Source organism: Phytoamicus setariae, from assembly GCF_016722925.1.
Classification (GTDB): domain Bacteria; phylum Pseudomonadota; class Alphaproteobacteria; order Rhizobiales; family Rhizobiaceae; genus Rhizobium_E; species Rhizobium_E setariae.
Map to the genome: position 1 here is coordinate 1 of NZ_JAEQNC010000018.1, position 97731 is coordinate 97731.

Below are 97731 nucleotides of genomic sequence, written 5' to 3' on the forward strand. Positions count from 1 at the left end.
TCGTCCATAGAACCTCCGTTCTGTGTCGCGCATAAAATAGCGGTCCAAGCACGGAGGTCTCTCAACTACGATGTAGAACACGTCCAGTCCTCCACCGTAGGTGGAGGTTTACTTACTTCATAATGAAAAACCGCCGGGTTCGCCGGCGGTTTGAAAGCTCTTTGGAGGCGGTGCTGCTTACGCTACTCGCAATTCCCTGTTTTTGAGCAGTGAATGGATTGAGCGCTTTACATCTGTGACGGAGCCGAAGCGTCGGTCGTCCAGATCCATAACGTGATACTTCACCGCAATAAACTTCAGGCCGCCATCTTCAGGTACGGCAATTCCTACCGGCTCACCGGCATACTCGATAACTTGTTTGTTCATGACAAAACCCTCTGGTCCTTGAATCAAGGACACAGCCAAATCTTCAATTTGCTGGTTTAACGTTTGAGCGTCGAACTACATTCGCTCGAAAACACATCGGCAGGGGATCTGGCCGCAATACGCAATACGTCGGCCAAACAGTTTATGGGAAATCATGCGTTCATGACGCCGCATTCCACATTCTCCTTTCACTGGTTGATCGTCCATGGATGCATCGGATCAATTCCGATGTGCAGCATATGGTCCGAAAAGTTGGGCAATTCAATGACAACGGGTAAAACAAATTCAACTCCCGCTGCCAAGGCATTGTAATACTTCATTATTTTAAAATGCACCCGCCACGCACCGCCAAAAAACTCGGCACCAAAAATTTTTGCCTCAATGTTGCGCAAATTCAAGTTATCACGTAATTGTGAGCCAGAACCTCAGGCCGTTTTCCTACCCGTGCATCCCTGCCGCCTGCAGCGGGTTCACAGGGGACGTTTTGGTTTGGAGATTTCGTGCGTCACGGGACGGAAGGCACAGTCGTTTTCCGGTCCGAACCCCGAAAAAAATCGGAAGGATTCATACACGGCCTAATTTTGGGCCAGTTTTCGATGAATACGAAACCCTGACAGGGGTGTCGAAGAAGTGTGTGAAATGTCGCATGAAATCTTGCTTGAAACAGACGGCCTCATGTCTTTCTTGCCGGCTATGTCTCCCATAGATCCGGTGCAACTGGAACCATACCGCGTACTGGTGCATTAATGCTCGCAAAGTCAAAACGCCTTACCGAAATATGGGCGTCCGTTCCTCGCCGTCGTCCCTCAATGCTGATTTCGTGCGCCGCATAATACAGGTTCTAGAGAAATGACCATGACCGCCTCCCCCTCTCAGGCTGAAACCAACGTGTCTTCCGCAGACTTGCGTGACATTGCTGGCAAACACGTGATCCTTTACGGAATGAACTTCTCGCCGGAAATCGCGGGCGTCGGAAAGTACACCGGCGAGATCGCAGAATATCTGACGGGTCAGAAAGCCAAGGTCACAGTCGTGACGACGCCGCCGCACTATCCCGGCTGGGCAGTCCGCGACGGCTACAAGAATGCCTATTCGAGCGAAACCAAAGACGGCATGCGGATACACCGTGTTCCTCTGTTCCTGCGCGAAAAAATGGGCGGCATCTGGAGGCTGATCGCGCCGATGAGCTTTGCGGCTACCTCGGCGCCTGTCGTGCTCTGGCAGATCCTGCGCAAGCGCCCTGAAATCGTCATCTGCGTCGAGCCGACCTTGTTCGCCGCGCCGCTGGCAATTCTCGCCGCCAAAGCGGTCGGCGCCCGTACAGTCCTGCATGTGCAGGACCTGGAAGTCGACGCCGCCTTCGCTGTCGGCCATATAAAGTCGGTGAATTTCCTCAAGAAGGCAGCCTTCCTGTTCGAGAAGGTGACGCTCAAGGGCTTTGACCGCATCATCACCATTTCCGAGCGCATGTCGGCGAAGCTGACCGAAAAGACCGGCAATCCGGGCCAGGTCGCTATCGTTCGCAACTGGGTCGATCTCGAACACATTTACCCGCTCGGCCGCACATCCGCCTACCGGCAGGAACTCGGTTATGCCGATGACGATTTCATCGTGCTCTATTCGGGCAACATGGGTGCCAAGCAAGGCCTCGATACCCTGCTTGAAGCCGCAGCCCGTCTTGAAGACAGCCAGAAGAAGATCAAGTTCGTGATCGCCGGCGAAGGCCCGGCGAAAAAGGCGCTGATAGCAAAATATGCCCGCCTGTCGAACGTTTCCTTCCTGCCGTTCCAGCCCTATGAGAAGTTCAACGAGTTCATGAATCTGGCCAGCCTGCATGCGCTGCCGCAGGAACGGGGCGCGGCCGACCTGGTGCTGCCGTCCAAGCTTGGCGGCATGCTTGCGTCCGGCGTTCCCGTCGTCGTGACGGCCGATCTCGGCACCGAACTTGCCAACTTCCTCGGCGACAGCGCGCTGATCACGCCGCCAGGCGATATCGAAGCGCTGGCCAAGGCGATCCAGAACGCCTCCAAGGGCGACCGCGAGGATTTCAAAGATCGGCGCGCCGACCTTTCCCGGAAGCTTTCCAAGCAGGACGGCTGCATCATGTTCATCAATGCCGTCACAGGCTGAAGACATGGCCCAGCCGGGACCTCGTGAACAAGGCGCCTTACGGCGCCTTGTCAATTTGGGGCTGCTGATCGGGGGCTTCGGCATCGGCCAGGGATCCATCTTCCTCGCCCAGACCTGGCTCGTCGCCACTGGCCGGACCGATCTTCTGGCGCAGTTCGGCACGCACTTCTCCTTTGGCATGCTCGGCATCATCGCTGTGGAATCCGGCTCGCTGACGATATTGTCGGCGCAGATCGCGCGCCTGCTGGCAAGCGACGGCGAGAAGGCGAAACTCTGGCAGAGCTACTGGGAAACCACGACCTATCGCTTAACGATTGCAGCGGTGCTGGTCGCCGGGCTTCTGATCTTCCGTGATACTGTCGACATCGCGGCTTATTCCGATGGCTATTTGCTCGCCGCCCTGCCCGCGCTTTTCATCTGGGCGTTCAACGGCGCGGGCTTTCTCGATGGACTACAGAAGAGCGGTATTAGCGGAATTACCGGGTCCATCGCCTATGTTGCTTCGGCAATTGCCCTGATCGCGTCTGTTGACAGGGACCCAATGAGCGCCGGCCTGCTGACGGGCGGCGCGTTGAGCATCGGTTATGCGCTGACGGTTGCCGCCCAGTTCGGGGCGCTGTCGGCATTTGGCTGGACGCCTCGATTTGCCCGGCCAACAAAGACAGGCGTCAGAACCGCGTTCATCGAGGAAACCTCGATGCTGGTCGGCCTGATGCCGGGCCAGCTCTATTTCCGCATACAGTTGACCATCGCTTCGGTGTTTCTGGGGCCGACGGCTACGGCGATGCTCGTCTATGCCAAGCAGATCATCAGCGCGGCCAGCCAGATCTCGGGATTTGCACGGCGGATCGAATTTCCCCGCATGGTGCAGGCGGTGACGGCCAACCCTGCCATCGGCACGAAACCGCTCGTCTCCATCCAGAAGATCAGTTTTGCGATTGCCGGGGCCATGGCGGTGGCAATCATCGCCGCAAGCCTGGTGGTCGTATCCATATTCGATGGATTTGTCCGTGACACATGGGCTTTTCTCGCCGTCTTCGCCGTAACGATCCTGACGGAAGCCGTAGGGCAGTCGTTGGTGCAGACGCTGTTTGCCCGCCATCGCTATCACCCTGCGGCCGTTGCGCGTATTCTTGCCGTCATAGCGGCGATTGCTTTCGCATGGATCTTTGTTCATATGGCCGGGACGTATGTCTTCATCCTGTCCGACATCGTCTCGCATGCGATTGTGATTTCGCTTTCGCTCTTGTGGCTGAAAAGGAACTTGCCTGCCGATGGCCGTTCTCCCTGATGAGACACCCGTTCCGGGGCTTATGACACGCCTTTCGCGCATGGACCGGTTCGGGCTTTTCCTGGCCGGCTTCATCCTCGCCTATGCCGCTGCGTCGTTTGCGCTCGAGCATGTGCTCGGCGTCATCGGGTTTGCAAAGGCGCCTTACCTTAACGCCATCACCTATCTCTATGCGCTGGGCTTCATCGTGCTGGGGATCGCCTTCAACAAGGTCGATCTCGGCTTTGCCATGCCGCATCCGCTCGGGGCCCTGATGCTCGCCGTTCTCTTCATCTCGGCGGTCATCGGCATTTCCAACGGCAATGCCAGCCAGTACATCGTCGGCTGGAGCCTTTACATCGTCACCGGCGTGTTGGCCTTCCAGTTCTTCCGCCATCCCAAAGGCATAGAGGTCACCGCGTCAGGGACAGTCGCGACGCTGTTTTCGCCCGCCTTTCTGCTGCTCGTGCTGCTGTTTGCGTTCCTGTCGATCTTCAACAAGGACAACCACTATCAATATGTGCTGTTCGAGGTGATCGCGATTTATGCCGTCCTGCTCCGGCCACGCATCATTGAGAAGGCTCTCGGCGCAGCTATCTATCTCTGCATCCATCTCGGCTCAAACGACGGTTTCGTACAGGTCGAGATCAATCGTGCCTCCATCCTCGCCGTTGGGGCAATCGGCTTCCTGTGGCTGCTCTATCGCCGCCATCTGGTCGTGCTGTTCTTCGTGATCTTCGCCGCTATCGGCGGCCTGCTCTACGCGCTTTCGCTCGACGACCAGGTGGTGGAAGACCTGCCACGCAACATCAAGGAAGCGATTCTGCTGATGAAGGGCGACGATATCTACAATCACATTTCCTCCTATCAGCGGGTCTATGAGGGACAGAAGGTGATGGAGGACTTTCAGGCGGCCTCAGATACCGAATGGCTGTTCGGCAAGGGACTTGGCCGGACCGTCGACATGACAGGGGCTGCCGACAAGACACCTGGCCAACATGCCCTTCTCGGCGCCACCGAGGTTCACAACGTCCACTTCCTGCATTTTGCCGTGTTCCACAAGTTTGGCCTCGCCGGTCTTGGCCTCCTAGTCGTGTTCGGCGCCGGCCTGATCTGGATGTTTGCCGTCGACCTCGCCGGCGGACGAATGAGCGATGCGACGCTGTTCTTCTATTTCTACCTCTTCTACAATTTCGTCTTTGCCTTTCCCGCGTCGAACTTCCTGATCGCAAACCCGCTCTGGCCTGCTTTCCTCGGCCTGCTCTGCAAGATCAGGTCCGCGCCCGCAACTTCGCCAGCATTAACCGAGTTCGCTCGCCCGCTTTGACTTGGGACAAGGTGTCTGGCAGGAGAGGAAGGCGCATCTGCACCTTATTTCCCGCACAATTTCCGGGTTTCAACGTCCGGTATTACGCAATCAGCCTGGAGACACGACCCGATGAAATTCATGATCGTCAACGCGTTCGGACGTTCGAACCGCGGGGACTCCGTGTTGCTTGACGAGTGCATCCATGAAATCCGCGCAAAGTTTCCCAATGCCCAGATTGCCGGCGCGGTGTTCGAGGGAATCGGCGACGCCGAAGCTGTACATCCGGGCGTCCAGTGGTCGGAGCGCATCGGGAATACCGGTGGCGGCGGTGCAGCCAACCGGATCAGGTCGCTGGTCTATCTCATTGCCGCCTGGCTGAGCGCCTATCTGCCGTGGTGCGGCCTGGGCCGTTTGTTGCCTGCAAAACAACGCGCAACCCTGGAGGCGATCCGAACAAGCGACGTGGTGATTTCCGCGCCCGGCGGCTATATTCACGACACCAACTTCGCCTATTTCATTGCGCTGCTGCACGTTCATCTCGGAACGATCATGGGCAAGACCGTGATCTTGGCGCCGCAGAGCGTCGGCCCCATCGAGCGGCCGATCTCGCGCGCCGTCGCCCGCCATGTGCTCGGCAAGGTGCCGTTCCTGTGCGCACGGGAAAGCTACAGCTGGGATTTTCTCGCCCATGAACTGAAGCTGCCGGAGAAGAACGTCTATCGCACCGGCGACAGCGCGTTCTGGAACGACCGGGTCGAAGACAACAGGCAGATGGTGGACGCCATCTATCAGAGCCTTGGCGTCCCTGCAGAAAAGCCGGTGCTTGGCATGACGGTTGTTGGATGGTCTTTTCCGAAGTCGAAGGACCCTGCATCCGCATACCAGCGCTACACCGATGCGGTGGCTCGCGCCGCCGACCATATGAGCCAGACCTACGGCCTGACCCCGGTCATCTTCAACCAGGTGTCCGAAGACCTGCCCACCGCCTACGAAGTGCAGAAAAAGGCGCGGCACCCCGTCATCATCGACGCCACCAGCCGCGAGCCCGACGTACTGCGGGCCCTGATCACGCGGGCCAAGATTTTTCTCGGCACCCGCTTTCATTCCTGCATCTTCGCGATGATGGCCGGCCGCCCGACCTTTGCCATCGCCTATCTGCCTAAGACCGAATACATCATGAACGATCTCAAGCTCGCCCATCGTCACACTCCGATCGACACCATCGACTTCGATTACATGATCCGCCAGCTCTCTTCCGACTACGAGAACCTTGCGGGCGCAGAAGCGGAGATCCAGAACGCCGTCAAGGTCTACCAGCATGAGTTCACCCGCCTGCAGGACATTCTCGGCCTGATCGGGAGCAAAAAATGAACAAGCGCCTTGCTTTGGTCATGCCGACCCTGTCGCCGCTCGGTGGCGGCGTCTCGGAAGCGGCGCGGCTGCATTTGAGCGCACTCGCGCCCGCCGGTTTCGAGCAGATCTCGGTTCACACGCTCGACGACTCGATGGAGAAGGTCGATCCAGCGCAGTGGGAAGCGGCAAAGCTTCACCTTCATCGCTTCTACGGTCCCAAGAGCTACAGCTTTGCACCGGGCATGTTCTTCTCGCTGATGGCGGCCAAGCCCGATCTCGTGCATGTCCATGGCGTCTGGCAATTCCAGTGCGCCGCCGTCCATCTCTGGTCGATGCTCACCGGCAAACCCTACATTGTCAGCCCCCATGGAATGCTCGAACCCTGGATCCGGGCCCGTTCGGCAAAGCTCAAAGGGGCGGTATCGGCGCTCTACCAGAACCGATTCCTCCGGAACACCGCCGGCTTTCATTTGCTCACCGACAAGGAAAGCACCGATGTCTCGGAATTCCTGACCAGTCAGCCGTCGCGCATCGTTCGAAATTTCGCTCAGCCCTTTGCCAGCGACGGGATGAAGCCCGGCTGGTGGAAATCGGAATACGAAGGCCGCAAGGTCTATCTGTTCCTCGGCCGCATCCACGAGAAGAAGGGCTGCATGGAACTCATGGAGGCCTGGGAGAGGCTGTCCAGAGAAGACCAGAGCTTCCACGATGGCTCCGTTCTCGTGTTTTGCGGCTGGAACGACGGCATCTCCGGTTTCGAGGACCGCGCCGAAGCACTCGGCCGGCAATTCGGCAACGTGCTGTTTGCTGGCCCGCAATATGGCGCAGAAAAGCACCGCTCCATGGCCACGGCACGCTACTTCATGCTGCCCTCCAAGAGCGAAGGATTGCCGATGGCGGTGCTGGAGGCCTGGGCCGCCGGCGTGCCTGCGATCCTGACACCCGAATGCAATCTCGCAATCGGCTTCGAGCGCGGTGCGGCCTTCCACTCCGGGTTTACCCCCGATACCATCTACCCTGCCCTCAAGGCCGCTCATATGCTGGCGCCCGAAGCGTGGCAGGCAGCGTCCGATCGGGCCAGGGTGCTGGTGGCCGAGGAGTTCTCGGAAGAGAGCGTGCGCAACGGACTGCTGGCCCTCTACCAGGCAGCGACCGAATGGAAGGCAATAAAATGAGCGTTCTCGACGCTGGAAAATCCAACCCCCGCGAGGGCGGTCCGAGCTTTTCGCTGAAGCACCGGATATTTCGCGCCGCATGGGGTCTGACATGGAGCCTGCTGGGCAACTGGACGCCGGTGCCGCTGTATGGCTGGAGACGGTTTCTGTTAAACTGCTTCGGGGCAAAACTCTCGCCCAAGGCGCGCATCTATCCGAAGACGACGATCTGGTATCCGCCCAATCTCGAAATGGGCGATCATGCCGTTATCGGGCCCGGCGTCATCGTCTACAACATGGGCCGGATTACCATCGGCGACTATGCGATCATCTCTCAGCGCGCCCATCTCTGCGGTGGCACCCACGATCCGGACGATCCGCATTTCCAGTTGCTGCCCAAGCCGATTGCCATCGGGGTCAAGGCATGGATTGCGGCGGAGGCGTTCGTCGGACCGGGCGTGACTGTCGGAGAAGGCGCGGTGCTGGGCGCCCGCGCTGTCGCGGCCAAAAATCTGGAGCCCTGGTCGATCTATGTCGGCAATCCGGCCAAGCGCCTGCGCGACCGCAAGCGATTCTGACACGCGGGCAACGCCGCTCCTTCGTCATGGTCGGGCTTGACCCCACCATCTACACCCTACCGAAATTATGGATCCTCGGCTCAAGGCCGAGGATGACGCCGAATATGTTGCCAGGTTCTGTCCTGCTCAGCCTATCCGGTACTGAAACGCACCGCGAGAGCGCGAATCCACATATTTTCCGAGCCTGCGGAGATTCGTCTTTGTGATGATGACACCGGCAAGCTTGGACAGAATTGTCGGCTCGCCCTTCAAGACCGTCTCGATCAACTCCTGCGGCGCACCGCCCCACTCCGACACCAGGATGTAGCGGTCGATCAACGGCTCGATGGCGGACGCATCGGATGCGGATGCCAGCGACGGCAGGTCGATCAGGATAACGTCCTGCACCCCTCTCTCCGTCTCGACCAACTTTGCCATCTGCGATCCCGTAAAGACCGACGCCGGTTCGACGGTCCGTCCGTTAGTGGCAGCTGGCAGAAAGGAAACGTTGTTGCGTTGGTCAAACAGCGTCGTATCGTTTGCCGGCTTGTCATGCAAAACCCTGTCGACAAGACCCGATGCAGGCTTGCCGGCCAGCCAGCCGGTCAGATCCGGATCACGGAAATGACCATCGATCAGCAGCACCTTGCGGCCCTGATTTGCCAATTGGCTGGCGAGGTTGCCCGCGATCAGCGTCTTGCCCTCGCCCGGCAGCACGGAAATGATCGCCACGACCTGCCCCCGGCCCTCTTCGATTCCCTTGCTGACCGCTACTGCGGCACTACGGATCGTCTCCGAGAAACGGGAAAACGGATTGCTGATCGGCCAGCGGGCCTCCTCCGGCATAGCGAAGGATGTCCCATCGGAGCTGCCCACACCTTTGCGGTATCCTGAGATTTCCGGTCCATAGCCGAAGAACCTCGTACCGAGCCGAGCTGCAAGGCGATCACCATCGCGCACACCACGATCGCGCAGTTCCAGCCAGCCGGTCAGCAGGCAGCCGAATGCTGCCCCGAGGATGGCGCCGACCGCCAGCAAGAAACCCTTGCGCGGCGCAATCGGCGCAACGGGCTTCTTCGCATCGGAAATGATCACTGCATCCATGCCCGGGAGCGCGCGGGCGATGACTGTTTCATGATACTTCTGCTCGAGGGCTGACTTTGCCTCGCCTGTCGCGCGAGAAATTTCACCTTCGATCGTCGCCCGAACACGGGAATTGGCCAGATCGCTTGCCTCGGACAGCTTCTGGCGGAATGCTTCAGCATAGGCCTGCGCTACCACCTGGGCAATTTCAGGGTTAGAATGAGTAAACGAAATTGCCGCAACATAGGTGCGACCGGCACGAAGCGCTTTCACACCGGCTTGCAGGCGGGCAACCACCGCGTCCCGTTCAACTGCCGTCTGGTTCGCCTGCGATTTGTTGCCATCCGTGAAACCAAGCCTCTGCTCGAGGCGCGATACGAGCCGAGCGACGCCGGAAACGGCCGGCTTGTTGAATGCGGCGTCTTCTTCGAGATTCAGTTTGGCGGCGACAAGTGCGGCGACAGAGGCCGACTTGACGAGTTCGAGCTGGCTGAGGAACTGGCCCTCCTCTTCTGGCGTCGTCGTCTGGATGCCCTGCCGCATGGGATCGGCAGCGAAGCCGGAACGCACAAGCACTGTTGCCGAAGCGGCATATTGCGGCACTTGCGATTGCGCGTAGAGGTAGCCGAGCACCAGTCCCGCAAGAATACACGCCAGAATGGCTTTCCATCGCCGACGGAACACCCCCATCAACTGTTCGAGAACATGGATGTCGGGATTGGTCGCGGCCAAATTGCTCAAGGAAATACCCTGTCTTCTCGTGAAAATGACGAAGTTGAACAGGGTATAGAGTGAGCTTTGGGCGCAATCAAGGAGATTGCAGCGATGCTCCCGGCATGCCTCGCGCACCCGCCCGGACCCGCCGTTGCTCGATTGAGATATTGTACATCGAGGCTGCGAGTATCATGGCGGCTCCCAACCACAGATAGCCGGCGGGCGCATAGCCGAAGACTACCCAGCCAGCCAGTACATTGAGCGGCAGCTTGAGATCGTCGAACGGCTGGACATAGGTGGCATCCGCGACCTCATAGGCGCGCGCCAGGAAATACTGTGACAATGCCATGATCAGGCCTGAAGCCAGCAGCCACAGGAACGCTAGTTGGTCCGGAATCTGGAAACCTGCCGTAATTGCAAAGCCAGCATTCACTGGCGAGAGCAGCAAGAGCAGCCACACTGTCACCGTCGAGGACGGTTCGTCCTTCAACAGGCTTTTCATCATCAGCGACGAAGCACCCCAGAGGGCGGCGGCAGCGACCGGCAACAACGCATAGGCCGAAAATCCATCCGACCATGGCGACAGGATAACCATTGCGCCCGCAAACCCGAGCGAGATCGCCAGCCAGCGCTCCGGGCCGACACGTTCGCCCAAGAACAATGCCGCACCAACGGTCACGAAGAAGGGCGAGGTCATCACCAGCGCAATTGCCTGCCAGATCGGCACGCCATTGGCGAGCCCGAACACCCAGGCCTGGACGCCCAGAACGGCGAGCCCGACACGGATCAGATGCGCCACCGGTCGCTGCGTCTTCATCGCCCGCCAGCCGCCTTTCAGCAGCATCGGCAACGAGAAAAGCAGCGCAAGGAAATATTGCCAGAACGCGTCAGAAGTCGAAGACAGGCCAAGCCCCATCGTCACATGCTGCGTGATGACATTGATTGCAGTGAAGCCTATTCCGGCCAGCACCATATAGAACGCGCCTTGATACGCGCGCGAGTGAATGAGCGTCTTCCGGCTCTGATCCATGTCTTGCTCCTTCTGGGGCCAACACAAATCAGGGCGCACGAGCCATGCGCAATGCGGGACGCAAGCGCGCCGTCCGCGATTGTTCACACCCGCCCTCTTCCATCCGGACTATACCGTCGGCTCCGGAATCTCACCGGATCTGCTGACATCCATGCCTGGACACGGACCGCTCGCGGGCTTGGAGTTTCCCCATCACCGCCGGTGGGGACTTGCACCCCGCCCTGAGAACGACGCCGGACTATTCCGGCAAAGAAAATCTATTTGATTGGTGGGGAAATGCAAGCATTGTATCGCAGAGATCAACAACAACACTGTGTCAACAGATGCAGGTCACGTCCTAAAAAGCGAAAAGCCCGGCCGCTTTCGCGCCGGGCCTTGCTGCCAGGAAATGGCGGCAGGATCAGCTGTTGACAGCGTCCTTCAGGCCCTTACCGGCTGTGAACTTCGGCACATTGCGAGCCGGGATGTTGACCTTTTCGCCGGTCGAAACATTGCGGCCGACAGAAGCCTCGCGACGGCTGACGGAGAAGTTGCCGAAACCGACGAGACGGACATCGCCGCCCTTCTTGAGCTCGTCCTGAACGGAATCAAACAACGCATCCACTGCAGAAGCCGCATCAGTCTTGGTGAGACCGGACTTTTCGGCGACTGCCGCCACGAGTTCGCTTTTGTTCATGTTTCCACCCCTTTCTTAGTTGGTTTGAAACGAATCATATAATTCTTGGGCAGAATAGAGATCGGCTGCCCGACCGCAATCCTGATATAGCAAAACCCCGGCAAATCCAGCCTGTTTCGGCGCTTTTCCATAAAGAAATAGCCGGTCTTTCGACCGGCTATTCGCTTTTTTCGGCTTGTTTGGCACGAAAATCACATCAATGGGCGACGGACACTGTCGAATCTTCCGGAGCAGCAGCTTTGGCGCTCGCCGTGTCGTAGGATTCGTCCCAGGCAATCGCCACCGGTTGACGAACGAGGGCATGTTCGAGAACTTCGCCCATTCGCGAAACCGGGATGATTTCCATGTTGTTCTTCACGTTATCAGGAATGTCCGCCAGATCCTTGGCGTTGTCTTCCGGAATCAGCACCTTCTTGATGCCGCCCCGAAGCGCCGCGAGCAGTTTCTCCTTCAGGCCGCCGATCGGCGATACCCTGCCACGCAGCGTGATTTCACCGGTCATGGCAACGTCGTGCCGGACTGGAATGCCGGTCATGACAGAGACGATAGCGGTGACCATGCCGACACCGGCGGACGGACCGTCCTTGGGTGTTGCACCATCGGGCACGTGCACGTGAATGTCACGCTTCTCGAACAGCGGAGGCTCGATGCCGAAGTCGATCGCCCGCGAACGGACGTAGGACGCCGCGGCGGAAATCGATTCCTTCATCACGTCCTTCAGGTTGCCGGTTACGGTCATCCGACCCTTGCCCGGCATCATCAGGCCTTCGATCATCAACAGTTCACCGCCGACTTCGGTCCAGGCAAGGCCATTGACGACGCCAACCTGGTCTTCCTTGTCAGCCTCGTCATGCCGGAAGCGCGGCACACCGAGGTAATCGGACAGATTCTCCTTGGTGACATCGACCGCCAGCACCTTGTTGCGCAGGATCTCGGTCACCGCCTTGCGGGCGAGCTTGGACAGCTCACGCTCAAGACTACGGACACCGGCTTCGCGGGTGTATGTACGGACGATTTCCATCATCGCTTCATCGGTGACAGAGAATTCCTTCGGCTGAAGCGCATGGTCGCGCATGGCCTTGGACAGCAGGTGGCGCTTGGCGATTTCCAGCTTCTCGTCTTCAGTGTAGCCGGCAATCCGGATGATTTCCATGCGGTCCATCAGGGGCGCAGGGATATTCAGCGTATTGGCCGTGGTGATGAACATGACGTTCGACAGGTCGTATTCCACTTCGAGATAGTGGTCCATGAACGTGTTGTTCTGTTCCGGATCGAGAACCTCGAGCAGAGCCGACGACGGGTCTCCGCGGAAATCCTGGCCCATCTTGTCGATTTCATCGAGCAAGAAGAGCGGATTGGCCTTCTTCGCCTTCTTCATCGACTGAATGACCTTGCCGGGCATCGAGCCGATGTAGGTGCGGCGGTGACCGCGGATTTCAGCTTCGTCGCGCACGCCGCCCAGCGCCATGCGTACATATTCGCGGCCGGTTGCCTTGGCGATCGAGCGCGCGAGCGACGTCTTGCCGACGCCCGGAGGGCCAACGAGGCACAGGATCGGCCCCTTGATCTTGGTCGAACGGGCCTGCACGGCGAGATACTCGACGATGCGCTCCTTGACCTTTTCGAGACCGAAATGATCGTCGTCAAGAATCTTCTCGGCATTGGCAAGGTCGGTCTTGACGCGAGACAACTTGCCCCAGGGCAAGCCCAGCAGCCAATCGAGATAGTTGCGCACGACAGTCGACTCGGCCGACATCGGGCTCATCTGCTTGAGCTTGCGGAACTCGGCATCGGCCTTTTCACGGGCTTCCTTGGAGAGCTTGGTCTTGGCGATCCGGGCTTCCATTTCGGCCATTTCGTCACGGCCTTCCTCGTCGCCGAGTTCCTTCTGGATGGCCTTCATCTGCTCGTTCAGATAGTACTCGCGCTGGGTCTTCTCCATCTGGCGCTTGACGCGCGAACGGATACGCTTTTCTACCTGAAGAACAGAAATCTCGCCTTCCATGAACCCGAGGGCGCGCTCAAGGCGTCCCTTGACGGAAACGGTTTCCAGCATTTCCTGCTTGTCGGTCAGCTTGATCGACAGATGCGAAGCAACAGTGTCGGCGAGCTTGGAATAGTCCTCGATCTGGCCGGCGGCACTGACGACTTCCGGAGAAATCTTCTTGTTGAGCTTCACATAGTTCTCGAACTCGGAAACCACCGAGCGAGACATCGCTTCAATTTCGACAGCATCTTCTTCCGGCTCAACGAGCTGGCTCGCCGAAGCTTCATAGAACTCCTCGCGGTCGGTGTACTGGTCAATACGGGCGCGGCTGCGACCTTCGACCAGAACCTTGACGGTACCATCGGGAAGCTTGAGCAATTGCAGGACATTGGCTGCAGTACCAACTTCGAAAATCGCCGAAGGCTGCGGATCATCGTCCGTCGCGTTTTTCTGTGTGACGAGCAGGATCTGGCGATCGGTGCCGATCACCTCTTCAAGGGCGCGGATAGACTTTTCGCGACCGACAAAGAGCGGCACGATCATATGCGGAAACACAACGATATCGCGAAGTGGCAGGACCGGGTAGTTCTGCTCGCTTCCTTCCGTCGGGAATGTTTTTTTGGTCATTTCTTTCCCTTTCATTCCAGGCCCTGTTGGACCCGCCGGCTATTTTTGGCGGCGAGACCGACCTGTTCGAGGATACAGGTGGATATCTCAGCCATGCAATTCAAGCCTGTCGGCGACCGGAGATATGACGACTTGTCAAACACCTGTCGCAATCCTTTGAAACCTTAGGCAATCGAGATGTCGCGAAGCTTGCGCTTCTGGCGAACGTCAGGCGCGGAACACCCGGATTCGTTGGCATTTTTGCGCCTGATGCCGGGTAGGCGCAATCTAATTCCGCAAGCAATTGGAAATATTTGCTCTCTATCAACGAAAAAGGCCCGGTTTCCCGGGCCCCATATTGCGTTTTGCCCAAGATCAGGCCGAAGCTGGCGCCTTTTCTTCGTGGCGATCGGAGTAGATGTAGAGCGGACGGGAACTACCCTTCGCCACTTCTTCCGATATCACCACTTCCTGAACGCCATCGAGCTCCGGAAGTTCGAACATGGTGTCGAGCAGGATCTTTTCCATGATCGAGCGCAGGCCGCGGGCACCGGTCTTGCGAATAATCGCCTTACGAGCGATTTCGCGTAGCGCCGCTTCATGGAAAGTCAGTTCCACGTCTTCCATCTCGAACAGCCGCTGGTACTGCTTGACGAGCGCGTTCTTCGGTTCGCTGAGGATCTGGATCAGAGCATCCTCGTCGAGATCCTCAAGCGTCGCGATCACCGGCAGACGGCCGATGAACTCCGGGATGAGGCCGAACTTCACCAGATCTTCCGGTTCCAGATCGCGCAGCACGTGGCCGACGCGGCGTTCGTCAGGAGCGGCAACCTTGGCGCCGAAACCGATCGATGTCTTTTCCGAACGTGCCGAAATGACTTTCTCGAGGCCGGCGAACGCGCCACCGCAGATGAACAGGATGTTGGTCGTATCAACCTGCAGGAATTCCTGTTGCGGATGCTTGCGGCCGCCTTGCGGCGGAACCGAGGCAACTGTGCCTTCCATAATCTTCAGCAATGCCTGCTGCACGCCTTCGCCGGACACGTCGCGGGTTATCGACGGGTTGTCGGACTTACGGCTGATCTTGTCGACTTCATCGATGTAGACGATGCCGCGCTGGGCGCGCTCGACATTGTAGTCCGCTGCCTGCAGGAGCTTCAGGATGATGTTTTCGACGTCTTCACCGACATAGCCGGCTTCGGTCAGTGTCGTCGCATCCGCCATGGTGAACGGAACGTCGATGATGCGGGCCAGCGTCTGGGCAAGATAGGTCTTGCCGCAGCCGGTCGGGCCGACCAGCAGGATGTTGGACTTGGCAAGTTCCAGATCCTGGCTCTTCGTGGCATGCGCAAGGCGCTTATAGTGATTGTGCACAGCGACGGCGAGGATGCGCTTGGCCTGCTTCTGGCCGATGACGTATTCGTCCAGCACCTTCATGATGTCCTGCGGCGTCGGCACGCCTTCGCGGGATTTCACCATCGAGGATTTGTTTTCCTCGCGGATGATGTCCATGCAGAGTTCGACGCATTCGTCGCAGATGAAAACCGTTGGCCCGGCAATCAGCTTGCGCACCTCATGCTGGCTCTTGCCGCAGAACGAACAATAAAGCGTGTTCTTCGAGTCGCCGCTATTGCTTCCGCTGACTTTGCTCATTTCCATTTCCTTCCAGCACGCCGCGACCGGGGTGGGAACGCGGGGTCAAATTCTGACAGCCCGGCATGAAGCGGTCGTTCCGCTGTTACACGAGGCCTCGGGGAGAGCTTCCACCGCGGCAACGATGCATGTGCTCGCCACAGTGTTGATCTTCCCTTGCTCAGGGGAGCCTATGTCAAAAAACTTCAACATAGGCTTAATCGTTATCTTTAGCGCTCAAGCCCTCACCCGCAAAGCCCCTATCCTTTACAATTTTGTCAAGAACAGGGGCAATACGCGGGTTTTGTGCAATTACGCCTCGTCGCCGCCTTCGGTTTCGACGCGCGAAGAAATGACGCTGTCGATCAGACCCCAGTCCCTTGCCTCATCGGCACTCATGAAGTTATCACGATCCAGCGATTGCTCCACTTCCTCATAGGTGCGGCCGCAATGCTTTACGTATATTTCGTTGAGTCGACGCTTCATCTTGAGGATATCGCGGGCGTGACGCTCGATGTCGGACGCCTGGCCCTGGAAGCCACCGGATGGCTGGTGAACCATGACGCGGGCGTTCGGCGTTGCAAATCGCATGTCCTTGTGGCCAGCGGCAAGCAACAGCGAGCCCATCGATGCGGCCTGGCCGACGCACAGCGTCGAGACAGCCGGACGAATGAATTGCATCGTATCGTAGATCGCCATGCCCGAAGTCACGAGGCCACCGGGGGAATTGATGTAGAGGGCGATTTCCTTCTTCGGATTTTCGGCTTCGAGGAACAGCAACTGAGCGCACACCAGCGTCGCCATCGTATCTTCGACTGGACCCGTTACGAAAATAATCCGTTCCTTGAGCAGCCGGGAAAAGATGTCGTAGGCGCGTTCGCCCCTGTTGGTCTGTTCGACGACCATCGGCACGAGGGCCATTGCAGTTTCAAACGGATTACTCATGTGCATCCTTCGCGTAGTGCCCGGACCCTGAGGATTTCCGGGAATCATCCCATTGTCTTTCCCCATACATAGAGTGTCATGTCCGTAGACTTCAAGTCATGCCGGGAAATTGGGGGCCATCACTCTACGATTCGGCTTTAATCGTGGATTACTTCCGGTCAGCCTTGCACCGAAATTAGGTCGCAAGGTGAAGGAAGAGTGAAGAGCCATCACAAAGACACGGCCCGCGCCCAAAACAATCGCATGGTCAGCATAAGCCACATTGTCACACACATCTACATATTTTCAATCACTTGAGCCAGACCGGTCGAGCTTCGGCGCTTGACCATCGCACCGTTTCCAATAGTCTCGACCTGCATTTTGAAAACAAGCCACCAGAGGATTTTTGATGTTTGGAATGACGAACACCGGAAAAATTGGAATTGCCTGCTTTTTTACTCTGACGTCATGCAGCCTCGCCTTGGCCGCCGAGACGAACATCAGTTTTAACGTCGATGGACAAAAAGTCGTCGGCACCCTTTCAACCATCGATGGCAACCCCAAGGCGCCTGTCGTCGTGATGTTCCACGGTTTTTCGGGAAGCCGCGACGAACTGGCGATAAACGGCACCAAGGAAGGCGTCTTCTCCCGCAGTGCGCGCCTGCTCGCCGAGAACGGCTATGCGAGCCTCCGAATCGATTTCCGCGGTTCGGGCGAGAGTGAGGGAAAATGGCCCGACACGACGTTCTCCGGTCAAATCAAGGACGGTATCGCAGCCGTAGACTGGTTGAAGGCCAGCGACCAAGTCGACGGCTCGAAAATATCGATCCTCGGCTGGAGCCAGGGCGGGCTGGTCGGCGCACATGTGGCAAGCGCCCGGTCGGAGGTCAGGTCGGTGACGCTCTGGGCACCGGTCGTGACCCCGCTCTACACCTATGGCGGCCTGCTTGGGGCTGACAACCTGGCGAAAGGGCTGTCCAGCCCAGCAGAGACCGAAATCACCGCAAAACTTCCGTGGGGCGCAGATACTGTGCTTAAGGCGGCGTTCTATCAGGAAATGCCAACGACCAGCCCGATTGCGGCGGCCGCACATTATGCCGGCCCCTTGCAGGTGATCGTCGGCTCCAAGGATACGACGGTCGCTCCCCAGCCGGCGTCCGGTCAGGTCCTTCTGAACTACCACGAAGGCGAGGAGCGTCTCGACGTGTTCGACACCGATCACGTCTTCAGCGCGTTCACCGGCCCCGAAGTGATCGATGCACACATGGTGCCGGCCACCGTGGAATGGTTGAAGAAATTCAATCCGTAACATGCCCTGATGGAGGCGGCAGGGCGACAATTTGATGATCGCCCCTGCCGCCCAACAGGTGCCTCGGTCCGTCCGGCCAAAATGGGATTGCTAAGCGCTCGGGGCAGCCGCTATGCTCTGAGCATCCTTTCCAAGCAGTACAGAGCATGACCCCTTCCTATTTCAAATTCGATCCTGCCACCCGCCGCCTCTCCCTCGACGCCCGCGATCCGGCCTTTTACAGAAATCCAAACGCCGGCTATGCCGCCATGCATGCCGGCTCCCCGACCTTCTGGTGGGAAGAGCAGAACCAATGGTATTTTGCCGGCTATGATAATGTGAACGCCCTGCTCCGCGATCGCCGCTTCGGCCGTCAGATCACCCATGTCATGAGCCGCGAAGAACTCGGATGGCAGCCGCCCCAGCCTCATCTTGCCGATTTTGACCGCGCCGAATCCAAGTCGCTGCTGTCGCTGGAGCCGCCGGAACACACAAGACTGCGGACGCTTGTGAACCGCGCCTTCGTTTCCCGCCACATCGAGCGGCTGCGGCCGGAAATCACCGCACTCTGTCACAAACTGATCGACGGATTCGAAAAGGACGGCGGGACAGACCTGCTCGACACCTTCGCCGAAGTGATCCCCGTGACCATTATCGCCAGCATGATCGGCGTGCCGCTCGACATGAGCCAGCAGCTGCTCGACTGGAGCCATGACTATGTGCGGATGTACATGTTCGGCAAGACCGAGGAAGACGAGCACAGGGCCAACAAGGCAGCCAGGGAATTCGCCGACTATGTGATCGGTCTGGCCGCTGAGCGCCGGGCCGAGCCCCGGGACGACCTTCTGTCGCTGATGTTGCAACCCGCCCGCGACGGGCAATACCTGACCGAGGAAGAACTCGTCTCGACCACGATCGTGCTGCTGAACGCCGGACACGAAGCAACGGTCCACCAGATCGGCAACGCGGTCAATCTCATCTTGAATTCGGGCCTCGATCCCAAGTCCCTGTTCGCCGATAGTGCGGCGACCGAGCGGACCATCGAAGAGTGCTTCCGCATCTCCGCGCCGGTCCACATTTTCAAGCGCTGGGCGCTCGAAGATCTTGAATTCGATGGTATTTCGCTGAAGAAAGGCGACGAGGTCGGCATGATCCTGGCCGCCGCCAATCTCGACCCCCGAAAGTTTCCGGATCCGCTGGAATTCAAGCCGAGCCGCGACGAAGGCGCCAACCTGTCGTTCGGTGCCGGCATCCACTTCTGCATCGGCGCGCCGCTGGCACGCCTTGAAATGCAGATCGCGCTGCCGATCCTTTTCGAGCGGCTTCCGACGATGCGGATCGCCAAGCCCGCCGTGGTCAAGGATGTCTATCACTTCCACGGGCTCGAGCGACTCGAGTTGGAGTGGTGAGCTATCAGCGTGGTCGTCTCACGTTGTATGAGTGTGAGACGGCCTTACGCGAACAGTTTGGAGCCGGACTCACGCCCGGATCACGTAGTCTTTCCGTGTTTTTTCAATGACTTCCCAGCTTCCCCTGAAACCCGGGCGAAGGATGTAGCTGTCGCCTGCTCTAAGGTGAACCGGCACGCCGCCATCTTCCGTCACCACAGAGTGACCTTCGAGAATGTGGAAATACTCCCACTCGTCATAGACGATCCGCCACTTGCCTGGCGTCGACTGCCAAATGCCGGCATAGAGGCCTCCTCCGGCCTCCTCGAGATTCCAGGTGGTGAAGACCGGACTGCCCTCAAGCAACCGGTCCGGCGCTGGTGCGCCGGTTTCCGGAGTGACCTTTGAAACATCGAAGGACAGGGCGTGGGTCATGCCTTGGCCAAAGCCTGTTCGAGATCGGCGGTGATGTCAGAGACATCCTCGATACCGACCGAAAGACGAACGACATCCGGGCCTGCACCGGCTGCGACCTGCTGTTCCGGGGTCAGCTGGCGATGGGTGGTGGAGGCCGGATGGATGACGAGCGAGCGGGTGTCGCCGATATTGGCAAGATGCGAGAAGAGCTTGAGGCTTTCCACGAAGTTCTTGCCCGATTCGTAGCCGCCCTTCAGGCCGAATGTGAATACCGCGCCAGCGCCCTTTGGCGAGTACTTCTGCTGCAGAGCGTGGTTCGGATCATCAGGAAGGCCGGCATAGTTGACCCACGACACCTTCGGATGCTTCTTCAGCCATTGGGCGACTGCCAGCGCGTTTTCGCAATGGCGCTGCATGCGCAGCGGCAGCGTCTCGATGCCCGTTATCAGCAAAAACGCGTTCATCGGCGCTATTGTCGGGCCGAAGTCGCGCAGACCAAGCACGCGCGCGGCAATCGCAAACGCGATGTTGCCAAATGTCTGGTGCAGCACCACGCCGCCATATTCCGGACGCGGCTCGGACAGCATCGGATACTTGCCGGATTTCGACCAATCGAAGGTGCCGCCATCGACCAGCACGCCACCCATCGAATTGCCGTGGCCGCCCATGAATTTGGTCAGCGAATGCACGACGATATCGGCGCCGTGCTCCAGCGGACGAACCAGGTAGGGCGACGCCATGGTGTTGTCGACGATCAACGGCAGGCCGTGCTTGTGGGCGATCTCTGCTATCGCGGCATTATCGACGAAGGTGCCGCCTGGATTGGCGAGGCTTTCGATGAACACTGCCTTGGTCTTGTCGTCGATCAGGGCTTCCATGGACGACGGATCTGATGTGTCCATCCAGCGAACGTTCCAGTCGAAGCTCTTGAAGGCGTGGCCGAACTGGTTGATCGAGCCGCCGTAAAGACGCTTTGCGGCGACGAAGTTGTCGCCCGGCTGCATGATGGTGTGGAAGATCAACAACTGCGCCGCATGGCCTGACGAAGTCGCCAGAGCGGCAGTGCCGCCTTCAAGCGCCGCGACACGTTCCTCGAGCACGGCCTGGGTCGGGTTCATGATCCGGGTGTAGATGTTGCCGAACTGCTGCAGGCCGAAAAGGGCTGCGGCATGGTCGGCGTTGTCGAAGACAAAGCTGGTTGTTTGATAGATGGGCGTAATGCGCGCCTTGGTGGTCGGATCCGGCTGGGCGCCTGCATGGACGGCCAGTGTGGAAAATCCCGGATTGTCGTTGCTCATGAATTCCTCCTTATTATGTGTTTGGGATCATAGCGATTTCGAAAACGATGTTAAGTCTCCCCGCGTTCAGTGCGCGCTCGTGCCACGCTCGGAACCTTGCTGTCCACAGGGACAAGACTATTGTAGGAAATTGTCGACTGATTGCGTGGGCAAATCCATGCGCAGGCAGATGGGGATTGCGAAAATAATTCCCCGTTCGGCCGGATTACCAGCACGTCCTTGTCGAAGTAAGAATATGGGAAACAACGAATGCGCGTGAAAATAAAGTCCTACAGCACACTCCGAGATGCACAACGGCAGCAACTCGATGCGCAAAAAAGCTGCATGCAGCCCTAAGCGGGTTGCATCACCTGTGCGAGCACCGGCGGCCGCTAGCCGTCGTCATTACTCGTCGCGATAGACCTTCTCGCGACGCTCGTGACGCTCTTGCGCCTCGATCGACAGTGTCGCGATTGGTCGCGCATCCAGCCGCTTCAGGCTGATCGGCTCGCCAGTTTCCTCGCAGAAACCGTACGTGCCATCGTCTATCCGCTGAACAGCAGCATCGATTTTGGAAATCAGTTTGCGCTGACGATCGCGCGCCCTGAGTTCGATTGCCCTGTCAGTTTCTGACGATGCACGGTCGGCCAGATCGGGATGGTTTGCGCTCTCTTCGGCAAGATGGCCCAGAGTTTCACGCGCCTCGCGTAGGATGTCATTCTTCCAGGCAATCAACTTAGTCCGGAAATAGGCACGCTGCTTCGAGTTCATGAACTCTTCATTTTCAGAGGGAACATAGTTCGCAAGATCGATATTCTCACTCAACGCGATTCTCCTGAGGAACAACCCGTACAAGGCGGCTCTATAGCTCCAGAGGCCCTTCAATTCAAGTTGAAATAGACAAAATATTCATTTTTAAGAGTGTCGTAATTTTATGCTAAGTGATTATTTTTTTGTCATATTTCCGAAACATGCGGCAGAACTTTCCCACAGATATCGGAATCCATGTCAGATTGACCCCAGTAACTTGCCGGCTCATCCTGATACGCAGTTGTTCCTATTTGGTTGCTGTTTTCGTTTCAGCCTGCTCTGCCCAAAGGCGCAACGCATGCTTTCGCCCTCGATTGACCGGGGGCTACCCATGGCTATAACGGCAGACGCATCGAGATAGTTCCAGCATCGGAAGGCACCGGCGAACCTGAATGGCGACTGATACAGGAGATGTTTTCCGGCTCCATCTGATGCGGCATGCACATGCCGCATGGCCTGCAGCCGGCACCCGCGATTTTGACAGGCCGCTGGATCAACGCGGGCGCGCAGAAGCCCTTGATGTGGCCCGGCAGGCGCATGCGCTCGGTTTGCAGCCGCGTCATGTCGTGGCGTCCCCCGCACAAAGATGCCTCGAAACGGCGGCGATTTTTACCGAGGTCGCCGGCGGGCCGCAGCCCCATTTCGAAGGCGCACTCTACTCCGAAGGAGTGGAGGCCTATCTCGCACAAATCCGGCAGCACCGGCACGAGGGCAGCCTGCTGCTGGTTGGTCACAATCCGATGATCGAAGGGCTTGCAAGCATGTTGATGGCCAGCGGCCCTGCGGAAACCGCGCTTGCATTCGGTTATCCGACAGCCGGCTTGCTCAGTCTCGAATTCGCCAGTCCCCTGCCCGCCGACCTCCTGCACAAAGGCAAACCAATCGGCCTGCTGACGGCGAGTTGATCGCGACGCAGACGAACCTATATCTCGATCAGCACTTGCGAATGGGATCACGTCTTGCCACCATCACCGACCAACATCGCCGATGAAGCGATCATTGCCTTCGAAAACCTGGCCGACAAGGCAAGCGGCATTCTCAATCCCTCACTGAGACTGGGCGTGACCGGACTTTCCCGAGCGGGCAAGACGGTGTTCATTTCCGCACTGATCCACAATCTCATTAATGACGGCCGCCTGCCCCTGTTCGAAGCAAAGCGCGCAGGACGGATAAAAGCAGTGCGGCTCGAGGAGCAACCCGACGATGCGGTGCCCCGCTTCCAGTACGAGGATCACATTCGTGCGTTGATCGGCAAGCGGCTATGGCCTGATTCGACAAAGGCGATTTCCGAACTACGGCTGACGATCGAATTCGAGAGCGCCAGCGCCTGGAGCCGGATGTTTTCGGCTGGCAAGCTGTCTATCGATATCGTCGACTACCCTGGCGAATGGCTGATGGACCTGCCGTTGCTGGAGCAGGATTACCGAACTTTCTCGGAAAACGCTGTAAAGCTGGCTTCTACCGGCTCCCGCCGCCCGCTCGGGGCGAACTGGACGGCACTTGCCGCCGGAATCGATCCGGATGCTCCGGCCGATGAAATGAAGGCGCGCGATCTCGCGGTCGCATTCACGGCCTATCTCAAAGCCTGCAAGGATGACAAGCACTCGTTCTCGGCGCTGGCGCCGGGGCGCTTCCTGATGCCCGGCGACCTCGACGGCTCACCTGCACTGACCTTCGCGCCACTGCTGCAGTTTGCCGATGGCAGGCCCGCAAAAGGCAGTTTCCACGCCATGATGGAACGGCGCTACGAGGCCTACAAGACCCATGTGGTCAAACCCTTCTTCCGCGAGCACTTTGCCCGCCTCGACCGCCAGATTGTGCTTGTCGACACGCTTCAGGCAATCAATCGAGGGCCAGAGGCACTTGCAGATCTGGAAAGTGCGCTCGGAGACGTGCTGTCGTCGTTCCGGCCGGGCACCAACTCGTTCCTGTCGTCGTTCTTTACGCGGAAAATCGACCGCGTGCTGGTAGCGGCCACCAAGGCTGATCATCTGCATCACGAAAGCCATGACAGGTTGGAGGCGATTACCAGACGGCTCGTCGATCGCGCGATTGCCAATATCGGGCGCTCCGGTGCCGGTATTGAAGTGCTGGCACTGGCCTCGGTGCGAGCAACGCGAGAGGCATCCGTTACTCGCGATGGCGAAAAGCTTCCCGTCATCGTCGGAACGCCGATCGAGAACGAGGAGATCGGCGGTGAAATTTTCGACGGCGAACGCAAGACAGCCATTTTCCCCGGCGATCTGCCTGAGAATCCCGACATTTTCTTCGACAAGCGTGCTTCGGAGGACTTGCCGAGCATCAATGCGGTCAGATTCCGGCCACCGGAGCTCGAAGACACCGGTGGTGGCATCAAGCTGTCGCTGCCGCATATCCGCCTCGACCGCGCCTTACAATTCCTTATCGGAGACCGGCTGGCATGACCGACGACACCGGAAAAACACGCCGCAAGCCCCAGGCCTTCGCTTTCGAGCCGGAAGCCAAAGGGCTGGAAAAGAAACCCATTGCGAGAACGCCCACCTCGTTTGATGCCAATGTCATCATGACGCCAGACGAGGAGGATCCGTTTCTCTCCGGCAGCGATGTGCCAGCGCTTGAGGTCGCGACGCCTTCGAAAAAGGGGTTCTCTTTCCTCAGCCTGTTCATGGCGGCTTTTGGCGTGCTGCTATCGGCTGCGTTGGGTCTCTGGATCGATGGGCTGATCCGCGACCTGTTCAGCCGGGCGGACTGGCTTGGCTATGCGGCGATAGCCGCCACTGCCCTGGCCGTGTTCGCGGTTCTGGCTATGGCCGCCCGCGAACTCGTGGGCCTTAGGCGCCTCACCTCCGTGCAGGCACTCAAGGCGGAAGCCGAAGTCGCCGCACTCGACCGGCAACCTGCCCACGCACGCGCCGTCGTCGACAGGCTTGTCCGGCTCTCGGTGACAAACCCGGCGACAGCCAAAGGCCGGCAGCGTCTGGCCGCAACCGCCGATGACATCATCGATTCGAAGGGGCTGCTCGACCTTGCAGAACTGGAACTGCTGGAACCGGCAGACCGGCGTGCGCGCCAGCTCGTACTGGCCGCATCCAAGCGCGTATCGATCGTGACAGCCGTCAGTCCACGCGCACTTGTCGATCTTGGCTACGTCCTGTTCGAAGCCACAAAGCTCATCCGCGCGGTCGCCGAAACCTATGGGACCCATCCCGGCAAACTCGGAATGCTGCGGCTGTTCCGCGATGTCATCGCCCATCTGGCAGTCACCGGCTCAATAGCAATTGGCGATGGAATTGTGCAGCAGTTACTCGGGCATGGACTCGCATCAAAGGTATCGGCTCGACTGGGAGAAGGTGTTGTCAATGGATTGATGACGGCGCGCATCGGTATCGCCGCGATGGATCTCTTGCGCCCACTGCCCTTCAAAGCTGTGAAGCGGCCGGGAATTTCCGATTTTATCGGTGATTTGACCGGCACTTCAAGCAACAGCCAATGAAAATGCCTGTTTTACACGGGTGGCATCAACACAACAGTCTGTAAAATTGCGCAGGCTCGCCATACCCTTTAGTAATGTTCTCAATCGACGCGCCATTGCCCAAAGCAGTTAATTGTGTTTAAGAGAAACCCTCCATTAACCATTATCGGCGAAGACTGCCGACAGGTATTGTTTAAGCTCACCGAAGGGAAGCTTCATGTTTTCGCTGTTGAAACCGTCCAATCTCTTGGCAGCCGCATTCGGTGCAGCGCTGCTGGCGACGGCAATGCCGGCTACAGCTGGAAGCCGTGACAAGATCTTCTTCCAGGGCGTGGCCGGCGAATGGAACGGCCCCGGCGAAATCGTTGCCGGCAAGTACAAAGGTACAAAGTTCAACTGCAAGCTGACCGGCGTTCCGGAAGAAAAGAACACCGGGATTACACTTGATGGTTACTGCCGCGTCGGCGTTTTCAAGCAGCCGATGAAGGCTGTCATCAAAGCCGCAGGCCGCAGCTATAAGGGCCAGTTCCTCGATGGCGCCGAAGGTAAGGGCCTCGACATCGTCTCCGGAAATGTTTCCGGCCAGAAGATGGTCGTCGGCATTTCCCGTCAGCGCCTCAACGGTGCGATGATTGCGCGGCTGCAGGGCGAAAATACGATGACCGTAACGATTTCGGTGAAGGTCGAGGATCAGATGATCCCGGTTATTGGCATGAACCTGAACCGCGAAACCGAAGAGATTGCGGTCGGCTCGATCAAGTAGTCGATACGCCAGAAATTCTGACAAAGCCGGGTGCTGAGCCCGGCTTTTTCGTTTCCGGAAGCTGCCTCGTGCAGCATACCAGCAGCACAGCGGGCGTGGACTGCTCGCAGCACCGGAAGAAGATGGCTTAAATCTACGCTGGCCCTATTTCCGAGAACTCGGCTATCGCTGAAAAATCAGAGCCCGTCGTGGGAAACTTTTGACCACCAGTCGCGCGCCTGATCGGCAACTTCGATTCCCGCCTTGTCGGCATCGTCTAGCCAGCCCGTTACGGACCTTCCGTCAATCACGAGATCCGGCGCTATATCGGCGAGAGGCATCAGCACGAAGCCGCGATCCTTCATGCGCGGATGCGGCAGGGTCAACCGTTCGTCGGCGAGAATTTCCCCTTCATAGGCAAGGACATCAATATCAAGGGTGCGGGGGCCCCAGCGTTCCTGGCGGACGCGCTTCATCGCCCGCTCGATATCGAGGCAGAGCTCCAGCAGATCAAACGGAGGGAGGTTTGTCTGCACCGCGGCCGCCGCGTTGAAAAACCAGGCCTGATCGGTCTTGCCCCATGGAGGCGTACGATAGAGCCGCGAAACGGCCACAAGGCTGCAATCGGCAGCCTGGTCCAGCCGCCGCAACGCCTCGCTCATGGATGCGATGGGATCACCGACATTGCCACCAAGACCCAGCCAGGCAGTACGACTGTTGTCACTCACCTGCACGATGCTCGACGCTGACCTGCACATAGTCGAGCACGCCCGCGACCGGTGCATTCGGCTTTCTCAGGGTGATCTTGGCACGACAAATCTGCGGAAACTGTGCTTCCAGCGACTTGGCGATATCGATCGCAAGTGCTTCGATCAGGAAGTATCTCCGACCGGTGACGATCTTCTCGATAACCTTGAAAGCGACACCATAGTCGACCGTGGAATCGAGCGCATCATTCTCAAGAGGGCCGGCCGGCCGCACTTCAAGCTCTGCATCGACGAAGAAGCGCTGGCCCAGTACCTCCTCTTCGTCCATCACGCCGTGACGGGCGAAAAATGCACAGTTGGCAAGGGTAATCGTATAGGTGCCGCTCATGGGTTCTGTTCCTTGCCATGTGTCGAATTTTGGTATTTCAAGCTGGCTTTCAGCATAGCATCCGCGACCAGAAGCGCATCCCTGTTGATTGCGACATCGTGGACACGGAAAACCGCCGCTCCGGCCATACGGGTGATCACGCTGGTCGCCGCGGTTGCAGTATCGCGATCTGGTGCATCGCGCCCGGTTACCGCGCCGAGGAAACGTTTGCGCGATGCCCCGATCAGCAATGGATGCGACAGCTCGAACAACTCGCCGATCCTTGCCATCAGGTCGAAATTGTCGTCGGCGGTTTCCTTGTTGAAGCCAAAGCCGGGATCAAGCAGGATCTGGCTGTCGCGGATCCCCGCAGCAGCGGCAATCGCCAGCGACTGGCGCAGGAACAGGAACTGGTCGGCAATCACATCAGCATGCTTTTCGCGGCCCCTGCCGGTATGCATGACCACCACGCCTGCGCCGCTTTCCGCCACGACCAAAGCGATATCCGGCTCCCGCTGCAGCCCATGGACATCATTGACGATGTGGGCGCCGGCAGCAATCGCACGCCTTGCGGTCTCGGCCCGGTAGGTGTCGATGGAGATGAGCACATCGCTCTGTCGAGCAAGCGCCTCGATGACCGGCAGGACGCGATCCTGTTCTTCCGCAGCGCAGACTGCGGCGGCACCGGGGCGCGTCGATTCTCCACCTATATCAACGATATCCGCACCATCCGCGACCGCCTTCAGCGCGTTTTCAATTGCAAGCTCGGTGGTTGCGTTTGAACCGCCATCGGAAAATGAATCGGGAGTGACGTTCAGGATCGCCATCAGCCGCGCCTTCGGACCCAGGCACAGCGACCGCCCGTGGGCAAGCTGCCAGGAGAACGGGTCGAATGGCGATGGCATGGCGAGTCTCCCCCTCTGTTTGGGTTTTTCTGCAGATTGCATATTGCGAAGCGCCAGACAATGTCCCTAGTATATTTTGACGCTGAGCGGAGGATCAGATGACACAATCAAACCTTTTCCGGCGTTCGGCGAAACTGTCGCTTCTGCTCTGCCTTGCCGCTTGCCTGTGCGTGCCGACAAACTCTTCCGCCGAGACGATCATCCGGAAAACAACGAGCTATTTTTCGATCGGAGGCCGGACAGCCGCCGATCTCGATCGGGAAATGAGCCGCCGTGGCCCGCGGTCGAAGACGACAGGCCTCCACCATCCGGGTGTAACCGAAATACGCTTTGCCGGCGCGGCCACGTTCGTGACCAAAGGCCACTCGTGCCGTGTCGGCGGAGCAAAGGTGACATTATCCACCAAGCTGATGCTGCCACGCTGGAAGAACCGTCGCAAAGCCGACCCGACCCTTGCCCTCGCCTGGGATACTCTCTCCTCGGATATCAAGCGACATGAGGAGCGGCATGCCGAAATCGCCCGCAACCATGCGCGCAAGCTTGAGCGCGAAATTCTGGCGCTGGCGCCGGCGCGAGATTGCGCAACGCTGAAGGCGAAGGTCAACAAGATCTCGCAAAAGGTAATGGATGATCACGACAAGGATCAGCAGCGATTCGACAGGATCGAAACCGCCAACTTCGAGAATCGCATGATGCGCCTGCTGAAATATCGCATCGCGAGCAATCCATCGGAATAGTTCCGCCGCCAACAGGGCAATATTCACAACCTGAGAATGCGGATCGCGATGCGGATTCGCAACTTGCGCGAAGCTTGCGGCAAATCCTGTTAATTAACCGATGAGAACTGCGGATTGCACTTGCGCACTTCCTAAACTACTGTCCATCATAGCAATTACAGATGGCATAGACGTCATGGCTTAGACAGTCAGATGTAGTTGTTCGGTGGTTTCCCTAGGCGCATAAAGTAGCTGCAGGTGTCTCCTCCCTCGCCTGTATGGCAATGCGTCTATCTAGCCTCGCTCATCCTTCAAGAGAGCGAGGCTTTTTTTGTCCGCTTTTCAGGCTTGTCAGCCCTGTTTTTCCGGCACGTGAATAACCAGACCATCCAGGTCGCTGGTCATTCTGATTTGACATGAGAGCCGCGACGTCGGCCGGACATCGTAGGCGAAGTCCAGCATATCCTCTTCCATCGGATCCGGCTTGCCGGCGGTTTCGGCAAAAGCATCATCGACATACACATGACAGGTTGCACAGGCACATGCACCGCCGCATTCCGCGACGATGCCGGCTATCGAATGACGGACAGCGTTTTCCATGACTGTAGAGCCGGCGCTCGCTTCCATCTCGTGGCGCGTGCCGTCGAATTCGACAATTGTAAGTTTGGGCATTTACTGAAAGTTCCACTGAATTAGACTGGGAAGCGTTTTCCACGAATTTGCCGGGCCCGTCAACTCGACGAAGCGACGCGGTCTCGCCTGAACACGTTATTGCTACTGTTGTGAAAATCTTGGCGCGTCGCTGGCTGCCCCTTGCCTTGGGCACGGAAGCATGACAGCCTAATGGGCGATGGTGCTGTTGCCAAGAAGACGGGCAGCGGCTGAAAAGGGAATACGGTAGGGACTACCCATCAGGGACCCGATCCGTGGCTGCCCCCGCAACTGTAAGCGGATAGCCTGTTTGCGATATACCACTGGCGTGAGCCGGGAAGGTGCAGACAGGCAAAGACCCGCGAGCCAGGAGACCTGCCATCGAAACCGAAACCGCAACGGACGGGGTGTTCCGATGGAAAATTCATGGCTTGTCGAGGCGCGCACCTGTGCGCAATCGCTATTCATGCACATTTTGCCTCCGGCTATCGCCCCTGGAGGCCAATCATGGAAGAATCCCGCCCACGCAGCCATGCGGTAGTCCTGCATGCAAGCTGCAGCTATCACGGCAAGCCCTGCCTCCCCGGCATAAGGTTGATCGACTCCATGATGGAGGCGACCGCTTCACTCGGTACCGTGCTGCCTGAGGATTTTGGCCTTCAGGCATCGGTCGACATCGAGGGATGCCCACGCCGCTGCCAGCTCGTGGTCTCAGCCGAAGGGCGTTCTGCGTCGGTCTTTTGTGGCAGCGAGATGCTCGCCGAAGCCAGCAGCAGCCGTGCGATTCGTTACGCTACCGCCCTTCCGGACCCGAGCGACGTTGCCCGCAGTCCGCTGGTGCGCCACGGCCGATGAGGTTCTGACATGTCCTGCACGACAACGGGTATCGGCATCGACGCAAGAGGCATCGGCTGGGCGGCGAAAGGCAATCGGTGGCTGATCGAGGATATCAGCTTTTCGCTGCGGCCGGGCGAAAGGCTGGCGATCGTCGGTCCGAATGGCGCTGGCAAAACCACGCTGTTGCGCTGCCTCTACAGGGGGCTCAAACCGCGCCTCGGGACCGTGGCGCTCGACGGAGCAGACATCTGGCAGATGAGCGCTACCGAAGTCGCACGCTGCGTTGCAGTCGTACTGCAGGAATCGCCGGCCGCGTTTCCTTTCAGCGTCCGCGATATCGTTTTCATGGGGCGTATTCCCTGGCGTCGCGGCAAGGCGCACTGGTCCCAGATCGACCGCGAACAGACCGAACATGCGCTCGAGCACCTCGGCCTGACCTCACTTGCACAACGCCGGTTCGCAACGCTTTCGGGTGGTGAACAGCAACGCGTTCTCGTCGCGCGGGCCTTGGCTCAGGAGCCGCGGCTGCTGATCCTCGATGAACCCTCCAACCACCTCGATATCCGCCACCAGCTGGAAATCCTCGATCTGCTGAAGGGGCTCGGCATCACCATCATCACCACGTTGCACGACCTCAACCTCGCTGCCGATTTCGCGACTTCGGTGCTGATCATGCACGATGGACGGATGCTGGCCAGCGGCCGGCCGGAAGCGGTGTTGACCTCCGAAATGGTCTCCAATGCCTTCGGCGTCACTGCCCAGTTGTCTCAGCCAGGCAGCGAGGCTGCCAGTCGCTTCACATTTTCCCTCAATTCCCATTCAGGAGATTAATTACATGAGACTTTTCATCACGAGCACCACAGCCGCCATGATTTTGGCGCTTGCCGGCACCGCCTCCGCTGCCCCCGTCACCGTGACGAGTTGCAACCGGCAAGTCGAGTTCGATTCCATCCCGCAGCGCGCAGTCTCCAACGACGTCAACCTGACCGAAATGATGCTGGCTCTGAAGCTGCAGGACCACATGGTGGGCTACACCGGCGTCTCCGGCTGGAAGACGCTGGATGAGAAGCTGCGCGCTGGCGTCAAGCAATTGCCGGAACTCTCGGCCAAATATCCCAGCAAGGAAGTGTTGCTGAACGCCGATGCCGACTTCTTCTTTGCCGGCTGGAATTACGGCATGAAGGTCGGTGGCGAAGTCACGCCGGAAACCCTCGAACCGCTCGGCGTCAAGGTGTACGAACTGACGGAATCCTGCATTCACATCATGGGCCGCGACAAGCCGTCGATGGACGACATGTATGTGGACCTGCTCAATCTCGGCAAGATCTTTCGGGTGGAGGAGCGCGCCAAAGCGCTCGTCGACGGCTACAAGAGCCAACTCGCGAGCATTCAAGCCAGCGCAAACGGAAGTGCAAGCCCCGTCCGTGTGTTCGTCTACGATTCGGGCGAGGAAAAGCCGTTCACCTCCGGCCGGTTCGGTATTCCGACAGCGATGATCGAGGCCGCCGGCGGAACCAACATTGTCGACGACGTCGCCAAGAGCTGGACGGAAGTATCATGGGAACCGGTGATCGAGCGCAACCCTGAAGTGATCGTCATCGTCAACTACGGCGAGGTGACGGCCGAACAGAAGATCGCCTTCATGAAGAACAACCCGGCATTTGCAAACATCGACGCCGTGAAGAACGACCGATTCGTCGTGCTTGAATATATCGAGGCGACACCAGGCCCTCGCAACATCGATGCGATCGGGCGGCTCGCCAAGGCCTTTCACGCCAGGGCCATGTAGGTTGCCGCCTCCAACTGGCACCATTGTGCGGGGCGCGCCTGATGCCCCGCCTGTCCGGCACCTCAGCCATTCCTACGAAAGCCTTCCATGGAACGAATCATCCGCAGCATTGCATACCTCCAAAATCCATCGCGGATCGATTCGGGCACCAGCATCCGTGGCATGCTGCTGGCCACAGCATTGCTCGTCAGCTTCCTTCTGTCCGTAACGGCCGGGGTGTCGTTTGGCGCGGTGTCGATCCCCTTTCAGACTGTGTGGCAGATCGTCATCAACAAACTGGTGCCGGCCACATTTGACCCTGTGTGGTCTGCCGGTCGCGAGAGCATCGTCTGGGACGTGCGGTTGCCACGCGTGATTCTCGCCGCATGCGTGGGCGGCGGGCTGGCCGTCACCGGGGCTGTACTTCAAGCGCTGACACGCAATCCGCTGGCCGATCCGCATCTGCTGGGTATTTCTTCGGGCGCCGCTTTCGGAGCGATTCTCGCTCTGCTGCATACGGGCCTGTTTCTCGGGTTGATAACCGTGCCGCTGTTTGCCTTCGGCGGCGCATTGGTGGCAACCGCAATCGTACCGCTGGTGGTGTATGCCACGCGCTCGACCGAGGCGGACCGGCTCGTTCTCGCCGGCGTCGCCGTCGCGTTCATCTTCACGGCGCTGAGCAATCTGCTGGTGTTCCTCGGCGACCCACGCGCGGCCAATAGCGTGGTGTTCTGGATGCTGGGCGGGCTCGGCCTTGCCCAATGGCAACACCTGGCCTATCCGGCGGCGGCACTGTTTGTCTCGCTGCTGGTCATCCTGCCCAATGCCCGCCCGCTTAATGCCCTGGCGATGGGTGACGAGACGGCAGCAACGCTCGGCATAGCCGTCGGACGCCTGCGCGTGCTGCTGTTTATCGTGACTGCACTGCTGACCGGCGTGATGGTGGCGTTTTCAGGGGCGATCGGCTTCATCGGACTGATGGTGCCGCACATTGTCAGAATGTTTGCAGGAAGCGACAACGCAACTGTCCTGCCGTTGTCGGCCTATCTCGGCGCCATCGTACTGATCTGGGCCGATCTTACGGCACGGCTGATCGCGGCACCGGAAGACCTGCCGATCGGCATCGTGACGGGCCTTGCCGGAGGCCTGACCTTCATACTGGTGATGCGGAAATCATAGCCGGACAGCAAATGAGAAATTTTAGCCGTGCTCTGGTCAGATTGGGCGCCCAGACAGCATGCAATGCGTCGATGGGAAGGCGAAGGCGCATCAACAAGCAGGAGGCAAATGCGTCCGCATACGCTTACTAAGCAAACAACTGGAAAGCTGAGGGGAAACAGAAAGTCTCAATGACTTCAATCAGTTCAATGGTCGGAGTGGAGAGATTCGAACTCCCGACCCTCTGGTCCCAAACCAGATGCGCTACCAGGCTGCGCTACACTCCGTCCAACTGATTGGCGCTGGATACACGCTTCGTTATGCCACCGCAACAGTTAAATGTGACATTCCGTGGATATGCATAGCATTTCTATTGCGGCGGCGCTGCGCGCGAAATTGTGGCGCTTTTGACCATATCCCCTGCCCTGATACCCTGCTCGGCTGCCGCTCCGCCATTGAGCTCAAGCACGAATCGCACCGGTTGCCGCGAATCGATGATGTTTTCAGAAAGAGGCTGCCGGTCTGGCTGGATGAGCTCAATGCGGCCACTCTCAGAAATGAACAGCATGTCGAGCGGCAGATAGGTGTTCTTCATCCACATATAGACGAGGCGGCTCTCGCCGAAGTCGAACAACATGCCGCGGTCACTGGCCATCTCCTTGCGGTTCATCAGACCGAGGCTGCGCTCCGCTTCGGTTGTCGCCAGTTCGACCGTAAATTGCTGCACTTTGCCCGCGGCGGTGCGAATCTCCAGCGATTCGGTGCGAAACTCGCCGGCATGGGACATGGTGGCTGGGGCCAGAATGCAAAAGAGCGCCACAAAGGCGCCCTTCATCAACTCGAACCGATGCTTCCGCATCAATGCGCCCGATTGACCGGGTTGACGATATCTGGGTGGATCTCCGCCGCCATTAGCCCCTTGTCACCGTCGCCGAACCGAATGAGGACGCTTTGGCCGGGACGCAGTTCGGTAATCCCGTAACGCCGCAGTGTCTCCATGTGAACGAAGATGTCTTCGGTCCCCTCACCGCGCGTCAGGAAGCCAAACCCCTTCGTGCGGTTGAACCATTTGACGAGAACGCGCTCAAGCCCGCTCGACGGCGTCACCTGGACGTGGGTGCGTACTGGCGGCATCTGCGATGGATGCACAGCCGTGGACGTGTCCATGGAGAGGATGCGAAAAGCCTGAAAACCGCGATCTCGGCGCTGGATCAGCGCCACGACCCGCGTACCTTCGAGAACCGTCTGATAGCCGTCCCTGCGCAAGCAGGTCACGTGCAGAAGAACGTCGGCCGTACCGTTGTCAGGAATGATGAAGCCGAAGCCTTTCGCTACATCGAACCATTTGATTACACCGGTGATCTCGACCAAATCGACCGGCTCAACGGGCATCTCCTCAAAGAGGGAAAATTCTTTAGAAGAAATCCTGTCCGCCATACTGTCTTGCCCCTTTACGCACCACAAACCTGGTTAACTGATTCTTCATTTGCGAGATTAACATCCCGAAATGAAACATATGCAAGTCCTAGCTGTTATAATCCTGTGCGGAAATTGCTGACACAAATGGCTTGCCTCAAGCTGGCTTTGTGTCCAGATATGAGGCAGTTCACATCAATATGAGGAATTACAATGCGTTATCTTCACACGATGGTTCGCGTCAAAAACGTCGATGACGCGCTCGATTTCTATTGCAACAAATTTGGCATGCAGGAGGTCCGTCGAATCGAGAATCAGGCCGGACGTTTCACCCTGATCTTCCTCGCCGCGCCCGATGACATGGAAGCCGCCAAGGCCGGATCGGCGCCGACTCTGGAGCTCACCTACAACTGGGATACGGAAGACTATACGGGCGGCCGCAACTTCGGCCACCTCGCCTACGAGGTCGACGACATCTATGCGCTTTGCGCCAGCCTGCAGAACAAGGGCGTCATCATCAATCGCCCGCCACGTGACGGCCGCATGGCGTTCATCCGTTCACCTGATGGAATCTCCATAGAGATCCTGCAAAAGGGCGAAGCCCTTGCGCCAGCCGAGCCCTGGGCTTCGATGGCCAACACCGGCGCCTGGTAAGCCGGCAAACACATTTCCGACATCAAAAAGTACGATTTATTGCGGCGATTCATGCTTTCGCCGCAATTTGTTTTCACACAAGCTCCGGGGACTATCCAGCATTCTGACGCCGATTCGACCCGGTCCACCACACCAGTGCCATCACGGAAATCTGACGGCTGTTTACATTTCGCGAGCGCTTCAGTAAAAATGCCGCGCCGGAACACCTTAAAAGACAACAATTGCGGGGAACAGTAGTTGCGAGTTGACCGGATACCATCATCCAATCTGAAAGTGTGTCTGCGCGCTTCATTGCTTGCCGCGACCATCTTCGGGCTCCATGGATGCATGTCTTCGCCGGCTGACCAACTCGCCTCTGTCAAAGCAACGCCCACCAATCAGCTTGCAACCGCACAAGACAATCTCGCCCAGCAGCAATCAACGGCGACGTTCTCGGGTCAATCGGATATCGCAAGCCAAGCCGCCGCAGATGCCAATTCGCTGAATTCAGCCGCAGTCGACGATTTCGGCAACGCGGACACGGGCCAGCAGCTTGCGGCACAGAAAAACATAGCAGCAACGAAAAGCAGCATATTTTCCACCGCCGATGGCGCTGTCGTGCTCCAGCCGACGAACCAGCTGCCTGTCGCGGTCAACGCACTGCAGGGCGACCAGGGCGCATCCCAGACGCTAAACGCGTCACAGAACAGCATCTATGCTGGCGGCGTGCCCGTTGTTGCTCGTGATATGGCGGCCATCCCGCTGCCCAACGCCTCGGCCGTGGCGGAGGTTCAGGACCTTGCACTTGCCGGCATGCCGATTCCTGCCGAAATGCAGGTTGCCTCGGCAGATGTCTTCGCTCCGATCGGCCAAGGAAATCCCGTCGTCACCAATGCGGCGATAGATCAGACGCCGCAGACGGCAAACAGAACCGACGAAGCAGCCGTGCAAGCATCTGGAGTCCAGCCGACCGAGAAGGTCGTAAAGAAGTCCCGGACGCTTGCCGATTTCTTCCGCAAGAAGACCGAGACGGCGTCCTTCGACAATGATCGATTCGGCCAGAAGCGGACGCGCGAAATCAATACGGCCGCAATTCCAAACATGCGCACGGCGGCACTCGCTGACGACTCATTGCCAGGTGTTAACACCAACGCGATGCTGTCGGTCGGGAACATAGCCAACGACGAAGGGCATGAGGACGATGACGACGCTCCCGGCCTTATGAAGCTTGCTTCGCTTTCGGGCATGACCCGAGTCGCCCCGAACGGCATATGGACGCAGACCGACCAGGTCGAAGTCCGATGCCTTCGTCCCCAGCTCGTCAGCATGCTGCAACAGGTCGAAAAACATTACCGCCGTCCGGTCGTGGTGACTTCAGGCTTCCGTGACGTGGGTCACAATCGCCGCGCTGGTGGCGTGCGTCATTCGCTGCATACACTGTGCGCCGCTGCCGACATCCAGATCGAGGGCGTCTCGAAGTGGGAACTCGCCGACTATCTACGCTCCATTCCCGGTCGCGGCGGCGTCGGCACCTATTGCCACACCGATTCCGTTCACATCGATATTGGCGGCGAGCGCGACTGGAACTGGCGCTGCCGGCGCAAGAAGTTCCGCCGGGGCTGACCGCTATTCCCGACGCGCTATAGGCGTACCCCGCGTTGCACCGCGCAGGGCTGGACGATTGCGGTTGACCTGCAGCGAGATCGTTTCATTTTCAGATATTGCGACAGCAGCAATGTTTGTGCTCGCGTCCACTCCCCTCTTAACGGCATGATTCTATTAGATTCTCCCCCTGCGGCAGGCTTTTCCACATGCTTGTCATTTTTTTGAAACATCGAGCAATTTTGGGCTTGCGGAGCCAAATCAAGCTGTCTATATAGCCCTCAACGAAGCGACACGCGCCCTTCGTCTATCGGTTAGGACACCAGATTTTCATTCTGGGAAGAGGGGTTCGACTCCCCTAGGGCGTGCCACCTCCTCACAATTTTCAGTCATAGATTCACAAGCCCTCACAAGGGCTTGCAGGCGTTTGCTCTTGCACCGCTTAAAATCGGTGGGCCTCCAAAAAAAATCGAATTTTGTGCAAAAAAGTGCAATTCGCCGCTTGCTAGAATCTAAAGCGCTGACTATAAGGCAGCCACCACGAAGGAAGCGCCCTTCGTCTATCGGTTAGGACACCAGATTTTCATTCTGGGAAGAGGGGTTCGACTCCCCTAGGGCGTGCCACTTCCACTTGCTTTTACCTTCTATTGGTCAGACGTATTTGCGAGCGCGACAAGGTCGACGCTTGATGGTGTTTAAGCTGCGCAGGACCAATACAAACTTCTCCACCTTCCGAACAACCGCCGCCCCACGCACCGATACTCCCCTCGCTGCACGCACAGCCAGGTGCCGGGCGCCGCAACCCGTCGGCACCAACACCGACCAGTTCAAATGCGGAATTTGGCTATCCATCCAAGTTGTTCCCCGAGCAACGCCTCAACGCCGATGGCCTTTACCTTGGTTTTGCTTCCTCAAAAACAACAACACGTTCCGTTAACCATCCTATAGTACGGTATCGTTCATACGATATCGTACGTACGATATCGCTCATATTTCAGCTTACTCAGTGCAGTTTGCCTCTTCTATCGGAGTACCGGTCGCTCATGCGCCCGCCACATCTGCAGTCGATATTTTTCATAACACCAAACAGAATATGGGAACGCAAATGACACCGCATTTTGCAGGAACGAGAGAGCTTGAGGATCGGCTCGCCTTCATGGAGATCCACCAGCAGGAAAAAGAGATTTTGAGGGATATCGCACCGACCGTGATGGGCGCGATCGGCCCCGCACTTGACGTGTTCTACCGGAAGATTCGCGAAACTGCGCAGACGGCACATTTCTTCAGGGATGACGGGCACGTGGCCCAGGCCGGCGGACGCCAAAGAGATCATTGGGCAATGATCGTCGAAGGCGCCTATCCGCAAGCCTATGAGGATGCGGTCAAGACGATTGGCTCGGTGCATGCCCGCATCGGACTTGAGCCGCGCTGGTATATCGGCGGCTACTCCCTCGTGCTTGAACAGCTGCTGCATGCGCTGATCCGCCAACGATCGCCGCGCCCGCAGAAATCCTACATCTGGCGCAAGGCGCCGCCGGTTTCCAGCGACAAGCTCGCGCACGAGGTATCAACACTCGTCAAGGCCGCCCTGCTCGACATCGAACTGGCAATTTCGGTCTACCTGGCAAATCTCGATGACGCCCGCCAAAAAGCCGAAGCGCAACAAGTACAGTCTCTCGACATGATTGCCGAAGCACTCAAGCGGCTTGCCGATGGCGACCTGAGCGTCACGGTCGACGATTCCCTCTCGTCGAAATCGGAAAAGCTGGTGCGGAATTTCAATGCCGCGGTGCAGAACCTGCAGACGGTCATCACCTCGGTCGGCTCGGCCTCGGGCAACGTCTTGAGCGGCGCCACCGAGATCGCTCGCTCAACTGAAGAATCGAGCCTGCAAGCCGAACGGCGTGCAGCAGCACTGGAAGAGACTGCCGTTGCCGTCGAGGAACTTGCGGGAGCAATCAAGAGTACGGCAGCAGGGGCTCAGCTCGCTACACGCACTGTCGGCGACATCAAGCAGCATGCCGACGAAAGCGCCAACGTCGTGCGCAAGACGGTTGCCGCCATCAGCGCCATAGAGACCACATCGAAGCAGATCGCGCAGATCATCACGGTCATTGACGAAATCGCATTCCAGACCAACCTGCTCGCACTCAATGCCGGGGTGGAGGCAGCCCGCGCAGGCGACGCAGGACGCGGCTTTGCCGTCGTGGCCAGCGAAGTGCGGGCGCTCGCCCAGCGCTCCGCCAGCGCAGCGAAGGAAATCAATGGCCTGATTTCCGCAAGCACTGACCAGGTGCGCGAAGGCGTACGCCTGGTTGGCGAGACAGAGAACTGGTTGACGGCGGTCGCCGAAGCTTTCCAATCGATCAGCGGCATCGTCAACGATGTCACACGCTCAGTCCAGACGCAGGCGGGCGGGATTAGCGAGATCTCTGCCGCTATCAATCAGATCGACCAGGCCTCACAACGCAACACCGCCATGACGGAGGAAAACGCCGCCGCAAGCCAGCTTCTGGCGCAGGAAGCCCGTTCGCTGGCCGCACTCGTCGCAAAGTTCCAGATCGGCTCTTCCGACCGTCCAGTCGTCGAGCTGCAGGCCAGATCCCCGAGGACCGCGGCTGGGTGACGACGCCGGGCGCGCCATAACGAAGAAAGCCACGATCCTGATCGTGGCTTTCTTTTGTCGTTGCTAAACCTCGGTCGCCTCGTAAAGAGAAGCGCGCCTGACCCGGTCGTAACACTCGCAGACGTAGGATTTCAGGACATTGCGATCGACCACGGTCAGCGATCCCCGGTGATAGGCAATTGCCCGGGCATTCATCAGGTCGGTGGAGATGGCGTTGACTGTTGCCCGGCGCAGCGCAAGCAGGTTGGCGAGCACTTCCTGGGTGATGTAGAACGTGTCGCCGTTGACACGATCGTGCGCATGCAGCAGCCATCGAACGACACGTTGCTCGGCCGTATGCAGGCTGTTGCAGGCGGCGGTTTCCATCAATTGGATCGTATGAGACTTGGCGTAGCGAAGCATGATCTCCCGCACGCATTCGAATCGCTCGAGCGCCACATCAAGATCCTCGATCGATACCCAGGAGGCTTTTCCTGGCACCTGGACGACGCAACGACCCAGCGCATTGCCGCCCCCCAGAATTAGCGTCAATCCGACAAAACCTTCGTTTCCAATAGAAGATTTTTCTACAGTTCTCCCGTCAGCCATCTCGGCTATGAAAGAAAGAACTCCTTCATGCGGAAATATCGCATGCGTGACCGGGTCACCGTCTTCAAATATCACATCACCGGTCTTCAGCTCGCGGGTGACCGCCTTCTGATCAAAGAAGGAATAGGCACGCGGCTGTATTGCAGAAAGTACACTGTTCTTTGCCCAATCGTATGGAAGTTTATTTTCGGAGCTCATCTAGACCTCAAGGCGACTTACTATCAGTGAAGATTAGCACGCCATCGTTAATCTCTACTTAACCACCTATTCGTACGATATCGTACGTACGTTATCGTACATATATTAGAGGATTTGAGGCAGCATGGCATCGCACTCGACATTGGGTGAAAGTCCCCTCCACCATATTTTCTACTATGTTTCTACACACCAGTTCAATTGTTCGGTTTCGTGCGTTCGTCCGATGTTGAAAAGCCGATCCGCCGGAGGCTGCCTATGAGCGAGGCGGTTCTCAAACTTTTCCGTCTCGCCGACCTGCCCGAGGACGGAGCGTCGGCGGAAACCGGCGCTCCACCCGATGGAAGTGAGCCGCCCATTCTCCGTGTGCTACGCCAACCGGACCAATTGCAGGATTACCGGCCAATCGATAGCCTGGATGATGCAAAGGCCGAACTCTCCCAATTGCAGGGCGTGCTGAAGGCTTATCGCGCCGCGCTTGACCAGCATGCGATCGTTGCGATTACCAACCGTGCTGGAAAGATCGTCCATGTCAACGATATGTTTTGCTCGGTCAGCGGCTACGAACGAGAAGAACTCATCGGACAGCCCCACCGCATCGTCAATTCCGGCCATCACCCGCGGGAGTTCTTCTCCCACATGTGGCATACGATCGCTCGCGGCGACCTTTGGCACAGCGAGATCTGTAACCGGGCGAAAGACGGGTCGCTCTATTGGGTGGACACCACCATCGTGCCCCTTGCCGGGCAGGATGGCCGGGTGGAGGGCTATGTCTCGGTACGGTACGACATTACCAAGCGCAAGGCGGCAGAAGCCGTCCTCAAGCAGGAAGTCGAACTCCGCCGCAACGCCGAGGAACTGCTTGTCGATGTGATCGAAACCGTGCCCGACGGGATTGCCGCATTCGACACGGACGACAGGCTGATCCTCTTCAACAAATCCTATCGAGACTGTCTTTCGAGATCGCAGGATGTCATTGAAATCGGTTCGACGTTCGAATCCATCCTGCGGCATGGGCTCGAGCACGGGCAATACAGCCATATCAGGAACACGCCGGAAGCCCGCGAAGCATGGGTCCGGGCGCGGCTGAAGGAACATCGGAACCCCAGTAAGACCCTTGTACAGAGCCTTTCCGACGGCAGGTGGCTGCAGATCAGGGAGCGACGTTCGGCTTCCGGCCATGTGGTGGGCACCCGTACCGACATCACCGAAATCAAACGCTCGGAAGCGGCCATCAAGTTCCATGCCGAACACGACCCGCTGACCGGCCTGCTCAACCGGTCGGTGCTTGCCGATCGGTTGGGTGAAGCGCTGGCGGGAAGCGAACGCACCGGCCAGGCTGGCGCACTGATGGTGCTCGACCTCGATGGCTTCAAGGCGATCAACGATACGATGGGCCATAGTGCTGGCGACATGCTGCTGGTCGCCGTTGCCCGGCGTCTGGCCGAGGCGGTTCGCAAGTCTGATACGGTCGTACGACTTGGCGGCGACGAGTTCGCAATCATATTGCCGAACGCAGGCAGCAAGCTCGCTGCCGGAAAGGCCGCCATGAAGCTGCTCAGCGCCGTGCGCCAACCAATGACGATACAGCGCCGTATCGTTACGCCGCAGATCAGCATCGGCATCTCGATCTTTCCGCAGCATGGCCGTAACGTGGAAACCCTTCTCAAGAATGCAGACATCTCGCTCTACCAGTCCAAGGCCGCCGGGCGCGGCACCTACAAGATCTATTCGCGAGAGATGCGTGCCGGCATAGATCAACGTCGAAGGCTTTCTCATGCGCTTGATGCGGCGGTTGCGACAAACACCATAGATATAGCGCTCCAGCCGCAGTTCGCGCTCGACGGCGGCGCCCATGTCGGCTTCGAAGTGCTGGCTCGCTGGAAGCACAATGGCACACAGATCAGCCCGGCTGATTTCATTCCGATTGCCGAGGAAACCGGGCTGATCACGGAACTCGGACACCAGGTACTGCGCAAGGCAATGGATCACGCGCGCCAGATCAAGCGCAAATCGGCGTTTACCGGCACCGTCGCCGTCAACGTTGCCAGTGCCCAGCTGCGCCAACCGGATTTTCCGCTCAAGCTCGAGCGCATGGTCGCACAATATGGCCTGTCGCCGCGCGACATCGAGATCGAGTTGACCGAGAACATCCTGCTCGACGATCGGGGCAGCCAGATCGACCTCTGCCTGCAGCGGCTCAATGCGATGGGGTTTCCGATTGCTCTCGACGATTTCGGCACGGGCTATGCCTCGCTTGCCCATCTCAGTCGCCTGCCGGTTAGCCGGCTGAAAATCGATCGCACATTCATCCTCAACATGTGCGAGGACGACAATGCCGCGACGATCGTGCAGGCGACGGTCGGGCTTGCGCACAGTCTTGGCATGCGTGTCGTCGCGGAGGGTATCGAGACCGAGGCGCAACTGTCGCGGCTTCAGGCTTGCAATTGCGATTTCGGCCAGGGTTATCTGCTGTCACGTCCGCTCGAACCGGCAGCCGTGTCCACCTTCATGCAGGAGCGAAAAGGAACGCGCGGCACACCTTGACGTCTTCGCTTGCAAAAAGCCGATTTACTGGGCTTTTGCCGCATCGAGTATGCGCAGCTGCATGCGGCGCGTCCCCTGCCAGGTGTCGGCAGAAATCGTGCCCGCCACATGCACCAGATCGCCACGGGCCGATTGCAGAAATTTGCCAAGGTCGGTATCGGCGACGCGAAACGCCATGGCTTCCAGCCGGGTTCCGTCCATGCCCTCCAAGGTCACCCTCAGGTGACTTGTGCCGACGAAGCGGCTGTCGCGAATCCGGTGCGCAGGCAGTGCAAATATCGGCTGCGAATGGCCGGAGCCATAGGGGCCGGCTGCTTCCAGCTGGTCGGCCAAATCGAAGGTAGCCGCAGAAGCCCCCAGCGCGCCATCAATCTTGAGCGTTCGGCTGGCGGTGAGATTGCCGACGGTGTCGCGAGCGGTATCCTCGAAAAAGGCCCGCACCTTGCCGAGGTTGGGTCGCTCCACCGTCAGGCCTGCGGCCATCGCATGGCCGCCGCCCTTGACGAGAAGACCAGCTTCCACTGCTGCACGGACCATGCGGCCCATGTCAAACCCGTTGATCGACCTGCCCGAGCCCGTGCCTTTGCCTGAAGCATCGAAGGCAATGGCAAAGGCGGGCCGGTTGAACCGTTCCTTCAGGCGCGCCGCGATCAGGCCGACAATGCCGGGATGCCATTTGTCGCGCGCAGTGACGATGACCGCCGCGCCCTCGCCGTTACCGTATTCGGCAAGCGCCTCGGCCTCCGCTTCCGCCAGCATTGCCGCTTCCATCGCCTGACGCTCGCGGTTGAGCTCGTCCAGCCTCGCTGCGATCTCGGCGGCTTTGCCCGGATCGTCGATGGTCAGCAGCCGCGAACCGAGCGCGGCATCGCTGATCCGCCCACCGGCGTTGATGCGCGGCCCGACCAGGAAACCCAGATGATAGGGCGTGACCGGTCCGCCTATGCCAGCCTTGGCAAATAGCGCAGCAAGCCCGGGATTTTGCATGTGCCGGGCGGCCACCAGCCCCTTGACCACATAGGCGCGGTTCAGCCCCTTGAGCGGCACCACGTCGCAAACCGTGGCCAACGCCACCAGATCGAGCAACGACAGCAGATCGAAGCCGGCAACGCGCGGATCGCGGCGCTCCCGCAACAGACGCTGGACTGCGACCAGCACCAGAAACACCACGCCCGCCGCACAAAGATGGCCCTGCCCCGAAAGATCGTCTTCGCGGTTCGGATTGACCAGCGCATGGCACACCGGCAGCTCATGTGTCACCTGGTGGTGATCGATAACCACGACATCGATGTTGCGCACCGCTGCCGCAGCCAGCGCCTCATGACTGGTCGAACCGCAGTCAACGGTGACGATCAATTGCGCGCCGTCATCGATGAGCTGGTTTATAGCAGCCGGATTGGGGCCATAGCCTTCGAACACCCGGTCGGGAATATAGATCGTCGCATCGATGCCGAAATTGTGGAGAAAGCGATGCAGCAAGGCGGCAGACGATGCGCCATCGACATCGTAGTCGCCGAATATCGCGACATGCTCGTTGCGCTCGATTGCGCGGGCAATGCGTTTGGCGAGCTTTTCGCAATCGGTCAGCGCATAAGGATCCGGCATCAGGCTGCGCAGCGTCGGGTCCAGAAAAGCCTCGGCATCATCGACCGCCACGCCCCTGCCCGCCAGAACACGGGCAATCAGTTCGGGCATGCCGTGATGCTGGGACATGGCAAGCGCTCGGTTGAGCCCCGCCTGATCAAGCCGCGAGACCCAGCGCTGGCCGGTGACCGAGCGCTCCACGCCCAGGAAAGCCCTGTCTACCGGGTCCGCGGGTTGGTCGATCATCTGACTACTTCTCCATTTCGATCAGAGAAGTATAGATTGTTCCGGCCAAATCAAGCCATCCTCAGTTCGCCACCGGCCGTTCGATACGGATGACCTGCGGCTTGCCGATCAGGTAACCTTCGGTTTCGATCGCGGCCACCGCCTGACGCACCGAATGTTCCGTCGTGGCGTGGGTAACGAGGATCACTGTCTGCCGCTCGGCCTTGTCGTTGTGGCTCTTTGGACGCTGCATGATCGATTCCAGCGAGATCTGGTTCTCGGCCATGCGGGTGGCGATGCTGGCAAAGACACCGGTCTTGTCCTGCACCGTCAGCCGGATGAAGTAGCCACCCTCGTGGCTCTGGATCTCGCCGCGCTTGTAGACGTCGAGCTGGCGTGCCGGCCGGCCAAGGCTTGGAACCAGTTGCGCACCGGGACGGCTCTTGGCGATATCGGCAATGTCGCCCAGGACGGCAGACGCGGTGGCGTTGCCACCGGCACCCGGACCGACCATCAGCAGTTCGCCCAGGATATCGGATTCGATCGCCACGGCATTGGTGACGCCATCAACCTGCGCAATCACCGAATCCTGCGGAACCATGGTCGGGTGCACGCGCTGCTCGATGCCGGACGCGGTCTTCTGCGCCACGCCGAGCAACTTGATGCGGTAGCCAAGGTCGGCCGCCGCTTCGATGTCTTCGAGCGAAATGTTGGTAATCCCCTCGAGATAGATGTCATCGGCGGCGATCTGCGTGCCAAAGGCCAGCGTCGTCAGGATCGACAACTTGTGGGCGGTGTCGTTGCCCTCGATGTCGAAGGCCGGATCGGCTTCGGCATAGCCAAGACGCTGGGCTTCCTTGAGGCAAGTCTCGAAGCTCAGCTTTTCCTTCTCCATCCGGGTCAGGATGTAGTTGCAGGTGCCGTTCATGATGCCGTAGACGCGCGACACGGTGTTGCCGGTCAGCGATTCACGCAGCGCCTTGATGACGGGAATGCCGCCGGCGACAGCGGCTTCGAAATTCAGGATAACACCCTTCTCTTCGGCCAGTACCGCCAGTTCGACGCCGCTTTTGGCCAGCAGCGCCTTGTTGGCTGTCACCACATGGAGACCGCGTGAGAGCGCTGCCTTTACTGACGAATAGGCCGGGTCGCCCGAACCACCCATCAACTCGACGAACAGTTCGATATCGGCATGCCGGGCCATCTCGACCGCATCGTCGAACCACTGCGCACCGGAAACATCGATACCGCGGTCACGCGAGCGATCACGAGCGGAAACAGCAGTCGCGACGATCGGACGGCCGCAGGCGACGGCCAGCATGTCGGCGCGCGTCTGCAATACGCGCACCAGCGATGCGCCAACGGTTCCCAAACCTGCAATGCCGATTTTAAGGGCATCAGCCATGTCAAATTCCTGTCTTTTTCTAGATTTAGCCAGCGGATTTCAGCGTCACCACGTTGTGCAACGTGTCATCCGCCGTGGAGAGAAATTTCTTGATGCTTCGGGCCGCCTGACGGATACGATGCTCGTTTTCCACCAGCGCCAGGCGAACATATTCATCGCCGTACTCGCCGAAGCCGATGCCGGGCGCGACGGCGACATCCGCCTTTTCGACCAGCAGCTTGGAGAATTCCAGCGAACCGAGATGGCGGAATTTTTCGGGGATCGGCGCCCAGGCAAACATCGTCGCCGCCGGCGGCGGCACGTCGAAGCCGGCCTTGCCGAAAGCATCGACCATGATGTCGCGGCGCTTCTTGTAGATGTCACGCACCTCGGCGATATCGGAACCGTCGCCATTCAGCGCGGTTGCGGCGGCCACCTGGATCGGCGTGAACGCACCGTAATCGAGATAAGACTTCACCCGCGTCAGGGCGCTGATCAGGCGTTCGTTGCCGACGGCAAAGCCCATGCGCCAGCCAGGCATCGAGAACGTCTTGGACATCGATGTGAACTCGACTGTCACGTCGATCGCGCCCGGCACTTCGAGCACGGATGGCGGCGGCACATCGTCGAAATAGATCTCGGCATAGGCAAGATCCGACAGGATGATGATCTCGTGCTTCTTGGCGAACGCCACCACGTCCTTGTAGAAATCCAGCGTCGCCACATGCGCCGTCGGGTTGGACGGATAGTTGACGATCAGCGCCAGCGGCTTGGGGATCGAGTGGCGCACCGCGCGCTCGAGCGGCGCAAAAAATGCGTCGTTCGGCTCGACAGGAATCGAACGGATGACACCGCCTGCCATCAGGAATCCGAAGGCATGGATCGGATAGGTCGGGTTGGGGCAGAGGATCACATCGCCGGGAGCGGTAATCGCCTGCGCCATGTTGGCGAAGCCTTCCTTGGAGCCCAGCGTCGCGACGATCTGGGTATCGGGATTGAGCTTCACGCCGAAACGGCGGGCGTAGTAATTGGCCTGCGCCTTGCGCAAGCCCGGGATGCCCTTGGAGGACGAATAGCGGTGGGTGCGCGGGTCCTGAACCACTTCGCACAGCTTGTCGACGATGGATTTCGGCGTCGGCAGATCGGGATTGCCCATGCCAAGGTCGATGATGTCGGCCCCGCCCGCTCGCGCCGCTGCCTTCAAACGATTGACCTGTTCGAATACATATGGCGGAAGGCGCCGAACCTTGTGAAACTCTTCCATCGCAGACCTCAAATGATTGTTTGCGGCCTCTTCTTGCCGCAAATCACGCTTTGCGACCAAACGGCAAGAAAGGCAAGTGCAAAAAGGCGTGGGAGCGCTGCCCGACGAAGGAAGTCGCCTCAGCGCTGCGCTTCCGCCGCCATACGCACGGCGAGCCCGGCAAGGACCGTACCCATGAGCCAGCGCTGGACGACAAGCCAGCCGGGTCTGCCAGACAGAAACAGCGCGATGGAACCGGCGACGAACACGATCAGCGCGTTGACAGTGACCGAGGTGACGATCTGCATCAGGCCAAGCACCAACGACTGCATCAGCACACTGCCCTCTGCCGGCGAGATGAATTGCGGCAACAGCGACAGATACATCACCGCGATCTTGGGATTAAGGATACTCGTCACCAGCCCCATGGTGAACAGTTTCCGCGGGCTGTCTGCCGGTAGGTCGCGGACTTGAAAAGGCGAGCGTCCGCCGGGCCTCACCGCTTGCCAAGCCAGCCACAACAGATAGAGCGCCCCGCCGATCCGCAACATGTCATAGGCGTATGGCACCGCGAGCAGCAGCGATGTGATGCCGAAGGCAGCGCAGCTCATATAGAAGAGGAAACCGACCGCCACCCCGCACAGCGAAATCAGCCCGGCCACCCGCCCCTGGCAGATGGAACGGGAGACCAGATAGACCATGTTGGGGCCAGGCGTGAGCACCATCCCGAGGCAGACCAGTGCAAACAGCAACAGATTGGCAGTCGTGGGCATGCACGTCCCCTTCGAGTAGGGTGATGATTACTGCGCCTTGGTCTCTTCGCCCAGCTTGCGAAGCTCCGCCACGCGCTTGTTGTATTCAGCCTCCGAGATCGCTCCGGATTGTTTCTTTGCCGAGAGTGCCGCAAGCTGCCCGGCTTGCTTCTTCGCCTCTTCGTCGCTGAGCTGCGGCATTGCAGAATCGAGCGGCTTGGAAAAATCCGGATACGGATCGCTCATGTTCACCGGCTCGTCGCCTGGCTGCAGCGGCGCATCTGCGTGCGTGGATTGCGAACACGACGCCAACGAAACGCCAAGCGCGAGCAATCCACCGACCATCACCAGGCGGCAGTTGGACAGGATTTTCTGCTTCGGCAACGACATCATCCGCTCGCTTCCCGGACCAATATGAATTTGACGACTTGTGACCCTAAACAGTGGAATTTGCAATGCGTTTCATGCACAGTGGCATTCAACCAACAAGAGACTGCTGGGGAGCAAATTCGGCAATGGCGGAAAACGGCACCTTCAAAGGCCAATCAGGCAACAAGCTGCCAGGATTCGATCCCGCTGCACTCGACCCTTTCATTATCAAGGATCCCGAGGCGTTGACGGTCAACATCGCCCGCACGCTCGAGAATCTCGGCAAGGCGGCATCGGAATGGCTGGGTCCGCGCGAAACCGGCGCAAAGGCCGATTACGCCAGCGAGCCTGCGACCGATATCGTGCGCACACTGTCCAAGGTCGTCGAATATTGGCTGGCCGATCCCACCCGGACGCTGGAAGCGCAGACGCTGCTGTTTTCCACCTATTTCAGGATCTGGATGCAGTCGCTGCAGAACGTCGCTTCCGGGGTGGAATCCGGCGAGGCCATTGTCCGCGACGACAAGCGATTTTCGGACCCCGACTGGAAGGCCAATCCGTTCTTCAACTTTCTCCGGCAGGTCTATACAGTCACTGCCGATTGGGCTGACAAGCTGGTCACCAATGCCGAAGGGCTGGATGACCATACGCGCCACAAGGCCGCATTCTATGTCCGCCAGATCACGGCGGCCTTGTCTCCGACCAATTTCGTCGTCACCAATCCTGTCCTCTTCAAGGAGACCGTGGCCCAAAACGGCGCCAATCTCGTCGAGGGCATGAAGAAGCTCGCCGAGGACATCAAATCTGGACAGGGCGACCTGCGTATCCGCCAGACCGACATGACCAAGTTCAAGGTCGGGGAAAACATGGCGGTGACGCCGGGCAAGGTCGTGGCCGAAAACGACCTTTGCCAGATCATCCAGTATGAGGCGGCGACCGACGAGGTGTTAAAGCGCCCTCTCCTCATCTGCCCGCCCTGGATCAACAAGTTCTATGTGCTCGACCTCAACCCGCAAAAGTCCTTTATCAAATGGTGCGTCGATCAGGGCCACACCGTCTTCGTGATCTCCTGGGTTAACCCCGACGAGCGGCATGCGGGCAAGGACTGGAGCGACTATGCCCGTGACGGAATCGATTTCGCGCTGGACTCGATCACCAAGGCCACCGGCGAAAAAGAGGTCAATGCCATCGGCTACTGCGTCGGCGGCACGCTGCTGGCCGCGACACTGGCGTTGCATGCCGAGCGCGGCGACAAACGCATCAAGACAGCCACGCTTTTCACCACGCAGGTCGACTTCACCCATGCCGGCGATCTCAAGGTGTTCGTCGACGAGCCGCAGATCCTGACGCTGGAAAAAAGCATGGCGGCAGATGGTTATCTCGAAGGCTCGAAGATGGCGCTTGCTTTCAACATGCTGCGCGCCTCAGAACTGATCTGGCCCTACTTCGTCAACAATTACCTCAAGGGTCAGGAGCCGATGGCGTTCGACCTGCTGTTCTGGAACGCCGATTCGACGCGCATGGCGGCTGCCAACCACTCGTTCTACCTGCGCAACTGCTATCTCGACAACACGCTGGCCCAGGGCAAGATGGTGCTCGACGACAAGACCCTCAATCTCGCCAAGGTCAAGATCCCCATCTACAATCTCGCTGCCCGCGAAGATCATATCGCCCCGGCCAAATCGGTATTCACCGGCTCCAAATTGTTCGGCGGCGAGGTCAAACTGGTGGTTTCGGGCTCTGGCCACATCGCCGGCGTCGTCAATCATCCGGAAAAGAACAAATACCAGTATTGGACCAATGGCGAAGTCGCCGGCGACTATGAAGACTGGATCGCCAGTGCAGAGGAGACTGCCGGCTCTTGGTGGCCGAACTGGCATGAATGGATCATCGCGCACAACGACAAGAAAGCCAAACCGCGCCGCCCGGGAGGAGACCAGCTCAATCCGATCGAGGAAGCGCCGGGCTCATACGTGCGCGTCCGGGTGTAATTTTTTCGCAAGCAACGCCCGCGCGCAATGTCTATTGCGCGGAAATGCTTGATTGCCGTGTCCGAACCCGGCATAGAGAAAGAAATTGGAATACGAACTCGGAAAGCACTGCGCATGGTTACCTATATCGAAGCTTTTTCCGCGCCGATGAAAAATACCGGCGTGATCCGTCTCTACGGGACGGAAGCTTTCGAGGGCATGCGCAAGGCCTGCCAACTGACCGCGCGTTGCCTCGACGAACTCGCCGCTCTGGTCAAGCCGGGGATCACCACCAATGAGATCGACCGCTTCGTCTTCGAATTCGGCGTCGCCAATGGCGCGCTGCCAGCGACGCTGAACTATCGTGGCTATCGCAAGTCATGCTGCACCTCGATCAATCACGTCGTCTGCCACGGCATACCGGACGACAAGCCACTGCGCGAAGGCGATATCGTCAATATCGACGTGACCTTTGTTGTCGATGGCTGGCACGGCGATTCAAGCCGGATGTATCCGGTCGGCGAAATCAAACGCGCCGCCGAACGGCTGATGGAAGTGACCTATGAATCGCTGATGCTCGGGATTGCGGCGGTTCGTCCCGGCGCCCGTACAGGCGCCATCGGCGAAGCGATCCAGATCTTTGCCGAGCGTGAACGCTGCGCGGTCGTCCGCGATTTCTGCGGTCACGGTGTTGGCCGACTGTTCCATGACGCACCCAACATCCTTCACTACGGCCAGGCCAACGAAGGCCCCGAGCTGAAGGAAGGCATGATCTTCACCATCGAGCCGATGATCAATCTCGGCCGCCCACATGTGAAGGTTCTCTCCGATGGCTGGACAGCTGTGACGCGCGACCGGTCGCTGTCGGCACAATACGAGCACACCGTCGGGGTTACCGCCGATGGCTGCGAAATCTTCACCCTGTCACCCGGCAATCTCTTCACTCCCGGCCTGAAAGTCTGATCGAAACCATGCCATCCCGTCCCGGCCTTCCAGAGAATGAGAATGCGCCGGATGGGGAACTTGGCGATGAGCGCCGCTTCTTCTCCGAAACGCTGCAACGACGCGTGCATGCGCCAAAAGCGGCGCCTGCGGAGATGGCCGAGAACCATTATCATGGCCACCGCGACCGGTTGCGGACCAAATTCCGCGAACACGGCGACACAGCGCTCGCAGACTACGAGCTGCTGGAGCTCATCCTGTTCCGGCTGATCCCCCGTCGCGACACCAAGCCGATTGCGAAAGCGCTGATTGACCGCTTCGGCACACTTGGTGGGGTGCTTGGCGCGCCGTACCACCTGCTCCAGGAGGTGAAAGGCATTGGCGAAAGCGTGGCCACCGACCTGAAGCTCATTTCGACCGTTGCCCATCGTTCGCTGAAAAGCGAGATCAAGGGCAGAATGGTGCTGGCCTCCTGGTCTTCAGTTATCGACTACTGCCACCAGGCCATGGCCTATGAGACGACCGAACAGTTCAGGATCCTGTTTCTCGACAAACGCAACCAGCTGATCGCCGACGAAGTCCAGGGGCGCGGTACCGTCGACCACACGCCGGTTTACCCGCGCGAAGTGGTCAAGCGGGCGCTCGAGCTGTCGGCGACCGCCATCATTCTCGTCCACAATCATCCGTCCGGCGACCCCACGCCATCGCGCGCTGACATCGACATGACCCACCTGATCATCAACACCGCCAAGCCGCTGGGTATCACCGTCCACGACCATATCATCATCGGCAAGGACGGGCATGCAAGCCTGAAGGGCCTGCGATTGATTTGAGGCTTCCGCTCTAGACATAGCCGACAAACTTCCTAGATAGGGCAAACCATGCGAACTCGATCCGAGGTCGAGTTCATCCATATCCAATGTTCAGCTGAAAGCGACGAGACGATGCTCCAGCCCACCACCACACTTTTCACGCCCTACACCGCCCGCAGCCTGACGCTCAAGAACCGCCTCGTGGTCGCGCCGATGTGCCAGTACTCCGCCAGGGGCGGCGTCGCCAATGATTGGCATTTCGCTCATCTCTCCCGGTTTGCGATCGGCGGCTTCGGGCTAGTGATCGTCGAAGCGACGGCGGTATCGCCCGAAGGCCGCATCACCTACGGCGACCTCGGCCTCTGGACCGACGAACAGGTCCAGCCTCTCGCCCGTATCGTCGATTTCCTGCATTCCCAGGGTGCTGCCGCCGGCATCCAGCTTGCCCACGCCGGCCGCAAAGCGTCCACCCCCGTTCCTTTCCGGCCGACAGTCGAAGACGCAGAGAAGGACGAAGTGGGATACGAGGATTGGCAGCCGATCGCCCCAAGTGCGATCATCCATTCCGAAAGGCTAATCGGTTTCAAGGAACCGCGCGCGATGACGCTTGAAGACATCCAGGCCTTCAAGGCGAACTTCGTCGCCGCTGTGGGACGCGCAGAAGAGGCCGGATTCGATATCGTCGAAATCCACGCCGCCCACGGCTACCTCCTCAACCAGTTCCTGTCGCCGCTTGCCAACAAGCGCACCGACGAATACGGCGGCAGCCGCGACAATCGCATGCGCCTGCTGCTTGAACTGACCGAATCCGTCCGCGCAGCCTGGCCCGCCAACCGGCCGCTTTTCGTGCGCATCTCCGCGACCGACAACCATCCGGATGGCTGGACGATCGATGACAGCGTGGTGCTGGCCGAAAAGCTCAAGGCGCTGGGCGTCGATCTCGTGGATTGCTCGTCGGGCGGCTTCGATGGCGCTGCATTCAAGCCAAGTGCGCTTTATCAGGTGCCGCTGGCAGCCGAACTGCGCGAAAAAGCCGGCGTGCCGACCATGGCAGTCGGACTGATCGCCGATCCCGAGGAAGCGGAGGCAATCGTCGAACACGGCGAAGCCGATCTCGTTGCGCTTGCCCGTCCGGCGCTCGACGATCCGCAATGGCCGCTGCATGCAAAACATGCACTGTTCCCTCAGGATGATAGCTATGCGGCGTGGCCGTCGCAGGCTGGTTATGCGATCCGCAACATGGATCGTTCGCTGAAGCAACGCGCATTCTCGGAATAGTGCAGAAACAAAGGGCCCCGGAAATCACAGGATTTCCGGGGCCTTTCAATGAATTCCAGCCGGTGTCTGTCAGACGAGGCGGCTCTGCTCCAGCGCCGCTTCGACGAAGCTCGCAAACAGCGGATGCGGCTCGAACGGCCGGCTCTTCAGCTCCGGATGGTACTGGACGCCGATGAACCATGGATGATCCGGGTACTCCACCGTTTCCGGCAAGACGCCGTCCGGTGACATGCCCGAGAATACCAGACCGCAGCTTTCCAGCTTGTCCTTGTAATCGACATTGACTTCGTAGCGGTGGCGATGACGTTCGGAAATATCCGTGGTGTCGTAAATGTCAGCAATCTTGGTGCCAGCCTTGAGCACAGCGCGATAGGCGCCAAGCCGCATCGTGCCCCCAAGATCTCCACTCGCCGAACGCTTTTCCAGATCGTTGCCCTTCACCCATTCGGTCATCAGACCGACGACAGGCTCGGACGTCTTGCCAAATTCGGTCGAAGATGCCTTTTCCACACCAGCGAGATTGCGGGCGGCTTCGATGACTGCCATCTGCATGCCGAAGCAGATGCCGAAATACGGCACCTTGCGCTCGCGAGCGAACTGGGCGGCCTTGATCTTGCCTTCCGAACCCCGCTCGCCGAAGCCACCGGGCACCAGAATGCCATGAACCTTCTCAAGGTATGGAGACGGATCTTCCTTTTCGAAGACCTCGGACTCGATCCACTCCAGATTGACCTTCACCTGGTTGGCGATGCCACCATGGTAAAGCGCTTCGGTCAGTGACTTGTAGGCATCCTTGAGGCCGGTATACTTGCCGACGATCGCGATCGTGACGGCGCCCTCCGGATTGTGGATGCGGCGCGACACTTCTTCCCACGCGGTCATGCGCGGCTGCGGCGCCGGCTCGATGCCGAACGCGGCCAGCACTTCGTCGTCCAGGCCTTCCTTGTGGTAGGCGATCGGTACGTCGTAGATGCTCGCAACATCCAGCGCCTGAATGACGGCCGACTGGCGGACGTTGCAGAACAGCGAGAGTTTCTTGCGTTCGGCTTCCGGAATTTCGCGATCGGCGCGAACCAGCAGGATATCCGGATGAATACCCATCGCCTGCAGTTCCTTGACGGAATGCTGCGTCGGCTTGGTCTTGAGCTCGCCCGCTGCCGGGATGTAGGGCATCAGGGTGAGGTGCAGATAGACGGCCGTGTTGCGCGGCAGGTCGTTGCCAAGCTGACGGATCGCTTCGACGAATGGCATTGCCTCGATGTCGCCGACTGTACCACCGATTTCGCAGATGACGAAGTCATAGCCTTCGTTGCCGCCGGTAACGAAATCCTTGATCTCGTTGGTGACATGCGGAATGACCTGCACGGTCGCGCCGAGATAGTCGCCACGACGTTCCTTGTCGATGATATTCTTGTAGATCCGGCCGGTGGTGATGTTGTCGGACTTGCTGGCCGAGCGACCCGTGAACCGCTCATAGTGGCCGAGGTCCAGATCGGTTTCCGCACCGTCGTCGGTTACGAACACTTCCCCGTGCTGGGTCGGGCTCATCGTGCCGGGATCTACGTTGAGGTAAGGATCCAGTTTGCGCAGTCGAACCCGATAACCACGGGCCTGCAACAAAGCTCCCAGAGCTGCGGCAGCGATCCCCTTCCCGAGGGAGGAAACCACACCGCCAGTAATAAAAACATATCGCGCCATGGGCTTTACCCGTTACTTCTTCCTGGTCGATTCCGCCAGTGTTAATTTCAATCAATGCATACTTTACGCGGAAAGCCATGCGGCTGCCCACGAAAAAACCGGCAGGAAAGCCCGCCGGTTTGCACATTCTCTGTTAGTGGGTCACTGACCCTGTGCCGGTTTCTGCTCGCTGGCAGGCTGATCGGCGGGCTTGGCTTCCGTTGCCGAGGCATCAGCCGGCTTGACTTCCGTCTTGGAAGCATCGGCAGGCTTGGCCGCATTGGTGTTGTCGCCGCCCGTTGGGATGGCGTTCGGGTCAGCTGGCGTTTCCTCGGTCTTCTTGTCCGTTGCCGGTCCAAGCGTGTCGAGAAGGCTCTTGTCGCCGCTCGTCGTCGTCGGAAGCTTGTTCAGGATGTCCGTCGGACGGGCTTCATAACGTGCAAGCAGGCCAAGGCCGAGAGACGTTATGAAAAACAGCGTCGCCAGGATAGCAGTCGTCCGGGTCAGCGCGTTTGCCGCACCCCGGGCGCTCATGAAGCCGGACCCGCCGCCGATGCCCAAGCCACCGCCCTCGGAGCGTTGGATAAGCACGACGCCGACAAGTGCCAGCACGATCATCAGATGGATCACGATCAATACGGTCTGCATAAAGTCCAATCCCGTCCGGTCGACCCGGACAAATCTTACAATTGGCGCGCTCTTACACGAGGCGCGTGCGATTTAAAAGCCCCTTCGGCCGTATTTACCGGCATCCCCGCCCTGTTCTTAGGCGCTGATTTCTGCGTAGACCTGAGAAATGGCGAGGAAGTCGGCGGATTTCAAGCTGGCGCCGCCGATAAGTGCACCGTCGACATTGACGACGCTCATTAACTCTTTGGCGTTCGACGGCTTGACCGAACCGCCGTAAAGCAGACGCATCTTCGCACCCTTGCTACCGAAGCGGCTGACAAGTTCGCCCCGCATGAATGCATGTGCCTCGCGAACGTCCTCTACGGTCGGCGTCAAGCCGGTGCCGATTGCCCAGACCGGCTCATAGGCGATCACGGTGTTCTCGGCTGTTGCGCCATCCGGCACGGAACCGGCGAGCTGGCGGTTCAGCACATCGAGCGTGGTTCCGCCCTTGCGCTCCGCTTCGGTTTCTCCGATGCAGACGATTGCGGTGAGATCTGCCTCATGGGCGGCTATTGCCTTGGCTCGCACCAGCCCATCGCCTTCTCCATGCAGCGTGCGCCGCTCGGAATGGCCGACGATGGCAAAGGTACCGAAGCAGTCGGCAATCATTTCCGCAGAGATGTCGCCGGTAAACGCCCCCGATTTCGCAGTATGGCAATCCTGCGCACCAATTTTCAGCGGGCTATCGGTCACCAGCGCCGTCGCAACATAAAGAAGCGTGGCGGGAGGGCAAATCAGCAGGTCGATCTTCTCGGAAAGCGCCCCGATACCTGCCGCAATCGCCTTCAATTCGTTGAGCGATTCGCGCGTTCCGTTCATCTTCCAGTTCCCCGCAACCAATGGACGGATTTCCGGTGTCATCGCTTTCCCCCGCGTGTGTAAAACAAGATGACGACGCTCTATCAGACGGTGTAAAATCCCCGCAAGCGAAAGTTCCAATATGCGCAAGTTTAATCAGCAAATGGAAATCGCTGGAATGTGGAATAAGTTTACAGGGTGAGCCGTTACACATACGCGGAAATCAATCCGCCCGGTCGAGGCGTTATGCGCCGGCACCGAGGGACATAGACATCATGTCAGCTCTTTTCGATAGCGCACGCATGGCGATCCGCCTTCTGGCAGTCCTACTGGTGGCGTTGTGTGCCTTGCCGGCATTGGCATCAAGCCGGGTGGCATTGGTAATCGGCATGTCCAAATACCAGACCATTCCGACGCTGGCCAACACGCTCAGCGATGCCACCGACATCGCCACAACGTTACGGAAGCTCGGCTTTCAGGTCGAGACTTCGATCGACCAGCCTTTGGTCGGCCTCGTCAAGACTCTCAACGACTTCTCGTTCAAGGCCGAAACGGCTGAAATCGCCATGGTCTACTACGCCGGACATGGTGTCGAACTCAATGGCGACAACTTTCTCATCCCCGTCGATATCCGGATCACCAAGCCGGAACAGATTGCTTCGCAAGCCATCACCCTGAAGAACCTGCTGAATTCGGTGGCCAACGCGCGCAGGCTGCGCATCGTCATTCTCGACTCCTGCCGCAACAACCCGTTTACGGACTGGCCCTCGCAGGAGTTGGCCAAGGCAAGCTCGCCGGATTACCAGACAGGTGAAGTCACCAAAATACGCACAGGCGGGCTTGCCGCGCCTTCTGCCGACAAGGGGATGCTCGTTGTCTACGCTGCCAAGGATGGCGAAGTGGCGCTGGATGGCGAAAGCGGTCACAGCCCCTTTGCGCGCGCACTGCTTTCGGAGCTTCCGGCCCGGAACATCGAAATCGGCATGATGTTTCGACGGGTGCGTGACAAAGTAATGCAGGAAACACGGAACAAGCAGGAACCGCATTTCTACGGTTCTCTCTCGGGCATACCCTACTTCCTCGCCGGTGCCGACATGAACGTGGCTGCCCTGACCGACCCCAAAAAGGCCTGGGGTTCGCTGGCGCCGGACCAGGAACTGCAACTCGCCTCGCTGGTGGAAGACGGCAATGTCCGCGCGATGATTGGCCTCGGTTACATGTCACTCAGCCCTGACAAGTCCCGCTTCAAGCCACAAAAGGCATTCGAACTCTTTTCGCGCGCCTCCACCGAGGGCGATCCGGAAGCGATGTTCGAACTCGCCAAGCTCTACGAAAAAGGCATCGGGGTGAACCAGGATTTCACCAAGGCCGTGGAACTTTACCAAAAATCCGCAGATCTCGGCTTTGCGGACGCCATCAACGACCTCGGTTTTCTCTACTATCAGGGAGCCAGCGGCTTGGCCCGCGACCGACAAAAGGCGATCGAGCTCTTTCTCAAGGCGGCGGACCTGCGCCATCCGCAAGCGATGTACAATGTCGCAGCATTGATCGACGACGGCACGATCAAGGGCAAGACACCAGATGATGCCGCGCGCTACCTTTATGCAGCATTGCGCTCTGGCGTGAAGGACGTGCTGGCGCAACTGTCCGACCGCCCCAATCAGTTCAAACCGGCAACGCGCAAGGCGCTGCAGGCTGAACTGGCAAAAAACCGCTTCTATTCCGGCAAGATAGACGGCAGTATCGGTCAGGGTACCCAGAGAAGCATGCGCATCGCTTTCGGCGAAACGGCTGAATAGGAAGTGACGATGTCCCTCAGGTTTTTCGATGTCACCTTTCGCGCCGTTCTCGTAGGCTCGATGCTGATCTGTGCGCCGGTCGAGGTCGGCGCGCAAAGTGTGGATCGCCCGGACAAGCCAAATCGCGAGAAAACCCGCGTGGTCAGCCGCCCCCAGGACAAGGATCGGCTACCGCTCAGCCAGCTGACGACGTCCAAAATCTCCCGGGACGTGGATGCGATTCGTCGTGAATGCGTCCAGTATAACGATGTTTACCGCATCGACTGCCTGCGCCAAGGCATCGACATGATGCTGGCTACCCTTCCCGAAAACAGCGAATACGAGCAAGCCAAGAACATTCTTGGCAAAACGAGCGGCCAGCTCAATCATATTGTCAGCGTCTATCAGGACCGTAGCGCAACCAAGCTTGTCCCGGCACCGGGCGCCAATCCACGCTTCAAGAAGCAGCGGCAATACAGCGCCATCAAACGCAACACCGTCGCGCTGGCCACGAAGCAGGCAACAGCTGCAGTGGACGAAGCTGCGACATCGCTTCTTCGCTCAAGCGAAAACTCCGAACGCCGTTACGCCCACTACCAGGAGATTTCCATCGCGGTGGATTCGACCAAGACGCTGTTAAGGTCGTCCTGAGCCCTATCTGAGAATCCAGTTCAAACTGTCACGCCAGTCGGTCATGCGAACCGGCGTGCCATGCGATCCCGTCTCGAACAGGACGAACCGGGTCGGATAGCGTTCTGCGAACAAGGATTTGTAAAGTTTCACCTGGTCGGCGGCGGCATAGACACTGTCGCGCGATCCGTGGCTGAAGAACATCGGCAACCGGGCCTTGTGGGCAACGCTTGAGCCAAAGTTCGGGTCCGTCGCGCCCCCCATGATCATCATGCCCGCAAGCTTGCCGACCGCCTGCGCATCCTTGCTGATGCCCCAGCAGACGAAACTGCCCATCGACGCACAGGACAGGACCACTCTTGTATTTGGCGAAACTCGGGCAATGTGGCTGATGAGCGCCGATATATCAGCCACGCCTTCAGCGTCGAAACTCCTTACGCTCGCGGCGTAATAGACCCCCTGGTTATCGACGGCGAGGTTCTTGAGGCGGTTGAAATTGCCGCCGAAACTGAAATCGTTGGCGCCGAGCTTGCGATCGCCGCCACGCCCGTGAATGAAAATGACCGCAAACCGCGCGTTCTTCACCTCACCCACCCGCAGCACGTCGATCGACCGGCCATCCGCCTCAACGGTTTCGAACGCCTGCTGGCGCTTCACGCCGAGCGAAACATACCTGCTCTTCGCACGCCGTTCGGGGATTTCATCGCGACCGTTGATATCGCGTATCTCCTGATAATCGACCGTGACAAAGCCGCCGCCATCTTCCTGGCTAAGGATTGCCGGATAGGCGAAGAGCGAGTCCTTGTACGCCTTGAGTTCAAGCGCGCCAACGGGTAAAGACATCAGGATGAAGGCCGATGCAGCGGCAACCCAGCGCTTCGTCAATTGAACTGTGGACATCAGCGTCCCTTTCCCCGGGCCAGCCGGCCGGCGCTTGCTATCCGGATCTTTGAGCGTAAATCTTGCGATAATCGCGATCTGTCGAGCTTTCTGGCAGAATCCGCTGATTCGCGAAACCAACAGGTTTGAAAAGACAGACATGAGCCACGCTTTCGATCTCTTCTCCGGCATGCCTGCAAGCCCGAAATCCGAGAAGACCGAACCTGCTCCTCCAAAGCCGGTACCGGACCAGGCTGCGCCGACGAATGCGGCAGCGCCCCTCCCGCCGATGCCAGCCACCGGCGAGGACTATGGCGCGTCTGCCATCCGGGTGCTCGAAGGCTTGGAACCCGTACGCATGCGACCGGGCATGTATATCGGCGGTACGGATGAAAAGGCACTTCACCACCTGTTCGCCGAAGTCATCGACAACTCGATGGACGAAGCCGTTGCCGGACATGCAAATTTCATCGACGTCAATCTGGATGCAGAAGGCTTTCTGACGGTCACCGACAACGGCCGCGGCATTCCGGTGGAAAACCATCCGCAGGTTCCCGGCAAGTCGACGCTGGAAGTCATCATGACCAAGCTGCATGCCGGCGGCAAGTTCGACGGCAAGGCTTATGAGACTTCGGGCGGTCTGCACGGCGTCGGCATTTCGGTCGTCAACGCATTGTCGGATCTCGTCGAGGTCGAAGTCGCCCGCAACAAGCGGCTTTATCGCCAGCGCTTTTCGCGCGGGATACCGCAAGGCGCGCTGGAGGAACTCGGCGAAATCCACAACCGGCGCGGCACGCGTGTTCGCTTCCATCCGGATGCGCAGATTTTCGGCGCGCATGCGAAATTCGATCCCGGCCGACTGTTCCGCATGGCTCGCTCCAAGGCCTACCTGTTCGGTGGCGTCGAAATCCGATGGAGTTGCGATGCCTCGCTCGTCGAAAACAGTGACGTTCCCGATAAGGCCGTTTTCCACTTCCCCGGCGGTCTCAAGGACTATCTGGCCGCGCAGATCGGCAAGGAATTCACCGTCACCCGCGAAATCTTCGCCGGCAAGACGGAGCGCTCCGGCGGACATGGCTCGGTCGAGTGGGCTGTCACGTGGTATGGCGGCGACGCCATGCTTCATTCCTACTGCAACACGATCCCGACGACCGAGGGCGGTACGCACGAAGCAGGTTTCCGCATCGCGCTGACCAAGGGTCTCAAGACCTATGCCGAACTGACCAACAACAAGCGCGCGGCCAACATCACCACCGACGACGTCATGATTTCGGCTGCGGGAATGATGTCCGTATTCATCCGCGAACCGGAATTCGTCGGCCAGACAAAGGACAGGCTCGCCACCGTCGAAGCCCAGAGGATCGTCGAAAACGTCATCCGCGACCCCTTCGACCACTATCTGGCTGATAATCCGTCCGAAGCCGACAAACTGCTGGAATGGGTCATCGAACGATCCGAAGAGCGGATGCGCCGGCGCAAGGAGAAGGAAGTCAACCGCAAATCGGCGGTTCGCAAGCTTCGCCTGCCCGGCAAGCTGGCCGATTGCTCGCAGAACTCGGCCGAAGGTGCGGAACTGTTCATCGTCGAAGGTGACTCGGCTGGCGGCTCCGCCAAGCAGGCGCGAAACCGCGCCAACCAGGCCATCCTGCCGCTCAGGGGCAAGATCCTCAATGTTGCAAGTTCCGGTCGCGAAAAACTCAGTGCGAACCAGCAGATCGCCGATCTGATCCAGGCACTTGGCTGCGGTTCGCGCAGCAAGTATCGCGAGGAAGATCTACGCTATGAGCGCGTCGTCATCATGACGGACGCCGACGTCGATGGTGCACACATCGCATCCTTGCTGATCACCTTCTTTTATCAGGAAATGACCGACCTCGTCCGCAAGGGCCATCTGTTTCTCGCCGTGCCTCCGCTCTATCGCATGACCCAGGGCAGCAAGACGCTCTATGCACGAGACGACGCACACAGGGCAGAACTGATGGAGACCGAGTTCAAGGGGCGTGGCAAGGTGGAGATCGGGCGCTTCAAGGGTCTTGGCGAGATGTCGCCGGGCCAATTGAAGGAAACGACGATGGATCCGGCCACGCGCACTCTCCTGCGCGTCGACATTGATGAAGTGGATTTCGAAGGCACGCGCGGGGCTGTGGACAGCCTGATGGGCACCAAACCGGAACTGCGCTTCCGCTTCATTCAGGAGCGTGCGGTGTTCGCCGAGAACCTGGACATCTGATTATAAAGGGAAGGCATCGTCTTCCTGTTCGATTCACGGGGAACCGGGTCAAAAACGTTTTCTTAACGTCAATCGGCCTATTGTTACCATTGAATGATTTTCGGACAGACAACCATGCATGCACACCAGACCGCAAATGCCATAGCTGCCAACACATCTGTGGACGCACGCGCATTCCAGCGCGTCGTGGTCAACCTGCAAGGCCGCCTGATGCTTGCCGATCTCTCTGAGTTCGATTGCAAGGCACTCGATATGTCTCCGGGGGATGTCCGTTTTCAGTGCACCGCTTTTCCGAAAGTCGGTGAACGCGTCATCGCCTACATCGACCATATCGGCCGGCTGGAAGGCAACGTTGCAAAGCTGGTGGACCATGGTTTCGTCGTGGCCCTGCAGGCCACGGAACGCAAGCGGGATAAACTTGCAGCCCAACTCGCCTGGCTCGCCAACAAGAGCGATCTTGGCCTGCCGGAGGACCGGAGACACGAGCGCATCGCCCCAAGGTCGACCCACTCAGAACTGGGCCTTGACGACGGCCGCAGCTACGCCTGCCGGATCATCGACCTTTCCGTTTCCGGTGCCGCCGTTGAAATCGACGTGCGCCCTGCCCTCGGAACGCCTGTCCGGCTTGGCAACATGCGCGGACGCGTGGTGCGCCACTTCCAGGAAGGCGTCGCCATTGAATTCTCAAACGTGCTGAGCCGCGAGGGTCTCGAAACCTTCTGATAGCGACCGCCTAGCCGGGCAAAACACTCCAGACGCAGCTAACTTCGAAACCGGCAGCACGCCGGTTTTTTTGTGCCCGAGCATTGGCGCATGATGGAGCCCATCCTATCGGACACACCATTCGACGGCGCCAAAAGCCACATTTCGGCAGCCGCCGAAAAAATATTTTCATTATTCTGCTGTCGCGTTTTGGCTGATGGAGCGCGACCGGACAGATACGTCATCATGCGCCTCCCGCCCGCAACTTGTATCGTTTCGATCCAACTACATTCCCAAAATGGTACACTCCGACAGCGTCGTCAGAGCGAGCGTACAGCGCACAAATTTTGTCTTTCATATTCAATCGCTTATGGCGTTTTTCATAAATTTTTATTCAAATTCAATTCTCATTCTCCTAAAAACAATACAAAATTCGATTCAAATACACTTCAAATACCATTCAACTTTTATTCTTGTTTTTGTAAAAACAAACTCAAGAACATCTAAAGTCTATACTTAATCTTACTGTCGTTCTTCGCGAGAGGTAAAAACACCTGTGCCAATATCTTCCCATCAACGGGGAGATAAGGGAATGAAAGCCAAGACTGTCGCAAAAGCAATTATCGCGGGCCTGATGTTCTGGTCTGCCGCCAATGCAGCATTCGCATTCTCGGCCAACATGACGACAGTGGGGCGCACCAATCCACCAATCGGCCATTATGAATACTGCCAGCGCTTTGCCAGCCAGTGCCGCGCCAGCGCTGCGGATAGCGGTCCGATGGAGTTGACGCAGGGAAGGTGGAAAACCCTCCTCCAGGTGAACTACAAGGTCAACAGCACCATCGAGCCGCTGACGGACCAGCAGATTTATGGGGTGGAAGAACGCTGGACGCTTCCGGATACCGCAGGCGATTGCGAAGACTACGTCCTTCTCAAGCGTAAGCTGCTGATTGAAAGAGGCTTTTCTGAATCAAACCTGCTGATAACCGTTGTTTTGCAGCCTAATGGCGAAGGCCATGCGGTTCTGACCGTCCGCACTGATCGCGGCGACTTCGTGCTGGACAACATGCGCAACAAGGTTCTGCTCTGGTCTGACACCGAATACACCTACCTGAAGCGCCAATCGACACGCAATTCGGCTCAGTGGGTAAAGATCAACGACGACCATTCGCCTGCAGTTGGTAGCTTGGACTGATCGCAAGGAGCGACAACAGATCCGCTTCGTCAAATCATGCGCATCAGTTGACAAAGGGCCCGGTCACCCCCCACTTCCCGTCCCAGACCCGGCTCTTTTGCCGACCCCGCCATCCCTGGGGTCGGCATTTTTGTTTTGGACAACCTCAATTAGCCCGGCTTCACGCTGACCAAAGCAGTCTGGCCAGCGAAAGAAAAACAAATCCGTAGATGCCGGCCCAGCCAATGACGATCACCGCACCCTGAGCGACGTCGTTACGGGTCATCGTATCCGCCCGCCACCCACCGACCACCCGATCGAACAACAAGGCCGGGCCAGCAAAAAGACCGAGTATCCACGGCAATGGCCGACTTTCCAGCTGAAACCCCTCTGCTTGCAACGGCATGCCATCGCCGAGTATGGTTCGCGCGGCATCGAGAAGCGCCATTGGGATTGCGAGGCCGGCAACAAGGCAGACAAAAAAATCACTGAAAGTCATTTTGGATCAATCCCGAAACGTATTAAGTGTCACTGCGATCCGCAGCAATAATCATGCCAACAGGAGCGCCAGCCTGACACAGGCAAGCAAGAGTCTAATTCGTGCGATTTCAACGCAGGCGAGCGGCGGGCATTACAGGTCAATAATATGGTTGAGAAACATGATACGCATTCATCGCTGCTCACCAACCACTTTCTGTTAAAAGTCACAGCTATCATCGGGCTGCTCGCCGCGCTGACAGCGGCCATCACTGTTGCCGGCAAATATTACGGCGACCGGTTGGCCATGGACGGGCAAACGGAAATTCAAGCGCCGGTCAGGATCGCGATAGGACAGGACATATTAAGCCTACCGGCAAACATGATCCGCTTTGAGAACCAGAGGCGTAACGGTCGAGCAGATTCCGTTAGCCTCTATGCCGCATGGCCGGAACTCGAAGGTTACACCCGGGCCAAAGCAGCGTTGTTTTCGGCGCCGGGAGGCTCTCGCAATCTCATTTTCATGGAATTTACCCAAAGCGTCATGTCGCGCGACATGTCCGGCCGCCTTGAACCGATCTATCGGCGGCTCTTTACCGGAACTCCCGAAAAAGGCCCCGCCGGACTGAGTATAAATCGGTTAAGCGAGAAGTCCGGCTTCGGACCCGAGGTGATCCTAACCGCCAAGCAGCCAGATGGCCGCGACTATGTCGTGCGCTGCATCCTTCCTGCTACTGCGGAGGCGGCGACCTCTGCCGACTGCCAGCGCGATATCCATGTGGGCCGAGACCTGACATTTCTCTATCGCTTTTCCTCACAACTCCTCCCGGAGTGGCAGGAGCTTGACGCCGCACTCGGCCGCTTTGCTGTCGACCACGTCAAAACCAACCAGATCCAGAAGTAACGCAGACAGCCGGAAACGCTGACGGTGGCGGCGACCGTTAGATTTTTATGCGAATACGTGCAGATGCGGAAAGAAATGATTCATCATAAACCGATTGGTAACGGTAGCGGGCTAAATTCTCTCTTCAAGTTCTCCGGATCCGGCTCCGGTCTGCGCAACAGAAACGAAGAGTAGCATAGTGTCCAAGTTCAAGTTCTCATTGCCCTACCTCCGGGGTAAGTGCGTTCCCCTCGCCAAGGCTTTCTGCACCGTCGTCGCCGCATTTTCGCTCAGCGCCCTTGTCACGGTGCAAGCATATGCCGGCCCGAGACCTGCAAGCATCGTCATCGACGTCAGAACCGGTGAAGTGATGCAGTCTGAGGATCCGGACGGGTTGCGCTATCCGGCATCGCTTACCAAAATGATGACACTCTACATGGTGTTCGATGCGCTGGAGTCCGGCCGGATCTCGCTCAGCAGTCGTGTGCCGGTATCCAAATTCGCGGCATCGCAGTCGCCTTCGAAGCTTGGCGTGCGCGCCGGAACGACATTTACGGTCGAGCAGGGTATCCTCGCTCTCGTTACCCGTTCCGCCAATGACTGCGCGACCGCTTTTGCCGAATTCCTTGGTGGCTCCGAGCCCCGCTTCGGCAAAATGATGACAGCCAAGGCTCGCACGCTTGGAATGAACCGCACGGTTTATCACAATGCAAACGGCCTGCCCGACGCCCGTCAGGTCACCACTGCGCGCGACCAGGCTCGCCTCGGCATCGCGCTGCGTAAGCACTATCCTCAGTATTACAGCTACTTCTCCGCTCGCAGCTTCAAGTACGGCAAGCAGGTTATCGGCAATCACAACCGTCTTCTCGGCGCCGTACGTGGCGTGGACGGCATCAAAACCGGTTTTACCCGTGCTGCCGGCTTCAACCTCGTCACCTCGGCGCAGGTGGACGGACGTTCGGTCGTTGGTGTGGTCATGGGTGGAACTTCAGGCCGCTCGCGTGATGCGAAGATGCGCAAGTTGATCGAAACCTACCTGCCGCAGGCAGCCCGCCGCGGCGGCAAAGCCGACGCGATGGTCTCCATGAAGCCTAAGCGCGAAATGGTGGAAACCGCATATGCCGAGCCAGAGCGTCAGTCCGAAGCCCTGAACGTGGTTGCAGCGACGAACGATCTCGACCTGCCGCACAAGGGCCCGATGCCGGAAGCGCGCTATGAAGCAAGCGAACAGTTGACCAGCGCTGAAACAACCAATTCCGTACCGTTGATCCGCACCAAGACCGTCAAGGTGACCAAGGTAGCGGCCCTCCAGGCGATGCCGACCGAGAACATCCCGGCGGCCGAGCCCGAGGAATCCACGCGCTCGATCAGCAAGGTCGACACCGTGACGACCGCTTCGACCACCTCCAAGGGCTGGGTAATCCAGGTCGGAACGGCTTCGGGCAACGAACAGGCACAAGTTATCCTGCAGAAAGTGCAGGACAAAGGCGGCAAGGTATTGCGTTCCGCCACCCCATTCACCGTTGCCTTCGCAAAGGGTAACGAGCAGCTCTACCGCGCACGCTTCGGCGGGTTCGCCGATCAGGACGCAGCTGTCAGCGCCTGCAAGGTCCTGAAGAAGAAGGGCGTCAGCTGCTGGGCCAGCCTTCAGTAAAGACAAACAAGCCGCCTGTTTGAGACCGGCGGCTTCTCTTTCCCGGTTCGCGTATTTGAAACGGGCTGTTGAAATGCGGGACTGCCACCTCACAATTGCGCGTGGCCTTCCCCCTACGAAACCTCGATTTGTATTGCGTACGAGGCACTGTTATGGCCCAGAATGGAAACTTCCAGGACTTTCCGCCGTCCCCGCCAAAGAAATCTGGGGCGAAGGGACTCGGGTTGCTGCCGCTGCACGAAGCGGCAATGAAGCTTGCGGGCATGGGCCTCAACCGCTCGCAACACAAGACGCGCGATCTGGTCGCGTTGCTGCTGGGCCACGGCGCGCGTGCCTGGCGCGCGGGGCAGCCCCCGGCTGCACTGCATCTGCATGTGAAATCACCGGCAGGCCGCCACCCTGTCAGGCTGAGATTGCGCTGACAGCGCTTAAAGCAGGCCCAGTTCGGCAAGCTCCCGCTTAAGATCGGCAGGCATATCCTCGCCGCCCTGCCCCGGCGCGAAGAGATCGGCTGGTGCATCTTTGGCCTCGAGATAGCGCCACCCCTGGAATGGGCGCTTCGGCTGCGGCATGGTCTCGATCACCTCCGGCCCCAGCATCAATCTGCAGCGGGAAATTCCGTCCGTGTCGACGAACTCCACAATATCGAGCAGTTTCTGGCGCGCAGACACCTGCCCCTTGATGACCCAATAGAGCGATCCGCCGTCGAGAAGATCGGCCATACGCTTGGGGACCATGCGCGTCGTGTGCGACGAATAGGGCTCCTGCCCCGCGGCTATTGCGTGCAGCGACCGCTCGGCAACCCAGTCCTTCAGGTCATCGATTGAGTCGGCGCCGACGCAGAGTTTGATCAGATTGAGTGCCATGACAGGTATTTCCGCCAAATGACGCGTGCCGTCAATCGCGTTCTGGGTGTATCAACACTCCACAACGTTGACGGCAAGCCCTCCGAGCGAGGTTTCCTTGTACTTCTCACTCATGTCATTACCGGTCTGGCGCATGGTCTCGATGCAGGCATCCAGCGGCACGAAATGCTGGCCGTTACCCTTGAGCGCCAGAGACGCTGCCGTCACAGCCTTGACCGCGCCCAGCGCGTTGCGTTCGATACACGGAACCTGGACCAGTCCCGCTATCGGATCGCAGGTCATGCCCAGATGATGCTCAAGCGCGATTTCAGCTGCATTCTCAATCTGCTCTGGCGTGCCGCCCATGACTGCGGCAAGACCAGCAGCAGCCATCGCCGCAGCCGAGCCGACCTCCCCCTGACAGCCAACTTCGGCGCCCGAGATTGAGGCATTGTGCTTGACAATTCCGCCGATCGCGGCTGCGGTCAGCAGGTAGTCGCGAATGCCGTTCTGGTCCCAGTCCTCATGAAAATGCTGGTAATAGCGGATTGTCGCCGGGATCACTCCGGCTGCGCCATTCGTCGGGGCCGTAACGATCCTGCCACCACCGGCATTCTCCTCGTTGACCGCCATCGCATAGACCGACAGCCAGTCATTGGCCAGCAGCGGATTGGACTTGTTCGAGCGCCATTCCTCCTGCAGCTTGTCATGAATCTGGCGGGCCCGGCGCCGCACCTTGAGACCGCCCGGCATGATGCCATCGACGGCAAGTCCACGGTCGATGCAGCTTTTCATCGCATCCCAGATCTTGTCGAGCCGGGCGTCGAGCTCATCGGCGCTCATCGTCACCTCTTCGTTGGCGCGTTTCATCTGGGCAATCGTCAACCCGGATCGCGCCGCCATTTCCAGCATCTGCTTTGCCGTGGCAAAGGGATATGGAACCTTGACCGACTCCGCCTTCTTGGCGGTTCGCATGCGCTCCAGTTCAAGATCGGTGACAACGAAGCCGCCGCCAATCGAATAATAGATCTGCTTGAGCAGCAGCCTTCCGGAACTGTCGAGCGCCTGAAACAGCATGCCGTTGGCGTGACCGGCCAACGGATTCTTCTTGTCGAGCAGCAGGTCGTCCTTGGGCCGGAAAGCGTATTCCGGATGGCCCTCCGGATGGATCTTGCCAGTCTGCTCCACTTCCGCAACCAACTCATCCATCCTGTCGGGATCAACTGTATCGGCGGTAGCACCAGTCAAGCCGAGAACGACGGCGCGATCGGACCCGTGGCCGATCCCCGTGTGCGCCAGCGAACCATGCAGACTGACTTTGATCGTCGCAATCCGCGCCCCGACCGGACGCGGCCAATCCGGCGACAAGATAAGCGCCAGAAACGCATTCGCCGCCGTCATCGGACCCATTGTATGAGAACTCGACGGGCCGATGCCGATCTTGAACACGTCGAACACGGATAGAAACATCGAATGACCGCCTTTTGTTGCCTGAGTCACAGTATCAGCTTCGCGTCAGGTTATTCCAATTTATATATGGTCGCGAGCTGAACTTCCGCCAAGTGCTGACACACAGGCGACATGTTCGCCATCAAAGGATGCCACCCGTTCCCAACCAACGCGAATCCGTGCAAAACTGACGTCATGACCGTAGCCGACTACATTGCCCTGGCCTTCTTCATCACGCTCTGGGGAGCCTTCAACTGGCTCACCAGCGGTGAGCGAACGTTCAAACGCGTCAGCGTTACCCGCGCGATGACAATGCATCGCTCCAACTGGATCCGCAATTCGCTGCACCGCGACCTGAAAATGATCGACACATCGATCATGGCTGGGCTGCAGAACGGCACCGCATTCTTTGGCTCGACCTCGCTTCTGGCTCTCGGCAGCTCTTTTGCGCTGTTGGGGGCGACCGAACAAGCCCAGGCGCTTTTTGCCGACCTGCCGAGCATCTTCCATAGCAGCCGGACAGCATTCGAGCTGAAAGTCGGAGGGCTGTCGGCGATATTCGCCTACTCCTTCTTCAAGTTCGGCTGGTCCTACCGCCTGTTCAACTATTGCTCGATCCTGTTCGGGGCCTTGCCGATGCAGGCCGACGCGCTTAAGGACCCCCACGCTGCCAATCTGGCGGCAGAGCGGGTGATTGCCATGAATGTCATCGCCGCGAAGAGTTTCAATGCCGGCCTCAGGGGGCTGTTTTTGTCGATCGGTTACCTTGGATGGTTCGTGAACGCCTATGTTTTCGCCGCAATGTCGGTCTTCGTCTTCACGGTCCTGATCCGTCGGCAGTTCTTCTCCGAGGCTCGCAATGCGCTGCTGAGGGGATTGAACATTTGAGAATGACAACGATCGCAATCGGGCGGCAGACATGACGCCAGCCGACATGCTGCCAGTGAACACAGGTTCGGCAACCAAGCCCCGCTTTCAATGGCTTGATATCCTGCGAGGCGCCTCGCTTCTGGCGATGGCGAGCTACCACCTTCTCTGGGATCTCGCCGATTTCGGCTATCTTGCAGCCGACTTCCCGTCCTCCGGCTGGCCGAAGATCTATGCCAGGGCCATTGCCTCTACTTTCCTGTTTCTGGCGGGTTTTTCGCTTGTTCTGGCGCATGGCAAGGGCATCCGGTGGCGCAGTTTCTGGATTCGTTTCGCAAAGGTCGCTGCAGCCGCAGTACTGGTGACAGTCGCGACTTACTTCGCCATCCCGCAAGGCTTCATCTTCTTTGGCATCCTGCACGCAATTGCAGTGTCAAGCGTCATCGGGCTGCTCTTTCTGCGGGTGCCCCCGGCCCTGACTGCAGTCATCGCAGCAATCATCATCGCCATACCTCAAATATGGCGTTTCGAGATTTTCGATGCGCCATGGTTCTGGTGGCTCGGCCTCAGCACCAGCACACGCATTTCCTTCGACTATGTTCCGCTGCTGCCCTGGCTGGGGCCGGTTCTACTGGGGATCGCCGTGGGCAGGCTGGATGCTACCCAAAGGCTGCTCAGACAAAATACGTTGGGGATAAGTGCAACAAATCGGTTCAAAACCACGCTTGCCTTTTTCGGCCGCCACAGTCTGGTCTTCTACCTGATCCATCAGCCCATCCTGATTTCAGTTGTCTATGCGTTTTCGCTGATCGTGCCGGCTCCCGAACCGGACCGGCCGGCGATATACCTGCGGAGTTGCGCGATTAGCTGCAAGGATAGCGGCAGCGCGGAATTCTGTGCCCGCTTTTGCGATTGCACCCTGGAAAGGCTGGAGCAGGAAAAGCTCTTGGTTCCGCTCCAGTCCGGCGCAATCTCGGCTGCGGATAATGAACGCCTGAGTGGAATCGCGTTGGAATGTACGAGTGAGTCCGAAACCCGGGCTCCGTGAGCTTGGCGGAACCATGAACGCATATCGCATTAGGCCTTTGAAATATCCGTGGCCACCGGTTTTCTACGTGGTCGCCGTGGCTGTCGCCCTTGGCATCAGCAAATTCGTGCCGCTGCACATCGTCGAGCAGAAGCGGCTTTGGCTGCAGGCCTGCGGGGCAACGCTTTTCCTCATAGGCGTTGGTATCGCGCTCTGGGCGTTCTTGACGCTGCTGAGCCATCACACTTCGGTGCTTTCGACCAGCGCCTGCAACCGGCTGGTAACCTGCGGTCCGTTCCGCGTTACCCGCAATCCTATCTATCTCGGCTATACGCTCGTGACGCTGTCGCTGGGGTTGATCACCGCCAATGGCTGGATCATTGCGGCGGCGATCATATCGGCCGCCGTTACGCATCTCTACGTGATCCGTCGCGAGGAGAAACATCTCCTGGCGCGGTTCGGTTTCGAGTTCGAGCGCTATTGCCGGCGAACGCGGGCCTGGATTTGATGCTATGCCAAGGCGCGTGCGTCAGGTGGAAACACCAATTTCGGCAAGCCTGTTGAGACAGGCTTCCTCGACATTGTCGAGTTCCTCGATCGTCTCGTCGATGTCACGTCGCTTTTGGCGAAGCTCTTCACGCTTCTCATCGACTTTTTTCATCAACAGCTTGAGCTGCCCGGACTCGCCCGGCGGCTCGCTGTAGACGCGAATGATCTCGCGAATCTCGGCAACCGTGAGGCCAATCCTTCGTCCGCGCAGGATCTGGGCGATCAAATGCCGGTCCGCCTGACGGTAGAGGCGCGTACGGCCGCGCCGCTCGGGATGGATCAAGCCCTCGTCTTCGTAGAATCTGAGCGTTCGTGTCGAGATGTCGAATTCACGCGTCAGCTCGGTAATGCTGTAGTATTTGTCCACGACTGGCCGCCATTTTGATTGGAGCGACCATTTTATTGACTTTTACGTCAAAGTCAATTTGTCTGACAATTGCGATGTCTAGCGGTAGGCGAACCAAAGAGTGGCCAGGCCCAGAAAGCCAAAGAAGCCGGTCAAGTCCGTTACCATCGTCACGAACACCGAAGAAGCAACCGCAGGATCGGCCCCGAATTTGTTGAGGAGCAGCGGAACCAGGTTTCCGGCGAGCGCTGCGGCCATGAAATTGATAAACAGTGCGACGCCGATCACGATACCAAGGTGGTAGTCGTGATACATCAGGCCCGCCACCAGCCCCACCATGCAGGCAAACAACAATCCGTTGGTACCGCCGACACCGAGTTCGCGACGAATGATGCGGCCTGCATTGTAAATATCGAGATCGCGGGTCGCAAGCGCCCGCACGGTGACTGTCATCGTCTGCGTTCCGGCATTGCCACCCATGGAGGCCACGATCGGCATCAGCACGGCCAGTGCGACCATCTCCTCGATCGTTGCATCGAAAAGGCCGATGACGGTGGAGGACAGGAACGCAGTTCCGAGATTGATGAACAACCAAAGGAAACGCGACCGGACAGTCGACATGACATTGTCGGAGAGTTCTTCGTCGCCGACGCCGGCCAGGCGCTTGATATCCTCTTCGGCTTCTTCGTGGATGACGTCCACGACGTCGTCGATAGTCAGAACCCCGACCAGACGCCCGTTTTCGTCCACGACCGCAGCCGACAGCAGGTCGTATTGCTGGAACAGTTGCGCCGCCTCTTCCTGGTCCATTTCGGCCGGAACGGGGTGGCTGGTTTCCCGCATGATATCTTCGATCTTCGTCGTCCGTTGGGTGCGGAGGATTCTGTCGAGGTCAACCACGCCCATCAGCTTGAAAGTCGGGTCGATAACGAAGATCTGGGTAAAGCTCTCGGGCAGATCCTCATCTTCACGCATGTAGTCGATACACTGGCCAACCGTCCAGAATGGTGGAACGGCCACGAACTCCGACTGCATGCGCCGCCCGGCGGAGCTTTCGGGATAATCAAGTGCACGGCGCAGGCGCACCCGCTCCGTGAAGGGCAGCTTGGCAAGAATTTCTTCGCGGTCTTCCTGGTCGAGGTCTTCCAGAATGTAGACCGCGTCATCGGAATCGAGCTCGCCAATGGCCGCAGCAATGGCGTCATTGGGGATTTGCTCGACGATCTCCAGTCGGATCGCTTCGTCGACCTCGGTCAATGCCGCAAGGTCAAACTCATCTCCGAGCAGCTGGATGAGCGCGATGCGCTGCTCCGGCAGTATCGCCTCAAGCACATCGCCGAGTTCGGATATATGAAGCCTGCCGACATTCTTGCGGAGGAAAATGACATCCCGGTCGGCTATGGCTGCTCCGACCATCATCAGGTAGTCGTGGCGAACCGAACCGTCCTCGGTATAAATGTCGGAAAGTTCCGCCTTCTCTTCCAGTGCGGGGGCTTCAATCACGTCGTCTTCGCTATCGTGCACCATAGCTAAGCCCCTTGATCCTGAAATGTCTTGCCTGACGGTATCGTTCCGACTGTGCAGAATGACCGTTAAGGCATGGTTACATAAGAGATTTCTCTTTCCGGCCGATGTCGATCGCCGCCATGGTGCTAGAACAATTTGTCTTTCCGGTCTATCAAAATCAGCGGCGTCCGGGGCGAATCCTCTGGATGCCAATCCATGTGTCACAACAACCGCCTGCAGCACTTTGCTGGCGATCTGATTCATACAGCTAAACCAACTTTACATTTCTACACATTGCGGAAAAACCACCGAAACAGCCGCGTCATATGTTGCATCCATCCAATGACCGTAATGAAAGGATCAGGATATGACCGAAGATCACGATAGCAACGCAATCCATGCCGCACCGGCAACCAAGGCGAATTGGGGCAAGCGGCTTATTGTTGGCGGCGTCGTCGCAGTGACGGTTTTCGGCGCCGGTGCCGTAGCTTTCGCCCACGGCGACTGGAACCGTGGCAAGTTCATGCGCGGCTTCATGGAATATCGCGTCGAACAGGTGCTGACCGATGTAGGCGCTACGGCCGACCAGAAGGACAAGATCAAGGCCTTGTTCAAGACCACGATGCAGGATGTCAGACCGGAACGTGGCGAGCGCAAGCAGATGCGCGAAGAGGTCATGAAACTGCTGGAAGCACCGACCATCGACCGCAACGCCATCGAAGCTCTGCGCGCCAAGCATGTCGCGGAAATCGATGCGAAATCGAAGACCATTGCCAAGGCGGTCGCCGATGCGGCAGAAATCCTCACGCCTGACCAACGCAAGAAGCTGGTCGAGGAGATCGGCGATTTCGGCCACGGTCACGACCAGCCGTAATCCGGCACGACAGGAGAATAATGCATGGCGGCGGACATCCTGATCATCGATGACGATGCACGCCTCGCGGCCATGCTCACCGACTATCTGTCCGCATCCGGATACCGGGTGCGGACTGCACTGTCTGGTGAAGCCGGCCTTCAGGCTATTGGCCTGCATAAGCCGGACGCCGTGATTCTCGATGTGATGCTGCCGGACTTCGATGGTTTCGAGGTGTGTCGCCGCATACGGGCGAATTCCACGCTGCCGGTCCTGATGCTGACCGCACGTGGCGACGAAACCGACCGCATTGTCGGGCTCGAGCTCGGAGCCGACGATTACCTGCCGAAACCGTTCAGCCCGCGCGAACTCGTCGCCAGACTGAAGGCAATTCTTCGCCGCTCGCAATCCGGCGCACCGCAGTCCGCATTGCTTCGCTTCGGACGGCTGGAGATCGACCGCGACCAGCGGATTGTGTCGATAGATGGCGTCGAAGCGCCCCTCACCGGCTACCAGTTCGCGCTGCTGCAAGCACTGGCCGAAAACGCGGGCCGGGTTCTCAGTCGCGAGCAATTGATGGAAATCACCCGGGGCGACGAACTCGAATCCTTCGACCGCTCGATTGATGTACATGTCTCACGCATCCGGGCTGTCATCGAAACCGATCCCAAACGCCCGCGCCGTATCATCACCTTGCGCGGCGCAGGCTATATGTTCGCACGCAACCAGGATGAGGAACGATAGAACGTGATTGGCAGTCGTCTCTTCCTGAAAATCTACCTGACGGTTCTCGGCAGCCTGGCTCTGGTGGTCATCGCGTTATCGACCCTAGCCTTCCTGGGACGGCTGGACACCAGGAGCCCGTTTGAAGACCGCGTCGACCGGTTTGCCTCGGTAATGCTGTCGTCAGATTTGTCGTTCGACCAGCGGCAGGCCATGCTGGAGAAATTGTCGAACGCGTTCGATGCCGACATCGCGATCTATGCCGCCGATGGCAAGATACTTCAGGGCGCGGGAGATCCGAGATTCAACACTCAAAATGCCGATGCGATGCCGAAGCGCCGCCACTTCAGGGTGTTCAGCGCGATTTTGCCCGACGGATCACGTTTCGTGGCATCCGTGCGCAGACCTTTCGTTCCGCCGCGCGGCAATCTGATCATCAGCTTCCTGGTGATCGCGGCCCTTATTGGCGTAGCCGCCTACCCGGTCGTTCGACATCTGACCCGACGTCTGGACCAGATGCGGACAAGCATGGAGAACTGGGGATCCGGCACGCTTGCCGAGCGTGTTCCTGTTTCGGGCAAGGATGAGATCGCAACTGTGGCAAGGACCTTCAATCTGGCTGCGGATCGTATCGAGACTCTCGTAAACTCCCAGAGGAACCTGCTTGCCAATGCCAGCCATGAGCTTCGCTCGCCGCTTGCCCGACTGCGCATGGCAATCGAAATGTTCGAGGTTTCGCAAAGCCAGCCAACGAAGAACGAAATTATCAGGAATCTCGCAGAACTCGATGAACTCGTTGAAGAAATCCTGTTGAAGAGCCGCCTGGATGGCGACCGGCCACCGCCTCTGGACCAACCCATCGATCTGTTGGCGCTGGCCGCCGAGGAAGCAGCTTTCGCAGACGCCGACGTTGAAGGCGATGAGATCCGGCTAACGGGAAATGAGCGCATGATCCGCAGGCTGATCCGCAATCTCCTGCAAAATGCTATTCGCCACGGCAAACCACCGGTTGGCATCGCGGTACGCAATAAAGGCGACGTGGCGGAAATCCGCGTTCAGGATCACGGTTCTGGACTGAAGTCGGAAGATGCTGAACGGGTCTTCGAGCCATTTTACCGGCCACCGGGACGCAGCGAAACCGATGGAGGCTGGGGCCTTGGCCTGGCTCTGGTGGCAGAAATCGCGCGGTTCCATGGCGGTCGGGCCTATGCCGCGCAACCCGCGGAAACTGGTGCTGTTTTCGTTGTAGAACTGCCGCTGGGCGCGTCCCACCTGTAGCAACGGTCAGCTATGCCGCGTCCATATCTTGCATTTCCCGCAGCAACATTTGCAGCCACGGTACGGGCGATGCGTGACCGTTGCTGTCTCGCGCGGCAATCGAGCGCATCAGGTCCGCCCAGGCGGGATGGTTGATCTCGTTCTGCACCAGTACGTCAATAGCATCGAGCACGGCAATTTCGCGCTGCGACAGCAACATCTTGCCCTTGTGCACGGAGCCGCGCAGGATGCGGTAGATGAAATCGATGTCGCAGGACGCAATACCAGCGCGCTTGGCAGCCCTGCCTTTCGCATAGGCACCTTTGCCGCCTGCAAACACCAATCGCAACTGGTCGAGAATCAGCGCGGAAAGCATATCCGGCACGTCAGCGGCCAGTTCCATGGCATGCAGGCAAACTTCCAGCGCGACCGAATCTGAAATTGCGTCGTCACTGGCGAAATTGCCGAGCAACCAGCCTGCGTTGTGGTCGTCGAGGGCGTATTGCGGATGACAGCGAACAACAACGAACTCCGCCATCTGCTCGACAAACCAAGCCTCCCATTCGCAACTGCGTTCGACCGATGCACAATGGATCGTCCAAAGCAGTTCCGCATCGCCTGTCGTCAGCAATCCCATGGGAAACATGTGCCTGCGCAACAACAGGACATCATCGGCAGATAGCCGATTCTTCCCGGCAACGACTGATGCCGGGTATGGCAGGCGGGGATCGAACATGGTGCAACTCCGGCATCATCATGAAGCCATCCACACTATTTCTCGCAATGCCTTAAGGTGCCGCAAAAAAGCATGGTTAAGCTGCAATAAATTCTTTCCGCTTGGAAGATCAGTCCCATCAATAAGTTGTTTTGTACAAAGTTGCGGCAAGAGGACAGCCTGGTTGCATTCACCGAACGCTAACCCGGTTCATGCAGCATGCCTGCCGACAACGAAACGGCGAAACTGCTGACCATGCAAGAAATCCCCCCTGAATCGAATGTGCACGGCACCATACTTGTGCTGACTGCCGGCGGCCCGATCCCCACGATCATGATCGATGCGCTCGCGGAGCATTTTCCCGACCGAGTCAGAGTTCTGCACGAAGAACCGGAATCGAAATGGAAGATCCTGCGCAGTCGCGCCCGCCGCTTCGGCTGGGTGAAGGCCTGCGGTCAGTTGGCGACAATGATTGCTTCGAGGCTTGGTAAAAAATCGGCGGCGCGGCGCTGGGCCGATATCATGGCCGAGCATGCGCCGCTTCCGCGCACGGTCGTGGCCCCGCCCGTCCACCGCGTTACTTCCCTCAACGATCCTGCCGCACGCACCTTGATCCGAGAGCTTTCTCCCGCTGTCGTTGTCACCGTGTCGTGCAGGCTCCTCGCAAGCTCGACCCTGGCTGAAATCACCCGTCCGGTGCTAAATTTCCACGCCGGCATCAACCCTGCCTATCGCGGACAGATGGGCGGCTACTGGGCGCTTGTCGAAGGCGACAGCGAGAATTTCGGCGCAACCGTCCACCTCGTCGATGCGGGCATCGATACCGGCGGTGCACTCTATGAAAAACGGCTGTTGCCAAATCGAGCGGACTCGATCTCCACATACCCATTGCTGTTGACTGCCGCTTCAACCGACATCGTCATCAGGGCGGTAGAGGATGCACTGGCCAACCGACTCGCGCCCTACTCTCCGCCTGGTCGATCGGTGCTCCGGTATCCGCCAACAATCTGGACGTGGCTTGCCAACGGCTTCAAGACCGGTATCTGGTAGTCTTGATCCGACGCCGAAGTGCTGCTCGAGCGGCAAATCTCACCCAAAATCAAAACAGCCCTTGCGGCGTTGGGGCGGCTTATGGTTTGAAGGGCGAGAAATTTTGCATAGGGAGTAACGACTATGGACGTACGCGCCGCCGTCGCCGTTCAGGCTGGCAAACCGCTTGAGATCATGACCGTACAGCTCGAAGGCCCAAGGGCGGGCGAAGTGCTGATCGAGGTCAAGGCCACCGGCATCTGCCATACCGACGACTTCACCCTTTCGGGTGCCGATCCGGAAGGTCTGTTTCCTGCCATTCTCGGCCATGAAGGCGCCGGCATCGTCGTCGATGTCGGCCCCGGCGTGACCTCGGTCAAGAAGGGCGATCACGTCATTCCGCTCTATACGCCGGAATGCCGCGAGTGCTATTCCTGCACATCCCGCAAAACCAATCTCTGCACTTCGATCCGCGCCACACAGGGCCAGGGCCTTATGCCGGACGGCACCAGCCGCTTCTCGATCGGCAAGGACAAGATCCATCACTACATGGGCTGCTCGACCTTCGCGAACTACACCGTTCTGCCCGAAATCGCGCTTGCCAAGATCAATCCCGACGCGCCCTTCGACAAGGTCTGCTACATCGGCTGCGGCGTCACCACAGGCATCGGCGCCGTGATCAACACGGCCAAAGTCGAGATCGGCTCGACGGCCATCGTCTTCGGTCTTGGCGGCATCGGATTGAACGTGTTGCAGGGGCTTAGGCTCGCAGGTGCCGACATGATCATCGGCGTCGATATCAACAACGACCGCAAGGAATGGGGCGAGCGCTTCGGCATGACGCATTTCGTCAACCCGAAAGAGGTTGGCGACGACATCGTTCCCTATCTGGTCAACATGACCAAGCGTCACGGCGACCTGATCGGCGGCGCGGATTACACCTTCGATTGCACCGGCAATACCAAGGTCATGCGCCAGGCGCTGGAAAGCTCGCATCGCGGCTGGGGCAAGTCCGTCATCATCGGCGTTGCCGGTGCCGGCCAGGAAATCTCCACCCGCCCGTTCCAGCTGGTCACCGGCCGCAACTGGATGGGAACTGCCTTCGGCGGCGCCCGTGGCCGCACCGATGTGCCGAAGATCGTCGAGTGGTACATGGAGGGTAAGATCCAGATCGACCCGATGATCACGCATACGATGCCGCTCGAAGACATCAACAAGGGTTTCGAATTGATGCATTCCGGCGAAAGCATTCGCGGCGTGGTGGTGTACTGATCGTTTGCGAAAAAATAAGGCGCCGGGACATTTGCCGGCGCCTACGCAATTTACTCTGATGGGCTACTTTTCCGCTGTCAGGATGTCGTACAGTTAGCCTGCCTGAGCCTATAGCTTCCATCCTTTATAGCTCTTCAACCAGTCGAAGAGTTTCTGATATTCCTGTCGATTGTTCCGAGCCCACTCGATCATTTCGGGCAATTTCGCGCGGCTCTCACATATTGGTATATCCACGCCTGCTGAATGGAATATGCCCTCGATTTTGTGCGTGTTGCCACCAAACGCAACAAACGGAATTTCGGCGCGGCAAGCTGCGAAAACAGCGTGATGTCGTCCAGTAATGAGCATTTCAGCGGTCTTGAGGCTCGCGATCAGATCATCCCACCCGACGGTCATCATATCGACGAATGGGTATTTGATCGCCTCTGCACGCGTCAGCCGCACGAAGGTATCGAACTCCTTGGAAAAAAAGTCAGTGATGACAATCGAACCCTTGTAGTCAACAACATCGGTTGGAGCTTCCAGTGGAGCGTAATAGGCCATATCCGGATGCAACCGAGCCTTAATTCCATGTTTCTCCAAAAGTTCACGCTGGGACATTGCCTCCCGGACAATGATACCAGTTAACCCGCGCAGCACATCGTCATAGTCATGCGGATTGTCCTGCCACACGGTATTGATAAGATAGGCTTCCTTACCGGCATCCAGTGCCCTGCCCAGGATTTTCATCTTGCGATGGAACCCCTTTGAGCCGTGATGCATGGTACCCTCGCCGTTCACCACGAGAACGTCGTATTTTTTATCCTCTACAATGACGCCGTGAGGCGCGAGGAAATGCCGTAGGCTGCGGGCCACCGCTGCCGATCCGCAATGATACTGGGTGTGATCGCCCTCAATCCGGAAACGCGTCGGTGTAAATCTCTCTAGCGTCTTCCATTGGTTGTCGTAGCGCATTTCACCGGCGGCCTCGAGCGCAGTGTCGATATTGCCGTTGCGCCGGATCGCATCAAGCATGAGCGCTTCGCCGCGCCAGTTGTGGTTTGCGGCGGGCCTGGTGTTGCGGAAATAGTTCGCGGAAGTGGGCTTGGGGCCGATTTGGTCGACAAGCGAAAAACCATAAATTCCCACATTTTCGTTTCCGCCGCGCACATCGCATACTGCAGCCAACGTCTGCAATCCACTGCTCGCGGTCGCCTTGAGGGCGTGGTTGATCTTTGTACGAAGTTCGCGGGGGACCGTCGCCAATGGCACGCCCTTTTCAGCAAGAGCGAACGCAGTTTTCTTTTCCTTGGTAAAAACCTCCCAGTCTTTGGACGTAACAATGACAGGTATATCGAGGTCTTCTACGAAATTTCGAAGCATGAATGCATTTGTCACGAGGACGTCGGTCTTCCGTCCGTAGTCGCTTTGGTGCTGAGCGCCAACGGTGGCGTGATTGAACCGGATCACAACGTCGTGAGCGTCGATTTCCTCACCTTTCGCTTTCCCAATTTCGCAGGGGGAATTGCCGACAACAGCCACGGAAAGGCTTGAATCACCAATGCGGCTCCAAATGTCCGCGCTTGATTGCCTGAAATGGCGCGCAAGCTGCCGCGGCCTTTCACCGATCATGTTCGCAAGAGGGGTGTCCCCGTCGCAAAGCAACATATCAATCGCCAGCGAAGTACCTTTTTTGGCAAACCATTTCTTGTTGTCGGTCGCAATCGAGAAGAACTTGTCAGGATCACGTGCAGCTAGGATGGAAAGCCAATCGCGCGCGGCAGTCATATTCCCTCGCCTCGCCGCTGCGCTATACAGCTGATCCAAATCGCCTTGTACTTCGCCGGTCATATAAAGCAGCCAAAGTATCTTGCTTTCGGTTGCTTCGTCAGGCTGCTGCCCCAACAACTGCCGCAGCCTGAAATTATGCGCGGAATCCAGAATTGAACGCCTGTACCAGAAATCTACGAACCAGGCGCCTGCTCCACTCAACGACTGATCGGGAAGACGTCCCATCCACGCCTCAGCTTCCTTGACATGGCCCGAATAGCCAAGCCAGGTCGCGAATGTTTGAAATTCCTCCGCCGCCTGCCTGCCCAGCACCCCACCGGCCTTTGTTCCAGCGAGCAACAATGAAAGCGCCTCCCCAAACCGTCCTTCTCCGGCCAGCTTGCGTGCAACATCCGTCGAGGAGCAGTTCTGCCCGGCCCAATTGAGGAAACGCCAAACACGAGAAGCTGCAGCACGAGAGCCGCCGAGGGCACGAGCACTTGCATATGCATCAAGTTTTCTGGAAAGATTCGAGTAGAACTCTTCGCCTAAAAAAACAGCCATTAACAGCTAAACCCTGCCCTCAGATAAGACATCTCTGCAAGAGGCCAAAATCGGCCAATCTTCAAGTCGGACATACAGTACCAGCTGCCTCCATACCACCTTACAACGAACAAAATGTCAGAACCTGTTTCCAGCGGTGCAATAGCCGACGCGGCGTATCCGCTTCTGAACCTAGCCAGTCCGTTTTGCCCGCTCGAACAGTATGACCGCATCTCCTCTGTAGGTCACCTCGTCATAGGCGCGAAAGCCGAAACGTTCTGCCAGCTTCCGGGAAGCCGTGTTAATCGGGTCAATCATGCAGACTGATCGCTCGGCCTGCAATGTTTGATCCAGCCAAATACAAACAGCTTCAATCGATTCTGACGCAAAACCTTTACCGCGATGAGCTTTGTCGATCTTCCACATTCCCTCGGGAGCAGTGTCAAAGGCCTCACCGTTGCTGCGGTGAAAATAGCCGAAGCCAACTTCGCCACACAGATCGCCACTCTCACGGTCGATGACCACAAACGGCCCGAAACCATAGGCGCTCCAGTGCCCTATCCAGCGCAGCAGCCGCGCCCACACCTCCTCCGGTCGCAGCACGGGCAAGCGCGATGGCGCACCATCCGGCCCCAGTTCCTCCTGCCAGAGCGGGATGTAGGACTGGAAGTCATCGACAGTAAGGGGACGCAACAGGAGGCGGGCAGTTTCGATCATAAGCGTTTTTCTTCAAAGGCAGCTTCAGAAGCATCAGAGAAAAACTCCCGACGCGGCGAGAAGTCAACACAAATGAAAAAAGCCGGGCTCATCACCCGGCTTGATCCATTTCAAATCGCGAAAGTCGCTATCACGCGGCTTCGGCAGCCTTCTCGGCTTCGACGCGGGCGTGATCGGCAGCACCCTTGGCCGACGCATCGCGGTCGACGAATTCGACGACTGCGAGCGGCGCGTTGTCGCCATGACGGAAGCCGGCCTTCATGATGCGGATGTAGCCGCCATGACGGTTGGCATAACGCGGAGCGATCGTTGCGATCAGCTTGGCTGCGAGTTCGGCGCTACCGATCTGCGAGATCAGCTGGCGACGGGCATGCAGGTCACCCTTCTTGCCGAGAGTCACGAGACGCTCGACGATCGGACGGATTTCCTTTGCCTTCGGCAGGGTCGTGACGATCTGCTCGTGTTCTACGAGCGAGGCGGCCATGTTCGAAAACATCGCCTTGCGGTGGCTTGCAGTTCTGTTGAGCTTGCGGCCTGAATTTCCGTGGCGCATGGCTATACTCCTTTAAGTGCAGGTCTTACCTGCCGTTTCCTGGCACATGCAGGCACCCTTTTGATTGTTCTGGGCCTGCTGTTTGACGGGGAAAGGCAAGACGAACCTGCCTTTTTTGTTCTTAATACTGATCTTCGTAGCGCTTCGCGAGCTCTTCGATGTTTTCCGGCGGCCAAGCAGGAACTTCCATACCAAGATGGAGGCCCATGGACGCGAGAACTTCCTTGATCTCGTTGAGGGACTTGCGGCCGAAATTCGGAGTGCGAAGCATTTCGGCTTCGGTCTTCTGGATCAGGTCGCCAATATAGACGATGTTGTCGTTCTTCAGGCAGTTGGCCGAACGGACCGAAAGTTCCAGTTCGTCCACCTTCTTCAGAAGCGCCGGGTTGAAGGCGAGTTCCGTAATGGTCTCTTCTTCGGTTTCCTTCTGCGGCTCGTCGAAGTTGACGAACACGGAGAGCTGATCCTGAAGAATACGGGCCGCAAAAGCGACTGCGTCTTCACCGGTGACCGAACCATCGGTTTCGATGGTCATGGTCAGCTTGTCGTAGTCGAGAACCTGGCCTTCACGGGTGTTTTCCACCTTGTAGGACACTTTCTTGACCGGCGAGAACAGGCTGTCGACCGGGATAAGGCCGATCGGAGCATCTTCCGAGCGGTTGCGGTCGGCAGGAACGTAGCCCTTGCCATTCGACACGGTGAATTCCATGCGGATTTCCGCGCCCTCGTCGAGGGTGCAGATGACATGGCCCGGATTGAGGATCTCGATATCACCCACGGTCTGGATGTCGCCGGCCGTCACCTGGCCAGGACCCTGCTTACGCACGACCATGCGCTTGGAGTCATCGCCGTCCATCTTGATGGCGATTTCCTTGATGTTGAGCACGATATCGGTCACGTCTTCGCGGACGCCCGGGATCGAGGAGAATTCATGCAGAACGCCGTCGATCTGCACCGCCGTCACGGCAGCACCGCGCAGCGACGACAGAAGAATGCGGCGCAGTGCGTTGCCAAGCGTAAGGCCGAAGCCCCGCTCGAGCGGCTCGGCAACGAGAGTTGCCTTCAGCCGGCTCGAAGAGGTGAACTCCACCTTGTTCGGCTTGATCAGTTCCTGCCAGTTTTTCTGAATCATGGTTTTTCAGCCTTCCATTCGCGCCACCATCCAATCGTGGCGATCGACATCGAGGAACGCCGGCACCCCTAGGGAAGCCGGCGCGTTGTAGGTATGATCAGACCCGGCGCTTCTTGCGCGGACGGCAACCATTGTGCGGGATCGGCGTCACGTCGCGGATCGACGTGATGAGGAAACCGGCAGCCTGGAGAGCGCGCAGAGCAGATTCACGACCGGAACCCGGACCGCAAACTTCCACTTCAAGCTGCTTCATGCCGTGTTCCTGAGCCTTCTTGGCTGCATCTTCAGCGGCCATCTGCGCAGCGAACGGAGTCGACTTGCGCGAGCCCTTGAAGCCCTTGGAACCAGCAGACGACCAGGCAATAGCATTGCCCTGTGCGTCGGTGATCGTGATCATCGTGTTGTTGAAGGTCGAGTTGACGTGAGCGACACCCGACGAGATGTTTTTACGTTCGCGACGGCGAACGCGTGCGGCTTCCTTGGCCATATGCTTTCCTTTCATTGATCTCTTCACCGCCGTAATACCAGCGGCTACACCGGGAAAGGATGGAAGTCCCCGCCCGCAAGTCCCGATCCTCATCTCTGAAGACCGCGTTCCCTCGGAATGGCAACCATTCCGAAACTAGCAAAAGAGGCCCGTGCACACGGCACCAGCCTCTTTCATTTTCCGTATTGAGCGGAAATTACTTCTTCTTACCAGCAATAGCCTTTGCAGGGCCCTTGCGAGTACGAGCGTTTGTGTGCGTACGCTGACCGCGAACCGGAAGCGAACGACGATGACGCAGGCCGCGGTAGCAACCAAGGTCCATCAGACGTTTGATGTTCATCGAGGTGTCGCGACGCAGATCGCCCTCGACCTGATAATCACGGTCAATAGCTTCGCGGATCTGCAGGACCTCGGCGTCCGTCAGCTGATGAACGCGGCGCTCAGCCGGGATTCCAACCTTCTCGACAATTTCCTGAGCAAACTTCGGACCGATCCCATGGATGTACTGCAGAGCGATTACTACGCGCTTCTGAGTCGGGATGTTGACGCCAGCGATACGAGCCACGCCTGTTCTCCTTGCATTCCGCTTGCCATCCGGCAATCGGCTTTTCGTTACACAGCCGCGACAGCAGCTGCCTGTTTCTTTGTTACGGTCGCTTCATGTTAAAAGCGACCGAGCCGGCTCCCCTGCCTCCAAGGGAAATCCGCGCCGATCGCATCGTGTATAGCGAGTTGGCGCGTCAATAGCGGAATCGGTCGAAAAAAGCAACCATCCGCCAAAAGTTTTTTGATCGTCAGGCTTTCGCGAGAATCGCCTCGATCGCATTGGTTACTTCATCGATATCGGCCATGCCGTCAACCGATTTGAGCATACCCTTTGCGTGATAATACCCGATCAGCGGTGAAGTCTTCTTGTAATAGTCCTGCAGTCGTGTTGCGACGGTCTCGGCATTGTCGTCTGCGCGGCGCTTGAACTCAGTGGAGCTGCACTTGTCGCAGATACCATCGACCTTCGGCTTGTGGGTCCGGTCATGGTAGCCCGTGCCGCACTTGGCGCAGGTGTAGCGTCCGGAAATGCGATCCACAAGAATACCGTCATCAACCTGCAGTTCGATCACAACGTCCAGCTTCGTGCCCTTCGCAGACAGCATTGCCTCGACGGCATCTGCCTGGACCAGCGTGCGCGGATAGCCATCCAGGATAAAGCCGTTGGCGCAATCGGCGGCATCGATACGCTCGGAGACGATCGCGTTGACGATCTCGTCGGATACCAGATTGCCGGCATCCATTACAGCCTTCGCGCGCTTGCCCACCTCGGTTCCGGCCGTGACAGCTGCACGCAGCATGTCACCGGTCGAAAGCTGTGGAATGCCATGCGCCTCCACAATACGCTGGGCCTGGGTGCCTTTGCCCGCCCCCGGCGGCCCCAACAGAATTAATCGCATTATCCCCTCTTGCCTCCCCGAAGCTTCGACTTCTTGATCAGGCCCTCATACTGCGTAGCAATCAAGTGGCCTTGTATCTGTGCTACAGTATCAAGGGTAACGCTGACAACAATCAAAAGCGACGTACCACCAAGGTAGAACGGCACGCCAGTCTGGGCAATCAGGACTTCCGGCAGGATGCAGACGACGATCAGGTAGGCCGCGCCGATGACCGTGATACGCGTCAGTACATAATCGATGTACTCCGCAGTGCGTTCGCCAGGACGGATACCAGGGATGAAGCCGCCGTGCTTCTTCAGATTATCGGCAGTGTCCTTAGGATTAAAGACGATAGCCGTATAGAAGAAGGCGAAGAACGCGATCAGCGCGCCGTAAAGCAGCATGTAGAGCGGCTGGCCATGGCCAAGCGCGGCAACGATCGAAGTCGCCCAATCAGGCAGTGCACTGTTGCCGGAGAAACCAGCCAGCGTCGCAGGCAGCAGCAGCAGCGAGGATGCGAAGATCGCAGGGATAACGCCCGACGTGTTGAGCTTGAGCGGCAGGTGCGACGTGTCGCCCTGGAACATCTTCTGACCAACCTGTCGCTTCGGATACTGGATCAGCAGCCGACGCTGGGCGCGCTCGAAAAACACGATCATGGCGATCGCAGCGACAGCCACGAAAATAACGATGAAAATCACAGCCGTGGAAAGCGCGCCGGTACGACCGAGTTCCAGTGTTCCCGCCAGGGCGTGCGGCAGAGCGGCCACGATGCCGGCGAAAATGATCAGCGAAATACCGTTGCCGATGCCGCGCGAGGTGATCTGCTCACCGAGCCACATCAGGAACATCGTGCCGCCGAGCAGCGTGATGACTGTGGAAATACGGAAGAACCAGCCTGGATCGCCGACGATCCCCTGCCCCGCTTCCATGGAAACCGCGATGCCATAGGCCTGCAAGGCCCCGAGAATCACCGTACCGTAACGGGTATACTGGTTGATGATCTTGCGACCCTGTTCGCCTTCCTTCTTGAGCTGCTCAAGCGCAGGCACAACGGAGGTCATCAGCTGAACGATGATCGAGGCAGAAATATAGGGCATGATTCCGAGCGCGAAGATCGCCATGCGGCTGACCGCGCCACCAGAAAACATGTTGAAAAGGCCGAGGATACCGCCAGCCTGGCCCTTGAAGGCATTGGCGAAGGCATCCGGATCGATACCCGGCAGCGGGATATAGGTTCCGAGCCGATAGACCAAAAGCGCGCCAAGGGTAAACCAGAGGCGCTTCTTCAGATCTTCAGCTTTCGAAAACGTCGAAAAACTAAGGTTGGAAGCAAGTTGTTCCGCTGCAGAAGCCATGAATATCTCCGCAATCCCGGATCCTGGAACTCAGTCGGTCCGGATTGGTGGGTCAGTTCTGTCAATTGAACCGGAAGCGGACAGCAATGCGCTGATTACGGCCTCACCCCAGTCTACGAGTATACCGGAAATCGCTCAAACGGATTCCGGATGTGAGGCCCTCATATAGGAGCAAAAACGCCCGGTGTGAAGCACACCGGGCGTCTAATTCTCGCCTTATTCTGCAGCAGCAGAAAGAAGCTTGATCGAGCCACCGGCCTTTTCGATCTTCTCGATTGCAGGTGCAGAAGCACCGGCAACTTCAAAGGTCACCTTGGTCGTCAGTTCGCCATCGGACATGACACGTACGCCGTCCTTGATGCGACGAATTACACCAGCAGCCTTCAGCGCTGCGGCATCAACAGTCTGCTTCGGATCGAGCTTCTTGGCATCGATCGCGACCTGAACACGGCCAAGCGATACGACCACGAAGTCGCTCTTGAAGATGTTGTTGAAGCCACGCTTCGGCAGACGGCGATAGATGGGCATCTGGCCGCCTTCGAAGCCATTGATGGCTACACCCGAACGTGCCTTCTGACCCTTGACACCGCGACCACCGGTCTTGCCGGTGCCGGAGCCGATACCGCGACCGACGCGCTTGCGGCTCTTGGAAGAGCCTTCGTTGTCTTTGATTTCATTCAGTTTCATTGTCGTCTCTCCCGTCTCACTTGTCTTCGACGACACGAACCAGGTGGCTGACTGCGGCAATCATGCCACGGACAGACGGCGTGTCTTCGAGGGTACGGACGCGATGCATCTTGTTGAGGCCGAGACCGATCAGCGTCTGCTGCTGCTTGGCTGGGCGGCGGATCGGCGAACCAATCTGCTCAACGGTGACCGTCTTGTTCTTAGCTTCAGCTTTTTTAGCCATGATCGGTCTCCTTATTCTTCAGAGGCATTGCCGGCGCCGCTCTGCGAGCGACGTGCCTGAAGCGTGGCGTACTTGATACCGCGCTGCGCTGCAATGTCCTTCGGATGAACCTGGTTCTTGAGAGCGTCGAACGTCGCGCGAACCATGTTGTAGGGGTTCGAGGAGCCGGTCGACTTGGCGACGACGTCATGAACGCCGAGCGTTTCGAAGACGGCGCGCATCGGGCCACCAGCGATGATACCGGTACCAGCCGGTGCCGAACGCAGGAGAACCTTGCCGGCGCCGTGACGGCCCGGGACGTCGTGATGCAGCGTACGGCCATCGCGCAGCGGTACGAAGATCAGGTCGCGCTTGGCAGCTTCAGTTGCCTTGCGAATCGCTTCCGGCACTTCACGAGCCTTGCCGTGACCAAAGCCAACGCGGCCCTTCTGGTCGCCGACAACGACGAGTGCTGCGAAACCGAAGCGACGGCCGCCCTTGACGACCTTGGCGACGCGATTGATTGCTACGAGCTTATCGACAAATTCGCTGTCGCGCTCTTCACGGCTCTGGCGATCTTCGCGCGGAGCCCTCTTTTCCTGTGCCATCGTCCTTTTCCTTTTTCTTTTCCGGGTGCTAACGGCAGTTCAAAACAAGACCCCGGAGCTTCTTTGTGAAACTATCCAGGGCCCGGTGAGTTGAAGCATTCGCGCTTCAAAGACGAAAGCCCGACTTGCAGCCGGGCCAACGATTAGAAGTTCAGGCCACCTTCGCGGGCTGCATCGGCAAGTGCCTTGATGCGGCCGTGATAGATGAAGGAACCGCGGTCAAAAACCACGTCCTTGATACCGGCAGCAACAGCGCGTTCTGCAACGAGCTTGCCAACTGCGGCGGCAGCCGAGGTGTCGGCGCCGGTCTTCAGAGAAGAACGGAGTGCCGTGTCGAGGGTCGAAGCCGAAGCAAGGGTCTTGCCGGCGACGTCATCGATAACCTGTACGTAGATGTTCTTGGAAGAACGATGCACGGACAGGCGCGGGCGGCCATTGGCGACCGACTTGAGATGGCGACGAACGCGGCTTGCGCGGCGCACCATTTGATCTTTTGTGCTAGCCATTTCTGCGCTTCCTTACTTCTTCTTGCCTTCCTTGCGGATGATACGCTCACCGGCGTACTTCACACCCTTGCCCTTGTAAGGCTCGGGACCGCGGTATTCACGGATCTCGGCGGCAACCTGGCCGACAATCTGCTTGTCGATGCCGGTTACGGAAATTTCCGTCGGCTTCGGGCAAGCAAGCGTGATGCCAGCTGGCGGCTCATAGACAACGTCATGGGAGAAGCCGAGCTGCAGCTGCAGGTTCTTGCCCTGCATCGAAGCGCGGTAACCAACGCCGTTGATTTCGAGCTTCTTTTCGTAGCCGTCCTTGACGCCCTTGAAAATGTTCTCGACCATGGTGCGCGACATGCCCCACTTGGAGCGTGCATCCTTGGAATCGTTGGCTGGGGTAACAGCCACCGTGTTTTCTTCGAGCTTTACGATCACTTCGTCATTGACGACGAAGAACAGTTCACCCTTGGGGCCCTTAGCCGTTACCTTCTGTCCTTCGACAGTGGCGGTCACGCCTGCAGGAACCTGAACGGGCTTTTTACCGATACGAGACATATTTTTTCCTGTCTGTTCGCTATGCGAAAATAACTATGCCGATCAGAAGATCGAGCAAAGCAACTCGCCACCAACGTTCTGTTCGCGAGCCTGGTGATCAGCCATCACGCCTTTCGGAGTCGAAAGGATGGTGATGCCGAGACCGTTCGCGACCTGCGGAATGGACTTGACCGAGACATAGACCCGGCGGCCCGGCTTGGAGACGCGGTCGATCTTGCGGATGACCGGAGCGCCTTCGTAGTACTTCAGTTCGATATTGAGCTCGGACTTGCCGTTCTCGAATTCGACCTTCGAGTAGCCGCGGATGTAACCTTCAGCCTGGAGTACGTCGAGCACGCGGACACGAAGATTCGATGCCGGAGTGGAAACAGACGACTTGCGGCGAGCAACACCGTTGCGGATACGGGTGAGCATATCACCCAATGGATCAGACATGGACATGGTTTGCTCTCCTTACCAGCTTGACTTCACAATGCCGGGGATCTGCCCAAAATTGCCGAGTTGACGCAATGCGATACGCGACATTCCAAGCTTCCGGTAGAAGGCGCGAGGACGGCCAGTAACTTCGCAACGATTGCGAATACGGACCTTCGAGCCATTCCGTGGCAGTTCAGCCAGTTTCAGAGTTGCCTTGAACCGGTCTTCGATCGGAAGATTGCGGTCCGAGATGATTGCCTTCAACTTTGCACGCTTGTTGGCCTGCTGGGCAACCAATGCACGGCGGCGCTTGTTTTTCTCAACTGCGCTCGTTTTCGCCATTTGATAGTTCCTTTTCTACGCTCGTCGTTACGGTCAGGTACGGAACGGGAAGTTGAACTCTTTCAGCAGAGCCCGAGCTTCGTCGTCGGCCTTAGCCGTCGTGCAAACGATGATGTCCATGCCCCACATCTGATCAACCTTGTCGTAGTTGATTTCCGGGAACACGATGTGCTCCTTGATACCCATGGCGAAGTTGCCACGGCCGTCAAAGCTCTTCGGATTCAGGCCGCGGAAGTCGCGAACGCGCGGAAGCGCGATGTTGACCAGACGATCCATGAATTCATACATGCGGGCGCCGCGGAGTGTTACCTTCGCGCCGATCGGCATGCCTTCGCGCAGCTTGAAGCCGGCGATGGAGTTACGTGCCTTGGTGATGACAGCCTTCTGGCCAGCAATGGCAGCCAGGTCAGCAGCAGCAACGGTCGGCTTCTTGGAGTCGGCGGTCGATTCGCCAACGCCCATGTTGATGACGATCTTGTCGACGCGCGGGATCATCATTTCGTTGGCGTAGGAAAACTGCTCCTGCATCGCCTTGCGAATACGCTCGTAGTATTCCTTCTTGAGCCGCGGCTCGTACTTAGCTTCAGCCATCGATGGACACTCCCGAACGCTTGGCCACACGGACCTTCTTGTCGCCCTCGATCTTGAAACCGACGCGAGTCGGCTTGCCGTCCTTGGGGTCGGCGACAGCGAGGTTCGAAAGGTGAACCGAGGCTTCTTTGGTGATGATACCGGCTTCCTGGGAAGCGGTCTGGCGCTGGTGGCGCTTCACAACGTTGATCCCGCGAACTACGGCGCGATCTTCCTTAGGCATAACCTGAAGGACTTCGCCGGAGCGGCCCTTGTCCTTGCCAGTCAATACGACGACCTTGTCGCCCTTGCGAATCTTTTGCATCTCAGTCGTTCCTCTCGATTACAACACTTCAGGAGCCAGCGAGATGATCTTCATGTGGTTCTTAGCACGAAGTTCACGCGGAACCGGTCCGAAAATACGGGTGCCGATCGGCTCTTTCTTGTTGTCGATGAGAACAGCTGCGTTGCTGTCGAAGCGGATAACGCTTCCGTCCGGACGGCGGATGTCCTTTGCGGTACGAACCACAACGGCCTTCATCACATCGCCCTTCTTCACGCGGCCGCGCGGGATGGCTTCCTTGATCGAGACGACGATAACATCGCCGATCGATGCGTATTTACGCTTGGAGCCGCCCAGCACCTTGATGCACATGACACGACGTGCGCCGGAATTGTCCGCCACGTCGAGGTTTGTTTGCATCTGAATCATGTCAGGTCGCCTTCTTGTTATGACCGGAGTGGTTGGACAGGTCCTTTCGGTCCGATCCCCTGATCCGGCTTGTCAATCCAAGTTTCACTGGAATGGGCGCGTCATATACGAAATACGCCCAAAATCAAGTCTAATCTCAAAAAGAGTTCACGCCCGGAGGATAAATCCGGGCGGGGCCTCATTTTCGCTGCGACTGATTACGGCTCAAGAATGAACCGTGACCACCCGCCAGCGCTTGTCCTTGGAGATCGGTGCGCATTCCTCGATGGAAACGACATCACCGGTCTTTACCTGGTTCTGCTCGTCGTGAGCCTTGTACTTCTTGGAACGGCGAACCGTCTTTTGAAGCAAGGGATGGGCGAAGCGACGTTCGACGCGGACCACTACGGTCTTGTCGTTCTTGTCGCTGACGACGGTGCCCTGCAGAATGCGTTTCGGCATTTCTTAAATCCTTCAAGCCTTTGCGTCGGCCGCCTTCTGGCGGGCGATCGTTTTGATCCGGGCAATGTCCTTGCGAACTTCATTGAAGCGGGCGGTCTTTTCGAGCTGACCGGTCGCCTTCTGGAAGCGCAGGTTGAACTGCTCCTTCTTAAGCTTGGCAAGTTCGTCATTCAGTTGGTCGGCACTCAGTGCGCGAACATCAGAAGCTTTCATTTCAATCACTCCTTACTCGGCAATGCGTTGAATGAAACGCGTCTTGACCGAGAGCTTGGCGGCGCCCAGGCGAAGGGCTTCGCGGGCAAGCTCTTCGCTCACGCCGTCGATTTCGAACATCACGCGACCGGGCTTTACCCGAGCTGCCCAATATTCGACGGAGCCTTTGCCCTTACCCATACGCACTTCAGTCGGCTTGGCAGTGACCGGAACGTCCGGGAACACCCGGATCCAGACGCGGCCTGCGCGCTTCATGTGACGAGTAATCGCGCGGCGGGCCGCTTCGATTTCGCGGGCATTCACCCGGTTTGGTTCCTGGGCCTTTAGGCCATATTCACCGAAAGCGAGGTCAAAACCACCCTTGGCAACACCATGGATGCGGCCCTTGAACTGCTTGCGGAACTTCGTTTTCTTTGGCTGCAACATTTTTTATTCTCCGAAGTGCCTTACGCGCTAATCACGCGTTGTCGCGGCGACGGTTGGTGTTGCCGCCCTGGTTGTCACCTTCGACAGCACGACGCTCGGAAGCCATCGGATCGTGTTCAAGGATTTCGCCCTTGAAGATCCAGACCTTGATGCCGCACACGCCAAAAGCGGTGTGAGCTTCTGCAACGCCGTAATCAATATCGGCACGCAGGGTGTGAAGCGGCACGCGGCCTTCACGGTACCATTCGCTACGGGCGATTTCGGCACCGCCGAGACGACCGGCGCAGGTGATCTTGATGCCTTCGGCGCCAAGACGCATAGCCGACTGAACAGCACGCTTCATCGCACGACGGAATGCAACGCGGCGCTCGAGCTGCTGGGCAATGCCCTGTGCAACCAGCGTCGAGTCAATTTCCGGCTTGCGCACTTCAACGATGTTGAGGTGCGTTTCGGAATTGGTCATCTCCGAAACCTTCTTGCGAAGCTTCTCGATGTCCGCGCCCTTCTTGCCGATGATCAGGCCCGGGCGAGCCGAGTGGATCGTCACGCGGCACTTCTTGTGCGGACGCTCGATGACCACCTTGGCAATGCCGGCAGCCTTGAGCTCGTCCATGAGATACTTGCGGATCGCAAGGTCTTCATGAAGAAGCTGGCCGTATTCAGCGTTGTCGGCGAACCAGCGGCTGTCCCATGTACGGTTGATGCCGAGACGGAAACCGACTGGATTAATTTTCTGGCCCATTATGCAGCCTCCCCTTCTTCGGCGACTTCGCGAACAACGATCGTCAGATGCGAGAACGGACGTTCGATACGCGATGCACGGCCGCGGCCACGAGCGTGGAAACGCTTCATGACGATGGACTTGCCTACGTAAGCCTCCGCAACGACCAGCGAATCAACATCGAGATCGTGGTTGTTTTCGGCGTTGGCGATTGCCGATTCAAGCGTCTTCTTGACGGTTTCGGCGATACGCTTGCGCGAGAACTCGAGTTCAGCGAGAGCCTTGTCTACCTTCATGCCGCGGATAAGTGCCGCGACCAGGTTGAGCTTCTGCGGGCTGACACGGATCGTGCGGGCCACAGCCTGCGCTTCGTTGTCCTTGAGCCGGCGTTCTGTTTTAGCCTTGCCCATGATTACTTCCTCTTCGCCTTTTTGTCCGCGCCGTGACCGTAGTAGGTACGGGTGGGAGAAAATTCGCCGAACTTGTGTCCGACCATCTCTTCCGAAACCGACACGGGGACGTGCTTGTTGCCGTTGTAGACGCCAAACGTCAGGCCGACAAACTGCGGAAGAATTGTGGAGCGACGGCTCCACATCTTGATTACTTCATTTCGGCCGCCTGCGCGCACCTTCTCAGCTTTCTTGAGAAGATATCCGTCAACAAACGGGCCTTTCCATACTGAACGAGCCATTAATGACTTCCTCTCTCAATTAGCGCTGGTGACGGGAGCGCATGATGAACTTGTTGGTCGACTTGTTCGACCGGGTGCGCTTGCCCTTCGTCGGCTTGCCCCAAGGGGTAACCGGATGGCGACCACCAGAAGTGCGGCCTTCACCACCACCGTGCGGGTGGTCGACCGGGTTCATGGCAACACCGCGAACATGCGGGCGCTTGCCCTTCCAGATCGAACGACCGGCCTTGCCGTCGTTGATGTTGCCGTGGTCCGGGTTGGAAACCGCACCGATCGTTGCCAGGCAAAGGCCCGAAACGAGGCGCTGTTCGCCAGAGTTCAGGCGAAGGATCGCCATGCCCTGGTCACGACCAACCAGCTGTACGTAGGTACCAGCCGAACGAGCCATCTGGCCGCCCTTGCCAGGCTTCATTTCCACGTTGTGGACGATGGAGCCGACCGGGATCATCTGCAGCGGCATTGCGTTGCCAGGCTTGACGTCCGCGCCCTTTTCAGAAGCGATGACCTTGTCGCCGGCAGCAAGGCGCTGCGGAGCCAGGATGTAGCTGAGCTCGCCGTCATCGTACTTGATGAGCGCGATGAACGCGGTGCGGTTCGGGTCGTATTCCAGACGTTCTACCGTCGCCTCGACGTCGAACTTGCGACGCTTGAAATCGACGAGGCGGTAGGAGCGCTTGTGACCACCACCCTGGTAGCGTGCTGTGACGCGGCCCAGGTTGTTGCGACCACCCTTGGAGTGAAGACCTTCGGTCAGCGCCTTGACGGGCTTACCCTTATGCAGGCCGGAGCGGTCCACGATAACCAGCTGACGCAGGCTCGGGGTTACCGGATTGAATTTTTTCAATGCCATTGTCTTTATCCTCAGAGACCAGTGGTCACATCGAGCGTCTGGCCATCAACCAGAGTCACGATGGCCTTCTTGACGTCCTGCTGCTTGCCAATCGTTGTCTTGAAACGCTTGGTCTTGCCCTTGCGGACGAGCGTGTTGACGGCCTTGACCTTCACGCCAAACAGAGCTTCGACAGCAGCCTTGATTTCAGGCTTCGAGGCGTCCTTGGCGACGTTGAACACGACCTGATTGTTTTCAGAAACCAGGGTGGACTTTTCGGTGATCGCAGGGGTGCGGATCACGTCGTAGTGGCGAAGATCAGTCATTTGAACCGCTCCTCCAGAGCTTCCACTGCTGCCTTGGAAAGCACGAGCTTCTTGCGGCGCAGAATGTCATAAACGTTGATGCCCTGAACCGGCAGCACGTCCACATTCGGGATGTTCTGGGCGGCGAGCTTGAAGTTGCCATCCAGTTCGGCACCGCCGATGAACAGCACGTTCGTCAGGCCGAGACCGCTCAGCGCACCGACCAGTTCCTTGGTCTTTGCTTCAGAAGCGACCAGGTTGTCGATGATGATCAGCTCTTCAGCCTTCAGCTTTGCGGAAAGCGCGTGACGCAGGGCCAGAGCGCGGATCTTCTTGGGAAGATCATGTGCGTGGCTGCGGGTCACCGGACCGTGCGCACGGCCACCGCCGCGGAACTGAGGAGCACGAGCGGAATGGTGACGGGCGCGGCCGGTACCCTTCTGCTTGTACATCTTCTTGCCGGTGCGGGAGATTTCGGCGCGGGTCTTGGTCTGGTGCGTGCCCTGCTGCTTCTTGGCGAGCTGGTAACGGACCATGCGGGCAATGATGTCTTCGCGCGGATCGAGGCCAAAAACGGCTTCCGACACGGAGAGCTTGCCGGCATCTTTGCCTTCAAGTGTTTTTACAGTGAGATCCATGACAGGGCCCTCTTACTTCGCTGCGCGGACGCCAGCCGGACGCGGTGCGTCAGCCGGGGTACCCGCCTTTACGGCGTCACGGACGATGATCCAGGAGCCCTTGGAACCGGGGACGGCACCACGGACCAGGATGAGGCCGCGATCGTCATCGGTCGACACAACTTCGAGGTTCTGGGTGGTGACGCGGGTCTGACCCATGTGACCTGCCATCTTCTTGTTCTTGAAGACCTTGCCCGGATCCTGACGGTTACCGGTAGAACCATGCGAACGGTGGGACACGGAAACACCGTGCGTGGCGCGCAGACCGCCGAAATTGTGGCGCTTCATGGCGCCGGCAAAACCCTTACCGATCGAAGTGCCCGTCACGTCGACCAGCTGGCCGGCGATGAAGTGGCTGGCAGCAATTTCGGTGCCGACATCGATAAGATTTTCTGCGGTGACACGGAATTCGGCAAGCTTCGCCTTCGGCTCGACCTGCGCGAGAGCAAAAGTGCCGCGCGAAGCCTTCGAGACGTTCTTGACCTTGGCAACACCGGCGCCGAGCTGGACAGCGGTATAGCCGTTCTTTTCTTCCGTACGCTGGGCCACCACCTGGCAGTTTTCCATGCGCAAAACTGTTACGGGAACATGCTCACCAGCATCTGTATAGATGCGGGTCATTCCCACTTTCTGTGCAATTACACCTGAACGCATTGGTTCATTCCTCTTAGAAGTCCATCAGGGGCGAACCCCTTCGTGCCTCTTGTTTAAGGATTCCGTCCGGCTCTCTAATGCCTTCTGGTTTCCCGTTCCTGGAAGCCGTTGGCGGAACGCCACGTACCTTCCTTGTTATTTCGGCTTTCGCCGGACTTAGAGCTTGATTTCTACGTCGACGCCTGCGGCCAAATCGAGCTTCATCAGCGCGTCAACCGTTTGCGGTGTCGGATCGACAATGTCAAGAAGGCGCTTGTGTGTGCGCATCTCAAATTGTTCGCGGCTCTTCTTGTCCACGTGCGGCGAGCGGTTCACGGTGAAACGCTCGATGCGGGTCGGAAGCGGCACCGGGCCGCGGACCTGTGCGCCCGTACGCTTCGCTGTGGAAACGATTTCGCGCGTGGAGGCATCGAGGATCCGGTGATCAAACGCCTTCAGGCGGATGCGGATATTCTGGCCGTTCATTCGACTAGTCCTTGCTGTCATGTCCGCTTACCGGACACTGTTCTTGTTTCTTCGAAAGCAGCAGGCAGGGGCCGAAACCCCTGCCCTTGCTCTAACGATCGATTACTCGATGATCGAAGCGACGATGCCGGCGCCGACGGTGCGGCCACCTTCACGGATAGCGAAGCGCAGCTTCTCTTCCATGGCGATCGGCACGATCAGTTCGACCGAAACCGTGACGTTGTCGCCCGGCATGACCATTTCCGTGCCTTCCGGCAGCGAAACGATGCCCGTCACGTCCGTCGTGCGGAAGTAGAACTGCGGACGGTAGTTGGTGAAGAACGGT

Annotated in this window: 103 protein-coding genes, 3 tRNA genes, 1 pseudogene and 2 riboswitches; of the genes and pseudogenes, 43 read left to right on the top strand and 64 right to left on the bottom strand. The window is 58.4% G+C overall.

All coding sequences use genetic code 11. The annotated features are described in order from the left end of the window. Positions 1 to 177: 177 nt before the first annotated feature. Both JJB09_RS23665 and JJB09_RS23670 read right to left on the bottom strand, forming a co-directional pair. Entirely contained in the window at positions 178 to 366 is a 189-nt protein-coding gene (locus JJB09_RS23665; protein ID WP_201663568.1) for a hypothetical protein, read from the bottom strand. 188 nt (positions 367 to 554) lie between these two features. After that, on the bottom strand, positions 555 to 758 hold the full coding sequence (locus JJB09_RS23670; RefSeq protein ID WP_201663569.1) for a hypothetical protein: 204 nt from the start codon (positions 756 to 758) through the stop codon (positions 555 to 557). Positions 759 to 1221: 463 nt separating this feature from the next. Here JJB09_RS23670 and JJB09_RS23675 point away from each other — a divergent pair, with 463 nt between their 5' ends. From JJB09_RS23675 to JJB09_RS23700, 6 genes are all read left to right on the top strand, one after another. After that, a complete protein-coding gene (locus tag JJB09_RS23675) occupies positions 1222 to 2496 on the top strand; it encodes a WcaI family glycosyltransferase (protein ID WP_246748927.1) in 1275 nt (424 codons plus the stop codon). 4 nt (positions 2497 to 2500) lie between these two features. Next, a complete protein-coding gene (locus JJB09_RS23680) occupies positions 2501 to 3787 on the top strand; it encodes an MATE family efflux transporter (protein ID WP_201663571.1) in 1287 nt (428 codons plus the stop codon). After that, on the top strand, positions 3771 to 5093 hold the full coding sequence (locus JJB09_RS23685; protein ID WP_201663572.1) for a hypothetical protein: 1323 nt from the start codon (positions 3771 to 3773) through the stop codon (positions 5091 to 5093). The genes JJB09_RS23680 and JJB09_RS23685 overlap by 17 nt, the downstream gene beginning before the upstream one ends. A gap of 111 nt (positions 5094 to 5204) precedes the next feature. Next, positions 5205 to 6446: a polysaccharide pyruvyl transferase family protein gene (locus JJB09_RS23690; RefSeq protein ID WP_201663573.1), complete on the top strand. Its 1242-nt coding sequence runs from the start codon at positions 5205 to 5207 to the stop codon at positions 6444 to 6446. Further along, positions 6443 to 7603 (top strand): glycosyltransferase, encoded by a 1161-nt coding sequence (locus JJB09_RS23695; RefSeq protein WP_201663574.1) that lies wholly within the window; start codon positions 6443 to 6445, stop codon positions 7601 to 7603. The genes JJB09_RS23690 and JJB09_RS23695 overlap by 4 nt, the downstream gene beginning before the upstream one ends. Next, positions 7600 to 8160 (top strand): LbetaH domain-containing protein, encoded by a 561-nt coding sequence (locus JJB09_RS23700; protein WP_201663575.1) that lies wholly within the window; start codon positions 7600 to 7602, stop codon positions 8158 to 8160. The genes JJB09_RS23695 and JJB09_RS23700 overlap by 4 nt, the downstream gene beginning before the upstream one ends. Positions 8161 to 8286: 126 nt before the next feature. Here the strand turns inward: JJB09_RS23700 and JJB09_RS23705 are convergent, their stop codons facing one another. From JJB09_RS23705 to JJB09_RS23730, 6 genes are all read right to left on the bottom strand, one after another. After that, complete coding sequence (locus JJB09_RS23705; RefSeq protein WP_201663576.1) at positions 8287 to 9963, bottom strand: Wzz/FepE/Etk N-terminal domain-containing protein; 1677 nt, start codon at positions 9961 to 9963, stop codon at positions 8287 to 8289. A gap of 67 nt (positions 9964 to 10030) precedes the next feature. Next, complete coding sequence (locus tag JJB09_RS23710) at positions 10031 to 10966, bottom strand: DMT family transporter (protein ID WP_201663577.1); 936 nt, start codon at positions 10964 to 10966, stop codon at positions 10031 to 10033. 87 nt (positions 10967 to 11053) lie between these two features. Next, positions 11054 to 11199, bottom strand: a riboswitch (FMN riboswitch). Positions 11200 to 11366: 167 nt separating this feature from the next. Further along, entirely contained in the window at positions 11367 to 11642 is a 276-nt protein-coding gene (hupB, locus tag JJB09_RS23715; RefSeq protein WP_201663578.1) for a DNA-binding protein HupB, read from the bottom strand. 196 nt (positions 11643 to 11838) lie between these two features. After that, on the bottom strand, positions 11839 to 14256 hold the full coding sequence (lon, locus tag JJB09_RS23720) for an endopeptidase La (protein ID WP_201663579.1): 2418 nt from the start codon (positions 14254 to 14256) through the stop codon (positions 11839 to 11841). A gap of 354 nt (positions 14257 to 14610) precedes the next feature. Next, on the bottom strand, positions 14611 to 15888 hold the full coding sequence (gene clpX / locus JJB09_RS23725; RefSeq protein ID WP_201663580.1) for an ATP-dependent Clp protease ATP-binding subunit ClpX: 1278 nt from the start codon (positions 15886 to 15888) through the stop codon (positions 14611 to 14613). Between the two features lie 291 nt (positions 15889 to 16179). Next, entirely contained in the window at positions 16180 to 16812 is a 633-nt protein-coding gene (locus JJB09_RS23730; RefSeq protein WP_201663581.1) for an ATP-dependent Clp protease proteolytic subunit, read from the bottom strand. A gap of 397 nt (positions 16813 to 17209) precedes the next feature. On the opposite strand from JJB09_RS23730, the gene JJB09_RS23735 reads away from it, so the two are divergent. Together JJB09_RS23735 and JJB09_RS23740 are read left to right on the top strand one after the other, a co-directional pair. Beyond that, positions 17210 to 18100 (top strand): alpha/beta hydrolase family protein, encoded by an 891-nt coding sequence (locus JJB09_RS23735; protein ID WP_246748929.1) that lies wholly within the window; start codon positions 17210 to 17212, stop codon positions 18098 to 18100. Positions 18101 to 18246: 146 nt separating this feature from the next. Beyond that, entirely contained in the window at positions 18247 to 19488 is a 1242-nt protein-coding gene (locus JJB09_RS23740) for a cytochrome P450 (RefSeq protein ID WP_201663583.1), read from the top strand. Positions 19489 to 19557: 69 nt separating this feature from the next. Here the strand turns inward: JJB09_RS23740 and JJB09_RS23745 are convergent, their stop codons facing one another. The 3 genes from JJB09_RS23745 to dksA form a co-directional block, all read right to left on the bottom strand. Beyond that, entirely contained in the window at positions 19558 to 19902 is a 345-nt protein-coding gene (locus JJB09_RS23745; RefSeq protein WP_201663584.1) for a cupin domain-containing protein, read from the bottom strand. After that, on the bottom strand, positions 19899 to 21182 hold the full coding sequence (locus JJB09_RS23750) for an O-acetylhomoserine aminocarboxypropyltransferase (RefSeq protein ID WP_201663585.1): 1284 nt from the start codon (positions 21180 to 21182) through the stop codon (positions 19899 to 19901). Before JJB09_RS23750 ends, JJB09_RS23745 begins: the two co-directional genes overlap by 4 nt. A 384-nt stretch (positions 21183 to 21566) precedes the next feature. Beyond that, a complete protein-coding gene (dksA, locus tag JJB09_RS23755; protein ID WP_201663586.1) occupies positions 21567 to 21986 on the bottom strand; it encodes an RNA polymerase-binding protein DksA in 420 nt (139 codons plus the stop codon). A 377-nt stretch (positions 21987 to 22363) separates the two neighbouring features. On the opposite strand from dksA, the gene JJB09_RS23760 reads away from it, so the two are divergent. The 4 genes from JJB09_RS23760 (at position 22364) to JJB09_RS23775 (ending at position 26185) form a co-directional block, all read left to right on the top strand. After that, a complete protein-coding gene (locus JJB09_RS23760) occupies positions 22364 to 22876 on the top strand; it encodes a SixA phosphatase family protein (protein ID WP_201663587.1) in 513 nt (170 codons plus the stop codon). Between the two features lie 54 nt (positions 22877 to 22930). Beyond that, entirely contained in the window at positions 22931 to 24394 is a 1464-nt protein-coding gene (locus tag JJB09_RS23765; RefSeq protein ID WP_201663588.1) for a YcjX family GTP-binding protein, read from the top strand. Further along, positions 24391 to 25443, top strand: coding sequence for a YcjF family protein (locus tag JJB09_RS23770; RefSeq protein WP_201663589.1), 1053 nt, complete (start codon positions 24391 to 24393; stop codon positions 25441 to 25443). The genes JJB09_RS23765 and JJB09_RS23770 overlap by 4 nt, the downstream gene beginning before the upstream one ends. 196 nt (positions 25444 to 25639) lie before the next feature. Further along, a complete protein-coding gene (locus JJB09_RS23775; RefSeq protein WP_201663590.1) occupies positions 25640 to 26185 on the top strand; it encodes a hypothetical protein in 546 nt (181 codons plus the stop codon). A 176-nt stretch (positions 26186 to 26361) separates the two neighbouring features. Here JJB09_RS23775 and folK read toward each other — a convergent pair whose 3' ends face one another. The 3 genes from folK to folP are packed head-to-tail and all read right to left on the bottom strand — an operon-like array spanning position 26362 to position 28143. Beyond that, a complete protein-coding gene (gene folK, locus JJB09_RS23780) occupies positions 26362 to 26922 on the bottom strand; it encodes a 2-amino-4-hydroxy-6-hydroxymethyldihydropteridine diphosphokinase (RefSeq protein WP_246748931.1) in 561 nt (186 codons plus the stop codon). Continuing rightward, positions 26885 to 27259 (bottom strand): dihydroneopterin aldolase, encoded by a 375-nt coding sequence (gene folB, locus JJB09_RS23785; protein ID WP_201663592.1) that lies wholly within the window; start codon positions 27257 to 27259, stop codon positions 26885 to 26887. Before folB ends, folK begins: the two co-directional genes overlap by 38 nt. Continuing rightward, a complete protein-coding gene (gene folP, locus JJB09_RS23790; protein ID WP_201663593.1) occupies positions 27256 to 28143 on the bottom strand; it encodes a dihydropteroate synthase in 888 nt (295 codons plus the stop codon). The genes folB and folP overlap by 4 nt, the downstream gene beginning before the upstream one ends. A gap of 98 nt (positions 28144 to 28241) precedes the next feature. Between folP and JJB09_RS23795 the strand changes: the two genes are divergently transcribed. Then, the gene (locus tag JJB09_RS23795; RefSeq protein ID WP_201663594.1) at positions 28242 to 28880 is read left to right on the top strand and encodes a DUF922 domain-containing Zn-dependent protease; all 639 of its coding nucleotides are present in this window, start codon (positions 28242 to 28244) and stop codon (positions 28878 to 28880) included. Positions 28881 to 29210: 330 nt separating this feature from the next. On the opposite strand, the gene JJB09_RS23800 is transcribed toward JJB09_RS23795, so the two are convergent. Continuing rightward, positions 29211 to 29531 (bottom strand): 2Fe-2S iron-sulfur cluster-binding protein, encoded by a 321-nt coding sequence (locus tag JJB09_RS23800; RefSeq protein WP_201663595.1) that lies wholly within the window; start codon positions 29529 to 29531, stop codon positions 29211 to 29213. A gap of 162 nt (positions 29532 to 29693) precedes the next feature. Next, a riboswitch (cobalamin riboswitch) is annotated at positions 29694 to 29907 on the top strand. A gap of 110 nt (positions 29908 to 30017) precedes the next feature. Here JJB09_RS23800 and JJB09_RS23805 point away from each other — a divergent pair. The 4 genes and pseudogenes from JJB09_RS23805 (at position 30018) to JJB09_RS23820 (ending at position 33294) form a co-directional block, all read left to right on the top strand. Further along, a complete protein-coding gene (locus JJB09_RS23805) occupies positions 30018 to 30365 on the top strand; it encodes a hypothetical protein (RefSeq protein WP_201663596.1) in 348 nt (115 codons plus the stop codon). 96 nt (positions 30366 to 30461) lie between these two features. After that, positions 30462 to 31178: pseudogene (locus JJB09_RS23810) on the top strand (ABC transporter ATP-binding protein); the annotation flags it as partial. Between the two features lie 4 nt (positions 31179 to 31182). Continuing rightward, positions 31183 to 32136, top strand: coding sequence for an ABC transporter substrate-binding protein (locus tag JJB09_RS23815; RefSeq protein ID WP_201663598.1), 954 nt, complete (start codon positions 31183 to 31185; stop codon positions 32134 to 32136). A 162-nt stretch (positions 32137 to 32298) separates the two neighbouring features. Further along, positions 32299 to 33294, top strand: a complete 996-nt coding sequence (locus JJB09_RS23820) for a FecCD family ABC transporter permease (RefSeq protein WP_201663663.1) — start codon at positions 32299 to 32301, stop codon at positions 33292 to 33294. Positions 33295 to 33483: 189 nt separating this feature from the next. On the opposite strand, the gene JJB09_RS23825 is transcribed toward JJB09_RS23820, so the two are convergent. The 3 genes from JJB09_RS23825 to JJB09_RS23835 form a co-directional block, all read right to left on the bottom strand. Next, a tRNA-Pro gene (locus tag JJB09_RS23825) sits at positions 33484 to 33560 on the bottom strand. A gap of 83 nt (positions 33561 to 33643) precedes the next feature. Then, positions 33644 to 34132: a DUF192 domain-containing protein gene (locus JJB09_RS23830; protein WP_201663599.1), complete on the bottom strand. Its 489-nt coding sequence runs from the start codon at positions 34130 to 34132 to the stop codon at positions 33644 to 33646. Beyond that, positions 34132 to 34710: a cold-shock protein gene (locus JJB09_RS23835; RefSeq protein WP_201663600.1), complete on the bottom strand. Its 579-nt coding sequence runs from the start codon at positions 34708 to 34710 to the stop codon at positions 34132 to 34134. Before JJB09_RS23835 ends, JJB09_RS23830 begins: the two co-directional genes overlap by 1 nt. 192 nt (positions 34711 to 34902) lie before the next feature. Here JJB09_RS23835 and gloA point away from each other — a divergent pair, with 192 nt between their 5' ends. The 5 genes from gloA (at position 34903) to JJB09_RS23860 (ending at position 39550) form a co-directional block, all read left to right on the top strand. After that, the gene (gene gloA / locus JJB09_RS23840; protein WP_201663601.1) at positions 34903 to 35343 is read left to right on the top strand and encodes a lactoylglutathione lyase; all 441 of its coding nucleotides are present in this window, start codon (positions 34903 to 34905) and stop codon (positions 35341 to 35343) included. Positions 35344 to 35670: 327 nt separating this feature from the next. Then, the gene (locus tag JJB09_RS23845; protein WP_201663602.1) at positions 35671 to 36945 is read left to right on the top strand and encodes a YcbK family protein; all 1275 of its coding nucleotides are present in this window, start codon (positions 35671 to 35673) and stop codon (positions 36943 to 36945) included. Positions 36946 to 37220: 275 nt separating this feature from the next. After that, positions 37221 to 37295 (top strand) — tRNA-Glu (locus tag JJB09_RS23850). Between the two features lie 178 nt (positions 37296 to 37473). Beyond that, positions 37474 to 37548: transfer RNA gene (locus tag JJB09_RS23855), tRNA-Glu, on the top strand. Positions 37549 to 38029: 481 nt separating this feature from the next. Further along, positions 38030 to 39550: a globin-coupled sensor protein gene (locus JJB09_RS23860; protein WP_201663603.1), complete on the top strand. Its 1521-nt coding sequence runs from the start codon at positions 38030 to 38032 to the stop codon at positions 39548 to 39550. A gap of 63 nt (positions 39551 to 39613) precedes the next feature. Here the strand turns inward: JJB09_RS23860 and JJB09_RS23865 are convergent, their stop codons facing one another. After that, positions 39614 to 40336, bottom strand: a complete 723-nt coding sequence (locus JJB09_RS23865) for a Crp/Fnr family transcriptional regulator (RefSeq protein WP_201663604.1) — start codon at positions 40334 to 40336, stop codon at positions 39614 to 39616. Between the two features lie 255 nt (positions 40337 to 40591). On the opposite strand from JJB09_RS23865, the gene JJB09_RS23870 reads away from it, so the two are divergent. Next, positions 40592 to 42880 (top strand): sensor domain-containing protein, encoded by a 2289-nt coding sequence (locus JJB09_RS23870; protein WP_201663605.1) that lies wholly within the window; start codon positions 40592 to 40594, stop codon positions 42878 to 42880. Positions 42881 to 42904: 24 nt separating this feature from the next. On the opposite strand, the gene recJ is transcribed toward JJB09_RS23870, so the two are convergent. The 5 genes from recJ to JJB09_RS23895 all read right to left on the bottom strand — a co-directional run bounded on the left by recJ (position 42905) and on the right by JJB09_RS23895 (position 48461). Beyond that, entirely contained in the window at positions 42905 to 44710 is a 1806-nt protein-coding gene (gene recJ / locus JJB09_RS23875; RefSeq protein ID WP_201663606.1) for a single-stranded-DNA-specific exonuclease RecJ, read from the bottom strand. 61 nt (positions 44711 to 44771) lie between these two features. Beyond that, positions 44772 to 46094, bottom strand: coding sequence for a homoserine dehydrogenase (locus JJB09_RS23880; protein ID WP_201663607.1), 1323 nt, complete (start codon positions 46092 to 46094; stop codon positions 44772 to 44774). Between the two features lie 25 nt (positions 46095 to 46119). Further along, positions 46120 to 47337, bottom strand: coding sequence for an LL-diaminopimelate aminotransferase (locus JJB09_RS23885; RefSeq protein ID WP_201663608.1), 1218 nt, complete (start codon positions 47335 to 47337; stop codon positions 46120 to 46122). A gap of 119 nt (positions 47338 to 47456) precedes the next feature. After that, positions 47457 to 48089: a LysE family translocator gene (locus tag JJB09_RS23890; protein ID WP_201663609.1), complete on the bottom strand. Its 633-nt coding sequence runs from the start codon at positions 48087 to 48089 to the stop codon at positions 47457 to 47459. A gap of 27 nt (positions 48090 to 48116) precedes the next feature. Next, complete coding sequence (locus tag JJB09_RS23895) at positions 48117 to 48461, bottom strand: hypothetical protein (RefSeq protein WP_201663610.1); 345 nt, start codon at positions 48459 to 48461, stop codon at positions 48117 to 48119. 122 nt (positions 48462 to 48583) lie between these two features. Between JJB09_RS23895 and phaC the strand changes: the two genes are divergently transcribed. The 4 genes from phaC to JJB09_RS23915 all read left to right on the top strand — a co-directional run bounded on the left by phaC (position 48584) and on the right by JJB09_RS23915 (position 53439). Further along, positions 48584 to 50428, top strand: coding sequence for a class I poly(R)-hydroxyalkanoic acid synthase (gene phaC / locus JJB09_RS23900; RefSeq protein WP_201663611.1), 1845 nt, complete (start codon positions 48584 to 48586; stop codon positions 50426 to 50428). A gap of 114 nt (positions 50429 to 50542) precedes the next feature. Then, entirely contained in the window at positions 50543 to 51370 is an 828-nt protein-coding gene (map, locus tag JJB09_RS23905) for a type I methionyl aminopeptidase (RefSeq protein WP_201663612.1), read from the top strand. Between the two features lie 8 nt (positions 51371 to 51378). Beyond that, entirely contained in the window at positions 51379 to 52182 is an 804-nt protein-coding gene (gene radC, locus JJB09_RS23910) for a RadC family protein (protein ID WP_201663613.1), read from the top strand. 48 nt (positions 52183 to 52230) lie between these two features. Beyond that, entirely contained in the window at positions 52231 to 53439 is a 1209-nt protein-coding gene (locus JJB09_RS23915) for an NADH:flavin oxidoreductase/NADH oxidase (protein WP_246748933.1), read from the top strand. A gap of 69 nt (positions 53440 to 53508) precedes the next feature. On the opposite strand, the gene pyrG is transcribed toward JJB09_RS23915, so the two are convergent. The 3 genes from pyrG to tpiA form a co-directional block, all read right to left on the bottom strand. Beyond that, a complete protein-coding gene (gene pyrG, locus JJB09_RS23920; protein WP_201663614.1) occupies positions 53509 to 55137 on the bottom strand; it encodes a CTP synthase in 1629 nt (542 codons plus the stop codon). Positions 55138 to 55278: 141 nt separating this feature from the next. After that, positions 55279 to 55764 carry a preprotein translocase subunit SecG gene (secG, locus tag JJB09_RS23925; protein ID WP_201663615.1) on the bottom strand — a complete coding sequence of 162 codons (486 nt, stop codon included), beginning with the start codon at positions 55762 to 55764 and terminating at the stop codon, positions 55279 to 55281. A 117-nt stretch (positions 55765 to 55881) separates the two neighbouring features. After that, positions 55882 to 56649 carry a triose-phosphate isomerase gene (gene tpiA, locus JJB09_RS23930; protein WP_201663616.1) on the bottom strand — a complete coding sequence of 256 codons (768 nt, stop codon included), beginning with the start codon at positions 56647 to 56649 and terminating at the stop codon, positions 55882 to 55884. Between the two features lie 212 nt (positions 56650 to 56861). Between tpiA and JJB09_RS23935 the strand changes: the two genes are divergently transcribed. Continuing rightward, entirely contained in the window at positions 56862 to 58385 is a 1524-nt protein-coding gene (locus JJB09_RS23935; RefSeq protein ID WP_201663617.1) for a caspase family protein, read from the top strand. 9 nt (positions 58386 to 58394) lie between these two features. Then, on the top strand, positions 58395 to 59015 hold the full coding sequence (locus tag JJB09_RS23940; protein ID WP_201663618.1) for a preprotein translocase subunit SecD family protein: 621 nt from the start codon (positions 58395 to 58397) through the stop codon (positions 59013 to 59015). A 3-nt stretch (positions 59016 to 59018) separates the two neighbouring features. Here JJB09_RS23940 and JJB09_RS23945 read toward each other — a convergent pair whose 3' ends face one another. Further along, complete coding sequence (locus JJB09_RS23945; RefSeq protein WP_201663619.1) at positions 59019 to 59894, bottom strand: alpha/beta hydrolase; 876 nt, start codon at positions 59892 to 59894, stop codon at positions 59019 to 59021. Positions 59895 to 60033: 139 nt separating this feature from the next. Here JJB09_RS23945 and parE point away from each other — a divergent pair, with 139 nt between their 5' ends. The 3 genes from parE to JJB09_RS23960 all read left to right on the top strand — a co-directional run bounded on the left by parE (position 60034) and on the right by JJB09_RS23960 (position 64000). Then, entirely contained in the window at positions 60034 to 62103 is a 2070-nt protein-coding gene (gene parE, locus JJB09_RS23950; protein WP_201663620.1) for a DNA topoisomerase IV subunit B, read from the top strand. A gap of 114 nt (positions 62104 to 62217) precedes the next feature. Next, on the top strand, positions 62218 to 62826 hold the full coding sequence (locus JJB09_RS23955) for a PilZ domain-containing protein (RefSeq protein WP_201663621.1): 609 nt from the start codon (positions 62218 to 62220) through the stop codon (positions 62824 to 62826). Between the two features lie 571 nt (positions 62827 to 63397). Continuing rightward, entirely contained in the window at positions 63398 to 64000 is a 603-nt protein-coding gene (locus JJB09_RS23960; protein ID WP_201663622.1) for a transglutaminase-like cysteine peptidase, read from the top strand. A 160-nt stretch (positions 64001 to 64160) separates the two neighbouring features. Here the strand turns inward: JJB09_RS23960 and JJB09_RS23965 are convergent, their stop codons facing one another. Beyond that, positions 64161 to 64478: a DUF6949 family protein gene (locus JJB09_RS23965; RefSeq protein WP_201663623.1), complete on the bottom strand. Its 318-nt coding sequence runs from the start codon at positions 64476 to 64478 to the stop codon at positions 64161 to 64163. A 147-nt stretch (positions 64479 to 64625) separates the two neighbouring features. Between JJB09_RS23965 and JJB09_RS23970 the strand changes: the two genes are divergently transcribed. The 3 genes from JJB09_RS23970 (at position 64626) to JJB09_RS23980 (ending at position 67415) form a co-directional block, all read left to right on the top strand. Continuing rightward, a complete protein-coding gene (locus JJB09_RS23970) occupies positions 64626 to 65360 on the top strand; it encodes a hypothetical protein (protein WP_201663624.1) in 735 nt (244 codons plus the stop codon). A gap of 286 nt (positions 65361 to 65646) precedes the next feature. Continuing rightward, complete coding sequence (locus tag JJB09_RS23975; protein ID WP_343229080.1) at positions 65647 to 66993, top strand: SPOR domain-containing protein; 1347 nt, start codon at positions 65647 to 65649, stop codon at positions 66991 to 66993. Positions 66994 to 67145: 152 nt separating this feature from the next. Continuing rightward, positions 67146 to 67415, top strand: coding sequence for a hypothetical protein (locus JJB09_RS23980; RefSeq protein WP_246748935.1), 270 nt, complete (start codon positions 67146 to 67148; stop codon positions 67413 to 67415). A 6-nt stretch (positions 67416 to 67421) separates the two neighbouring features. Here the strand turns inward: JJB09_RS23980 and JJB09_RS23985 are convergent, their stop codons facing one another. Both JJB09_RS23985 and JJB09_RS23990 read right to left on the bottom strand, forming a co-directional pair. Next, a complete protein-coding gene (locus tag JJB09_RS23985; RefSeq protein WP_201663625.1) occupies positions 67422 to 67859 on the bottom strand; it encodes a DUF1489 family protein in 438 nt (145 codons plus the stop codon). Between the two features lie 51 nt (positions 67860 to 67910). Beyond that, positions 67911 to 69308 (bottom strand): L-serine ammonia-lyase, encoded by a 1398-nt coding sequence (locus JJB09_RS23990; RefSeq protein ID WP_201663626.1) that lies wholly within the window; start codon positions 69306 to 69308, stop codon positions 67911 to 67913. Positions 69309 to 69482: 174 nt separating this feature from the next. Between JJB09_RS23990 and JJB09_RS23995 the strand changes: the two genes are divergently transcribed. Genes JJB09_RS23995 through JJB09_RS24005 form a run of 3 tightly spaced genes read left to right on the top strand, consistent with a single transcriptional unit; the run spans position 69483 to position 71689 of the window. After that, a complete protein-coding gene (locus JJB09_RS23995; protein WP_201663627.1) occupies positions 69483 to 70175 on the top strand; it encodes a DUF599 domain-containing protein in 693 nt (230 codons plus the stop codon). Between the two features lie 31 nt (positions 70176 to 70206). Then, positions 70207 to 71202, top strand: a complete 996-nt coding sequence (locus JJB09_RS24000; RefSeq protein WP_246748937.1) for an acetyltransferase domain-containing protein — start codon at positions 70207 to 70209, stop codon at positions 71200 to 71202. Positions 71203 to 71215: 13 nt separating this feature from the next. Then, entirely contained in the window at positions 71216 to 71689 is a 474-nt protein-coding gene (locus tag JJB09_RS24005; protein ID WP_201663628.1) for a methyltransferase family protein, read from the top strand. 21 nt (positions 71690 to 71710) lie between these two features. Here JJB09_RS24005 and JJB09_RS24010 read toward each other — a convergent pair whose 3' ends face one another. Both JJB09_RS24010 and mgtE read right to left on the bottom strand, forming a co-directional pair. Next, positions 71711 to 72097: a MerR family transcriptional regulator gene (locus JJB09_RS24010; protein WP_201663629.1), complete on the bottom strand. Its 387-nt coding sequence runs from the start codon at positions 72095 to 72097 to the stop codon at positions 71711 to 71713. A gap of 78 nt (positions 72098 to 72175) precedes the next feature. Next, positions 72176 to 73603: a magnesium transporter gene (gene mgtE / locus JJB09_RS24015; protein WP_201663630.1), complete on the bottom strand. Its 1428-nt coding sequence runs from the start codon at positions 73601 to 73603 to the stop codon at positions 72176 to 72178. Positions 73604 to 73949: 346 nt separating this feature from the next. Here mgtE and JJB09_RS24020 point away from each other — a divergent pair, with 346 nt between their 5' ends. The 3 genes from JJB09_RS24020 to JJB09_RS24030 are packed head-to-tail and all read left to right on the top strand — an operon-like array spanning position 73950 to position 76436. Then, positions 73950 to 74456, top strand: coding sequence for a Spy/CpxP family protein refolding chaperone (locus JJB09_RS24020; RefSeq protein ID WP_201663631.1), 507 nt, complete (start codon positions 73950 to 73952; stop codon positions 74454 to 74456). Positions 74457 to 74480: 24 nt separating this feature from the next. Then, on the top strand, positions 74481 to 75179 hold the full coding sequence (locus JJB09_RS24025; RefSeq protein WP_201663632.1) for a response regulator: 699 nt from the start codon (positions 74481 to 74483) through the stop codon (positions 75177 to 75179). A 3-nt stretch (positions 75180 to 75182) separates the two neighbouring features. Continuing rightward, positions 75183 to 76436, top strand: coding sequence for a HAMP domain-containing sensor histidine kinase (locus JJB09_RS24030; protein ID WP_343229079.1), 1254 nt, complete (start codon positions 75183 to 75185; stop codon positions 76434 to 76436). 10 nt (positions 76437 to 76446) lie between these two features. Here JJB09_RS24030 and JJB09_RS24035 read toward each other — a convergent pair whose 3' ends face one another. After that, the gene (locus tag JJB09_RS24035) at positions 76447 to 77151 is read right to left on the bottom strand and encodes a hypothetical protein (RefSeq protein WP_201663633.1); all 705 of its coding nucleotides are present in this window, start codon (positions 77149 to 77151) and stop codon (positions 76447 to 76449) included. Positions 77152 to 77385: 234 nt separating this feature from the next. Between JJB09_RS24035 and JJB09_RS24040 the strand changes: the two genes are divergently transcribed. Together JJB09_RS24040 and JJB09_RS24045 are read left to right on the top strand one after the other, a co-directional pair. Continuing rightward, complete coding sequence (locus JJB09_RS24040; RefSeq protein ID WP_201663634.1) at positions 77386 to 78180, top strand: formyl transferase; 795 nt, start codon at positions 77386 to 77388, stop codon at positions 78178 to 78180. A gap of 123 nt (positions 78181 to 78303) precedes the next feature. After that, positions 78304 to 79431 carry an S-(hydroxymethyl)glutathione dehydrogenase/class III alcohol dehydrogenase gene (locus tag JJB09_RS24045; RefSeq protein ID WP_201663635.1) on the top strand — a complete coding sequence of 376 codons (1128 nt, stop codon included), beginning with the start codon at positions 78304 to 78306 and terminating at the stop codon, positions 79429 to 79431. 108 nt (positions 79432 to 79539) lie between these two features. On the opposite strand, the gene JJB09_RS24050 is transcribed toward JJB09_RS24045, so the two are convergent. The 30 genes from JJB09_RS24050 to JJB09_RS24195 all read right to left on the bottom strand — a co-directional run. Next, positions 79540 to 81744: a glycosyltransferase family 29 protein gene (locus JJB09_RS24050; protein ID WP_201663636.1), complete on the bottom strand. Its 2205-nt coding sequence runs from the start codon at positions 81742 to 81744 to the stop codon at positions 79540 to 79542. 171 nt (positions 81745 to 81915) lie between these two features. Continuing rightward, positions 81916 to 82440 carry a GNAT family N-acetyltransferase gene (locus tag JJB09_RS24055; RefSeq protein WP_201663637.1) on the bottom strand — a complete coding sequence of 175 codons (525 nt, stop codon included), beginning with the start codon at positions 82438 to 82440 and terminating at the stop codon, positions 81916 to 81918. Positions 82441 to 82570: 130 nt separating this feature from the next. After that, on the bottom strand, positions 82571 to 82993 hold the full coding sequence (gene rplQ / locus JJB09_RS24060) for a 50S ribosomal protein L17 (RefSeq protein ID WP_201663638.1): 423 nt from the start codon (positions 82991 to 82993) through the stop codon (positions 82571 to 82573). 121 nt (positions 82994 to 83114) lie between these two features. Beyond that, the gene (locus tag JJB09_RS24065; protein ID WP_201663639.1) at positions 83115 to 84125 is read right to left on the bottom strand and encodes a DNA-directed RNA polymerase subunit alpha; all 1011 of its coding nucleotides are present in this window, start codon (positions 84123 to 84125) and stop codon (positions 83115 to 83117) included. A 97-nt stretch (positions 84126 to 84222) separates the two neighbouring features. Continuing rightward, entirely contained in the window at positions 84223 to 84612 is a 390-nt protein-coding gene (rpsK, locus tag JJB09_RS24070) for a 30S ribosomal protein S11 (RefSeq protein ID WP_201663669.1), read from the bottom strand. Between the two features lie 196 nt (positions 84613 to 84808). Next, positions 84809 to 85177 (bottom strand): 30S ribosomal protein S13, encoded by a 369-nt coding sequence (gene rpsM / locus JJB09_RS24075; RefSeq protein WP_201663640.1) that lies wholly within the window; start codon positions 85175 to 85177, stop codon positions 84809 to 84811. 229 nt (positions 85178 to 85406) lie between these two features. Continuing rightward, positions 85407 to 86057, bottom strand: coding sequence for an adenylate kinase (locus JJB09_RS24080; RefSeq protein ID WP_201663641.1), 651 nt, complete (start codon positions 86055 to 86057; stop codon positions 85407 to 85409). Then, positions 86057 to 87394, bottom strand: a complete 1338-nt coding sequence (secY, locus tag JJB09_RS24085) for a preprotein translocase subunit SecY (protein ID WP_201663642.1) — start codon at positions 87392 to 87394, stop codon at positions 86057 to 86059. Before secY ends, JJB09_RS24080 begins: the two co-directional genes overlap by 1 nt. 216 nt (positions 87395 to 87610) lie before the next feature. Next, entirely contained in the window at positions 87611 to 88081 is a 471-nt protein-coding gene (rplO, locus tag JJB09_RS24090; RefSeq protein WP_201663643.1) for a 50S ribosomal protein L15, read from the bottom strand. A 16-nt stretch (positions 88082 to 88097) separates the two neighbouring features. Continuing rightward, the gene (gene rpmD, locus JJB09_RS24095) at positions 88098 to 88304 is read right to left on the bottom strand and encodes a 50S ribosomal protein L30 (protein ID WP_201663644.1); all 207 of its coding nucleotides are present in this window, start codon (positions 88302 to 88304) and stop codon (positions 88098 to 88100) included. An 11-nt stretch (positions 88305 to 88315) separates the two neighbouring features. Next, positions 88316 to 88891: a 30S ribosomal protein S5 gene (rpsE, locus tag JJB09_RS24100; protein ID WP_201663645.1), complete on the bottom strand. Its 576-nt coding sequence runs from the start codon at positions 88889 to 88891 to the stop codon at positions 88316 to 88318. A 143-nt stretch (positions 88892 to 89034) separates the two neighbouring features. Continuing rightward, the gene (rplR, locus tag JJB09_RS24105; protein WP_201663646.1) at positions 89035 to 89397 is read right to left on the bottom strand and encodes a 50S ribosomal protein L18; all 363 of its coding nucleotides are present in this window, start codon (positions 89395 to 89397) and stop codon (positions 89035 to 89037) included. Positions 89398 to 89409: 12 nt separating this feature from the next. After that, a complete protein-coding gene (gene rplF, locus JJB09_RS24110) occupies positions 89410 to 89943 on the bottom strand; it encodes a 50S ribosomal protein L6 (RefSeq protein ID WP_201663647.1) in 534 nt (177 codons plus the stop codon). A 42-nt stretch (positions 89944 to 89985) separates the two neighbouring features. After that, positions 89986 to 90384, bottom strand: a complete 399-nt coding sequence (rpsH, locus tag JJB09_RS24115) for a 30S ribosomal protein S8 (RefSeq protein ID WP_201663648.1) — start codon at positions 90382 to 90384, stop codon at positions 89986 to 89988. A gap of 12 nt (positions 90385 to 90396) precedes the next feature. Further along, positions 90397 to 90702, bottom strand: coding sequence for a 30S ribosomal protein S14 (rpsN, locus tag JJB09_RS24120; RefSeq protein WP_201663649.1), 306 nt, complete (start codon positions 90700 to 90702; stop codon positions 90397 to 90399). A 33-nt stretch (positions 90703 to 90735) separates the two neighbouring features. Next, positions 90736 to 91293: a 50S ribosomal protein L5 gene (gene rplE / locus JJB09_RS24125; RefSeq protein ID WP_201663650.1), complete on the bottom strand. Its 558-nt coding sequence runs from the start codon at positions 91291 to 91293 to the stop codon at positions 90736 to 90738. Then, entirely contained in the window at positions 91286 to 91597 is a 312-nt protein-coding gene (rplX, locus tag JJB09_RS24130; RefSeq protein WP_201663651.1) for a 50S ribosomal protein L24, read from the bottom strand. The genes rplE and rplX overlap by 8 nt, the downstream gene beginning before the upstream one ends. A gap of 18 nt (positions 91598 to 91615) precedes the next feature. Then, complete coding sequence (gene rplN / locus JJB09_RS24135) at positions 91616 to 91984, bottom strand: 50S ribosomal protein L14 (RefSeq protein WP_201663652.1); 369 nt, start codon at positions 91982 to 91984, stop codon at positions 91616 to 91618. A 204-nt stretch (positions 91985 to 92188) separates the two neighbouring features. After that, positions 92189 to 92425 carry a 30S ribosomal protein S17 gene (rpsQ, locus tag JJB09_RS24140; RefSeq protein WP_201663653.1) on the bottom strand — a complete coding sequence of 79 codons (237 nt, stop codon included), beginning with the start codon at positions 92423 to 92425 and terminating at the stop codon, positions 92189 to 92191. 12 nt (positions 92426 to 92437) lie between these two features. Beyond that, on the bottom strand, positions 92438 to 92638 hold the full coding sequence (rpmC, locus tag JJB09_RS24145) for a 50S ribosomal protein L29 (protein WP_201663654.1): 201 nt from the start codon (positions 92636 to 92638) through the stop codon (positions 92438 to 92440). 12 nt (positions 92639 to 92650) lie between these two features. Further along, positions 92651 to 93064 (bottom strand): 50S ribosomal protein L16, encoded by a 414-nt coding sequence (rplP, locus tag JJB09_RS24150; protein WP_201663655.1) that lies wholly within the window; start codon positions 93062 to 93064, stop codon positions 92651 to 92653. A 31-nt stretch (positions 93065 to 93095) separates the two neighbouring features. Then, positions 93096 to 93806 carry a 30S ribosomal protein S3 gene (gene rpsC / locus JJB09_RS24155; RefSeq protein ID WP_201663656.1) on the bottom strand — a complete coding sequence of 237 codons (711 nt, stop codon included), beginning with the start codon at positions 93804 to 93806 and terminating at the stop codon, positions 93096 to 93098. After that, a complete protein-coding gene (gene rplV / locus JJB09_RS24160; RefSeq protein ID WP_201663657.1) occupies positions 93806 to 94195 on the bottom strand; it encodes a 50S ribosomal protein L22 in 390 nt (129 codons plus the stop codon). Before rplV ends, rpsC begins: the two co-directional genes overlap by 1 nt. A 2-nt stretch (positions 94196 to 94197) precedes the next feature. After that, a complete protein-coding gene (gene rpsS, locus JJB09_RS24165) occupies positions 94198 to 94476 on the bottom strand; it encodes a 30S ribosomal protein S19 (protein WP_201663658.1) in 279 nt (92 codons plus the stop codon). A 19-nt stretch (positions 94477 to 94495) separates the two neighbouring features. Further along, entirely contained in the window at positions 94496 to 95326 is an 831-nt protein-coding gene (rplB, locus tag JJB09_RS24170) for a 50S ribosomal protein L2 (protein ID WP_201663659.1), read from the bottom strand. An 11-nt stretch (positions 95327 to 95337) separates the two neighbouring features. Then, positions 95338 to 95631 (bottom strand): 50S ribosomal protein L23, encoded by a 294-nt coding sequence (locus JJB09_RS24175; RefSeq protein ID WP_201663660.1) that lies wholly within the window; start codon positions 95629 to 95631, stop codon positions 95338 to 95340. Further along, a complete protein-coding gene (rplD, locus tag JJB09_RS24180; RefSeq protein WP_201663661.1) occupies positions 95628 to 96248 on the bottom strand; it encodes a 50S ribosomal protein L4 in 621 nt (206 codons plus the stop codon). The genes JJB09_RS24175 and rplD overlap by 4 nt, the downstream gene beginning before the upstream one ends. 12 nt (positions 96249 to 96260) lie before the next feature. Continuing rightward, positions 96261 to 96941: a 50S ribosomal protein L3 gene (rplC, locus tag JJB09_RS24185; RefSeq protein ID WP_201663662.1), complete on the bottom strand. Its 681-nt coding sequence runs from the start codon at positions 96939 to 96941 to the stop codon at positions 96261 to 96263. Between the two features lie 156 nt (positions 96942 to 97097). Next, a complete protein-coding gene (rpsJ, locus tag JJB09_RS24190) occupies positions 97098 to 97406 on the bottom strand; it encodes a 30S ribosomal protein S10 (protein WP_137156080.1) in 309 nt (102 codons plus the stop codon). A gap of 102 nt (positions 97407 to 97508) precedes the next feature. Next, a partial coding sequence (locus JJB09_RS24195) for an EF-Tu C-terminal domain-related protein (RefSeq protein ID WP_485062658.1) occupies positions 97509 to 97731 on the bottom strand: 223 nt, incomplete at its 5' end.

Bases quoted from the DNA above. Each gene is read 5' to 3' on its own strand.
- rplP (WP_201663655.1), bottom strand. From the start codon at position 93,064: ATGTTGCAGCCAAAGAAAACGAAGTTCCGCAAGCAGTTCAAGGGCCGC.
- JJB09_RS23770 (WP_201663589.1), top strand. From the start codon at position 24,391: ATGACCGACGACACCGGAAAAACACGCCGCAAGCCCCAGGCCTTCGCT.
- rpsQ (WP_201663653.1), bottom strand. From the start codon at position 92,425: ATGCCGAAACGCATTCTGCAGGGCACCGTCGTCAGCGACAAGAACGAC.
- rplN (WP_201663652.1), bottom strand. From the start codon at position 91,984: ATGATTCAGATGCAAACAAACCTCGACGTGGCGGACAATTCCGGCGCA.
- rplV (WP_201663657.1), bottom strand. From the start codon at position 94,195: ATGGGCAAGGCTAAAACAGAACGCCGGCTCAAGGACAACGAAGCGCAG.
- lon (WP_201663579.1), bottom strand. From the start codon at position 14,256: ATGACCAAAAAAACATTCCCGACGGAAGGAAGCGAGCAGAACTACCCG.
- rplE (WP_201663650.1), bottom strand. From the start codon at position 91,293: ATGGCTGAAGCTAAGTACGAGCCGCGGCTCAAGAAGGAATACTACGAG.
- rplR (WP_201663646.1), bottom strand. From the start codon at position 89,397: ATGGCTAGCACAAAAGATCAAATGGTGCGCCGCGCAAGCCGCGTTCGT.
- pyrG (WP_201663614.1), bottom strand. From the start codon at position 55,137: ATGGCGCGATATGTTTTTATTACTGGCGGTGTGGTTTCCTCCCTCGGG.
- JJB09_RS23800 (WP_201663595.1), bottom strand. From the start codon at position 29,531: ATGCCCAAACTTACAATTGTCGAATTCGACGGCACGCGCCACGAGATG.
- JJB09_RS23970 (WP_201663624.1), top strand. From the start codon at position 64,626: ATGGTTGAGAAACATGATACGCATTCATCGCTGCTCACCAACCACTTT.
- JJB09_RS23820 (WP_201663663.1), top strand. From the start codon at position 32,299: ATGCTGCTGGCCACAGCATTGCTCGTCAGCTTCCTTCTGTCCGTAACG.
- rpsK (WP_201663669.1), bottom strand. From the start codon at position 84,612: ATGGCCAAGGAAGCCGCACGCGTTCGCCGTCGCGAACGTAAAAACATC.
- JJB09_RS23980 (WP_246748935.1), top strand. From the start codon at position 67,146: ATGGCCCAGAATGGAAACTTCCAGGACTTTCCGCCGTCCCCGCCAAAG.
- JJB09_RS23695 (WP_201663574.1), top strand. From the start codon at position 6,443: ATGAACAAGCGCCTTGCTTTGGTCATGCCGACCCTGTCGCCGCTCGGT.
- JJB09_RS24080 (WP_201663641.1), bottom strand. From the start codon at position 86,057: ATGCGATTAATTCTGTTGGGGCCGCCGGGGGCGGGCAAAGGCACCCAG.
- JJB09_RS23665 (WP_201663568.1), bottom strand. From the start codon at position 366: ATGAACAAACAAGTTATCGAGTATGCCGGTGAGCCGGTAGGAATTGCC.
- JJB09_RS24040 (WP_201663634.1), top strand. From the start codon at position 77,386: ATGCAAGAAATCCCCCCTGAATCGAATGTGCACGGCACCATACTTGTG.
- rplQ (WP_201663638.1), bottom strand. From the start codon at position 82,993: ATGCGCCACGGAAATTCAGGCCGCAAGCTCAACAGAACTGCAAGCCAC.
- JJB09_RS23690 (WP_201663573.1), top strand. From the start codon at position 5,205: ATGAAATTCATGATCGTCAACGCGTTCGGACGTTCGAACCGCGGGGAC.
- JJB09_RS23880 (WP_201663607.1), bottom strand. From the start codon at position 46,094: ATGGCTGATGCCCTTAAAATCGGCATTGCAGGTTTGGGAACCGTTGGC.
- JJB09_RS23865 (WP_201663604.1), bottom strand. From the start codon at position 40,336: ATGAGCTCCGAAAATAAACTTCCATACGATTGGGCAAAGAACAGTGTA.
- JJB09_RS23860 (WP_201663603.1), top strand. From the start codon at position 38,030: ATGACACCGCATTTTGCAGGAACGAGAGAGCTTGAGGATCGGCTCGCC.
- JJB09_RS23895 (WP_201663610.1), bottom strand. From the start codon at position 48,461: ATGATGTCGTTGCCGAAGCAGAAAATCCTGTCCAACTGCCGCCTGGTG.
- JJB09_RS24035 (WP_201663633.1), bottom strand. From the start codon at position 77,151: ATGTTCGATCCCCGCCTGCCATACCCGGCATCAGTCGTTGCCGGGAAG.
- JJB09_RS23870 (WP_201663605.1), top strand. From the start codon at position 40,592: ATGAGCGAGGCGGTTCTCAAACTTTTCCGTCTCGCCGACCTGCCCGAG.
- rplO (WP_201663643.1), bottom strand. From the start codon at position 88,081: ATGAAACTGAATGAAATCAAAGACAACGAAGGCTCTTCCAAGAGCCGC.
- JJB09_RS24175 (WP_201663660.1), bottom strand. From the start codon at position 95,631: ATGACTGATCTTCGCCACTACGACGTGATCCGCACCCCTGCGATCACC.
- JJB09_RS24045 (WP_201663635.1), top strand. From the start codon at position 78,304: ATGGACGTACGCGCCGCCGTCGCCGTTCAGGCTGGCAAACCGCTTGAG.
- JJB09_RS23685 (WP_201663572.1), top strand. From the start codon at position 3,771: ATGGCCGTTCTCCCTGATGAGACACCCGTTCCGGGGCTTATGACACGC.
- JJB09_RS24000 (WP_246748937.1), top strand. From the start codon at position 70,207: ATGACGCCAGCCGACATGCTGCCAGTGAACACAGGTTCGGCAACCAAG.
- rpmD (WP_201663644.1), bottom strand. From the start codon at position 88,304: ATGGCTAAAAAAGCTGAAGCTAAGAACAAGACGGTCACCGTTGAGCAG.
- rpsS (WP_201663658.1), bottom strand. From the start codon at position 94,476: ATGGCTCGTTCAGTATGGAAAGGCCCGTTTGTTGACGGATATCTTCTC.
- JJB09_RS23805 (WP_201663596.1), top strand. From the start codon at position 30,018: ATGGAAGAATCCCGCCCACGCAGCCATGCGGTAGTCCTGCATGCAAGC.
- JJB09_RS23890 (WP_201663609.1), bottom strand. From the start codon at position 48,089: ATGCCCACGACTGCCAATCTGTTGCTGTTTGCACTGGTCTGCCTCGGG.
- folB (WP_201663592.1), bottom strand. From the start codon at position 27,259: ATGAGCGGCACCTATACGATTACCCTTGCCAACTGTGCATTTTTCGCC.
- gloA (WP_201663601.1), top strand. From the start codon at position 34,903: ATGCGTTATCTTCACACGATGGTTCGCGTCAAAAACGTCGATGACGCG.
- rpsC (WP_201663656.1), bottom strand. From the start codon at position 93,806: ATGGGCCAGAAAATTAATCCAGTCGGTTTCCGTCTCGGCATCAACCGT.
- tpiA (WP_201663616.1), bottom strand. From the start codon at position 56,649: ATGACACCGGAAATCCGTCCATTGGTTGCGGGGAACTGGAAGATGAAC.
- JJB09_RS24025 (WP_201663632.1), top strand. From the start codon at position 74,481: ATGGCGGCGGACATCCTGATCATCGATGACGATGCACGCCTCGCGGCC.
- JJB09_RS23760 (WP_201663587.1), top strand. From the start codon at position 22,364: ATGGCGACTGATACAGGAGATGTTTTCCGGCTCCATCTGATGCGGCAT.
- JJB09_RS23730 (WP_201663581.1), bottom strand. From the start codon at position 16,812: ATGAGTAATCCGTTTGAAACTGCAATGGCCCTCGTGCCGATGGTCGTC.
- rpsJ (WP_137156080.1), bottom strand. From the start codon at position 97,406: ATGAACGGCCAGAATATCCGCATCCGCCTGAAGGCGTTTGATCACCGG.
- folK (WP_246748931.1), bottom strand. From the start codon at position 26,922: ATGTGCAGGTCAGCGTCGAGCATCGTGCAGGTGAGTGACAACAGTCGT.
- JJB09_RS23945 (WP_201663619.1), bottom strand. From the start codon at position 59,894: ATGTCCACAGTTCAATTGACGAAGCGCTGGGTTGCCGCTGCATCGGCC.
- JJB09_RS23680 (WP_201663571.1), top strand. From the start codon at position 2,501: ATGGCCCAGCCGGGACCTCGTGAACAAGGCGCCTTACGGCGCCTTGTC.
- JJB09_RS23735 (WP_246748929.1), top strand. From the start codon at position 17,210: ATGACGAACACCGGAAAAATTGGAATTGCCTGCTTTTTTACTCTGACG.
- JJB09_RS23675 (WP_246748927.1), top strand. From the start codon at position 1,222: ATGACCGCCTCCCCCTCTCAGGCTGAAACCAACGTGTCTTCCGCAGAC.
- JJB09_RS23830 (WP_201663599.1), bottom strand. From the start codon at position 34,132: ATGCGGAAGCATCGGTTCGAGTTGATGAAGGGCGCCTTTGTGGCGCTC.
- JJB09_RS23740 (WP_201663583.1), top strand. From the start codon at position 18,247: ATGACCCCTTCCTATTTCAAATTCGATCCTGCCACCCGCCGCCTCTCC.
- JJB09_RS23995 (WP_201663627.1), top strand. From the start codon at position 69,483: ATGACCGTAGCCGACTACATTGCCCTGGCCTTCTTCATCACGCTCTGG.
- rplX (WP_201663651.1), bottom strand. From the start codon at position 91,597: ATGCAAAAGATTCGCAAGGGCGACAAGGTCGTCGTATTGACTGGCAAG.
- JJB09_RS23990 (WP_201663626.1), bottom strand. From the start codon at position 69,308: ATGTTTCTATCCGTGTTCGACGTGTTCAAGATCGGCATCGGCCCGTCG.
- JJB09_RS23985 (WP_201663625.1), bottom strand. From the start codon at position 67,859: ATGGCACTCAATCTGATCAAACTCTGCGTCGGCGCCGACTCAATCGAT.
- JJB09_RS23835 (WP_201663600.1), bottom strand. From the start codon at position 34,710: ATGGCGGACAGGATTTCTTCTAAAGAATTTTCCCTCTTTGAGGAGATG.
- JJB09_RS23955 (WP_201663621.1), top strand. From the start codon at position 62,218: ATGCATGCACACCAGACCGCAAATGCCATAGCTGCCAACACATCTGTG.
- JJB09_RS23935 (WP_201663617.1), top strand. From the start codon at position 56,862: ATGTCAGCTCTTTTCGATAGCGCACGCATGGCGATCCGCCTTCTGGCA.
- JJB09_RS23915 (WP_246748933.1), top strand. From the start codon at position 52,231: ATGCGAACTCGATCCGAGGTCGAGTTCATCCATATCCAATGTTCAGCT.
- secY (WP_201663642.1), bottom strand. From the start codon at position 87,394: ATGGCTTCTGCAGCGGAACAACTTGCTTCCAACCTTAGTTTTTCGACG.
- map (WP_201663612.1), top strand. From the start codon at position 50,543: ATGGTTACCTATATCGAAGCTTTTTCCGCGCCGATGAAAAATACCGGC.
- recJ (WP_201663606.1), bottom strand. From the start codon at position 44,710: ATGATCGACCAACCCGCGGACCCGGTAGACAGGGCTTTCCTGGGCGTG.
- folP (WP_201663593.1), bottom strand. From the start codon at position 28,143: ATGCCATCGCCATTCGACCCGTTCTCCTGGCAGCTTGCCCACGGGCGG.
- JJB09_RS23710 (WP_201663577.1), bottom strand. From the start codon at position 10,966: ATGGATCAGAGCCGGAAGACGCTCATTCACTCGCGCGCGTATCAAGGC.
- JJB09_RS23885 (WP_201663608.1), bottom strand. From the start codon at position 47,337: ATGGAAGAGTTTCACAAGGTTCGGCGCCTTCCGCCATATGTATTCGAA.
- mgtE (WP_201663630.1), bottom strand. From the start codon at position 73,603: ATGGTGCACGATAGCGAAGACGACGTGATTGAAGCCCCCGCACTGGAA.
- rpmC (WP_201663654.1), bottom strand. From the start codon at position 92,638: ATGAAAGCTTCTGATGTTCGCGCACTGAGTGCCGACCAACTGAATGAC.
- secG (WP_201663615.1), bottom strand. From the start codon at position 55,764: ATGCAGACCGTATTGATCGTGATCCATCTGATGATCGTGCTGGCACTT.
- JJB09_RS24050 (WP_201663636.1), bottom strand. From the start codon at position 81,744: ATGGCTGTTTTTTTAGGCGAAGAGTTCTACTCGAATCTTTCCAGAAAA.
- JJB09_RS23750 (WP_201663585.1), bottom strand. From the start codon at position 21,182: ATGAGCAACGACAATCCGGGATTTTCCACACTGGCCGTCCATGCAGGC.
- radC (WP_201663613.1), top strand. From the start codon at position 51,379: ATGCCATCCCGTCCCGGCCTTCCAGAGAATGAGAATGCGCCGGATGGG.
- JJB09_RS23960 (WP_201663622.1), top strand. From the start codon at position 63,398: ATGAAAGCCAAGACTGTCGCAAAAGCAATTATCGCGGGCCTGATGTTC.
- JJB09_RS24020 (WP_201663631.1), top strand. From the start codon at position 73,950: ATGACCGAAGATCACGATAGCAACGCAATCCATGCCGCACCGGCAACC.
- JJB09_RS24055 (WP_201663637.1), bottom strand. From the start codon at position 82,440: ATGATCGAAACTGCCCGCCTCCTGTTGCGTCCCCTTACTGTCGATGAC.
- JJB09_RS24065 (WP_201663639.1), bottom strand. From the start codon at position 84,125: ATGATTCAGAAAAACTGGCAGGAACTGATCAAGCCGAACAAGGTGGAG.
- parE (WP_201663620.1), top strand. From the start codon at position 60,034: ATGAGCCACGCTTTCGATCTCTTCTCCGGCATGCCTGCAAGCCCGAAA.
- rpsE (WP_201663645.1), bottom strand. From the start codon at position 88,891: ATGGCACAGGAAAAGAGGGCTCCGCGCGAAGATCGCCAGAGCCGTGAA.
- JJB09_RS23795 (WP_201663594.1), top strand. From the start codon at position 28,242: ATGACACAATCAAACCTTTTCCGGCGTTCGGCGAAACTGTCGCTTCTG.
- rplB (WP_201663659.1), bottom strand. From the start codon at position 95,326: ATGGCATTGAAAAAATTCAATCCGGTAACCCCGAGCCTGCGTCAGCTG.
- JJB09_RS23815 (WP_201663598.1), top strand. From the start codon at position 31,183: ATGAGACTTTTCATCACGAGCACCACAGCCGCCATGATTTTGGCGCTT.
- JJB09_RS24005 (WP_201663628.1), top strand. From the start codon at position 71,216: ATGAACGCATATCGCATTAGGCCTTTGAAATATCCGTGGCCACCGGTT.
- JJB09_RS23940 (WP_201663618.1), top strand. From the start codon at position 58,395: ATGTCCCTCAGGTTTTTCGATGTCACCTTTCGCGCCGTTCTCGTAGGC.
- rplC (WP_201663662.1), bottom strand. From the start codon at position 96,941: ATGCGTTCAGGTGTAATTGCACAGAAAGTGGGAATGACCCGCATCTAT.
- phaC (WP_201663611.1), top strand. From the start codon at position 48,584: ATGGCGGAAAACGGCACCTTCAAAGGCCAATCAGGCAACAAGCTGCCA.
- JJB09_RS23745 (WP_201663584.1), bottom strand. From the start codon at position 19,902: ATGACCCACGCCCTGTCCTTCGATGTTTCAAAGGTCACTCCGGAAACC.
- hupB (WP_201663578.1), bottom strand. From the start codon at position 11,642: ATGAACAAAAGCGAACTCGTGGCGGCAGTCGCCGAAAAGTCCGGTCTC.
- JJB09_RS23845 (WP_201663602.1), top strand. From the start codon at position 35,671: ATGTCTTCGCCGGCTGACCAACTCGCCTCTGTCAAAGCAACGCCCACC.
- JJB09_RS23775 (WP_201663590.1), top strand. From the start codon at position 25,640: ATGTTTTCGCTGTTGAAACCGTCCAATCTCTTGGCAGCCGCATTCGGT.
- clpX (WP_201663580.1), bottom strand. From the start codon at position 15,888: ATGAGCAAAGTCAGCGGAAGCAATAGCGGCGACTCGAAGAACACGCTT.
- rpsH (WP_201663648.1), bottom strand. From the start codon at position 90,384: ATGTCCATGTCTGATCCATTGGGTGATATGCTCACCCGTATCCGCAAC.
- rplF (WP_201663647.1), bottom strand. From the start codon at position 89,943: ATGTCTCGTATCGGTAAAAAGCCCGTTCAGGTTCCTGCAGGCGTGACC.
- JJB09_RS23700 (WP_201663575.1), top strand. From the start codon at position 7,600: ATGAGCGTTCTCGACGCTGGAAAATCCAACCCCCGCGAGGGCGGTCCG.
- rpsN (WP_201663649.1), bottom strand. From the start codon at position 90,702: ATGGCGAAAACGAGCGCAGTTGAGAAAAACAAGCGCCGCCGTGCATTG.
- JJB09_RS23965 (WP_201663623.1), bottom strand. From the start codon at position 64,478: ATGACTTTCAGTGATTTTTTTGTCTGCCTTGTTGCCGGCCTCGCAATC.
- rplD (WP_201663661.1), bottom strand. From the start codon at position 96,248: ATGGATCTCACTGTAAAAACACTTGAAGGCAAAGATGCCGGCAAGCTC.